Genomic DNA, 115343 nt, shown 5'->3' on the forward strand with positions numbered 1-115343 from the left:
ATGCCGGCAAGGCCGATGAGAAGATGCATGAAGCGCTTTCGCGTGGAGGACAAACCCGGCGACTATATGGGCCATGACGCAGGGAGGCCAGAGCGTTTGACGGCTACAAAGCCGCTACATTGGGCAATCGGCCGGAGATATGCCGCGATTAGGGACGATCCCGAGGGTCTTTTTGCAACGAGACAAAGAGGGACAAGGGTAGATGCCTGGACATGATGAGGCGCACGACCATGGGTTGCTGCACGACCTGCAACAGATGCGCGCACTGGCGCGGGAGAATATCGGGCGGCGGCGCACCTTGCGGCTGCTGTTTTCGGCGAGCGGCGCGGCGCTGATCGGCGCATGCGGCGGCGGATCGGGATCGTCGGGCGATTCCACCGCGACGCCGACGCCCACGCCAACGCCGACCCCTACCCCCACGCCGACACCGACCGGCACCTGCATCGCCGACCCGGAGGAAACCAACGGCCCCTATCCGGCCGACGGGTCGAACAGCAGCAACGGCAGCGTGGTCAATGTGCTGGACGACAGCGGCATCGTGCGCACCGACATCCGGTCGAGCTTCGGATCGTCGAGCGGCACCGCAGCCGGCATCACGATGGAGTTGACCATCACAGTCGTCAACGTCAACAGCAGTTGCGCCGCGCTGGAAGGCTATGCCGTCTACATCTGGCATTGCACCCGCGACGGGCTCTATTCGCTCTATACCGTGCCGGGCGAAAATTATCTGCGCGGCGTGGGCGTGACCGACGCCAATGGCCAGGTCACCTTCACCAGCATCTTCCCCGGCTGCTATTCGGGGCGCTACCCGCATATCCATTTCGAGGTCTATCCGAGCCTGGCGCGCGCCACCAGCTACGCCAATCGCGTGCTGACGTCGCAATTCGCCATGCCGGCCGACGCCTGCAACACGGTTTATGCCACCAGCGGCTATACCAGCAGCAAGAGCAATTTCGCCAGCATATCGACCAGCAGCGACAATGTGTTCGGCGACAATACGTCTGCGCAGGTGACGGCGATGACACCGGCGATGACCGGCGACGTCACCAACGGCTATACCGGCACGGTGACGGTCGGGCTGGCGATTTGACCGGAGCAGCGTGCAGATGACTTTGCAGGAGGCGCATTCCGCCGATATGCTGGCGCCCATGGACGGTTCGCGCATTTTGGTGGTCGACGACGATGCGGACATCCGCACGCTGCTGTCGGATTTTCTGGAGCAACATGGCTTTGTCGTGACCGCGGTGGCCGACGGCGCGGCGATGGATCAGGCGCTGGCCGCGCAGGATTTCGACATCGCCGTACTCGATGTGATGATGCCGGGCGAAGACGGCTTGTCGATCCTGCGGCGGCTGTCGGCGCGCGGCGGCCTGCCTGTCATCATGCTGTCGGCGATCGGCAGCGACATCGACCGGATCGTCGGGCTGGAAATGGGGGCGGAGGATTATCTGCCCAAGCCGTGCAACCCGCGCGAGCTGCTCGCCCGCGTCCGCACCGTGCTGCGCCGCCACCGGCGGCAGGCGGCGGACATGCCCGAAGCGGGTGGGAAGAAACTGCGCTTCGCCGGCTGGCAGGTAGACATGGGGGGACGGTTGCTGACCGATCCCGACAATGTCGTCGTCACCCTGACCGACGGCGAGTTCCGGCTGCTGCGCGCCTTCATCGAACATCCCCGCCGGGTGCTGAGCCGCGACCAGCTGCTCGACTATTCGGCCGGCAATGACAGCGAAAGCTACGACCGCGCGATCGACGTGCAGGTCAGCCGGCTGCGGCGCAAGCTGGAGCGCGGCGCGCGGGCGGGCGGCCAGAAGGAGAATGGGGACGAACTGGTCCGCACCATCCGCAACGAAGGCTATATGTTCACCGCCGAGGTCCGCCCGGCGTGACCTCGCGCCTCGACCGCCTGAACCCGTCCATCCTGACCCGGATCGTCGCGCTGGTCGCGGCGACCTTGCTGCTGGCGCTGGGGGCGATGATGCTGGTGGCGTTCCGCGGGCCACCACCGCACAGCCGGCCCATGATGCCGGGCGAAGCCGCCGCGCTGCTACAGGGCGCAGCCGCCCCGGCCGGTAGCTGGACGGTGACGCGCTATCAGTCCGATCCCGTCCCACTGGTCGAACCGGGACAGATGGAGGACCGGCGCGGCGCCGCGCAGGTCGCCGCGCTGCTGGGCGCGCGCGCGGACGATGTTCGCCTCATGCGCGAATCGCCGCCGATGCGGATGGCCGATCCTGACCGGGAAGCCTGGCCCAGGCCCAATTTCGGTCCTGACGGGATGATGTTGCACGGCAGCTTCCTTCTGGCGCGCCGCACCACGGACGGCTGGCAGGTGGTACAGGCGCGGCAGGGCGCGAACGGGCGCTGGTACGCCATCACCCTGTCGCTGATGGCGGGCATCTTCATCCTGCTGCTGCTGCCGGCCTATTGGGTGGCGCGGCGCATCACCCAACCGATCCGGCAACTGGCGGACGGCGCGGCGACCGAACGGCCCGAACGCGCCGACCCGCTGCCGCTGACCGGCCCGCCTGAAGTCCGCGCGGTAGGCGCCGCCTATAATCACATGCGCGCGCGGATCGCCGACTATCTGGGCGAACGCACGGCGATGCTGGTTGCGATCGCCCACGATCTGCGCACACCCATGACCCGCCTGTCCTTCCGGCTGGAGGCGCTGCCCGACGGGCCGCGCGCCAAGGCGCAGGCCGACGTGCAGGAAATGCGGGCCATGGTCACCGACCTGCTCGATTTCATGCGCGGCCAGGGCGACGGCGCGGCGCAGGTGCGGATCGACCTGTCCGCCATCGTCGAGACGCTGGCCGACGATCTGGCCGATATGGGGCAGGATGTGGCGGTGACGCACAGCAGCCGCGCGGTGGTGCGAGGCGACGCGGTGGCGCTGCGGCGCTGCGTCGCCAATCTGATCGAAAATGCGGTACGCTATGGCGGGTCGGCGCGGATCGCGCTGGCGACGGCGAACGGACGTGCCACGGTGACGGTCGAGGATGACGGACCGGGCGTGCCGGAGGAAGCGATAGAAAGGCTGTGCGAGCCCTTCTATCGCGGCGAGGCGTCGCGCAACCGGGAGACGGGCGGCGTCGGCCTGGGACTGTCGATCGCGCGTTCCATTGCGGACAGCCATGGCGGACGGCTGGACTTCGGCAATCGCCGCGCCGACGCAGGCCAGGGCGGGTTGCGCGCCAGCCTGACCCTGCCGCTGGAACGCTAGCCTATTCCTCGCCCGAAAAGGCGAGCGAGAACCAGGAGGCCATCGCGTCCACCGCCAGCGGGGCCAGGCGCAATGCGCAGCGGCGCCGGCTGTTGGGCGAACTGCGATGCTCCATCACCAGCCCACGGCGTTCCAGCACGCCCGCCTGGCCGACGACGGTGTTGAGCGACAGCCGCAGCGTTTCGCTGAGCTGCTCCAGCGTCAGCGCCTTTCCCTCCAGCTCCGCCTGATAGAGGTGCAGCAATATGTCCCAGGCCGGATCGGAAAAAAGGTCATGGCCGAACAGCATCGACCGCATCCGCCGCGCGTCGAGATAGCGGGCGAGCGCAGGCAGATGGTCGCTCCCCTCGCCATCCAGGATCGCAGGCTCTTCCTTGCGGGCATGGAAATTGCACAGGCATCGTTGCAGCGCGACCACCAGGTCGACCGCTTCCTGGCTGGGCAGGTGGCGATCAGGCGGGATATGGACGGTCATGCAGCGCCTTCCGGTCGAGTTCGATGCCGATGATGGTGAAGAGCAGCAGGGGAATGACCCACACCGTGCTCAGCCCTTCGTAGATCCGTTCCGAAAAACCGTGCAGCAGCAAGGTCACGACATGGGTCAGCACCGTCATAAGCTGGCTGGCGGCCGCCCAGATCGGCCAGTAGCTGCTGCTGCGCAGCATCAGCCATATAAGACCGGCGAACAGCATCGTATCGACGATCGTCAGCCAGAATTGGGTGCCATGCCACGATCCGACCAGTTGGGCCGGCATCGTCAACAGCACGCTGGCCAGGAAAACAAGGGCGAACCATCGCCCGTCCTTGCCGCCGAACAGGGCGGCGAAGGCACAGGCGCACAGGGTCAAAAGCCAGAAAAAAGCCGCCAGCATCCGCATTTCCGATTGAGAGGGAGGGCAATGTCCATGCGGATGCCGACGGCTACCTGGTCAGGCGACCAGGGTCAGGTGGCGCGGCGCGTCGTCCTGCGCCGGGGCGTCCATGCCCAGCGGACAACCAACGGCCGTCACCTCCATCTGACTATGTTCCAGGCACCGCGTCAGCAGGGCGGTCGCGCGGATCATGTCGCTGCGGCCCTCGATGATCTTGCTGGCGCTTTCGTGGATGCGTTGAATGATGCGCTGGCTTTCGCTGGCGGTCAGGCCCGACCCCTGCGCCGCCGACAGGAAGGCGGTGGTGAGGTGCGCGGCATCGACCAGCGCCGTATCCAGCGCGGCAAAGGCCTGGCGGGTCTGGTCGGCGACGGCCTGGGTCTTGGCGGTATCGAGGTTGAGCACAAGTCTTCTCCTTCGCACGACGCCTGGCGGCGGTGCGTTGTCAGCATGGTCGTATCTGGATGGATCAGCCCAGCGCCTTGAAGGCTCCGGCAATGAGCAGCAGTAGCGTGATGACGCCGACACCAGTGAGAACCGCAGCGCGGATCATCGCCAATATGCGGCCATCTTTACTCAGTTCATTGGTCGATCCCCCGAGCGGCGGGCCGAAAGTGAGGATGCGGCGCAGAAGCGTGTCGCGCTCCCTTTGCCCATCCGGCCTGTCCGGCTGAGGCATGGATGACGCAGGATCGGGATCGGAGGCAAGGCGCTCCGGTTGATATATCAAGGGCTGATATGTGCCACTTTGGGGCTGCCGTTGCTCATCCGTAACAAATAGGCGGGCCGCCTCCTTGCGCGAGGGCACGCCGAACTTGCGCAGGCTGGTGCGCACGCGCTGATCGACCGTATGTTCCGACACATGCAGCTGGCGCGCGATTTCCTTGGAATTGAAGCCCTGCGCCACCAGGCGCAGGCACTGCTTTTCCCCCTCGCTCAAGGCTGGAAGGGTTTCGGCCACTCCATCAATCCTCCTGCGTAAATCACCCGTCCGGCCAAACGCACGACCAGCGCGGGAGACTCAGCCACCCACATTTTATCCGCTACTCAGGGTTGCGATTCGCTTTGCACCGCCCGTTAAAGTGACACGACAAGGTGTTGGGACGCAATGCGAATGGGCGGCGGACCATTCCGCCGCCCATCAAACGGTGCCGATCATGCCATTCGCGGCCTGTCGGGCCGGGTGCGATAGGCCGCTTAGCTGAAGATATCGCCCACATCCGCAGCCGTCTGCTTCGGGTCGGGGCCAAAGCGATTCTCGCCCCGCGTACCGTCCAGGCACATGAAGACCAGCACGATGATGCCGCCGACATAGGGAATGAAGTTCAGCAGCACGAACCAGCCGCTCTTGTCCTGATCGTGGAAGCGGCGGACCTGCACCGCGAGCGAGGGGATGATGAGCAGCAGGACCAGCAGGCCGAGCAGGATCATCAGCACAGATGCGCCGCCCGACGGTTCGCCATTGGGAAACCCGCCCAACAGGACGCCCACGATGCCAACCGCGAACGCCGCCAGCATATAACCGAGGAAGAACATCCAATATTCCTTGCGCCGCGAGCGGCCCGAGAAATCGGCGTACCGCCTGAGCGGCAAGAACATATATTCCATCTGCATATCCCCCCATTGTGAGAAGCGCCAGGATAGGCAGGCTTTTTGCGCCTGTCTCGCAAAAACCGGCTATGCAGAAAATATCGCTATGGATTCAGTCGCTTGGCTTGCCGGCCTGCCTGGCCTTATGGGCCGCGAGCAGCGCATCGATCTCGACGATGCGCAGGCGCTGGACCGTGTCCTTGGCCAGGCCCTTGAGCCGGCATTCCGCCCACAGCGCGCGACGCTCGGATGTCAGCGCCTTGAGATAGAGATCGGCCATATCGGCTCCTTTCAACAAGCAAAGGGCGGGAGCGCCTGAGACGCCCCCTGCCCTTTCACCAGCGTCGGCTGGTCTCCCTCCCCCAGCGAGCCTGGGGAGGCATTACATCAGGCCGCCCTTGTTCGAGCGACCTGAAACATCAGGCCGCCTTTGTCCGAGTGACCTGAAACATCAGGCCGCTTTGGAACGGCTCATGCGCTTGCGCTCGTTCGGGTCGAGGTAGCGCTTGCGCAGACGGATGGTCTTGGGCGTCACTTCGACCAGCTCATCATCGTCGATATAGGCGATCGCCTGCTCCAGCGTCAGCTTCCAGGGCGGGGTCAGGCGGACGGCGTCGTCCTTGCCCGATGCGCGGAAGTTGGTGAGCGCCTTGCTCTTCATCGGATTGACTTCCAGATCGTCCGGCTTGGCGTTCTGGCCGATGATCATGCCTTCATAGAGCGCTTCGCCCACGCCGACCATCAGGATGCCGCGTTCTTCGAGCGGACCCAGCGCATAGGCATTGGCCTCGCCCGCGCCATTGGAGATGAGGACGCCATTCTTGCGGCCTTCGATATTGCCCTTGTGCGGGCCGTACTTCTCGAACAGGCGGTTCATGATGCCGGTGCCGCGCGTGTCGGACAGGAATTCGCCATGATAGCCGATCAGGCCGCGCGACGGCGCGGAGAAGGTAATGCGGGTCTTGCCGCCGCCCGAAGGACGCATGTCGGTCATCTCGGCCTTGCGGATGTTCATCTTCTCGACGACCGTGCCGGAAAATTCATCGTCCACGTCGATCATGACGGTTTCATAGGGCTCGGTCTTGCCGCCATTCTCGTCCTCGCCGAACAGCACGCGCGGGCGGCTGATAGAGAGTTCGAAGCCTTCGCGGCGCATGGTTTCGATCAGCACGCCCAACTGGAGTTCGCCACGGCCGGCGACTTCGAAACTGTCCTTGTCGGCGCTTTCCGTAACCTTCACGGCGACGTTGGATTCGGCCTCGCGCGCCAGACGATCGCGGATCATGCGGCTCGTCACCTTGGTGCCTTCGCGGCCGGCCATGGGCGAATCGTTCACGGCAAAGCGCATCGAGAGCGTCGGCGGATCGATCGGCTGGGCCTGGATCGGCTCGGTCACGGAGGTGTCGGCGATGGTGTTGGCCACGGTCGCGACGGCGAGGCCGGCGAGCGAAATGATGTCACCGGCCTTGGCTTCTTCGACCGGCACGCGATCCAGACCATGGAAGGCCATGATCTTGGACGCGCGGCCGGTTTCGATGATCTTGCCGTCCATGTCGAGCGCGTGGATCGCCTGGTTCACCTTGACCGAACCGCTGGTCACGCGACCGGTCAGGATGCGACCCAGAAAATTGTCGCGGTCGAGCAACGTCACCAGGAAGGTGAAGGGCACGCCATCGACTTCCACGGCGGGCGCGGGAACGTGATCGACGATCTTCTGGAACAGCGGCTTCAGCGTGCCCGCGCGCAGCGTGGGATCTTCATTGGCATAGCCGTTGCGGCCCGACGCGTAGAGGACGGGGAAGTCGAGCTGCTCGTCGGTCGCGTCGAGCGACACGAACAGGTCGAACACTTCATCCAGCACTTCCTGGATACGCTCGTCGGGACGGTCGACCTTATTGACAACGACGATCGGGCGAAGACCCAGCGCCAGCGCCTTGCCGGTCACGAACTTGGTCTGCGGCATGGCGCCTTCCGACGAATCGACCAGCAGGACGACGCCGTCGACCATCGAGAGGATACGCTCGACTTCACCGCCGAAGTCGGCGTGGCCGGGGGTGTCGACGATGTTGATGCGGGTGCCTTCCCACTCGACCGAGGTTGGCTTGGCCAGGATGGTGATGCCGCGCTCTTTTTCGAGGTCGTTGCTGTCCATCGCGCGCTCTTCGACGCGCTGGTTGTCGCGGAAGGTGCCGGACTGGCGGAAAAGCTGATCGACGAGGGTGGTTTTGCCGTGATCGACGTGCGCGATGATCGCGATGTTACGCAGGGACATGTCTTGCCTTCGGGATATGGGTTCACCCAAGCCGACACAAGGCCGCGCAGAGGCTTCGGGCGCGCCCCTACAGGAAATGCCGCGATGCGGCAAGGGCGGGCGCGACATGGCGGGCTGGACCGCCCGATCCGCCGAACATGGCGTCTGCACAGGAAAGGCTCATGCCGGACATCGGCCGCCGCACCCGATCCAGACGGCGGCCAGGGTCGCGCCGCTGGCACGCATCCGCGGTCGCCGGCCACGGCCATGGCGGCGGTGATTGAAGGGCGGTGCATCTGACGCTGCTTTACGTCGGTGCAATATCTCCTTGCCCCGTGCGGCGACATTCCTATGGTGCCGCGCGTCGCCAACAATATACCATATCCTTGCCACGGAGCCTTTCCCTCATGCGGTCTGCCGCCACCTTCGCCTTCGCTTCGCTCATCGCTCTCGCCTCCCCCGCTCTGGCGCAGAAGGATGCGCCCGACTCCGTCAAACAACATGCCGACAAGGTCGCGGAGCAGGTCGCGGCCAACTGGGCCAGCGCCCCGGTCGAGGAAGTGACCCAGAGCAGCAAGGGCACGGCCCGCGTCGATGGGAAGGCCATCCCCTATACCCAGACCGCCGGCACGCTGACCATCCGCGACGAAAAGGGCAAGCCGGTCGCGAGCATGTTCTACACCGCCTATACGGCCGCCGGCAAGAACCGCCCCGTCACCTTCCTCTATAATGGCGGCCCCGGTTCGTCGTCGCTCTGGCTGCGCATGGGCAGCTTCGCGCCCGAACATGTGCGCACCGGCAATCCCGAAGCGGTCATGCCCGCCCCCTTCGACGTCGGCTCGAACAATGACAGCCTGATCGGCAGCACCGATATGGTGTTCCTCGATACGATCGGGTCGGGCTATTCGCGCATATTGGGCGATGCCAAGCCGTCCGACTTCTACAGCGTCGATGGCGATGTGGATGCCTTCGCCAAGGCGATCATCCGCTACACAACCAAGAATGGCCGCTGGGCGTCGCCCAAATATATTTTCGGCGAAAGCTATGGCACGACCCGATCGGGTGCGCTCGCCTATCAACTGGAGGATCGCGGGCTGACGCTGAACGGCGTGGTGCTGCTGTCGTCGATCATGAATTATGGCATCCGCCAATCGGGCTTCGATGCGATCCATGTCGGCTATCTGCCGAGCTATGCCGCGACCGCCTGGTATCATAATCGCGTCCCCGGCGGCCGTCCCGAAAGCCTGGAAGCGTTCGTCGAGGAAGCGCGCGTCTTCGCCAATGGCGCCTATGCCACGGCGCTGCTCAAGGGGTCCGACATTAGCGCGCAGGAAACCGATCAGATCGCCCAGCAGCTCAGCCGCTTCACCGGCCTGTCGGTCGATTATCTGAAGCGCGCCAATCTGCGCGTCAGCCTCAGCCGCTTCCGCAAGGAATTGCTGCGCGACGGGCATGAGACGATCGGCCGCTTCGACAGCCGCTACAAGGGGATCGACGCCGACGCGGCGGGCGAGGAACCGGAATTTGATCCGTCCAGCACCGGCATCACCGGCCTCTATGTCGGCAGCTTCCTGGATCAGGTGACGAACAAGATCGGCTACAAGACCGACCTCAGCTATCGGCTGAGCGCGCGGGAAGGTGGCGACTTCAAATGGGACTGGAGCCATCAGGCCCCGGAAGGCGGCAAGCAGAATGTCGCGGACGTGACCGCCGACCTCAGCGCCGCGATGCGCACCAACCCGCATCTGCGCGTGCTGTCGCTCAATGGCTGGTACGACATGGCCACGCCCTTCTTCTCGACCGAGCGCGATTTGAAGCACATGATGCTGGAGCCGGCGCTGCGCCAGAATCTCCAGTTCAAATATTATCCGGCGGGCCACATGGTCTATCTGAATCCGGAGGCGCTGCACCAGATGCGGCTCGACATGGAGCGCTATTACGCCGAGGGCGCGCGCTGAACGATGAAAGGGGCGGTGACGACACCGCCCCGTTTCAATAGCGCAGTTTCGGATACCAGTTCGCCGGCCGGCCATCGGGCGTCAGGTCGAGGATCGACCAGAGCGCGGCAATATCGGGCGCGTCGCGGGGGTCTTGCCCCGGATCGCCCATCTCGCCTGTCATCTCGCTCATCCAGAAGAGGCGGATGCCCTCGCCATCCTTCCGAAACACGACCAGCGCAGGATATTCGCCGTCCGGCGTCAGCAGGCCCAGATCATTGGCATAATCGTCGCCGACCGTCTGGACGAAGTCGGTATCGCGCCAGCCCCGCTCCTGCGCGAAGGCGAATTGCCGCTCGACCGGGCTGCGCCCGAAAATCTTGTAGGCGACGCGCTGCTTGATGTCGGCGGCATTGCCGTCGACCGACCCGATCCAGTTGGTGCACATCGGGCAGGGCCGTTCCCGTTCCGGGCCGTACATCCAGAAATAGGCGACCAATGCGTCCTTGTCGCCGAACAGGTCGGACAGGCCGACCTCGAAACCCTGCTCGTCCCTGAAGCGATAGTCTTTTTCGATCAGCGGGCCGGGCGGCAGCGAGCGCCGCTGTTCCACTAGCCGGGTCATGTGGCGGCGAAATTCTATCTCCTCCGCCAGCAAGGCCGTGCGGGCATCACGATAGGCGGCGCTCTCGCCGGGGAAGCGTGGCTTGCGATGGGTAACGAGGTCGGCAACGGGTTTCAGGCTGGCCATGACGGGTTCCTCTCCAGTCAAGATTGCCAAGCAATGCCGCAACATCCTATATCGTTCCCCTCAAGGCTTGCCCTGCGGTGTATTATCACCATATGACACGGGAAAGCCGCTTATGGCGACTGGAGACGATATGGCCACCACTGCGCCCACGACGACCGCGACTGCCGACGCCCTCAACCTGACGCCGCCCGATCCGGTGCCGGTGGTCGCGCCCGAAAAGGCGTCCGGCCTCGTACCCATCGAGGATGAGAAAAAGTCCAAGCTGGACGAGAAGGTCGACGCCTTCGTTGCGGACCTCGTTGCGCAGGACGCCAATTCGCCCGAATTCGGCGCGCGGGTCGACCAGTTGACCAATATGGGGCGCAAGGAGATTGCCGAGGCCGCGGGCCACTCCAACCGCTTCCTCGATCGCCCGGTGCGGGCGATGGACAGCGATACGAAGGTCGGCGCGGATCTGGCCGAACTGCGCCGCACGGTGGAAGACCTTGATCCGGGCAAGCGCGGCAATCTGCTCGTGCCCAAGAAGCTGTTCGGCATCATCCCGTTCGGCAACAAGATGCGCGACTATTTCGACGGCTATAAGAGCGCGCAGGGTCATATCAATTCGATCCTGGGGTCGCTGGCCAGCGGCAAGGATGTTCTCATCAAGGACAATGCCGCGATCGATGTCGAACGCCAGAATATGTGGCAGACCATGGGCCGGTTGGAACAGATGATCCATATCAGCAAGACCATGGACGCCCGCCTCGAATCCAAGGCGCTCGAACTGGATTCGACCGACCCGACCAAGGCCAAGGCGATCCGCGAAAGCGCGCTGTTCTACATCCGCCAGCGTACGCAGGATCTGCTGACGCAGATGGCGGTGACGGTGCAGGGCTATCTGGCGCTGGATCTGGTCAAGAAGAACAATGTCGAACTGGTCAAGGGCGTCGATCGCGCCAGCACGACCACGGTCGCGGCACTGCGCACGGCGGTCACGGTCGCGCAGGCGCTGGCCGGGCAGCGGCTGGTGCTGGAGCAGATCAGCGCGCTCAACACCACCACCGCCAACATGATCGATCGCACCGGCGAATTGCTCAAAAGCCAGACGGCGCAGATTCACGAGCAGGCCGCCAGCAGCACGATTCCGATCGAGACGCTCCAGCGCGCCTTCCAGAATATCTACGACACGATGGACAATATCGACGCCTTCAAGCTGAAGGCGCTGGAGAATATGAAGACGACGGTGAATACATTGTCGGGCGAAGTGGAAAAGTCCAAGGGCTATATCGCGCGGGCCGAGGGGCAGGCGCAGGCCGCCAAGGAAGTCCGCGCCGACAATCCGCTGCTGAGCGCGATCGAGGGGTGAACGCAATGCTTCCCCTATGTCCGTTCGGGCTGAGCTTGTCGAAGCCCTCTGCCGAGCGGAGCGAGGCGCCTTCGCTACGCTCAGGCGAGCCCTTCGACTTCGCTCAGGGCGAACGTATTTCGGAGGAAGCCCAGTGAGCCGATCCGACCGCGTGCTGGCCGATGCCGAAGCGGTGCTACGCCGCCATAGCGCGCGCGGGCAGAGCCTGTCCGCGCGCGCGCGGCAGCGGCGCAATGCCGGGCTGATCCGCAAGGTCAAATATGCCTTCTGGGCGGTGCTGGCGATCCTGCTGGCCAGCGCGGTGGCGGGCTTCGTCCTGCCGCTGGGCACCACCGGCGTCATGATCGCGCTGGGCGTGATGATCGCCGCGCTGCTGCTGATCGCGCTGGCGCCGACGGAAAGTCGGGTGAAGACGGAGGCGCTTGCCGCAACCCAACTTACCGCCCTGCCGCTCAAGACCGAAATCTGGCTGGAAAACCAGCGCAAGGCGCTGCCCGCCCCGGCAATCACCCTGGTCGACAGCATCGGCGTCAAGCTGGAAATCCTCGCCCCGCAACTGGAGCGGCTGGGCGAACAGGAACCGGCGGCGCAGGAAATCCGCAAACTACTGGCCGATCATCTGCCCGAACTGGTCACGGGCTATCAGTCGATCCCGCAGCCGCTGCGCCGCGAGGAGCGCAATGGCCGCGTGCCCGAGAAGCAACTGATCGACGGCCTGTCCGTGATCGACGCGGAAATCGGCCGGATGAGCGAGACGCTGGCCAGCGGCGACCTCGACAAACTGGCGACCCAGAACCGTTTTCTCGAACTGAAATATCAGGAAGCCAAGGAACTCGGCCAGTAGCGCCGTCTTGTTCCTGACATGATCCATCTCACCCTTATCATCGTCGATTTCCTGACGGGCCTGCTTGCGGCCGGCGCATGGGCGCTGGCGTCCGCCGGCGGCGCGATCGCGGCGGTGGTGGGCGGCGGTGTGCTGGGCGTGTCGCTGTTCCGGCGCTGGCGGCGGAAATAGCAGCCTATTCCTACGCTATTTCAACGCCGCGCGGCTTTTCTCGCTCTCGAAACCCTCTACGCCGACCGATAGATAGAGCGCCTCCCCGATGATGGAGGCGCAGGAATCATGGTCGATTGGCATCCCCGCCCCGCCGCGCAGATCGGCCTGCGGTTGCTGGGCCTCGCGCTGATCGCCAGCCTTGCGTTGCAGGGCGCGGCACTGCGCGCGCTTATCCGGCAATCCGATCTTGTCACGCCGGTGCAATTGCTGCTGGCCGCCACCTGCTTCGCCAGCGCAAGCCTGGGCGCGGCATTGCTGCTGCTGGGGCCGGACCTGTGGAAGCCGGTCGCGATCTCGCCGCGATGGCATGGTCACGCGGCCGATGCGCGAAAATAGAAGCGATGGGGAAAAATCGCCCCGGACGGCCGAAGATGCGTGCAGTTCATCAGAGGGCCGTCCGGGATCGCAACATCGTCCGACTTTGGAGAGGTCATGACAACGTTGTCCCGACGCTCTAGTGGATTCGCGCAAGCGACGCAACCAGCTTTGATCGGTAAAAATGGAAAGGGCGCGGCCATGCTGCGACGACCGCGCCGCGGCAGGCGTCATTGCTCGGAGATCAGCCCGCGTACAGGTTGGTCGGCAGGCCGCGCACGCCGCTCTCCACCTCGAAGAAACCGCCATCATATTCGGTCGGATCATCGAGGCCCACCGTCGCCGAACTGACGAACATGCGATCGAGATTCGGCCCTGCGAAGGTGATGTTGGTCACCTGCCGCGCCGGCATTTCAATGATGCGGTCCAGCCTGCCTTCGGGCGTGAATCGGCTGATCCGGCTGCCACCCCAATGGGCGACCCAGATATGACCGTCCGCATCCACGGTCATGCCGTCGGGATAGCCATCCTCCTCGCCAAACCGGATGAACGGCTCCCGCCCGGTCGCGCCATCCTCGGTCCGGCGGAAGCGGTACATCTGCTTTTTCGCAGTATCGCTGTGATAGAGCCACTGGCCGCAAGGCGAGAAACAGGGACCGTTGGGCACGCGATAGTCGCTGTCCACCACGGTCCAGCTACGATCGGGCGCGAGGCGATAGAGCGCGCCGCGGTCATGCTCTTCGGCCATGTCCATCGTGCCGCACCAGATGGCGCCCTGTCCATCCGCCTTGCCATCGTTCATCCGGTTGCCGGGGAAATGCGGCTCCGGATCGCCGAAGGGGGTGATGGTCAGGGGATCGAGGCTGATGTCGGCAAAACCGCTCTGAAAGCCGCCGATGAAGCCGCCCGCCCCGCGCTCCGCCACCCAGCCCAGCGGCTCGGGCATGGCGAAGCGTTCGACCGCCCCGCTCTCCAGTGACAGCCGGTTGAGCGCGGGGGCAAGGATATCGACCCAGTAGACCGCGTTGCCGCGCGCCGACCAGAGCGTCCCCTCCCCCAGCGTGTCCGCGACGCCGCGGTCGATCAGCCGCCATTCCGGCATCAGCGGGCCACCGACAGGCGATAGACCATTTCATGATGGTAGGGCTTGCCGGGATCGACGCGGGCCGAAATGAAGTTCGGCTTGTTGGGCGCGTCAGGGAATTTCTGCGGCTCCAGCGCGATGCCGTCGCCCATGCGATAGACATGGCTGCCCTTGCCGATGAAGGTGCCGTCGAGGAAATTGCCGGTATAGAATTGCACGCCCGGTTCGGTCGTCAGCACTTCCAGCACGCGGCCCGACACCGGATCTTCCAGCCGCGCGGCCAGTTCCGGCGTCCTGGTCGCGCCCTTGTCCAGCGCCCAATTATGGTCATAGCCACGGCCGGCGATGACCTGCGCATCGCGGCCATCGCGCAGCCCGTCCGCCACGCGGCGAGCGCTGCGGAAATCGAACACGCCGCCCTCGACCGGCTTCAGCTCGCCGGTGGGGATGAGGTTCGCGTCGACCGGCGTATAGGCCTTGGCCGGGATCGTCAGCATATGGCCCATCGCGCCGTCAGGCGAGCCTTCGCCCTGCAAATTGAAAATGGCGTGGTTGGTCATGTTGACGATGGTCGGCTTGTCGGTCTTCGCGTCGAAAACGATGCCGAGGTTGCCGCTTTCGTCCAGCGTATAAGTGACGGTCACGTCCAGCTTGCCGGGATAGCCCGAATCGCCGTCCGGGCTGGTCAGCCCCAGCACCAGGCTCGCCTTGGGGCCGCTCTTCAGGGACATGACCTTCCACACCTGCTTGTCGAAGCCCTTGCCGCCGCCGTGCAGCGTGTTGACCTTGTCATTGAGCGGCAACTGATAGGGTTTGCCGTCGAGGCTGAATTGGCCGCCCGCGATCCGATTGGCATAGCGGCCCACCGTCACCCCGAAATAATTGGGGAAGTCGACATAGGATTTGAGGTCATCGTAGCCGAGCAGCACGTCGGCGACTTTGCCGTCCTTGCCGGGGCCGGACAGCGACTGGAGCGTCGCGCCATAGGTCAGGACAGTGGCAGAGACGCCCGCGCCATTCTTCAGCGTGATCGCTTCGACCGCCGCGCCGTTGGCGGTGCCGGCCGGCGCGCGGCTGGCGTCGGCGGCGAGTGCCGTGCCGCTTGCGAGCGTGAGCGCCAGCGCATACAGACCGACAGCGGGTGACAACGCTGTTTTCAAATCGACGACCTTTCGCATGGACTTCCTCCCAGTAGCTGCGCCCATTGACGGGCGGTTGAGGGAGATATACTCCGACAAAATAAGCGGGCGCAACCCTTGATCGGGCGGCCCGCTGCTGGAACTGCAGTGGAGAAGGATGAATGGCAGGACCGATCTCATCAGGCGCGGGCGTAACCGCGACGCACAATCCCGGCACGCGCTACGGCCCGGCGCTGGCGTTGCTGGCCAGCCTCTTCTTCATGTGGGGCTTCATTACCGTCATCAACAACACGCTGCTGCCGCATCTGCGCAGCGTGTTCGAGCTGAGCTACACCCAGACGACCTTGATCGAATCGGTCTGGTTCATCGCTTATTTCGTGGCGTCGATCCCATCGGCCAAGCTGATCGAACGGGTCGGTTACCAGAAGTCGCTGGTCATCGGCCTGCTCATCATGGCGGCCGGCGCGCTGGGCATGACCGTCGCGGCGTCGATCCCCTCCTATGGCGTGACTTTGGTCATGCTGTTCGTGATCGCCAGCGGGATCACCCTGCTGCAGGTCGCGGCCAACCCCTATGTCGCGATCGTCGGCAAGCCCGAAACCGCCTCGTCGCGGCTCAATCTGGTGCAGGCGATGAACTCGGCCGGCACGATGCTGGCGCCGCTGTTCGGCGCCTATCTGATCCTGGGCCGGTCCAAGGGCGGCACGGCGCAGGGCGATGTCGTCCTGACCCAGGCCGAACGGCTGGCCGACGCCCAGTCCGTGATCCTGCCCTATGTGATCGTCGCGGCCGTGCTGGCGGTGCTGGCCATCGTCATCGCCCGCTTTCCCTTGCCCGCCATGGGCAATGCGACACAGCGCCACAACAAGGAAGAGCGCAAGAAGCATTCACTCTGGAACCACCGCAACCTGGTGTTCGGCATCCCGGCGATCTTCATCTATCTGATCGCCGAAATCGGCGTCGCCAACCTGTTCGTCAACTTCGTCAGCCAGCCCGACATCGCCAACCTGACCCATGAGCAGGCGGGCCGTTATCTCACCTTCCTGTGGGGCGGCATGATGGTGGGCCGGTTCGCGGGTTCCGCGATCATGCAGAAGTTCGACGCGGGCCATGTCCTCGCCGCCTTCTCGGTCGGCGCCTTCGTCGTGATGCTGGTCACCGTCTTCACCACCGGCCCGGTCGCCATGTGGTCGCTGATCCTGGTCGGCCTGTTCCATTCGATCATGTTCCCGACCATCTTCACGCTCGGCATCAAGGGACTCGGCCCGCTGACCGAAGAAGGTTCGGGCCTGCTCATCATGGCGATCGCCGGCGGCGCGCTGGTGGTGGTGCAGGGTTGGCTGGCGGATCATTACGGCCTGCAGACCAGCTTTCTGCTCACCGCGATCTGCGAGCTCTACATCCTCTTCTATGCGCTGTGGGGATCGAAGACGACCAATGCGCTGCCGGACCAACAGGTCGCGGCGGAATAAGGCCAAGGGCAAGCCCTTCGGACGGCAAAAAAGGCCGGAGCGGCATATCCGCTCCGGCCTTTTTATTTAGGCAAACCTCTTTTTTTCAGCGCTCCATCGCGCTCGCCGTATCCTCCAGCGCCAGATCGACCAGCACCCCCATCGCCTCCGCCGCGGCCGCGGGATCGCCCGCGGCGATCGCGTCATAGACGCGGACATGGTCGGGAATCGGGTTACGCGGCAAAGCGCGGGCGCGCTGCTTATATTGCGTCGTCCAATTCACCGCCGCGCCGATGCTGGCGGTCAGCACCAGCAGCGCGTCGTTGCGCGTTGCGTGCAGGATCGCATTGTGGAAATCGCGGTCAGCCGCCCGCCCCGCCTCGGTCGCCAGCGTGTGGCGGCGCATCGCGGCAAGCGCGTCCTTCATGATCCGCAGATCCTCCTTGTCACGGCGCTGCGCCGCCAGCCGCGCGGCGGCCGGCTCGACGATGGCGCGCAGTTCGAACAGGTCGCGCACGAACTGGATGTCCGGCTCGCCGGCAAAGGCCCAGGCCAGCACTTCGGGGTCGAGCAGGTTCCAGCGGTTGCGCGGCAGGACACGGGTGCCCGCCTTGGGCCGGCTTTCGACCAGCCCCTTGGCGGTCAGCACCTGAATCGCTTCGCGATAGGCGCTGCGCGACACTTCCAGTTCCTCGGCGAAGGCAACTTCGCCCGACAGCACGTCGCCCGGCTGATATTGGCCGGACAAGATCGCCATGCCCAGCTTGTGCGCGATCGCGCCGTGCAGCCGCCGTCCCGGACCCCGAACCGCCTTGGCTCCGCCGCCATTTTCCGTCTCATCACTGTGCAAAGACGGATTTTCCTTCACCATTTCCGCTCCTCTCGCCTTTCCCCAATCAGGCACATCCGTCCCTATAATACAAGCATTGCCATTACCATCATCCTGTAATATGTCGGAGTAATTATTAGATTCACCGCCGCCGCCTCGTTCGACAGGACGATGTTCAGGCGCGCGGCAAGAGGCTTGTGATTTGGATTGAGCGCCGTTTCCAGGCGCGCGGGAGGAGAGTTTTCATGACATTGCGCCTGTTGCAGCATCGTTCGGACAATGGCGAGCGGACGGTCATCGCCGCGCAGGGCGACGCTGCTTATGTCGTGCCGGGCTTTGCCACGATCCGCGCGCTGGCGCTCCATGCGATCGCGCAGAAGATCAGCCTCGCCGCCGCGGTCGAGGCTGCCGGCCGGGGTGCCGCCGTCGATATCGCCGCCGAATTCGAAGCGAACCGCCTGCTCGCCCCCATCGATCATGACGATGGTGCGCATGTGCAACTGACCGGCACCGGCCTCACCCATCTCGGTTCCGCCGAAGGCCGCGACAAGATGCACCGCGAAGCCGCCGCCGCCGAAAAGCAGACCGATTCGATGCGCATGTTCCTGGAAGGCCTGGAAGGCGGCAAGCCCGCCCCCGGCGTCGCGGGCCAGCAGCCCGAATGGTTCTACAAGGGCGACGGGTCGCAGCTCGTTGGTCCTACCGATCCGCTGGTCATGCCCGCCTTCGCCCAGGATGGCGGCGAGGAGCCGGAAATCGCCGGCGTCTACATCATCGGCGAAGACGGCACCCCCTATCGCCTCGGCCTCGCGCTCGCCAACGAGTTCAGCGACCATGTGACCGAGCGTCATAACTATCTGTGGCTCGCCCACTCCAAGCTGCGCCAGGCCGCGCTCGGCCCGGAACTGCTGGTCGGCACCCCGCCGGACCATATCGAAGGGTCGAGCCGCATCCTGCGCGATGGCGAAGTGATCTGGGAAAAGCCGTTCCTGTCGGGCGAAGGCAATATGTCGCACAGTTTCGCCAATCTGGAACATCATCATTTCAAATATGACCTGTTCCGCCGCGCGGGCGATGTGCATGTCCATTTCTTCGGCACGGCGACCCTGTCGTTCAGCGACGGCATCGTACCGCAGGAAGGCGATGTGTTCGAAATCCTCGCTGCCCCCTTCACCCTGCCGGTGCGCAACCCGCTGAAGCGCGCCGCGCCCGTTCAGGTCGCCGTCCAGCAGCTCTGAACCCATCGACATGGACCCGATCCGTATCGCGATCGTGGGCATAGGCAAGATCGCGCGCGATCAGCATGTGCCCGCGATCCGGGGCAACAGCGCCTTCAGCCTGGCCGCCACCGTCAGCCCGCACGACGCGGGCCTCGATGGCGTGCCGCATCATGCCAGCCTGGACGATCTGCTGGCGCAGGGGCCGGCGGTGGACGCGATCGCGCTCTGTACGCCGCCCCAGGTCCGCTACGATCTGGCGACGCAGGCGCTGACGAAGGGCGTCCACCTCTTCCTGGAAAAGCCGCCCGGCGCGACTCTGGCAGAGGTGGAGGCGCTCAAGGTCCAGGCCGACAAGGTCGGCGTCAGCCTGTTCGCCGCCTGGCACAGCCGCTTCGCCGCCGGGGTCGCCCCGGCACGCGCCTGGCTGGCCGAGCGCAAGATCGAGAAGGTATCGATCGTCTGGCGCGAGGATGTCCGCGTCTGGCATCCGGGCCAGGCCTGGATCTGGCAGCCCGGCGGCCTCGGCGTCTTCGATCCCGGCATCAACGCGCTATCGATCGTCACCCATATCTTGCCGCGTCCCTTCTTCCTGAAGGACGCGACGCTGGTGCTGCCGGAAAATCGCGCCGCGCCGATCGCCGCGGACCTCAGCTTTCGCGATACCGCGGGCGCGGCGATCCATATGGATCTCGACTGGCGTCAGACCGGCCCGCAAAGCTGGGACATCGTCGTAGACACCGACGCGGGTGCGCTCAAACTCGCCCATGGCGGTGCGGTACTGACCCTGCCCAGCGGCACCGAACATGGCGAGGATGTCGAATATGCCGGCCTCTACGCCCGTTTCGCCACGCTGATCCGGGGCGGCCGGTCGGATGTCGACACCAGCCCGCTGCGGCTGGTCGCCGACGCCTTCCTGCGCGGCACCCGCCAGACCACGCAAGCATTTCACGACTGATATCAACAGGAGAGGACGGACATGACAAAGACCCTGCGCCGCACCGCCAGCGCGCTGCTGTTCTGCGCCAGCGCCTTGGTTTGGCAGCCCGCCAGCGCCGACACCGGCGGCAAGCCCACGACCGCTACGATCGACGCCGCCAAGCCCGGCCCGGTCTATGACAGGCGCATCTTCACCCAGTTCGCCGAACATCTGGGCAACGGCATCTATGGCGGCCTGTGGGTCGGCAACGACAAGTCGATCCCCAACACCAACGGTTTCCGCAACGACGTGATTGCGGCGCTTAAGAATCTATCGGTTCCCGTCGTGCGCTGGCCCGGCGGCTGCTTCGCCGACGAATATCATTGGCGTGAAGGCATTGGCGGCAAAGCCAAGCGCCCGGTCAAGATCAACACCCATTGGGGCGGCGTGACCGAACCCAACACCGTGGGCACCCATGAATTTTTCGAACTGATCCGTCAGATCGGCGCGGAAGCCTATGTCGCGGGCAATGTCGGCAACGGCACGCCGCAGGAAATGGCCGAATGGGTCGAATATATGACCTCGCCCGCCGGCACGCTGGCCGACGAACGCGCCAGGAACGGCCATAAGGAACCCTGGGCCGTGCCCTATTTCGGCGTAGGCAACGAACTGTGGGGCTGCGGCGGCAACATGCGCGCCGAATATGCCGCCGACGTCACGCGTCGCTACGCCACCTTCATCAAGGCGCCGAGCGGCACCAAGATATTGAAGATCGCGGCGGGCGCCAATGTCGACGATTACAACTGGACCGAAGTGATGATGCGGGAAGCCGGCGCGCAGCTCGATGGCGTTTCGCTCCATTATTACACCCTGCCCCAGGGCGGCTGGCCGCCCAAGGCCGATCCGGTCAATTTCGACGAGACCCTCTGGGCCGACACCCTGTCCAAGGCCGTGCACATGGATGAACTGATCACCAAGCACACCGCCATCATGGACAAGTACGACCCCGCCAAGCGCATCTTCCTGGCGGTGGACGAATGGGGCACCTGGTATGCGCAGGACCCCGGCACCCATCCCGGCTTCCTGCGCCAGCAGAACACGATGCGCGACGCGCTAGTGGCGTCGATCCATCTGGATATCTTCGCGCGTCATGCCGATCGGGTGAAGATGAGCGCGATCGCGCAGATGGTGAACGTCCTCCAGGCGATGATCCTGACCGACGGCAAGAAGATGGTGCTGACCCCCACCTATCATGTCTTCGAAATGTACAAGCCGTGGCAGGACGCGACGGTGCTGCCGATCGGCATCGACACGCCCTGGTATAATAAAGACCAGTTCGTGATGCCGGCCGTCAGCGGCTCTGCGGTGCGTGGCAAGGATGGCAAGGTCCATGTCGGCCTGTCCAACCTCGATCCCAATCAGGCCAACACGGTCACGGTCAAGCTCGGCGGCCTGAATGCCGCCGGCGTCACCGGCCGTATCCTGACCGCCGGCGCAATGAACGCCCACAACACGTTCGATGCGCCCGAAACCGTCAAGCCCGTCGCCTTCACCGGCGCGCAGGTCAGCGGCGGCACGCTGACGGTGACGCTGCCGGCCAAATCAGTGGTGGTGCTGGAACTGCAATAACCTGTTTGGAGCGGGCGGCGGGTGGAATCATCGCCCGCTCCAATCCCCTGAATGCGATGATGAATGGAGAGGCCCGCATGAAGCGGCAGACGCTTGTGACATTGCTGGGCCTCGCCCTCCTGACCGGCCACATCTGCGCGCAAGCGGCGGCGCAGCCCGCCGCGCCCACGCTGGGCAGCCGCCTGACCGGCGACCTCGTGCCCACCCATGATCCGGTCATCGCCCGCGAAGGCGATATCTATCATGTGTTCAGCACCGGCCATGGCAAACGGCTGATCGAGACGCGCACCTCGCCGGACCTGATCCACTGGACCGCGGGCGATCCGATCTTCACCGCGCTGCCTGCCTGGGCGAAGGAAGCGATCCCCGGCAGCGACGGCATGTGGGCGCCCGACATTTCCTACGTCAACGGCCGCTATCGGCTCTATTATTCCGTCTCGACCTTCGGATCGAACCGCTCCGCCATCGGCCTCGCCACCAGCCCGACGCTGGACCCGAAGGCGAAAAATTACGGTTGGCGCGACGAGGGGCTGGTCGTCCTGTCCACCAAGGACGACGACTATAACGCCATCGATCCCAATTTCATCATCGACCGGGAGGGCCGCCACTGGCTGTCGCTCGGCAGCTTCTGGACCGGTATCAAGCTGTTCGCACTGGACCAGAAGACCGGCAAGCCCAGGGATGCGAAGGCCAAGCCGTTCAGCATCGCCCGCCGCCCTGCGCCAGCCGGCGGCCCTGCTCCGGTCGAAGCCCCCTTCATCGTCGACCATGGCGGCTATTACTGGCTGATGGTCAGCTACGACTATTGCTGCAAGGGCGCCAACAGCACCTATTATACCGTCATGGGCCGATCCAAGGATATCACCGGCCCCTATCTGGGCAAGGATGGCAGTCCTCTGATGGAAGGCGGCGGCACCATCTTCCTGCGTGCCGATCTGCAGGAACAGCAGCGATTCCGCGGTCCCGGCCATGCGGGCTGGCTCCACGACAAGGACGGCCAAGACTATGTCGTCTACCACGCCTATGACAAACAGGCGAACGGTGCCCCCACCCTGCGCATCGCCCCCGTCACTTGGGGCGCCGATGGCTGGCCGCAAGCCCACTATTAATCCATTAGTCCGACTAACACCTTCGGAGAGACACTGATGTCCCTAGCCCTATCCCGCCGCGGTTTCATCGGCACCGCCGCCGCCCTCTCCGCCGCGTCCGGCGTCGCCCGCGCCGCATCGACCCCGGCGACCGCGCCCGGCCCGATCAACCCGCTCGTCAAGCAGCGCGCCGACGCCCAGGTCTTCCGCCATGATGACGGCTATTATTATCTGACCGGTTCCGTGCCCGAATATGACCGGCTGGTGCTGCGCCGTTCCAGGACGATCGCGGGCCTGACCAGCGCGACCGAAGCCGTGCTGTGGCGCCATGAAGCCAGCGGCCCGCGCTCAGGCTTCATCTGGGCGCCCGAACTGCACCAGATCGACGGCCGGTGGATCATGTATTTCGCCGCCGGCCCCAGCGGTGGTGGCGACGATGTGTTCCGCATCCGCACCTATGCCGTCATCTGCGACGGCGCCGATCCGATGACCGGCAAGTGGAGCCTGCTGGGCGAACTGGAAACGCCCTGGGACAGCTTCAACCTCGATTCGACCAGCTTCGTCCACAAGGGCGTGCGCTATTTCGCCTGGGCGCAGCGCGAGCCGGGGATCGAAACGAACAGCAACCTTTATATCGCCAAGCTGGAATCCCCGCTGAAGCTGGGCAGTCAGGTCACCCGCCTGACCGTGCCGACGCTCGACTGGGAAATTCGCGGCTACAAGGTGGCCGAGGCCCCGGCCGTCCTGCACCGCAACGGCCGCCTGTTCATGACCTATTCGGCCAGCGCCACCGACGCCCGCTATTGCCTGGGCCTGCTGACGGCGGACGAGAATGCCGACCTGCTCGACGCCAGGAGCTGGACCAAATCGCCCCAGCCGGTCTTCGTCACCAACACGGCCACCAGCGTCTACGGCCCCGGCCATAACAGCTTCACCGTGGACGAGCAGGGCCGCGACGTCCTCGTCTATCATGGCCGCGACTATGCGGCGATCCAGGGCGACCCGCTGTTCAACCCGGACCGCCACACCCGCGTCCAGCGCCTCCATTACGCTGCCGACGGCACGCCCGATTTCGGCGTGCCGGTGGGCAATGGCCCGCTGCCCGAACGCTTCATTTCGTCCACCGACCCCACGCGCCTGATGGCGCATGACGGCGCGAAGCTTGTTGCGGGCAACCCCTCGCTGGCGCAGACCCAGTTCCGCCAGCTACCCGGCCGCGCTGGCGCCCGCAGCATCATGCTGTCCCCCATATTGATGCCGGACCATTATCTGTTCGCCGGCGAGGATGGATCGCTGACCCTGCAGCAGGACAGCAAGAGCGCCGATTTCGCCCTGCGCAGCCAGTTCGTCCGCTTCGACGAGAAGTCGCTGCACGCCGCGCGGTTCGTGTCGATCGCCGCACCGGGCAAGGCCATCGGCCTGTCCGCAGACCAGTTGGCGCTGGTGGCCAGTCGCGACCCCAGCGCCTGGTGGCACATCGACTGACCACATAAGTCTGACAATTCAATATCCCAAGGGCGTCCCGCGACACGCAGGGCGCCCTTTTTCCATGCGTGACCTTACGGAAATGCGCCGGAAAACCCAGCCATGCAGGCGTGCGGCAATAATATCACATCGCTGAAATTTCGCTGTAATGAACCGCAAAATTCCGCTTGCGATTCATTTGTCGGAGCAATAATTAGTCCGAGTAATTCACGCATGGCCCAAGCGCCAGCTCAAGGGGAGGATTGTCCAATGGCTTTCAAGCCGATCGCACTCGGTTCCGCGTCCATGTTCGCGCTGATGCTGGCGGGGGCCGCCCACGCCCAGACCGCCGTCGATGCCGCACCGCAGGACGAAGCCGCCGACATCGTCGTTACCGGCGTCCGCGCCTCGATCGTCGGCGCGCTCAACGTCCGCAAGCAATCGACCCAGATCGTCGATTCGATCGTGTCGGAAGACGTGGGCAAGCTGCCCGACAATAATGTCATCGAAGCGCTTCAGCGCGTCACCGGCATTCAGGTCACCAACCGCACCGGCGGCGAAGCCTCCGGCATCTCGATCCGCGGCCTGCCCGATGCACTCACCACGCTCAACGGCCGCAACATCTTTACTGCGGCTGGCCAGGGCTTTGCGCTACAGGATATTTCCGCGAACCTCGTCAATCGCGTCGACGTCTACAAGACGCGCTCGGCCGACCAGATCGAAACCGGGCTTGCCGGGCAGGTCGACGTCCAGACCCGCCGCCCGTTCGACTTCGACGGCTTCGCCATTTCCGGCCTCGCCCGCGGCATCTACAATGAACAGGCCGATACCTATAACCCCAACGTCGCGCTGCTGGTCAGCGACCGCTGGGAAACCGGCATCGGCGATATCGGCATCCTGGTGAACGGCAGCTACACCCGCACCAAATATCGCGACCAGACCGTCACGGCCGGCGCGCTCGTGCCCTTCGCCACCGAAACGCCCGCCGCCGGTTCCGGCCTGTCGCCGCTGGAGCGCATCTTCCCCGGCCCGGATAATGTGAACTGGCAGCCCGGCCTGGATCGCGGCCTGCCCACGGCAGCCGGTTCGACGCTGAACATCAACGGCGTCGATACGCCCTATTATCTGTCGCGCGATGCGGTGTTCAGCTCCGACCTCTATGGCAAGCGTGAGCGCCCGTCCTTCAACGTCGCGCTGCAATGGGCGCCCAACAGCAGCTCGGTCTACACGGCCGAAGTCTTCTACGCCGGCTTCCGCGGCGAAACCTTCAACAGCCTGCAGTTCAGCTTCGTCGACTGGTGGGGCAACCCCGGCACCGTCGAAACCTATGACGGCACCAACATCATCAAGTCGCGCACCGGCGTGGCGGACGTCTTCGGTTTCAACAGCGGCGACTTCAGCAAGTCGAAGACCGACAGCTATGTGTATGCCCTGAACGGCAAATGGGATCTGGGCGATCGCGGCAAGATCGTCGGCGACATCGCCTATCAGACCAGCACGGCGAAAAGCTCCTTCATCGCCATGCGCACCACGCGCGTCGCCGATTCGATCGACGTTGATTTCAACGCGGGTGGCGGCATCCCGTCCTACCATTTCAGCGACGACAGCCTGCTGAACGACACCAGCAAATGGAATGTCGCCGAACTGTACGACAACGCCAATCGCGACAAGGGCAGCGCCATCACCGGCACGCTCGACGGCTACTACACCTGGAACGAAGGCTTCATCCGTCAGGTCAAGGCCGGCATCCGCATCGACCAGCGCAAGGCGTCGAACGCCGTGCGCACACAGGACAAGGGCGGGCCGCTGATCGCAACCACGCTGGCCGGCCTGGGCGAAGACGCCAGTTTCACCAACAAGGACTTCTATCAGGGCCGCGCCGACGTGCCGTCAAGCTGGACGCTGGCCAATGGCTATTGGCTGCACGACAATGCCGACATGGTGCGGGGCCTCTACGGCCTGGCGACGTCGGACCAGCTATCGCTGCAGAAGACGTTCGACATCGACGAAAGCACGATCGCCATGTACCTGCAGGTCGATGGCGAGATTTCGATCTTCGGCCGCCCGCTCAAGCTGCAGGCCGGCGCCCGCTACGTCACGGTGGATACCGACTATAATTTCTTCGACCGCTACAACGACGGCGCCCGGACCAGCGTGTCGTCGGGGTCGGATCGCTGGCTGCCCAGCTTCACCGCCCGCTACGAGATTTTCGACAATCTGCGCCTGCGCTTCAACTATGGCGAAACGCTGCGTCGTCCCAATTTCGGCGACATCAACCCGAACTACAACCTGACCGGCGACCTCACCAATGTCGGCTATGGCAGCGGCAGCGCCGGCACAGCCAACCTGGCGCCCACCCATTCGAAGAATTTCGACGTGGCGCTGGAATGGTATTTCGACCGCAACAGCGCGATCACCGCGACCGCCTTCCGCCGCGAGATCAACGGCCTGGTCGTCCCGCTGACGGTGCAGGAATATATCCCGAACAATGGCATCGAAGCCGGCGCGACCGATTATTTCGCGATCACCCGTCCGGTCAACGCCTCGAACGGCGTGCTCAAGGGTCTGGAACTGGGCCTGACCTATTTCCCCGGCTACCTGCCCGGCCCGCTCAACGGCCTCGGCTTCGTCGGCAGCGTGACCATCCTCGATTCCAAGCAGAATATCCCGCTGTCCAACTCGGCCGGCGAGATTGTGGGGCAGGCGACCTCGTCCTTCTTCGGCGTGTCTGACCTCAGCTACAACGCCACGCTGGCCTATGATAACGGCCCGATCGGCGCGCGCCTGTCCTATATCTGGCGCAAGGAGTTCCTGGCGAACAACGAAGCCCGCCTGTTCGCCAACCCGATCGGCGTGTGGCGCAACCCGGAAAAGAGCCTGGATCTCCAGCTCACCTGGAACCTCAACGATCGTCTGGGCGTGACCTTCGACGCGGTGAACCTCACCAAGTCGAAGCAGCAAACCTATTATAAGTTCGAAGATGTCGGCGGCCCGGACCAGTTCAACCTGGGCACCACCCTGATCGCGCGCACCTTCGCGCTGGGCGTCCGTTACACCTTCAAGTGAGTGCCCATGGGGCGCGGCGTCTCCTCGCCGCGCCCCATAGATGGCGGCCGTATCGGGATACTCTCCAGTCCCGCTACGGCCGCCATATTCGTTTGTGACAGGAGGGATGACCCATGCGCGTGACGACCATGCTTCTGCTGGCGGGAGCCGCTCTGGCGAGCATGAGCGCCGCGCCTCCCCCGCCGCCCGCCGCGATGGACATAGCCGCCATCGCCGCCCAACGCTTCGGCAACGACGCGCCCTGGTATCGGGACCGCATCCCCTTCTTCGAATCCGCCGATCCGGCCATCGACGCCGTCTATTATTATCGCTGGGCGCTCTATCGCGCGCATCAGCGCGACCTGGGCGCAGAAGGCTATATCACCACCGAATTTGCCGACGATGTCGACTGGCAACGCCATCCCTATGCCAGCCTGAACGACGCCAGCGGCTTCCATATCGGCGAAGGGCGCTGGCTCAACGACCGGCGCTTCGCCGACGACTATATCAATTTCATGTATCGTAGCGGCGGCAACGATCGACACTTCACCGATCATATGGCGGACAGCGTCTGGGGCCGCTTCCTCGTCGACGGCGACCGCGCGGATGCGATCGAACATCTGCCCGTCATGAACCACATCTATCGCCTCTGGGACGACAAATACGACTTCGACAAGGGCCTCTATTTCGTCGAACCCCTGCTCGACGCCACCGAATATACCGTCTCCTCGATCGACGCATCGGGCGGCAAGGACGGCTTTAGGGGCGGCGACGCCTTCCGCCCTTCGGTCAACAGCTATATGTTCGCCAACGCCCGCGCCTTGTCGAACATGGCGGCGATGGCGGGCGACGCAGCCATGGCCGCCGACTATGCCGCCCGCGCCGACGCCCTGCGAAAGCGCGTCCTGGCCGACCTGTGGAGCGAAAAACTCGCCCATTTCATCGACCGCCACCAGTCGCGCAAGAACGATTTCGTCAGCTATTGGGAGCCGATCCGCAACCGCGAACTGGTCGGCTATCTCCCCTGGATGTTCGACCTTGTCCCCGACGACGCGAAATATGCCGCGGCCTGGGCGCATCTGCTCGACCCCGCTTCCCTCGCCGGCCGGGCCGGGATGCGCACGGTCGAGGCAAACTACGAATATTATATGCGGCAATATCGCTATCTGGGCGATGCGCCGGAATGCCAGTGGAACGGCCCGGTCTGGCCCTATCAGACCACGCAGGTGCTGCACGGCATGGCCAACCTGCTGGACCATGCCAGGGCGGCCGGCCCCGTCACCCGCAGCGCCTATATGCGCCTGTTGCGCCAATATGCCGCGCTTCACTATCAGGGCAGCAAACTGGACATCGAGGAGGATTATCACCCCGAAACCGGCAAGCCGATCGTCGGCCTCGACCGCAGCCACCATTATTTCCATTCGGGCTTCAACGACCTGATCCTGACCGGGCTGGTCGGCATCCGTCCCCGCGCCGACGACGTGCTGGAGGTGAACCCGCTGCTGCCCGATGCGGCCGACGCCCAGGCCCTTGCGTGGTTCCGGGTGCAGGACGTTCCCTATCATGGCCACAGGATCGCCGTGACATGGGACGCGGACGGCAGCCACTACAGGCGCGGCAAGGGCCTGTCGATCGAAGTGGACGGCAGGGAAGTCGCCCGCCGCGACACGCTGGGTCGGGTCGAAGTCCCGGTCGCGCGCGCCCCGACGCCTGCGATCACCCGCCCTGTCAACCGCGCGGTGCAACTGGTGCGCGGGCAATTCCCGATCGGCTCGGCCTCCAGCGCCATCGACCCTGAGAACATCCACGACGCGATCGACGGCCGGACATGGTTCTTCCCCGAACTGCCGAACGGCTGGTCGTCCGCCCCCTCTCCCGCTTCGTCCCCGGCCGATCAATGGTACGCCGTCGACCTGGGCAAGCCGGTCGCTCTCGCCCGCGCCGAACTGGCCTTCTTCGCCGATGGCAAGGGCTATGCCGTCCCGCAGGCCTACCGGCTTCAGGCCTGGGTCGATGGCGATTGGCGCGACATCGCGACGCCCCGGGGCAGCCCGATCGCCAACGGCGTCACCGACATACGCTGGCCGCGAGTGCGGACCAGCAAGGTCCGCCTGCGCTTCACGCAACCAAGGGGCAAGGCGACCCGTCTGGCCGAATTCAAACTGTTTGAAGAGTGAAAGACGAAGGACAGGCCGGAACCCTCCATTGCCGGCCCATCTTTTCTGGCCACCGCAGGAAAGGGATGATACAGCCCGAAATAAGTTAAATGACGCAGTTACGCCCCCCCTCCCGTCCCGGCATCTATGCTCGCGGCACCGAAACGGTCGACGCCATTCTCAAGGCGGCGATGGACGTGCTGATCGACGAGGGGGCGGATGCCTTCACCATCCGCCGCATCGCCGCGCGCTGCGACATGAAGGTGGGCAATGTCAGCTATCATTTTCCGCGCAAGGAAATGCTGATCCAGGTGCTCCTGGACGAACTGGTCGACAGCTATGGCAAGCTGCTCGACGAAGTCGTGCGCAAGCCCGGCCTGACCGCGGAAGAGCGGCTGAAACTGGTCATCATCCTGTGCCTCGACGATATCGGGTCGAAGCGGACTACCCACCTCTTCACCGAATTATGGGCGCTGGCCAATCACAACCCCTTCGTCGCCGACCGGGTCAAGGCCTTCTACGATCGGGTCCATGGCGTGATCGGCGACCATGTCGCGGCGATCAATCCTGCACTGTCGCCCGATGACGTCCGCACCGTCGCCCTGTTCATCAGCGCCACGATGGAAGGCGCCACGCCGTTCCTGGGCCATGGCAAGCCCTGGGCCGACAAGATGCCCGCCTTCACCGCGCTCGCCGTCCAGTCGCTGCTGACATTGGCCCGGACCGCGACCTCGGCGGATATCGCCGCCCTGGCTCCTGCCAGAGAGCCGGAACTGGCCTGACTTTTTCGCACCGCAACATTTATTTGTTGCTACGGCGTTTCGCCCCCTTGACCAAATCTGGACAGCTGTCAAACCTTGTTCCCGACGCAGCAGGGATCAGGGGGATCAGCCAGCATGTCGAAGACCAGTTTCAGGATATTCGCCGCCGCCCTCTGCGGATCGCTGCTCGCCAGCGCCGCCATGGCGCAGGCGGCGCCGGCCGACACCATGGCGTCGGTGGAGCCGGAAGAATCCGACACCATGACCATCGATCCGCCCAAGCCGACATGGTTTTTCGTGGACGGCGGGTGGGATATGCCGGGCACCAGCATCTTCGACGGCGAAAGCGGCAAGATGAAGGGCATGGTCGAAACCCGGCGACTGGCCGACATGGCGATCGATCCGGCCGGCAAATATTATTATGTCTCCGAAACCATCTGGTCGAAAAACGACCGTGGCACGCGGCAGGACATGGTCACCGTCTATGACAGCAAGACGCTCAACCTTGTCACCGAAATCCCGATGCCCGGCCGACTGCTGATCGGGTCGCGCAAGAATAATTTCATCATCAGCGACGATGGCAAGACCGGCTATGTCTATGATTTCAGTCCCACATCGGGCGTGAACATCGTCGATCTGGTCAAGCGCAAGCTGATCACCGCGATCGAACTGCCCGGCTGCGCCAGCCTGATGCCCAATCCGGGCGTCGGCTTCTCCGCGCTCTGCTCCGACGGATCGCTCGCCACCGTCGCGATCAGGGGGACGAAGGCCGACATCACCCATACGGCGCCCTTCTTCTCCGCCAGCGACGATCCGATCTTCGACAATTTCGCCTATGACCGGACCAGGAAGCAGACCACCTTCCTGACCTATACCGGCCAGATCTACACTGCGAAGATCAGTGCGACGCCGACCGTGTCCGCGCCTTTCTCTATCCAGGCGGCGGCCGGCATCCGCGTCGGCGACGCCAAGCCGCTCGACGTCAACTGGTATCCCGGCGGCCGCCAGCCGATGGCGCTCCACCGCGCGACCGGCATGATGTTCGTGCTGATGCACAAGGGCGAATATTGGTCGCACAAGGCATCGGGCGACGAAGTATGGCAGGTCGATATCGCCGCGCAGAAGGTGGTGAAGCGCTTCGTACTCAAGGAGCCGATGAACAATATCGAAGTGTCCCAGACCGACAAGCCCCTGCTCTACATGAACGGTGAAAAGGGCGAGGTGCAGGTGCTGGATGTCGCCACCGGCGAGGAAAAGCATAAGATCGAAAAGGCCGGCGGCGGTATCATCACCGTATTGGAGCCATCCTGACCATGGCGGCGCTGGGGGGACAGACGCTGGCCCTAGAAACACTGGCCCTGTTCGGCCTCGCTGCCTCGATCGCCATCGGCCTGCTGTTCCTGGCCGGCGGCGTGGATCAGTGGCGGCACCGTGCGCTGCTGCCCGGCGTGATCGCCAATTATCGCCTGCTGCCCCGGCGACTGATCATGCCCGTCGCACGCCTCTTGCCGGTGGTGGAGGTCGCGACCGGCGCGGCGCTGCTGATCGGCCTGCGCCCGTGGCCGGCATTACTCGGCATCGCCCTGCTGCTGCTGTTCGCTGGCGCGATGGCGATCAACATCGCGCGCGGGCGCGGCCATATCGATTGCGGCTGCGGCCATGGCGCGCTGCGCCACCCGATCGGCTGGCCGCTGGTGGCGCGTAACGGCGCGCTCGCTGCGCTGCTGGCGCTGCGCCTGCCTGTACCGCCCGTCTTCGGCGCGATCGACATCGCTACCGCGCTGGCATCCGGTGTCGCCATCACGCTTCTCTGCCTGCTCTTCCAGTCGCTGGCCGCGCTCGCCGCGTCGCCCGCCCATCGGAGATAACCATGCTGACTTCGCTGATCGTCTCCCAGATCCTGTCCTGGATCATCATCGTCGGCCTCGTCGTCGCGCTGCTGGCGCTGGCGCGGCAGGTGGGCGTGCTGCACATCCGCGTTGCCCCGGCCGGTGCGCTCGCCACCAGCGGCGGCCCGGCAGTGGGCGGCGCGATCGGCGCGATCCCCGCCACCACGCTCGACGGCCAGCCGGTCAGCGTCGGCGGCCACGCCCATGGCGTGAAGCTGCGCCTCCTGCTCTTCGTGTCGGCGCAATGTCCGCTGTGCAAGGCGGTGATCCCGATGGCGACCAGCTTCGCCCGCGCCGAACGCGTGGCGCTGACCTTCGTGGGCGACGACGATGTCGCAACCCAGCGCGCGATGATCGCGCAGCATGGGCTGGAGGGCCATGCCTTCCTCAATGGACCGGAAGTGGGCCAGGCCTTGTCGGTCGCCAAGCTGCCCTTCGCGGTGCTGCTGGACGAGGAAGGCGCGATCCTGTCCAAGGGGCTGGTGAACAGCCGCGAACATCTCGAAAGCCTGGTGGTCGCGCATGAAATGGGCATCGCCACGGTGCAGGATTATATCAGCGGGCTGAAGGCGCAGGCGGCCTGACGGCAGAAATGGGGGCACATTCCATGAAAAAATTCGACGCCGACAGCATGGGCGAAAAGCTGCTGCGCACATTCGCCGGGGCCAGTTCGCGCCGCTCGATGCTCTCGCGCCTGGGCGCCGCGCTGGTCGCCGCCCCGGCCTTCCCGCTGCTGCCGGTGAGCCGGGCCGAGGCGGCCAAGCCCGACCGGTCGCCCGACGGCAAGACCTTCTTCGCCCGCAGCGCGCAGACGAAGGACGACAGCAAATGCGACTATTGGCGCTATTGCGCGATCGACGGCGCGCTCTGCACCTGCTGCGGCGGCGGCATCCACAGCTGCCCGCCGGGCGCAGAGCCGTCGCCCGTCTCCTGGGTCGGCACCTGCATCAACCCGGACGACGGCAAGGCCTATCTCATCGCCTATCGCGACTGTTGCGGCAAGCCCGCCTGCGGCCAGTGCGGCTGCGACAATACCGATCGCGAAACCCAGCTCTACATGCCCCAGCTCAACAATGACGTGATCTGGTGCTTCGGCACCAGCAGCATGGACTATCATTGCTCCACCGCGGTGCTGGTGGGGGCCGCGAGCTAAAACATAATGCCCTTGTCAGACCGTCCCATGTTCCCGCGCAGGCGGGCGCCCAGTCCAGACGGTGGCACGGGGCGCTTGCCTGCGCGGGCGCACGGAACGGCGCGGCCGATGATCCTGTGCGTCCTGCTCCTGCTCGGCGCTACCGCGGGCCTGCGTGCGGCACTGCCGCCCATGGGCCTGCTGCCCGCGGCGATCACGGACCCGGCGACGGCCCGCGCCGACTATGTCGAACAATGCGCGGGCTGCCACGGCGTCGCAGGCAGCGCCGCGCCCGCACGCCTGCCCGAACTGCGCGGGCGGGTCGGCTGGTTCCTCTGCACGCCGGCGGCCCGCGCCTATCTGATCCGCCTGCCCAATGTCGCACATAGCCGGATCAAGGATAATCAGCAGCTCGCCGACATGATGAATTTCGTCGTCTTCGGGCTGGGCGGGGCCAGCGCGCCGCGCGGCACCGCGCCCTTCACCGCCGAGGAGGTCGCGCGCGAACGGCTGCACCCCCTGTCCACCACCGCGCTCAGGGCCGAACGCGCCCGCCATGTCGACGCAGCGATCCGCCAGTGCAGCGCGCCCGCCTCGCTGCGCCTGCTCTATCCGGGGCAGCAGGGTTAGGCTCTACTGGCCGGCCAGGCTCGCATCGGCGCTGCTTGCCGCGGCATTGAGGAAAGGCTGCACCCGCAACCGGGGAAACACCTCTTCCAGCGGCTTGCTGTCGGGCAGGATATAGACATAACCGCCCTTCTTGCGAAACCGCGGGCTGACATTCTGGTTGTAGAAGATCTTGGGCACGTTGATGCAGCCGAAGGTGATGCGATTATCGTCGATCCCCGGCGACAGCATCCGTTCCTTGCGCTTGTCCTTCGGATTGCCGGGCGGGATCGTGTGCAGCGCCACCGACGTCGCATAATCGACCCACAACACCCGCTGCTTGCCCGCAGCGACGCCGAATTTCGCCAGAAAACGCCCCGCCGGCGTGGTCTTTTCCGCCGGTCCGATCTCGGACAGGTTTTTGCTGCCGATGCCCGGCGTCGCATCGTCCCCCGGCGCGATGCCGATCAGCACCGGCGCATGGGCCAGCATCTTGCCCCTGGCGTCGAACAGATAGGCGGCGGCGGCCGGCTTATCGATGATGATATAGGGCAGCGCATGATTGTCCTTCGCCGTGGCGACCCAATCGGCGACGCGCGTGGCGCCATCCGACAACAGGACCGCTTCCTCTATCGCAGGCGCCGCTGCGGCCGCCTTGCCCGTCTCCGCCGCCCGCGCCGGTCCGGTGGCGGTCAGACCCAAGCCGGCGCCCAAGAAGGCGATCGCCGGCAGCATAGGAAACTTCATCTAATATTCTCGCAAAGAGGGGTCGGCAAAAAGGGCCGACGCCAAGGGAAGCGCCGGCCCGATAGCGATCAGGACGACACCGCCGTCCTGTATCATTGGCGCGGATCAGTTGCGCGCGCGCTTGCGCTGGGCTTCCTGCATCCGCTGCTCGACGCCATCGACGCGTCCGTTCAGCTGGTCGAGCCGCTGGCTGTTCTGCTGCGACTGACCCGATGCGGCGCGGGCTTCCGCCAAGGCCTGCTGCGCCGTGCCGTCGGTCGTCTGCAATTTCGCGTCGAGCGCGTCGACGCGCTGGTTCACGGTGGCGACCTGTTCGCGTACAAACCCTTTGGTGGCGCAGCCCGTCAGGCCCATCGAGCCCACCAAAACCGCGGTCAGGGCCCCTATTTTCGTCAAAGAGGGCGACATATTATTCTCCTGATAGTCAAAATGACTGCGTCGTTGGACGCTGGAGAAGGGCGTTCGGGCAATGCGATTCTGTCCGGTCGTGCATCCGCCCGGTTGAGTTGAAGGACTGGCGGAAAGCACGCTATTCCGCCAAAAAGGCGGATGAATTACGGATTAACCCGGCCCGGATTGCCGGTTTCCACTGGCCCGATGTCATAAACGCTCCGTCGATGACGTCCCGGCGGCCGCCACGCGCGAATCGCCGCCGAATCTGCTGATTCGACGGCGGTCCCCATTTCCTGGAAATATCGCCGCGATCAGAATTTCTGGCCGAAGCGGATGCCGAAAAACTGCGGCTTGATCGTGAAGGTACGCGACGATCCCGAACAGAAGTCGATCGAGCAGAAGGTGTTCCGGGTCAGTTGCCCCCGCTTGTCGAAGGCGTTCTGCAGAAACAGGGTCACGCTCCAATTATCCTTCCTGATCCCGCCGGAAAAATCGAAGCTGACGAAGCCCTTGGTGTTGCCCAGCAGCGCATTGCTGTCGACGTTCAGGTCCTGCGTCGCGCCGGTCTGGTAGAGCGCCGCGCCCTGAATATAGGCACTGTAATCGCCCATATAGGTGTCGTAGCGGATCGATGTATTGCCCTTGAACTTGGGCTGGCGCGGCAGGCGTGTGCCGTCGGCGGCGGCGACGGACGGGATCGGCGGATTTGCGCCAACATCGACACCCGGCGCGCAACTGCTAAGTTGCCCGATCGCGTCCCCGGCTGCATTCAACGCAAAGTTGCAGAAGTCCCCCTTCAACTTGCCGTCATTATACGCGCCGGAGGTGGAGAAGGTGAACTTGCCCAGTTTCAGGTCGGCATCATATTCGATGCCCTTGACCACCGCCTTGCCCGCATTGCCGGTCATCCCCGCACCCTGCGCGCCCGCGACCACGACACTATACTGGATATTGTTCCATTTCTCGTAATAGACAGCGGCGTTGAAGCGGAACATATTGTTCCATGTGGTCTTCACGCCCAGCTCGAAATTGGTCAGCTTTTCCGATTCGAACGGGGCGACGTCCACGATCTTGCCCAGGCTGCGGATGCGCAGCGGCCGGTTGTACCCACCGGGTCGGAAACCGGTCGAATAATTGAAATAGACCATCTTGTCGGGCTGAAACTGCCAGTCGACCGCGATCTTGTGGGTCTCGCCATCCTCCTTGTAACGGCCGGTGCCGTCGGCTGCATTGGTGTTTGTGTTGATACAGGTCAGGCGCTCGTCGTCGGGCAGGGGCGTCGTACAGCCCACGCCGGCCGCCGATCCGGCGACGCCGGCAAAGCCCTTCACCTTATAGTCGGTCCAGAAATAACGGATGCCGCCGGTCAGTTTCAGCGTGGGCGTGATGTTATAATGGCCTTCGGCGAAGATCGCCTTGTCATGATAGAGCTGGTTCTGCTCGACGAAGTAGAAGGCGTCGCCCTTCACCGCCTGCGTCCCGAGCAACATCGTGCCGAGCGGATTGCCGTTCGGATTGATGACGTCGGTCGTGTCGAAATAGGGATTGCCGTCCTCGTCATAGGCGATGCCGTACATCGCGGGCACACCGATCAATCCGCCCGCGACATCGCCGCCGCCGGTCGCGGTATAGCCGGTGATCGTATCCAGCCCGCGAATGGCGTAACTGGTGTTCAGCTCATTCTTCTGCCGCTGGTAGAAACCGCCGATCGTGACGTCGAACGGCCAGTCCTTGGGCGTGGAAATGCGCAGTTCCTGCGTGAACTTGTTGCGATGCGTATCGGCATGATAATATTGGGTCGGGTTGATCATCGCGCATTGCTGCGCCGCGCCCGTTCCGGTGCAATTGTCGAAAAACTGCAGATAGCTTTCATAGCCCGCGCCGAAGCCGTCATAGGTGACGGTATAATAGGTATAGTCATTCAGCGTGCGGGTACGGCGCTTGAAATAACCGGTCGCGGACACGACGTCCCAGTCCCCGATATGGCCATGGATCGACAGCGCCGCCTGATACCAGCGGTCGTCATTCCTGGTCTGGTCATAATCATGGACTTCCAGGTCGCCGACGCGCGGGTCATAGCCGAAATAGCCGTTCGACACCTGTTTCTGCGCGGTGATTTCCGGCGTGATGTCCCATCCATCGACCGGCTGCCACAGCAACTGGAAGCGGCCGCCAAATTCCTTGATCGTGTTATAATCATCCTTGGCGATCGCGGCGTTGCTCAGCGCGTAGGTGGTGTTGGGATTGTTGTCGCCCAGATTATAGACGGCCGGGCGGCCATCGTTGAACGTGCCGTTGTTGAACGTATTGTCGATATAGCCGCCGTCGCGGCGATAATAGCCCATGGCCCGGACCGCCATCGTATCGCTCAGCGGCACGTTGACATAGGATTCGAGCTGGCCGCCGAAATCGCCCTTGCCATATTTATTGGCTTCGACGTCGTAACCGAATTCGAACTTGTCCAGATTGGGCTTGTTGGTGATCAGGCGGATGGTGCCCGACAGCGATCCCGCGCCGTAGAGCGTACCCTGCGGCCCGGACAGCGCTTCGACGCGCTCCAGATCGTAGGCATGGATATCGGGGACTTCGGTACCGGTGATCGGAATGTCGTTGAGATAATAGCCGACCGAGGCGTAAGCGCCGCCCGCCGGCACGATGCCGCGGAAGAAGGCGGTGTTGCGGCCCGGCCCGATCCCTTCGAACGACACCGACGGCAGCAGCGTGGCGAAGTCGCTCAAGCCTTTGACCTGCCGCTCCGCCAGCGTCTCGGCGCCCAGCGCCTGCATGGAGATGGGCACCTTCTGGATCGACTGCGCGCTGCGCGTCGCGGTAACGACGATTTCGGTAAGGCCGCCACCGGCATCGTCGGCAGCGGCAATGGCGGCCGGATCGGGTGCGACCTGCTCCGCCGCTTCGGCGGCAAAGGCGACGGCTGGCCCGGCCAGGCCGGCCAATATGGTGGTCACTCCCAAAATCTTCATCAACTGCGACCGACGACGCGACGGGACTTTCATCTTGTTCTGACTCCCCCTTGGATAAACCGCGCCCTTCGCCTCACTCTCCCTGTCCCGCGGCTTGCCCGCATGTTTATGACGCACTGCACCCTGCCCTTGCGGGCATATTCTTCCGCCGGCCCTCGCAAAGGCACAGGCCTCCGCGGCCAGAAACCGGATGGTTTCCAGAGCCGTCGCGCGACCGCGCAACATCCATGATTCTATGACTACCCCTTGGACTTTCGCCATTCCATGACGATCGTCCAGCTTTGATAATGCGGCAACGAAAGCAGGAGTCAACAGCTTAGTTGCGCCGCCTCCCATAGATTGTTGCGCCGCCGCAAAATCGCGTTCATGCTGCAGCACCGAAAGGAAATAGGACAGACGATGCACCCTGTTTCGACCGCTGCCGGCACGATCGATCGCCCGCCCCCTTCGTCCTGGGCGTCGGCGCAGGCCGCGGCCGCGGCGGGCGATCACGCCCGCGCCATCGCCCTGCTGGAAAGCCTGCTGCGGCAACAGCCCGCTCTGGCCCCCGGCTGGTTCCTGCTCTCGACGCAGTTGCGCCAGATCGGGCGGGAACAGGACGCCTGGCGCGCCGACCTGTCGGGCGTCCACGCCTCGTCCCGCGACCGCATCCTGCTCGAAGCGGCCATGGCGATGAACGCGGGTGATCTCGACACCGCCGCCGCGCGCATCGCCGGACGCGACGATCCGCCCGCGGTGCGCATGGCCGGCGAAATCCAGTGGCGGCGCGGCGACATGAGCGCGGCGCTGGCACTGGTCGAACGCGCCGTCGCGCTTGCCCCCGGCTTCGACCTGGCGCGCGACTTCCTCATCCGCCTGCTGCTCCAGAACAACCGGCTGGCCGACGCGCTGGACCATGCCGACATCCTCGCCGCCTCGCCGATGAAGCATCCCGGCTACGACCTGATCCGCGCCTCCGTGCTGGTGCGGCTGGGCGATCAGGACGGCGCCCGCGCGATCTACGAACGGCTGCTCGCCCTCAAGCCCGACCAGCCACAGGTCTGGCAGAATCTGGGCCATGCGCTCAAGACGCTGGGGCGGCAGGAGGACGCCGTCCACGCCTATCGCCAGGCGGTGGCGCACCAGCCGACCATGGGCGAAGCCTGGTGGAGCCTCGCCAACCTCAAGACGGTGCAACTGGACGCGCCCGACATCGCGACGATGGAACGCGCGCTCGCCACCCTCGCCCCCGATCGGGCGACCCGGCAGGAGGACATCTTCCACCTCCATTTCTCGCTGGGCAAGGCGCTGGAGGATGCGGGCGAGGACGAAGCCGCCTTTGGCCATTACGACCGGGGCAACCGCCTCCGCCGCACGATGATCCGCCACGACGCCGCCGAATTTTCCGCCGAAGTCGCCGCGGCGCGCGATGCCTTCACCAGCGCCTTTTTCGCCGCCCAAGGCACTGGCGGATGCACGGCGTCGGACCCGATCTTCATCGTCGGCCTGCCGCGCGCGGGATCGACGCTGGTCGAACAGATTCTCTCCAGCCACAGCATGGTCGAAGGCACGATGGAGTTGCCGGAGATGATGATGATCGCCAGCCGCCTCCAATCGCGCGTGGACGAGGGCGAATTTCCCGATTTCGCCGCGATGATCGCCTCCCTCACTCCCGCCGACCGGCTTCGGCTGGGCGAGGAATATATCGACCGCACCCGCATCCACCGCCACACCGACCGGCCGCACTTCATCGACAAGATGCCCAACAACTGGCAGCATGTCGGCCTGATTCGGCTGATCCTGCCCAACGCCCACATCATCGACGCCCGCCGCCATCCCATGGCCTGCGGCTACTCGGCCTGGAAACAGCATTTCGCCCGCGGCCAGGCATTCAGCTACGACCTGACCGACATCGGCCTCTATTATCGCGACTATGTCGCCCTTATGACCGCCTTCGACGCCGCCGCGCCTGGCCGGGTCCATCCTGTCCTCTACGAACAGATGGTCGCCGACACGCCGGGCGAGGTCGCGCGCCTGCTCGCCCATCTCGACCTGCCGTTCGAACAGGCCTGTCTCGCCTTCTGGACCAACAAGCGCGCGGTGCGGACCGCCAGCAGCGAACAGGTGCGCCAGCCCATCTTCACCGACGGGGTCGACCATTGGCATCGCTTCGCCCGCTGGCTGGAACCGCTGGAACGGGCATTGGGGGCCGCCTTGCGCAACTGGGATCGCTGACGCCACCCGCCGCCCTATAGCCTCGCATCGGCACATTTTCCCCTTGCCCCGACGGCAATCCCATGCACAAAGCTTGCCAACCGCCCTATGCGTTCCGAAATTCAAGGGATGCTTGGTCAAAGGGCTGCAAGGACAAGACGCATGGACGACGTGATGACCCCGGAACGGACGGCGCAACGCCCGCAAATCCCGCAGGAAGTGAGCGACGGCCTGTCGGTCATCTCGATCGCCAAAAGCTATGACAAGCGCGTCGTCCTCTCCGACGTGTCGCTGACCGTGGGCAAGGGCGAAGTCGTCGGCCTGCTCGGCCCCAACGGCGCGGGCAAGACGACCTGCTTCTATTCGGTCATGGGCCTCGTCCGTCCCGATCATGGCCGCATCGTGCTGGACGGGCAGGACATCACCAACCTGCCCATGTATCGCCGCGCGATATTGGGCCTGGGCTATCTGCCGCAGGAAACGTCGATCTTCCGCGGCATGACGGTCGCGCAGAATATCAGCGCCGTGCTGGAACTGGCCGAGCCGGACAAGTCCGCCCGCGACGCCCGGCTGGAACAGTTGCTCGACGAATTCGGCCTCGCCCGGCTGCGCGATTCGGCGGCGATGGCGCTGTCGGGCGGCGAACGCCGTCGCTGCGAAATCGCCCGCGCGCTGGCCGCCAACCCGTCGATCGTACTGCTGGACGAGCCTTTCGCGGGCATCGATCCGCTGTCGATCGCCGACATTCGCGATCTGGTGAAGGATTTGAAGACGCGCGGCATCGGCGTCCTCATCACCGACCATAATGTGCGCGAGACGCTGGAAATCGTCGACCGCGCCTGCATCATCTATGACGGCCAGGTCCTGTTCGCGGGCAACCCCACCGAACTGGTCGCCAATGCCGACGTCCGCCGCCTCTATCTGGGCGAGAATTTCCAGCTTTGATATGATGCGGGGGCGCGCTCTTCTCATGCCGCACCGGCTCGCACCCCCACCCGGTTGCCCGACGTCAGTAGCCTGTGGGCGGCCGGGTGGGGGTGTGGGCCGGTGCGGCACCAGAACGCGCTCTTTCGCGCGTTCTGGCGAAGGAGCGCGATAATGGCGCTCGGGCCACGCCTGGACATTCGCCAGAGCCAGTCGCTCGTCATGACGCCCCAGCTCCAGCAGGCGATCAAGCTGCTGGCGCTGTCCAATCTGGAGATCGAGGCGTTCGTCGCAGGCGAGCTGGAAAAAAACCCGCTGCTCGAATCGGGCGGCGGCGAAGACGCGGCCACCGCCCCCGACGGCATCGACCGTAGCGTGGACGCCCCCACGCTTTCCGCCGAAACGGGCGCCACCGACGATCTGATCGCACAGGGGCTGGGCGGCGCCGACAGCCCGCTCGACGTCGATCATGGCGCAGACAGCTTCATCGACGACGGACCGGGAGACCGCATGGCCGACGCGCATGGCGCCAGCGGCGGCGGCATGGACGCGCTGTCGGGCGGCTATAGCGAAGATGCACCCGACTTCGACAGTTTCGCCGCGCCCGACATCGGCCTGCAGGAACATCTGATGGGGCAGGCCCGCGCCGCCTTGTCAGGCATGGACCTGTTCATCGCCACCCAGTTGATCGGCCAGATCAGCGAGGCCGGCTATCTGGAGGCCAACCTCCTGCAAACCGCCCACGGGCTGGGCGTTCCGCTCTTCGACGTCGAACGCGTGCTGGGCGTCATCCACAGATTCGATCCCACCGGCGTCGGCGCCCGCTCCCTGTCCGAATGCCTCGCGCTACAGGCGAAGGAAGCCGACCGCTACGATCCCTGCATGGCCCGCCTGCTCGCCAATCTCGACTTGCTCGCCAAGGGCGCGCTGCCCCAGTTGCGCCGCATCTGCGGCGTGGACGAAGAGGATATGGCCGACATGATCGCGGAGTTGCGCGGTTACGATCCCAAGCCCGGCCTGCGCTTCGCCGATGATCGCGCCGCCCCGGTCACGCCCGACCTGTTCGTGCGCCCGGCCAAGGACGGCTGGGCCATCGAGATCAACAGCGCCACCCTGCCCCGCCTGCTCGTCAACCGCAGCTATTATGTCGAACTGGCCACCGGCCCGCAGGACAAGAGCGCCAAGGCCTGGCTGGCCGACTGCCTCGCCAGCGCCAACTGGCTGGTCAAGGCGCTGGACCAGCGGCAGAAGACGATCATCAAGGTGGCGAGCGAGATCGTGCGCAGCCAGGAGGCATTTTTCCAGCAGGGCGTCGCGCACCTCAAGCCCCTGACGCTGCGCGCGGTGGCCGACACGATCGGCATGCACGAAAGCACCGTCAGCCGCGTGACCTCCAACAAATATCTGTCCTGCCCGCGCGGCCTCTACGAACTGAAATATTTCTTCACCAGCGGCGTGTCGTCATCGGGCGGCGATGGCGGTTCCGTCTCCGCCGAAGCGGTCAAGAGCCACATCAAGGCGTTGATCGGCGCCGAAGACCCGCAGGCGATCCTGTCCGACGACACGCTGGTCGACCTGCTCCGCGCCAAGGGCATGGACATAGCCCGCCGCACCGTGGCCAAATATCGCGAGGCGCTGGGGATCGGCTCGTCGGTGCAGAGGCGGCGACAGAAGGCGCTGAAGGGGAAGGCGGCATAGGGCGCGTTTGCGCGGAGCCGTTGGCTGCGAGTTAATCGACGACGGTTGGCGGCCGATTTGGGTGGTTTGCGGAATGGCAGTTTCTGAGCGAAAATGCAGATTTGCTGACGTTCAATACCCGAGCTACGATGACGTGATGCGCGAACCAGACATACGAACTGACGGATGGTGTCTTGAGAATGGAGAGGCCTACCATAGAGCAGCGCCAGAAACCTTTTGCATACCCGAGCGATTAAGCCGCGAAGCCCTTCAACCCGGCGACTTGGTAAAGCTCATATTTCGGATCAGCATCGACGATCCAGATGAGCCGGAAGCGGTAGAGCGAATGTGGGTTCTCGTTAGAGAGCGGATAAAAGGCGGAGGATATCTCGGCATCCTCGATAACGATCCTTATGCAGTCGCTGAGAACGACGAGTTTTGGAGTGGGATCGAATTACCGTTTTGGCCGCATCACATAATCGACATCCAGCAGCGTGACGAAAACACTCTTTCGCTTGCTTGCGAAGAGCCGAAGAGGCGTTGGCTCTAAGGGCTGTGGGGATTTAGGATTCCCCTTTTGCTGGAGTTGTGATTCACACTCTGGATGGATCGCTTTGTACTGACGGACGCCCAATGGGCGCAGATGGAACCGCACTGTCTGGGCAAGATCACCGACCCCGGACGCAGCGGCAGAAACAACCGGCTGTTCGTGGAGGCAGTGCTGTGGATTGTCCGCACTGGAAGTCCATGGCGCGACCTACCGGCGATGTTCGGCAATTGGAGCACGGCATTCCGCCGATTTCGCGATTGGCGGGAAGCCGATGTTTTCAAGCGGATTTTCGATGCTCTGTCGGATGAACCCGACATGGAATACGCCATGATCGATGCCACCATCGTCAAGGTTCACCGGCACGGCCAGGGCGCAAAAGGGGGACTCAGAGCCAGGCCATTGGTCGTTCCAAAGGAGGCATGACGACCAAGATCCTGGCTTTGACCGATGCGCTGGGCAACCTTGTCCGCTTCCGCTTGATGCCCGGCCACCGCTTCGACACGGTTGGCGTTGCTCCACTCATCGACGGCATCAAGTTCGGCGCACTGCTCGCTGACAAGGCTTTCGACAGCAACGATATCGTCGCCGATCTCAACGAGCGGGGTGCAAAAATCGTCATCTCGCAGCACCCGCGACGCGCCAGACCCATCCCGCTCGACGCCGAAATGTACAAGTGGCGCCACCTCATCGAAAACTTCTTCTGCAAACTCAAGGAATTCAAGCGTATCGCCATGCGCGCCTGCAAAACCGATCGCAGCTTCGAGGCCATGATCCACCTCGCTGCAGCCGTCATCAATTCCCGGTGAATCCCCACAAGCCTTAGAACGTCTCACCAATATTGCCTCACGGACTGGCAGCTATCGCGTATAGGATCACATTGAATTAAAGCCCGGCTTTGGTCGTTCCGCGACGCGTCCCTTACCTCGACATCCTCCTTCAACCAACACTTCCAATGTAGGATTTTCTCTGATCTACCCATGGGATGCGACAACGCCCTTCCTTCTACCCCATCCCATACCCCGTGACCCGGATGGCGCGTCACAGGCGCGTGGGTGTGACCCAGGTGGCGCGTCCGCGATACCTATGCGGGGCTCAACCGAGGCCTGACCGCGACGCGCGCCCTGCCTCACCCACGCCATTCCGTCGCATTCTCGAATCCTCGATCCCCAAAAAACGCCAGCGACGGTGTGAACTTCGATGCGTGACCCGACCGCGACGGTCCTTGCCCCTCACCCCTTGACCCCGCAGACCCGACCGGCAAAAGCGGCGGCCAAACCCACCCGATAAGGATCGCACCCGCTCCCATGTCCGCCTCAACCGCCATCGCCTATCTGAACGGCCGCTTCCTGCCCCTCGAAGACGTCCGCATTTCCCCGCTCGACCGCGGCTTCCTGTTCGCCGACGGCATTTACGAAGTCGCAGCCGTGATCGACGGCAGGCTGGTCGACAGCGCCAGCCACCTCGCCCGGCTCGAACGCTCCACCGCCGCGATCGGCATCGCCCTGCCACTCAGCCTGGCCGACATCGAAGCCGCGCAGAAGGAACTGGTCGCCCGCAGCGGCCTGACCGAAGGCCTCGTCTATCTCCAGATCACCCGCGGCGCCGACGCCAGCCGCGACTTCATCGCCTCGCCCGACATCCAGCCGACCCTGTTCATGTTCATGCAGGACAAGGTGCTGGTCGATCTGCCCGGCGTGCAGACCGGCATCGCCGTCGCGACCATGCCCGACCTGCGCTGGGCGCGGCGCGACATCAAGAGCGTCGGGCTGCTGGCGCAGGCCATGGCCAAGCAGGCCGCCAACGAGGCCGGCGCGCAGGAAGCCTGGATGGTCGAGGACGGCTTCGTCACCGAAGGCGCCTCATCCACCGCCTTCATCGTCACCGACGAAGGCATCGTCACCCGCCCCTACAGCCAGTCGGTGCTGGCCGGCTGCACCGGCGCGGCGCTGACGGCGCTGGCGGAGGAAAGCGGCATCGCCGTCATCCGCCGCGCCTTCACCGTCGATGAAGCGCTGGCCGCCAAGGAGGCGTTCATCACCAGCGCCTCGACCCTGTGCCTGCCGGTGGTCCGGATCGACGGGCAGGCAGTGGGCGACGGCACGCCCGGCCCGGTCGCGATGCGACTGCGCGCGCTCTACCTCGATTTCGCCCGCGCGACGGCGGTGTGACAATTGACTCCATTATGGAGGTGGCTTCATCCTTTGTTGGGAGGATAGGAAACTTCCTGCATTCTCCCGCCAAAACGGCGACAAGCTGGACGAAAGATCGCGCCAGATGGGCGCGGCGCGCAGCCCTGCGACGCCTTTGCTCCAGACCCTATCCATAACGGGCATTGTGTGGGGCTGAAACGATCCGTTCTTGCTTTATTCTCCGTAACGAAGGTAGAACAGGATTCGGATCATGATGGAAGATTTCTCCTACGCCCACCCCCTGACCGGCCAGGCCACCCCGCTGGCGCCGCGCGACGAGCGCGCCAGCCTTTTGGTGATCGCGGACCGGATGGACGCCCGACCTGGCGCCGGTGGCCGCGGCGGCGGGCTTCCGCCTGCTGGGCGTGACCGCGCTGGCCGACGCCCCGGTCCGGCTCGACCTTCAGGCCCAGTGCGACACGGTCCTGTTCTTCTGCCCGGCCATGACGCCGCTGCTGGAACGGCTGCTGGTGCAGCTCGAAACTCAGGCGATCCAGAATGGCATGGCGGTGATCCTGGTCGCCGGGTGGGAAACGGTGGAACTCGCCTTCGCCTGCCTGCGCGGCCCGCATACGCAATTGCTCTGCGATCCCGACCGCACCGAACTGGCCGCGGCGCTGGTCGCCGCGGGCGAACATCGGCCGGTCGTCGGTCATGTCCATGAAGTCGATCGGGAAGGCGCCCGGCTCCAGCAGTTGAGCGAGGAGGTAGGCCGCCTCGCCCGCACGCTAGACGCGCTCACGGAGCGGACGCGGATGGCGACGCCCAGCTTCGACCTGGGCCCGCGCATTTCCGATCGGCCGAGCGACTATATCGGGATGCCTGCGCTGGCCCCGATCGGCACGACTGTCGGGTCGCTGGCCCAGACGGCGGAGAAAGCCGCGCCCGCGATCACCGCCGCCCAGGTCCGCGACCTGTTGCGCGCCAGGCGCATCCGCGCAGACTTCCTGCCCGGCGATCTGTTCGCCGATCCGGCCTGGGACATGATGCTGGACCTGCTTGCCGCCCGGCTGGACCATGAGCGGGTATCGGTGTCGAGCCTCTGCATCGCCGCTGCCGTGCCACCGACCACCGCGCTGCGCTGGATTCGGACGCTCACCGACAAGGGACTGGTGGAGCGGCATGCCGACCCGCATGATGGCCGCCGCGTCTTCATCGCTCTGGCGCAGGAGGCTGCCGATGCGCTCACCCGCTGGTTCGGCGCCAGCCGCCGCCTGCTCGGCGCCTGATCATGTCCTTCCACCCTTGACCGCCGCGCTTTTTGCCGTAGATAGGCGCTCTCCCGATAGGGGGCGATTAGCTCAGTTGGTAGAGCGTCTCGTTTACACCGAGAATGTCGGCGGTTCGAGCCCGTCATCGCCCACCAGTTTTACCGATGAAGACACGGTCCCAAGCACCGCTTACGGCGAAACAGGCGGGCGCGGGCGCGCGCCGCCATCAATCCGCATCCGTAACGTTCATCGTGCAGCAAGCATGGATATCGCATTGTTACTGCATGCCATTCGCAGCTTTCTTCGGCGGCACGTTCATGCCTCTCATGCTGATGCTGTCGCCGCTGGCGGTGATAGCGGTCAGCGATTGCACACGCTGGCATTCCGTCGCCAAAGCGGCCAAGGCGGACGGCCCCAGGCCGTGCACCCGCCATCGCCTGCCATTGATGTAACGGCGGATATTGCGGCGCAGCGCGGCCGCTGCTAATCCCGCGTCCCATGATCCAACCGCCCGAAATCCTCCGAGTCTCCAAATCCCGCGTGTCCTGCGACGGTAGCGGAGATATCCCTGCCGCGCTTGGCCACCCCCGCGTCTTCCTGGAGATCGACGAACATGGCTATGTCGATTGCGGCTATTGCGACCGGCGCTTCGTGCTGATCGGCGGCGCGGCCGACAATGGCGAGATCGTGACCAAGCCGGATATCGCATCGGGCGCCAGCCTCTAAAATTTCCATTGGGCTTGGGGACCGCCGCCCCTATATCGGGCGGCATGACCGATCTCGCTCCCCTGTTCACCCCCGGCTTCACTGACGCCCGCGGCCTGCTCTATCGTGCGGGTCTGCTCGATCCCGATGGCGCCCGGCGCCTGACCGCCGAGGCGTTGAAAGCCTGCGACGACGGCGAACTCTACCTGCAATATCGGGCAAGCGAGAGCTTCGGCTTCGACGACGGACGACTCAAGACCGCCGATTATTCGACCGACGCGGGCTTCGGCCTGCGCGGCGTATCGGGCGAAATGACCGGCTTCGCCCACGCCAATGACATCAGCGAAGCGGCGATCCGCAAGGCGGCGCAGACGCTGACCCTGCTCGATCCGGCCAGCAGCCCGCCCGCGCCGCCGCCCCAGCGCACCAATCGCCACCTCTATACCGACGCCAACCCGCTGGAGATCGTCCCCTTCGCCGAAAAGGTGAAGCTGTGCGCCGAGATCGATGCCGCCGCCCGCGCCCGCGACCCGCGTGTGGCGCAGGTGTCGGTCAGCCTGGCCGGCAGCTGGTCGGTGGTCGAGATCATCCGTGCCGACGGCTTCACCGCGACCGACATCCGTCCGCTCGTCCGCCTCAACGTCTCCATCATCCTGGAAGAAAATGGCCGCCGCGAAACCGGCGTGTTCGGGATTGGCGGGCGCTATCTGTATGACGAAGTGATGGACCGCGCCGTCTGGAACCGCGCCATCGACGAAGCGCTGGCCCAGGCGCAGGTCAATATGCGATCGATCGCGGCGCCTGCGGGCGAAATGACCGTGTTGCTCGGCCCCGGCTGGCCAGGCGTGCTGGTGCATGAGGCGATCGGCCATGGCCTGGAAGGCGACTTCAACCGCAAGGGCACCAGTGCCTTTTCCGGCCGGGTGGGCCAGCGGGTCGCTGCGCCCGGCGTCACGGTGGTCGATGACGGCAGCATTCTCAATCGCCGCGGCTCGCTCTCGATCGATGACGAAGGCACGCCGACGCAGGAAAATATCCTCATCGAAGACGGCATCCTCAAGGGCTATATGCAGGACCGGCTCAACGCCCGGCTGATGGGCGTCGCGCCCACCGGCAACGGCCGTCGCGAAAGCTACGCCCATGCCCCCATGCCGCGCATGACCAACACCTTCATCAAGGGCGGGCAGGACGATCCGGCCGAATTGCTCAGCCGCATGAAGTCCGGCATCTTCGCCAAGAGCTTCGGCGGCGGGCAGGTGGACATCGTATCGGGCAAATTCGTCTTCTCCTGCACCGAAGCCTATAAGGTGGAGAATGGCAAGCTGACCGATCCGATCAAGGGCGCGACCCTGATCGGCGACGGCCCGACCGCGCTGACCAAGGTGGCCGGCATCGGCAACGACTGGGCCTTGGACGAAGGCATCGGCATGTGCGGCAAGGGCGGGCAAAGCGTGCCCGCGGGCGTGGGCCAGCCGACCTTGCTGATGGAAGGCCTGACGGTCGGCGGCACGGCGACGTAACAAGCCAGGGTCTCCGTACGGCAGCGCGGCGACCGGAGCCTTTTCATATATGAGTGGCGGGAACCGAAGCGGCCGTCCGTCATTGGACTTGGATGAACATGCTGACCGACAGCCATGATGCAGTGACCGCAGATTGGGCCGCGGCGCTGCTGGATTTCTGGTTCAATCAGGTAGGCGAAGCCGGCTGGTGGAGCCACGACCCGTCGCTCGACCGGCAATGCGCCCGGCAATATCGTCAAACATGGCAAGACAGGCGGGCCCTGCCGCCCGAAACCTTTCTCGACCGGGCCGATGATGCGTTGGCGGCGGTCCTGCTGTTCGACCAGATGCCACGCAATATGTTCCGCGGAACGGCGCAGGCCTTCGCCACCGATGCGCTGGCCCGGGATGTGGCGCGCGGCGCCATCGCGCACGGCTATGATATCCAGATCGGCGGGGCAGGCCGGCTGTTCTTCTACATGCCCTTCCAGCATAGCGAGGCGATCGAGGATCAGGATTTGTCGCTAACCCTGTTCGAAGGCACAGGCGACGAACGGTCGCTCGATTTTGCGCGTCAGCACCATGCAACCATTGCCCGGTTTGGCCGTTTCCCGCATCGCAACGCCGCTCTGGGCCGCGAAACGCTGCCGGAAGAGGCAGACGCGGCGGCCAAGGGTGCTGGCTGGTAAAAAATCTGCCCATTTTTTAGGCAGAGAATGGCTGCTGCTCATTTTTTCGGCGCTGCACCATAGGCGGCCGCGATCCAAGCCCGCATTAACGCGTCATTAGCGTTTTGGCACGCCTCTTGCTGAGTATGCCCTCGCACACCAGTAACAGGGGGCGACATGAAACTTGTCATGGCTATCATCAAGCCGTTCAAGCTTGACGATGTCCGCGAGGCACTCTCCTCGCTCGGCATCGCAGGAATGACGGTCAGCGAAGTGAAGGGCTTCGGCCGCCAGAAGGGGCAGACCGAAATCTACCGCGGCGCCGAATATTCGACGAATATGGTCCCGAAGATCAAGATCGAGGTGGTCTGCGACGACGACCTTGCGCCGCGCGTGGTCGAAGCGACCCAGGCGGCCGCCAATTCGGGCGCCATCGGCGATGGCAAGATCTTCGTCCTCGATGTCGGTCAGGCCGTGCGCATCCGCACCGGCGAAACCGGCGAAACCGCGCTGTAAGAAGGGGGAAATAATGACCTTTTCCAAGAAACTTTGCGGGATAGCGGGGGCAACCGGCCTGTCGCTGTTCGCCGCGCTGCCTGCCTGGGCGCAGGACGCGGCGGCGCCCGCCGCCACGGTCGACAAGGGCGACGTCGCCTGGATGATGACCTCCACCGTTCTGGTCCTGGCCATGATCCTGCCCGGCCTCGCCCTCTTCTACGGCGGCCTGGTGCGCAGCAAGAACATGCTGTCGGTAATGACGCAAATCGGCGCGGCCGCGTGCCTCGCGATGCTGATCTGGGTGATCTACGGCTATTCGATGGCCTTCGGCCCCGACTACACCAGCGGCCTTTCCAACTTCATCTCGACCTTCGACAAGGCGTTCCTGAAGGGCGTCACGCCCGCTTCCCAGGCCGCGACCTTCACCGCAGGCGTCGAAATCCCCGAATATGTCTTCATCTGCTTCCAGATGACCTTCGCCGCGATCACCGTGGCGCTGGTGCTGGGTTCGGTGGTCGAACGCATCAAATTCTCGGCCGTGATGGTGTTCGCGGCCGTCTGGCTGACGATCGTCTATTTCCCGATCGCACACATGGTCTGGGCGGCTTCGGGCTACTTCTTCAAGGCCGGCGCCCTCGACTTTGCGGGCGGCACCGTGGTCCATATCAATGCGGGCGTCTCCGCGCTGGTGGCCTGCATCATCCTGGGCAAGCGCATCGGCTTCCCCAAGGAGCCGATGGCCCCGCACTCGCTGGTCCTGACCGGCGTCGGCACCGGCCTGCTGTGGGTCGGCTGGTTCGGCTTCAACGCCGGTTCGGCGCTGGAAGCCAATGGCTCGGCGGCTCTGGCCATGATCAACACCTTCGTCGCCACCGCTTCCGCCGGCCTGTTCTGGATGCTTGCCGAAAAGCTGAACGGTCATAAGGGTTCGGCTCTGGGCTTCTGCTCGGGCATCATCGCCGGCCTCGTCGCCGTCACCCCGGCCGCCGGCAACTCCGGCCCGTTCGGTGCGATCATCCTGGGCGCGGTCGCCTCAATCGTCTGCTTCTATGCCGTCACCGTCCTCAAGCCCAAGCTTGGCTATGATGACTCGCTGGATGCCTTTGGCATTCACGGCATCGGCGGCATGATCGGCGCCATCGGCACCGCCATCGTCTACTCGCCCGCCTTCGGTGGCCCCGGCGCGGAAGACTATGCAATCGGCGCCAAGCTGCTGGTTCAGGTCGAAGCGGTCGTCGTGACCATCATCTGGGCGAGCATCGGCACCGCCATCGCCATCTTCATCGCCAAGGCCGTCACTGGCCTGCGGGTCAGCCAGGAAGTCGAACTGGAAGGCCTGGACCTCGGCGAGCATGGCGAACGCGCCTACAATTATTGAGATTGGCAGGGCGGCCCGCCTGTCGGGCAAGGGCCGCCCGCCTCACCTTGTTCCTCCTGCGAACATGCCTTGGGCCGGTGTGAAAGCACCGGCCCTTTTTTTTGGACGCGCCGGTGCGAAAGCATCGGCCCTTTTTTCGTCAGGCCGGGCGGGTCCAGAGACTCGCAGGGCGCGGCACAGCGGCCGGCCAGCGACTTGCACGGCCGGCTACCTGCACCGCCGCGCGCGCCACCCAGCCCAGCTTCTCACGCTTGGGGGTGACAACGCGGTGGTCCCACGCCTGTTCGCCACGGCGCGCGACTGCGCGGGCGATGTCGCCGTAAATGCCGGCGGCCGCCAGCACCGCCCAGGCGGCGCGGGGCGGCAATGCACCGGTGCCGTGGCGGGCGCTGTCCTCATAGGCGGCGGCCATGTCGGCCAGTCGGCGGGACAGGATCGCCAGCCGGGGCCTGACCCAGGGCTTCATATGCTCGCCCGGCGGGATGTCCATTTCGGCAAGCCATAATTGCGGCAGGTAGCAGCGATCCGCCGCTTCATCCTCGCTGATGTCGCGGGCGATATTGGCCAGTTGAAAGGCAAGGCCCAGATCGCAGGCACGGTCGAGCGTCGCGCGGTCTTTTGGGTCCACGCCCATCAGCACCGCCATCATGCAACCGACCGCGCCCGCGACATGATAGCAATAGCGCAGCATGTCGGCTTCGCTGCGCGGCCGCCAGTCGCGCGCGTCGAGCGCGAATCCCTCGATCAGGTCGTGGGCGTAGCGTTCGGGGATGGCGCATTCGCGCATGACCACGCCGAAGCCGTCGAACGCCGGGTCGCCGGTCGGTTCGCCGCGTAGCGCCTTGTCCGTCAGCACGCGCATCATCGACAGACGGGCCTGCGCATCCGAAACGCTGGTCATCGCGCCGCCATGATCCTGGCCATCGGCGATATCGTCGCACTTGCGGCACCAGGCGTAGAGCAACCAGGCCCGCTCACGGGTTTTCCGGTCGAACAGCTTCGATGCCATGGCGAAGGATTTGGAGCCGCGCGCGATGCTGTCGCGGGCGTGGGCGACGAGGGCGGGGCGGTCGGGGATTGAAGAGGACATGCGGCGAGACATGCCCTGCCTTGCAAGGAAAGTCACCCAACGACCGTTCGTTTCGAGCCTAGTCGAGAAGCACAGGGAACGCGCCAACCGCTTCTCGACTTCGCTCGACGCGAACGGATGCGTTTTTATACCGTCAGAGCCTGTCTGCCTTCATCGCGAAGATCGTCTCGTGAGGCTGATAGGCGGCCATGGCGTCGACCAGCGCCTCGATGCCGTCGGCATGGATCATGATTCCCGCATGTTGGGCGCGGATGAAGCCGGCCTCCACCATCTGCCGGTTGAAGCCGATCAACTGATCGTAGAAGCCCGCGACATTGAGCAGGCCGACCGGCTTGCTGTGATAGCCCAGTTGCGCCCAGCTGATCGCTTCCCACAATTCGTCCATCGTGCCGACGCCGCCCGGCAGGGTGACGAAGCCGTCCGACAGGTCCGTGAAGAGCTGCTTGCGCTGGTGCATGGTCTGGACGACATGCAATTCCGTGCAGCCGCGATGCGCGACCTCCGCGCCGACCAGGGCTTCGGGGATCACGCCGATCACCTCGCCGCCCGCTTCCAGCGCCGCATCCGCCACCGCGCCCATCAGGCCGAGCCGCCCGCCGCCATAGACGACGCCGATGCCGCGCTCCGCCAGCGTCCGCCCGACATGGCGCGCCGCGTCGATATAGGTGAGGTCGGCGGGGGTCGCCGATCCGCAATATACAGCCAGTCTTTTCATTATGTCCGTCCGCGGGGTCATGCCCCTCTATCGTAAATCGTCCAGCATCAGCGCCGCGGTCGCCTTGGCGCTGCCCACCACGCCGGGAATGCCCGCGCCGGGATGGGTGCCGGCCCCTACCAGATAGAGGTTGGGAATGACATCGTCGCGATTATGTGCGCGGAACCAGGCGCTCTGGGTCAGCAGCGGCTCCAGGCTGAAAGCGCTGCCCATGTGGGCGTTGAGGTCGCGGCCGAAATCGCTGGGCGCATAATGGAAGCGCGTGACGATGCGCGAGCGGATGTCGGGGATCAGGCGATGCTGGATTTCATCCAATATGCGTTCGGCATAGGCATGGCCGAACTGGTCCCAGTCGATCGGCAGCTTGCCCATATGCGGCACCGGGGCCAGCGCATAGAAGGTCGAATGGCCGTCCGGCGCCATCGACGGGTCTGTGACCGTCGGATGGTGCAGGTAGAGCGAGAAATCCTGAGGCAGCACGCCATGATCGTAAATGTCGGTGAGCAGCCCTTCATAGCGCGGCCCGAACAGGATCATATGATGCGGGATGCCGGGCCAGCTACCCTTGATACCGAAATGCAGGACGAACAGGCTGGGCGACCAGCGTTTCTGGCCGAGCTTGTCAGCCTGTTTGATCCCACGCGGATGATGGCCGAGCAGATCGCGATAGCTGTGCATCAGGTCAGCATTGGTTGCAATCGCGTCCGCCTCCCCGCGCCAGCCCGAGGCGGTGTGGACCGCCGTCGCCTTGTCGCCATAGGTTTCGATCCGGGTGACCGCATCGCCCAGCCGCAGCGTGCCGCCCAGCCGTTCGAAATGGGTCGCCATGCCATGGACCAGCCTGTTCGTGCCGCCCTTCGCGAACCAGACGCCACCATCCTTTTCCAGCTTGTGGATGAGGGCGTAGATGGCGCTGGTCTTCATCGGATTGCCGCCGACCAGCAAGGTGTGGAAGGAGAACGCCTCGCGCAGCTTCTCATTCTTCACATGGCTGGCGACGACCGAGTAGACCGAGCGCCACGCCTGATATTTGGCGAGGCTGGGCGCCGCCTTGATCATCGAGGCGAAGTCGAGGAAGGCGACCGAACCGAGCTTGCGATAGCCCTCCTCATACACGCCCGCAGCATAGTCGCAGAAGCGTTCGTAGCCCGCGACGTCACCCGGATCGAGCTTGGCGATTTCGGCGCGGAGCGCGGCTTCGTCATTGCTGTAATCGAAATTGGTGCCGTCGCGCCAGTTGAGACGGTAGAAGGGCGACACCGGCATCAGGGTGACGTCCTGCGCCATGTCATGACCCGACAGCCGCCACAGTTCGGCCAGGCAATCAGGGTCGGTGATGACGGTCGGTCCGGCGTCGAAGGTGAAGCCGTCCTTTTCCCACATATAGGCGCGCCCGCCGGGGCGATCGCGGCCTTCGACCAGGGTGGTGTCGATGCCGGCCGATTGCAGGCGGATGGCCAGCGTCAGGCCGCCAAAGCCTGCGCCGATGACGATCGCGGTCCTGTTGGTCATCAGGCGGGCGGGTTCCATAATGTTCGCATGGCGTCCCTTATGGGTACAGGGGGCCGTCCGCACAAGATGCGGATACGGTCCGCGATGGTCGAGCGACCGGCATAGAAGCGCTGGATCAGGTCCGGGCGCAGCCGATAGAAGCGGGCGAAGATGCGCCAGCGCTGATCGGGCATGGCGGCGCCGAACAGCATCCTGCCGAGCAGCCGGTAATAGCCGCCGCGCCGCCAGTGCGCCTTGGCATAAGCGCGGGTCGCGGCAGGCAGGCCGTCGAGCGGCTGATTTGCCAGCCAGAGCGCGAAGCGCACGGCATCGGGCAATGAATAGCCGGTCATCGGCTGGAACAGGCCGGCGCGCACCCCGGCGCGGGCGACCGGGTCGTCCTTTGGCCAGTAGCGCTCGAAATCGCCGCCATGCACGACCGGCAGGACGCCCTGTTCGCGATGGACCACCTCGCCATGCCACCCCTTTGCCTGCGCATAGGCAGCGATGCGGGCGTCTAGCGCGGGTACGTCGAGGTCCGGCGTATCGCTATAATAGGTGTCCTCGATGAAGAGAGTGCGATCGTCCCAGGGAAGTAGATAGACGAAGCGATAACCGTCGATCTGGTCGACTGTCGCATCCATGATGACCGGGCGGTTTATGCCATGGGGATCGTCGCAGCGGATGGCATGGCCGACGAATTTCTGCCAGCCGCAGCGCAGGGCCGACAAATCCCCCGCCCCGCGCGCGTCGATCACCGCCTGTGCCCGGATTGTCCGACCGTCGATCAGGTGGATGGCGCGGGGATCGACCGCATCCGCCGTCGCGCCGGTCAGCAGGCGATCGCCCAATTGGCGTTCGAGAGCGACAGCCAGTTGGACAGTAGTCACGCTGTTATAAGGCGTCGCCAGATCGCGCCTGTGGCCGGGGAAATACACGGCATGGCCCTGCGGCCAGCGATGGGCGACAAGCGGATCGATGAGCCAGCGATCGGCGGACGCGACATCGCCGTCGAAGAAGGACCAGAGATGATTGCCGCCAGGGCGCTCCCCCTGTTCGACCAGCAGCAGCCGTACCTCCGGCCGCAACGCGGCGAAGGCGAGCGCGATCAGCCCGCCGGCGAGGCCGCCGCCGATGATCGCCAGGTCGCAGTCCAGATCGCTCGTCATGGCGCCCCTGATAGGGGAGCGGCGCATCCCGATCCACTCTTGCTTTTCCGCAATTATAGTATAGGGGGGTATCCTATGCACATCATAGCGGATCGGGATAAATTGCTGGCGCGGGTGCGCCGGATCGCGGGACAGGTCGCCGCCGTGGAGCGGCAATTGTCCGGCGACGCCGGCTGTTCGGAAACATTGCAGCTGGTGGCGTCGGTGCGCGGCGCGGTGGGCAGCCTGATGGAGGAACTGATCGAGCAGCATATGCGCGAACATGTCGCCCGTCCGGGCCTGTCCGACGAAGCGCGCCAGGCGGCGACCGAGGAAATGCTGGCGCTGATCCGCCGTTACGGGAAATGACGATGCACGACGACGACAGGCAGGATCATCACGGGCATGGCCATCACGACCATGGGCATAATGATGCCGATCATGGCCACGACCATGGCCCTGCCGGCATGGCCGACGATGGCGAGGAAAGCCATTATTTCGACCATATCTACCTGTCCGCCGGCCACGACCAGAATGCGAAACGAACGCTGTGGGTTGTCTGGCTGACCGCCGCGACGATGGTGGTGGAAATCGCTTTCGGCTGGATAACCGGGTCGATGGCGCTGCTGGCGGACGGATTCCACATGGCGACCCATGCCGGGGCGCTGGCGGTGGCGGCAGCCGCCTATGGCTATGCCAAGCGCCATGCGCGCAACCCGCGCTACACATTCGGCACCGGCAAGGTCGGTGACCTGTCGGGCTTCGCCTCCGCGCTGCTGCTGGGCGTGACCGCGCTGTTCATCGCGGTCGAATCGGGGTTGCGCCTGTTCCAGCCGATCGACGTCGCTTTTGGCGAGGCGACGCTGGTGGCGGTCGTCGGCCTGATCATCAACATCATCAGCGCGCTGCTGCTGGGCCACGATCATAGCCACGACCATGGGCATGACGATGATGGCCATGACCATGGACATGGCCATGCCGACAATAATCTGCGCGCGGCCTATGTGCATGTGCTGACCGACGCGCTGACGTCGGTGCTGGCCATCGGCGCTCTGCTGGCTGGGCGCTATCTGGGATGGTGGTGGATGGACCCGGCCGTCGGCCTGCTGGGCGCGGTGGTGATCGCACGCTGGGCCTGGGGCCTGATGAAGGACACCGCCGCGATCCTGCTCGATACGGCGGAGCCCGCGCTGATGGCGCGGGTGCGCGCGCAGGCGGAAGCCGAAGGCGCCACCATCCGCGACCTGCATGTCTGGCGCATCGGTCCCCATGCCCATGCCGCGATCATCAGCCTGGCCCCCGGCGCCGACGCGCCCAAGGTAAGGGCGCGGGTGCGCGCGCTCCCGCGCATGGAGCATGTCACGGTGGAGTGCGGGTAAAGGACTAGAGCACGCTGCGTTACATCCGACGCACGTCGCGCGCTCTAAGTTTTTGGTGTCGCATCGTTTCAAGCAGAAAAGCGGTTCCCACTTTTCCGCACGATGCTCTAAGGTCGCTCGTCCCAGCGTACCAGCGTGACCCCACCATCCTGATCGACGGCCAGTTCGCCAAAAGCCCCGGTCCGCAACTTCAGCGCGCCGAGCGGCAGGCCCGCCGCGATCAAAGCAAAGCGCGCCGCGCCATTGCTCGTGACGAGCAGGTCCACGCCCGTGCCGCCCTCCGCGAAGAAGGCGCGCCAGGCGGCGATGCGGGCGTCGGCATCCACGATCCAGCCATCGGGTGCGATGCCGCGCTCGTCCCAGTCGGCCAGCGCCTGCGCACCGATCCGGGCCAGCACCGCCGCCTCCGGCCGCCCTTCGTCGGGACCATGGTCGATCTCCCCCAGCCAGTCGCGCGCACCATCGGGGCATGGCCAGTCGCGGCGGCGATATGATCGGCCGTTTCGCGGGCGCGCAGCAGCGGACTGGACAGGAGGCGGTCGATCGGCAGCGCCTGGCGCGCGAACCAGTCGCCCAACCGGCCAGCCTGCGCATGACCGCTGTCCACCAGCGGGATATCGGTGCGGGCGCCCACGCGACAGGCGTCGGCGCTGCTGGCGAAGGTATTGCCGTGGCGGAGGATGAAGATGCGGCGCATGAGGACGGACGGACGATCAGAGCGGCGGGGTCGGGTCGCCATAGACGGCGATCAGCGCTTCGACGCGACTGATGTCCGCCTCCGTATCGATGCCGCTGCTGTCGAAGCGCGGCGGATCGACCGCGACGGTCATGACCGATATGCCCAGTTCGAGCAGGCGCAACTGCTCCAGCCCCTCCAGATTTTCCAGCACCGTCGGCGGGCAGGCCTCGAACCGCTCCAATGCGTCGAGCGCATAGCCGTAGAGGCCGACATGCCGCCAGACCGGAGAGCGGGGATCGGTTTCGCGCAGCTTGTCCTCATTGCGGATCGCCGGGATGATCGTCTTGGAAAACCACAGCGCGCGTCCATCGGGCGCGCGGGCGCAGGTAGTGCCGCTGAAGGGAGATCGCGTCTTATGCTCGCGCAGCGCATCGAGCGCGGGCCAATCCAGCGCGATGACCGGTGTGGCGACCGGCGCGCCGTCCTGCAACGCGGCGATCACCGCGCCGAGCGCTCCTTCGGGCTGGAAGGGCGAATCGCCCTGGAGATTGACGACGAAGCGCGGTGGCGAGGGCTGGGCCTGCGCCGCGGCGAGCGCGCGGCCCGAACCTGTGGCGATGGCGCTATCGGTCATCACCGCATCGCAGCCGACAGCGCGGGCATGGTTGGCGATCGCCTCGTCATCGGTTGCAACGGTCAGGGCGATGCCCTCGCGCGCACCAATCGCCGCGCGCGCCATCGCGATCGTGCGATGGAGCAGCGTCCGCCCGGCAATCAGCCTGAGCGGCTTGCGCGGCAGGCGGGAAGACCCCGCCCGCGCGGGAATGACGACGAGAAGGCTCAGGCAACCCCGGCGTGGAGCAGGTCGTGCATATGGACCGCGCCGATCAGACGGCCATTTTCGCAGACGAACAGCAACATGATATTGCGCTCATGCATCAGGTGCATCGCTTCCGACGCGAGTTCATCGGGGCCGACCGCAAACGGGGTCAGCGTCATGGACCGGCCCACGGCCTCGGTCAGATTCTGCTTGCCGGTTACGGTGCGGCGCAGGTCGCCATCGGTGAAGGCGCCAATCAGCCGGCCGTTACGGTCGACGATCGCCGTCCCGCCAAGGCGCGCGCGCGTCATTTCGATGGTCGCGTCGAGCAGCGAGGCGTCTTCCCGCACCATCGGGACGTCGTCGCCGGTGGCCATCAGTTCGCGCACCTTGACCAGTTGCGCGCCGAGTCGGCCATTGGGATGGAATTTATGGAAATCGTCGGCGGAAAAGCCACGCATCTCCATCAGCGAAATCGCCAGCGCATCGCCCAGCGCCATCTGCACCGTGGTCGACGTCGTGGGGGCGAGCGAATTGGGGCAGGCTTCCTCCACTTCGGGCATCAGCACGCACATGTCGGCCGCCATGGCGACGGTGCTTTGCTCCTGCGCAGTGATGGCCACCAGCGGAATGGCGAAGCGCTTGCAATAATGGATGATCGGACCGAGTTCGGTCGATTCGCCCGAATGGGACAGCATCAGCACGACGTCATCCGGGGTGATCATGCCCAGATCGCCATGCCCTGCATCCGCCGGGTGCAGGAAAATGGCCGGGGTGCCGGTAGAGGTGAGCGTCGCCGTCATCTTGCGCGCGACGATGCCGCTCTTGCCGATGCCGGTGACGATCACACGGCCGCGCACTTTCATGATCACGCCGATCACGCGCAGGAAGGTAGCGGCAAATTCCCGTTCCGAGAATTTGGCCTCCAGCGCATTCAGCCCTGAGGCTGCAATCGAAAGACTGCGGCATGCAGTCTCGACGATACGGCCGCCTGAGCCGAACGGTACAATCTTCGAAGCTGGTGTCGACACGCGTTTGCCCTTTTATCCGTTTCTCACGACCAGATCACCCGGCCGGATCAACGGCGACGAACCATCGTATTCGATGTGTCGTCTTTCCCTCGTTCCGCGACCCCTAGCTGATTTCGCAACCAGCATGGGAGCATGGCTTACGCTGTTTCAGGCACTTATGGCAATGTATTTTGCAAGTGCGAAAGAAAAATTGCCGCAGGTAAGCGGGCAATATCAGGACCATGTTAAGGTGAACTGATTATTTATAGCGACGAGCCGTGGAACCTTTTCCTATTTCCTATCCGCATTGCATCATGTCGTCATCGTTCCGCATGATAGGTGCGATACCATTGGACGAATCGCGGCACGCCCGACTCGATTCCCGTTGTCGGCGCGAAACCAATATCCTGCGAGATCGCGCTGATATCTGCATAAGTGGCGTGAACATCGCCCGGCTGCATTGGCTGGAAGTCGATCGCGGCCTTTTTGCCCAGGGCGTCTTCCAGCACGGCGATCAGATGCATCAATTCTTCGGGGCGGTTGTTGCCGATATTATAGAGCCGGTGGGGCGCCCGACTGCCGCCGGCCTTGATTGCGCCATCGTCGGCGGGGGGATGATCGAGGCAACCGACAATGCCGGCGACGATATCATCGATATAGGTGAAGTCGCGCTGCATCCGGCCGTGGTTGAACACCGGGATCGGCTCCCCCGCCAATATCTTCGCCGTGAAGATCCACATCGCCATGTCGGGACGGCCCCAGGGGCCATAGACGGTGAAGAAGCGTAACCCCGTCATCGGAATACGGAAGAGATGGGCATAGGTTTCGCTCATCAGTTCGTCGGCGCGCTTGGTCGCGGCATAGAGCGAGACGGGATGGTCGGCGCGATCTTCCACCCGGAAAGGCAGCATGTCGTTGCCGCCATAGACCGACGAAGAAGATGCATAGACGAGGTGCCGCACCCGCCGCTCCCGCGCCAGTTCCAGCATGTTGACATGGCCGGCCAGATTGGAGCGGACATAGGCGTGGGGATTGATCAGCGAATAGCGCACCCCGGCCTGCGCGCCCAGATGCACGATCGCCTCGATCACCTGATCGGCCAGGGCGGCATGCAGCGCGTCGAGATCAGCGAAATCCAGTTCGTGGAAGGTGAAGAGCCGACCATGGGCCGCCTGCAACTGCGCGATCCGGTCGCGTTTCAGCGATACCGGATAATAATCGTTCATATTGTCGATACCGACCACGGCATGACCCTGCGCCAGCAGCCGGTCGGCGACATGCATGCCGATAAATCCGGCAGCTCCGGTAACGAGGATGGTCATGCACTTCCCTCTCGGCTGGGCGCAGATGCGCGGCCCCTCCCCCCGTCTCAGACAATCCACCACGGCTTGTAAAGCCCTCATCGGCTCCAAGCCGCGCGGGACGCTCAGGCTTTCGCCGATCTTTACCGCGCTCTAATCTTTATCGTCTATGCGAAAGCCATGGACATGGCATCCCATCCCACGCCCCCGGCCGCGCCCTTCGGTCTGACCGGGCACGGACAGCGCGACCGCTGGCTGGCGCTGGCGCTGGACGCAGCGGAGGCCAACGCTTTCTATGCGCCCGACATGCTGGGCGCCGCGATCGACCATCTGGCAGGCGACGGCGACGTCCACCTGATCGAGGCGCGCGATGGCGACATGGCGATCGGCCTGTTGCCGGTCGTCCGCAAGCCCCGCCATGGTCGGCTGCCGATCGGCTGCGTGGCGAACTGGATGCACGATCATTGTTTCTTCGGCGCGCCGATTATTCGCCAGGGGCATGAGGTCGCGGCCTGGCGCAACTTCCTGGCGCAACTGGACGCGGCCCCCTGGGCGCGCGGCTTCCTGCACCTCCAAGGACTGGACGCCGCCGGGGCCAACGCCGCGGCGCTGGAGGCATTATGCGTGGAGCAGCGGCGCGGCCGGCTGGAAATCCACCGCTACGACCGCGCGATGCTGCGATCGGACCTCACGGCCGACGCCTATTGGGAAACGCAGGTCCGGTCGAAGAAGCGCAAGGAATTGCGGCGCCTGCAAAAACGGCTGGCGGAGATGGGCGCGGTCGAGACGCGCCTGTTGAGCGAACCGGATGAGCTGGCGCGCTGGTGCGGCGATTTCCTGGCGCTGGAGGCGTCGGGCTGGAAGGGGCAGGAAGGCACTGCGCTGGAATGCAAGCCTGCCGACGCCGCCTTCTTCCACGCCGCCTGCACCGCCGCGTTCGACGCCGGGCGCCTGCACATGCTGCGCATCGACCTGGACGACCGGGCGATCGCGATGCTGGTCAATTTCCGCCATGGCGAGGGCGCCTTTTCGTTCAAGATCGCCTTCGACGAGACGCTGGGCCGCTTTTCGCCGGGCGTGCTGATCGAGATCGCCAACCTGAACGCGGTGCAGGCCGATCCGGCGATCGGCTGGATGGACAGTTGCGCCGCCCCCGATCATCCGATGATCGACAGCCTGTGGGCGGAGCGACGGACCATCGTGCAATATCGTATCGCCCTGCATGGCGCCGGCGTGGCCCGGATGCAGCGCAGCGCCGCCTTCGCGCTCGCCAACGGGGTGGAGGCGATCGCCAGAAAAATGAAAGGACAGGCATGACCGCCCGTAGCCCGATCGCGCCAGCCGCCGACGCCATTTTCCCGGACGACGCCCGCGCCGCCTTTGCCGCCGCCTATCCCGACCAGTCGACGAAGCTGCATCATGGGCTGATCGGCCATGGCCTGCTGACGCTCGACGCGCTGGCGACCCTGGCCGAGCGGATGCCCGCCGCCTCGGTCGAATATAATCTGGGCAAGTTGCCGCTGGGCGTGCGCCCGGAGGATACCCCGTCCAATGGCCTGACCCTGGGCGAGACGATCCGGACGATCGACACCAATGGTAGCTGGGCCGTGCTCAAGAATGTCGAGCGCGACCCGGCCTATGCCGCGCTGCTGGACGCGGCGCTGGCGGAACTGGCGCCGATCGTCGCGGACAGGACCGGGCCGATGCTGCATCGCGAGGCGTTCATCTTCCTCTCTTCGCCGGGCAGCGTCACTCCTTTCCATATGGACCCGGAGCATAATATCCTGCTCCAGATCATGGGCATCAAGACGATGACCGTCTTCCCCGCGCGCGACCAGCATCTGGTTCCGGCGCAGAAAAGCGAGGATTTTCACGGCGGCGGCCACCGCAACCTGGTGTGGCAGGACGGGTTCAAGGCGCATGGCACCGCCGTGCGGCTGGAGCCGGGCGACGCGATCCATGTGCCGGTAAAGGCGCCGCATTTCGTCGAGAACGGCCCGACCGTATCGGTCAGCCTGTCGGTGACATGGCGGTCGGAACGCAGCGTGGCGGAAGGCGAACTGCACAGTTTCAACGCCCTGCTGCGCAAACGCGGCCTGCCGGTCGGCACGGTCAGCGCGCGCCCGGAGGCACAGGGGATACGCCGCCTGATCTATCGCATCATGCGGAAGCTGGGCGCCTGAGCAAGCGGCGCAGCAGCGCTTCGGCTTCGAGGCGCGGGCTGAACCGTTCCAGCACCCACCATTCGAGAGACTCCTCGCAGGTGGCGAGGCTCTGCTTGTAGCGATCCTTCCCCGCCAGGAGCGAATAGCGGGACAGGCCGCGCGCAGCATAATGACCGACCGCCGCCGCATGGCAGAGCAGGCCGGGCTTGTCCTTGGCGGTGCGCGCCGCGGCGAAGGCGGACTGATAGTTCATCGCCACGCCGCGATGGACGAAATTGACCAGCAGCCCGACCACGCCGCCGGCATCGGCGAAGCGCAGCAGTTCCACCGCGCCCGATGGCAGTCCGCGCGCGCAGATCGTGCCGACGAAGCTGCGGAAGCCGGCATCGTCCCAGGCGTTGTCGGCATGGCGGCCGCCGTTGAGCGCGGCCATCTCCTCCAGCCAGGGGATGACGTCATCAAGCCCGCCGATAGCAACGTCGGGGAGTGGGCCGCCATGATCCTTCATCGCGCGGCGGATCTGGCTGCGCGTATTGGCGCTGAGCAACGACAGATAATCGCCGTCGGCGACGCGCACCGCGTCGAGATCGACCTGATAGACGGGAGAGACATCGACCCGGAGGCGGCGGCGCGCGGGCAGACCAAGCAACGACGAATCGGGCGCGATCCCGCTCAGCGTCAGCGCCCGCCAGTCGCGGCGGCGCGCCAATGCGGCGAGCGCGGCGACGGTCGCCTCCGCTTCCCTTCCGGCTTCGACCAGCAGGCCATTATATTCGACATAGGGCCGATCGGCCTGGGGATCGCCCGACTGGTTGAGGCTGAGCGTCGCCACGCCCCCCAACAGGCGCGGCCGCATCGCATGGCCGACCAGCGCCAGCGCCACATCCTGCCCCGCTGCGTCGGTGACCGCCAGCAGATCAGGCCGGACGCCATAGCTGTCGAGCCATGCCCCTACCCAGGTCCAGCCGAGGAAGAAGCTGCCGTCCGACCGCGCCTCCAGCGCCTGCCAACGTTCAGCCAAGGTCGCCCGGTCGGGCTGCGAGAAGATCGCGGACAATGTCATCGCGCCCCTTGTGGCAGAGCGCCGGGGCGGGTCAAGCGGATCGGTCAGACGGACATGCGTCTAGCCGGATCGACAGTGCCGTCGGGCCGTACACCGGCACGGGCGAGGTCGCGACCCATGCGACCGGTGAGAAAGCGATACCACATGACGAAATCCGCGCGCAGCGACCAGAGCGGGTAGCGGAAGGTCGCAGGGCGATTGCGTTCGATCAGGCCGTGGCCGGCCCAGGCGAAGCCATAGCCTGCCAGGGGCAAGGCCACGGCCATCCACCACCGCCCGGCAAAGGGCGCCGCCGCGACGAGCGCCGCCACCAGGCTGGTGCCGGCATAATGGAGCGCGCGGGTGCCCGGACGCGCATGTTCCTGCAGATAATAAGGCCAAAAGTCGCGGAAGCGCTTCATGCGTGTCACGGCCATATGCCTGGCATCCTCTCTTTGACCGCGAGCGTAACGAAACAGCCGGTGGCTGTTAAGTCTTATGCGCCAGACCGTGCGCCCTGTCGGGAGCATAGAGGAAATAATCGTAAGCGGCCCGCGCCGCCTCCGCGATGATCCGGTCGCGCGCGACATGGCCCTTGCCGTCCTTCATCACGAAAACCGCGATTGCGAAGCGGCGGCCATCGGGCAGCCGCACCACGCCGACATCGTTGCCGATGCCGTTGAGCGAGCCCGTCTTGTGCGCGACCGCGGTACCGGGCGGCAACATGCCGACGATGCGCTTCTTGCCCGTTTCGCAATTCGCCATGATCGTGAACAGCCGCTGCGTGCTGGCCGCCGACAGCGCGCGACCCGATTCATAGGCGGCGATCAGGTCGAGCATCGCCGTGGGCGTGGACGTATCCTGCAATTCAGCGGCGAAGGCCATGTTGGGCAGGTCGCGCAGGTCGCGCGTGACCAGTTGCGGGTCAGCGCGGCGGGCTGCGTCCGCATTCTGGCGGAAGCTGCCCGCCAGCGGATGGATGCCCATGGCGCGGTAGAGGAGATGGGCGGTGTCGCTGTCGACGCGCAGCCCGGTGACGCCGAGCTTGTTGACGAAGCCGGTGATCGCCTGCGGCCCGCCCGCCCGCGCGACCAGCACGTCGGTCGCATTATTGTCGCTCTTCTGGAGCATCAGTTCGAGCAGCCGGTCGATCGACAGGGTCGCGCCGGGGCGGGAGAACATCCAGGCGATGCCGCCCTCGCTCGCCAGCGCAGGATCGAGCGCAAGCTGTTCGTCGAGCCGCGCCTCCCCCGCATCGACCAGCGCGAAGATGCGCCCCGCCACCGCCACTTTATAGGCGCTGGCCATCGGGAACAGCGTGTCGCCGTTCATCGCCTGCGTCTCGCCGGTCTGGAGATCGCGCACCGCGATCCCGACCGAACCATCCGACAGGGCCGCAAAGCGCGCAAATTCACCCAACAGTTTCGCTTCGGCGGTCTGCTGGACCAGCGGCTTGGGCGGCGGGCCGAAGGCGTCCGCGCTGGGCAGTGGGGCGAGAAACAGGCCGAAAGCGGCGAGCAAGCTGACGGGACGAGCGAACGACATGTTTTGCCTGTCGCGGATCAGCGCGCGGGAGGCAAGAGGCTTTGCCCCCGAAACAGGCAGGTTGACAGGACTTTGCGCCCCGCGCCATCAGACGGCATGAGCGACACCATCAAGCTGCACGAAAGCTGGCGCGCGCCGCTGGCCGACCAATTCGCCGCCCCGCACATGCAGGGACTGAAACATTTCCTGCAGGCGGAGAAAGCGGCGGGGAAGCGCATCTTCCCGAAAGGCAGCGAATATTTCCGCGCGCTGGACCTGACCCCGCTGGATCAGGTGAAAGCCGTGATATTGGGGCAAGACCCCTATCATGGCGAAGGGCAGGCCCATGGCCTGTGCTTTTCGGTACAGCCGGGCGTGCGCACGCCACCGTCGCTGGTCAATATCTACAAGGAGATGGAGGCGGATCTGGGCATCCCACGGGCCAGCCATGGCTTTCTGGAGCATTGGGCCAGACAGGGCGTGCTGCTGCTCAACAGCGTGCTGACGGTGGAGATGGGGCGGGCCGCGTCGCATCAGGGCAAGGGCTGGGAACTGTTCACCGACGCGGTGGTGCGGATCGTCGCACAGAAGGAAGAGCCGGTCGTCTTCCTGTTGTGGGGCGCCTATGCGCAGCGCAAGGCGGGCTTCGTCGATCAGAGCCGCCATCTGGTCATCAAGTCCGCGCACCCCTCCCCCCTTTCCGCGCACAACGGTTTTCTGGGATCGCGGCCCTTTTCCAGGGCCAACGCCTTTCTGGAAGCCAAGGGCCGCGGTGCGATCGACTGGGCGCTGCCGCCATTGGGCGGCGGGCAGCAGGCGCTGTCTCTTTAGATGTTCCAATGTCTTAGCTGAACCGCGCATAACAGGCCGGTTCAGGAACGAAACAAGTGCCTCATGCGATACCCCAATCACAGTCAGAGATTTCAGGGTTTGAGGAGAATATAGATGATCTTTCGTAAAGCCATTTTGGCCACCGCCCTTGCCGCCGCGTCGCTGAGCGCCGTGGTCCCCGCGACATCCTATGCGCGCGACCATGATCGTCGCGGCTATCATCGCGACTATCGCGGCGATCATCATCGTGGCGACCGCTATGCCGATCGGCGCGGCTATCGCGACGACAACCGCTACCGCTGCCGCAAGTCGGGCGGCACCACCGGTCTGCTGCTGGGCGGCGTAGCCGGCGCGCTGCTGGGCCGGGCCGTTGACACGCGCGGCGACCGTGCGCCAGGTACGATCATCGGCGCGGGCGCCGGCGCGCTGGCTGGCCGCGCGATCGACCGCAACGGCAGCTGCTAAAACAAAAAAGGCGCGTGGGACAATCCGTCCCCGCGCCTTTTTGCTGTCTCAAAAAGGTCGAGGCCCGGTCCCGCTTGCGCAGGCCGAGCCTCTTTCCCTCTCCAAACTCTTCCAGCGATCAGCCGTCGTAATCGCCGCCAATATTCTGGTTGCGCGGCGGCGCGGCGGCGGTCAGGCGCAGAGCCTCCGCCGACTGGGCGATCGAACCGATCTCGTCCGGCGTATCGTCATCGTCGATCTGCACCTTCTGCAGCGACGCGACGACCGAATCATGCAGATCGGCAGGCAAGACGGTTTCCTCGGCGATCTCGCGCAGGGCGACGACCGGATTCTTGTCCCGGTCGCGGTCGAGCGTCAGCTCGGCGCCGCCGGAAATCTCCCGCGCGCGCTGGGCGGCGAGCAGGACGAGGTCAAAACGGTTGGTAACCTTGTCGACGCAATCTTCGACGGTAACGCGGGCCAAACAGGGCCTCCTGCAAATAACGGAAGGAAAGTCGTGAACGGGCCGCCTAGCAGCCGTCCCTGCGAGAGTCAATGAAAAGGCCATAAAGCCATGGCGATACACGAGCGAAATGGGCATGAAGGGGATATGGCGACCGTCGAGCCCGCCCCAGCCTGCGCGCAAGCGGACGATATCCGCCTGGACCTGCACGGCAATCATCTGCGCCTGATCGCGGAAGGCCCGGCCCTGCGCGACACGCTGATCGCCCTGATCGACGGGGCGCAACACTGCCTGAAGCTCTATTATTATATCTTCGCGGCCGACGGCAGCGGAACGCTGGTCCGCGACGCGCTGATCGCGGCGCGACGACGCGGGGTAGCGGTGACACTCATGATCGACGGGTTCGGATCGTCCGCCACGCCCGACGCTTTTTTCGCGCCGCTGATCGAGGCGGGCGGGTCATTCGCGCGGTTCGGCACCAGCCGTTCCACCCGCTACCTGATCCGCAACCATCAGAAGATGGCGATTGCCGACGACAAAAGACTGATGATCGGCGGCTTCAATGTCGAGGACGGCTATTTCGGGATTCCCGCCGAGGATTGCTGGCGCGACATCGGCTTGCTGATCGTCGGCGACCAGGTCGAGGCGATGACCCTCTGGTATGGCCAGCTATGGCGTTGGGGATCGACGAAGAAACATCGCTTCCGCACTTTGCGGCGCATGGTCCGACAATGGCATCCGTCGCTCCATCACCACCCAGACGACCCGTTCCGCTGGCTGATCGGCGGACCGACCCGGCGCCTGAGCCCCTGGGCGCAAGTGGTGAAGCATGACCTGGAGCAGGCGGCGCGGGTCGATATGATCGCCGCCTATTTTTCGCCAGGACGCGGGATGCTCAAACGCATCGCCCGCGCCGCGCAGCGCAAGGGCGCGCGCATCATTCTGCCGGCCAGATCGGACAATGGCGCGACAGTCGCGGCGGCGCGATTGCTCTACGGGCCGCTCTTGCGGCGAGGCGTGAATATATACGAATATCAGCCGTGCAAGCTGCACATGAAGCTGATCGTCATCGACGATGCGGTCTATGTGGGATCGGCCAATTTCGACATGCGCAGCCTGTTCATCAACCTGGAGGTGATGCTGCGGGTGGAAGATGCCGGCTTCGCCGAAGAAGTGCGCCAGTTCATCGGGCGCGAGGCGGCGCGGAGCCGGGCGATCAGCCTGGAGGCGCATCGGTCGGGTCGCAGCGGGCTGACCCTCCTGAAACAGTGGATCAGCTATCTGCTGGTCGGCGTGCTCGACTATACGGTGACGCGGCGGCTGAATTTCCGCGACCCCGATGCCGATTGACGGGGAGGACGGGCCGCCCCCCCCGTGAACAGTGCCGTTTAGCGACCATTGTCGGTCAGTACGCGAACCTCGCCGACCGGATAGCCCTTTTCGGCCATTTCCTTGGCATAGTCGCCGCGAGCGTCGGCCAGCTCGGCGCGATATTCCTCCCAGGCGTCGCGATTATCCTCCGCGTCGGACGAACCGCGCAGATCGTTGGTCAGTTCCTTGCGCGCTTCGGCCAGATCGGTCTGATAGTTGAACCAGTAATCATTCTGCACGCCAGCGATCGGCGCCTGATAGACCAGTTGGGTTTCGACCCGGGCCAGCTGCTCTTCATAGCTGACCGGGCCTTCCTGCGCCATGGCGGCGGCAGGAGCCATGCCCAGCAAGGCGGTGGCGGCGATAAGCTTTGCGTACATCATGGGTTCTTCTCCTCTTCTGATCTGAACCATGCATGGCACAACGCGCCGACCCCGGCCCTTTTCGCCTGAACGGATATGCAGAATGGACGAAGCGAGGCATTGAGGCGACGGGCCGACGCGCGAAAATCCCCGAAAATCAGGGCTTATCGGCCTGAAGTCAGTCGGTTAAAAGCCTAGCGGACCACCAGATAGAAAGCGGCAGGAACCGACCCGCCATTTTCGATGACGATGTCGTAGCGGTCGGTGAAAAGCGGCAGCCAGGCGCAGTCCGCCTGGGTGCCGCCGATCGGCTTGGCGCACAGGGTATTACCATCCGCGCCCTGCACCCGCATCGACAGATTGGCCGCGCCGTGAGCCGGGGCGACCGAAATCTGGGCGCGCTGTCCGGCGAAGAAAAGCTGCCGCACGGTCACGCTGTCCCCCGCGCCGAGCGATCCGCGCCGATAGGCCGGCCCCAGCGCCCGGCCGCGAAAACCGAGCGCCGACTGAGTGACGCCATGATCCTGCGCCTCCTGCGTCCATAGCGCCGCGAGATCATCCTGCCCTTCGGCCGGGGTCGCGCCGAGCGCCTTGAGGATTTGCGCCGTGTCGAGCAGCGCGGCATGATCGCCATGGCCCTGCGCGACCTCGCCTTCCATCAACGTCCGCAACACCGGATCGGCAGGCAGCATGTCGGCTGCCGGCGCGGCCGGTCCGGCGACAAGCAGCAATCCCGGCAAGAGCAGCCTAATCATCGCGGTCCTCCGGCTGGAGCACGAACCGCGCACCGGGCGCGGCGTCCTCCACATGCAGCGACAATTCGTGCCGCTCTGCGATCGCCCTGGCGAGCGAAAGGCCAAGGCCATGCCCCCCGCCCCGCGCGCCGTCAAGCCGGACATAGCGTTCGAACACCCGCTCGCGGTCGGCCGGCGGGATGCCGGGGCCATTATCCTGCACCACGATATGCGGACCGGGCGCCAGTTCCAGCACGATGGAGCCACCGGTCGGCACATATTTGAAGGCATTGTCGAGCAGGTTGGACATGAGCCGGGTCATCTGCATCGGGTCGGCGCGCACGCGCACCCCTGGCGCGATCCGCGCATGGAAGCCGATGCCCAGATCCTCCGCGCTGGCGCCGTAGAGATCGGCCAGGCTTTCGGCAACGTCGCTGAGATCGACTTCGGCCAGACCGCGCAGGTCGCCGCGCATCGCCTGCGTGCCGGCAATATCGAGCAGCGAATCGAGCAGGCGCACGACGCTTCGGATTTCCGCCCGCGACTGATCCAGCGTGCGCAACAGCGCCTCGTCCTGCGTCCCCTCCATCGCCTTGAGGATGCGGGTGTCGAGATGCATCAGCGGAGTGCGAATCTCATGCGCGGTCTGGTCCGACACGGTGCGTTGCGCCTCGACCAGCCGTTCGACCTGGTCGAGCATGGCGTTGGTGTTGGCGGCCAGTTCGGCCAGTTCATCATTGTCCCCCGGCCCGGGCACGCGGGCGGCGATCCGGCCCGCGCGAACCGCTGCGAAGGTGGCGTTCACCACCTCCACCCGCGCACGCAGGCGACGGGCGGCGAAATGGCCGGCGATCAGGCTGAGAAGCGCGATGCCCGCTCCGGCGACGGCAAAGGCGGTGGCAAGCCGGGTGAGCAGCGCCTGCCCGCGATAGCTGCTGCGCCCCACCAGCAGGCGCGCGCCGGTACCGAGCTGGGTCGCACGGGCGAACATGCGGTCGCCGTCGGGCAGGTTGACGTAGCGCGCCTCCGACACTTCGGATGCGATGACCGGCCAGCGGTCGAGATTGCCCGCCAGACGGCGACCGGCCGGATCGGTCAGCAGATACCAGCTACGTTCGCCATCCTCACGATACATGGCGAGGCGATCGGCGATCCGCGCCTTCAGTTCCGCCTCGTCGCTGCTGAGATAGATGTCGGCGAGTCCGGCCAGGTCGGTATCGACCTCCCGCGCCAGCATCGCCCGGCCATCATCCTCGACGATCTTCTGCACCACCAGGAACAGCGCCAGCGTGGAGAGCAGGCTAACCAGCAGCGCCGACAGGGTGACCCGCCCGAAGACCGAACGGAACAGCCCGGGTCTAGGCACTGCTGGCCCCTGCCCCCGCCGCAGCGATCAGGCGATAACCGGTACCCCACACGGTTTCCAGTACCGGGCCATCGATCCCGTCCTCCAGCTTGCGGCGCAGACGGCCGACATTCACGTCGACGACATTGGTCTGGGGATCGAAGCTCAATTTCCATACCTGCCGCAGCAGCATTTCGCGCGTCACCACTTCGCCGGCATGTTCCATCAGATAACGGAACAGTTCGAATTCCTTGGGCGAGAGCGGCAGATGCTTGCCCTGGCGAAAGGCCGTGCGCGCCTTCACATGGCATTCCAGGTCGCCAAACAGCAGCACCGGCTCATGGCTGCGCCGGCTGGCCCGACGCCACAGCGCGCGGACGCGCGCGACCAGTTCGTCGGGTTCGAACGGCTTGGCGAGATAATCGTCCACGCCGCTTTCCAGGCCCTCGACCCGATGTTCGCTGCGGCCGAGCGCCGACAGCATCAGCACCGGGGCGCCTACACCCGCCACCCGCAGCCGGGTGACGATGTCGATGCCCGACAGATGGGGCAACATGCGGTCGAGGATGATGACGTCGTGGCTGCCGCCACCGGCGCGGTTGAGGCCGGTGGCGCCGTCGATCGCCTGTTCCACCACCATGCCGGCGTCGCTGAGGATCGTGGCGATGTTGGCGCGCGCGGCCTCGTCATCTTCCACCAGCAATATCGAAATCGCGTCTGCCTGCGCCATCATGTCCCCCGGCTCGCAGATAACGCGAAAGGCCGCCAGTGACAAAGGCTGTTAGCCTGTCACTGGCGGCCTTTCGCGCAAAGCCCCGGCTTTGGCGTCTATATTTTGAGCCCGGCGCGCAGCATGAGGCAGCCGATTACGAGCAGATAGGCGCCGAAGATCTTCTTGAGCGGACCGGCGGGCAGGCTGTGGGCGGCGGCCACGCCGAGCGGCGCGGTCAGCATCGACATGGAGGCGATCGCCAGCGTGGCGGGGATGTTGATATAGCCCAGCGAACCCCAGGGCAGGCCGCCTTCCTTCAGGCCGATGATCGCGAAGCCGATGGTCGTCGGGATGGCGATCAGCGTGCCGATTCCCGATGCCGTGGCGATCGCCCGGTGGATGGTGCGGCCGCACAGCGTCATCACCATGATGGCGATGGTGCCGCCGCCGATGCCCAGCAGCGAGGAAAAGGTGCCCAGCCCGCCGGCAATGCCCATGCGCAATATGCCCGACGGCATCGTGTCGCTGACGACCTTGCCGCTCACCCGGGGCAGCAGGAAGTTCAGCGACATCAGGATCACGCCGCCGCCGAAGATCATCTTCAGCGTGCGGCCATCGACATGGCTGGCTAGCATCACGCCCGCGCCGCAGCCCAGGACGATCCAGGGCGCCCAGGTCTTGAGCACCTCGAACTCCACCGCGCCGCGCTTGGCGTGCGACAGGAGCGAACGAATCGAGGTGACGATGATGGTCGCCGCCGACGTGCCGATCGCGACATGGGCGATGGCGTCATGCGTGCCGCCGAGCAGCGGCAGCACGACCAGCAGGGCCGGCACCACGACGAAGCCGCCGCCAATGCCGAAAATGCCCGCGGCAAAGCCCGCGAGCAAGCCGGCGGCCAGCATCGCGATGAGCGGAATGAGCCAGGTCATGACATCGCCCTGCATTACAGCGCCCCTTCCTGCCCAGTGCGGCCAGTGCGCATGATGTTGCGTGCGCCTCTGCGGATCAAGGCGGCGAATATGGGGAAATCGACCATGACGTTAAACCATGCCTCTCTTCGGCGGAATCAAGCTGCATGGGGGCATGTGGTCATGTCCCCCTGTCCCGCTAGACGAACGAGGTGCGCGAACCCGCAAGCCACTGTCCCAAAGTCTGACGCATGGGAGAAACAAAATCGCGACGGCGACCTAGGCGTAAAAGGCAACGCCGGCCGGCCGACGGTCGATGGCGCAGGTTAGGCGATGGCGTCTTCCGCCGGCGTGTAGGGCAGGCCCAGATCCTGCGCGACAGCCTGATACGTGACCTTCCCGTCCCAGATATTGAGGCCGGCGCGCAGATGCGGATCGCGCCGCAACGCGTCCTTCCACCCCAGTTCGGCGATGCGCAGCGCATGCGGCAACGTCACATTATTGAGCGCATAGGTGCTGGTGCGCGCGACCGCGCCGGGCATGTTCGCGACGCAATAATGGACGATGCCATCGACGATATAGGTCGGGTCCGCATGGGTGGTCGCGTGGCTGGTTTCGAAGCAGCCGCCCTGGTCGATCGCGACGTCCACCAGCACCGCGCCCTTCTTCATGGTCTTCAGCATGGCGGCGCTCACCAGCTTGGGCGCGGCGGCGCCGGGGATCAGCACCGCCCCGATCACGAGGTCCGCCTCCGCCACGCATTCGGCCAGGTTGGCGCGGTTGGAAAACCGGGTCTTGGCCCGCGCCTCGAAATACATGCCGAGCTTTTCCAGCACTTCGGGGCTGCGATCGAGGATGGTGACATCGGCGCCAAGGCCCGCCGCCATCTGCGCCGCGTTGAAACCCACCACGCCGCCACCGATCACCACCACTTTGGCCGGCAGCACGCCCGGCACGCCGCCCAGCAGCACGCCACGCCCGCCATGCGCCTTTTCCAGCGCGGTCGCACCGGCCTGGATCGCCATGCGACCGGCGACCTGGCTCATGGGCTTGAGCAACGGCAGGCCGCCATGGACGTCGGTCACGGTTTCATAGGCGATGCAGGTTGCACCCGACGCGATCAGGTCGCGGGTCTGTTCCGGGTCCGGCGCCAGGTGGAGATAGGTGTAGAGGATCTGGCCCGGCCGCAGCAGGACGCGCTCCTGCGGCTGCGGCTCCTTGACCTTCACAATCATCTCCGCCTGGACGAAAATCTCCGCCGCGGTGGCGATGATCGTCGCCCCGGCCCGCTCATATTGCGCGTCGGTCGCCCCAATGCCCTCGCCCGCACCACTCTCCACCAGCACGACATGGCCGTGCGCGGTCAGTTCATGCACGCTTTCGGGGGTCAGGCCGACGCGATATTCGTGATTCTTGATTTCCTTGACGGTGCCGACGATCATCTGAGCCTCTCCAGAAATGGGCGCGGGTTGCGATCGCGCCGCTCTGGCGTCATGATAACGCAAGCGGGATGAGAATGTTCTCCGTTTTTAAGGCGCGGCCCTGACCGGCACCGGCGCATTGCACAGATCGACGCCGCCGGCCGGGCGATCGTAGAAATCATCCTTCCGGTTGGCGCGCAGGCGCAGATAATCGGCGAAGCTGGGCGACAGCGTGTCCATCACCTCGAAATGCGGCCTGTCGGCGACCGGCAGTTCGCTGGCGAGACGGACCGTCAGGATCGGCACCTGATGTTCGGTGGGGGTGTAAAAGCCCAGTTCGCCCGATCCGCGCGGCAGGCTTGACAGGTTGGCCATACCCTCGATCACACGCCCGACGACTGCGATGTTGCGGTCGAGCTGACGCGGCGCCTGGCCGATCACGGCATAGAGTTCGGCGCCCGTCCCGGCGTCCGGCGATATATTGCGCCCGACGCCGACATAGCCGTAGCAATGGGGCAGCCACGCCGACGTCCCGTCCATCGCCACCGGCCAGCCGCCGACAAAGCCGGTCGAGGGGGCATAGGGATCGGCATGGGGCAAGGGCGTGACCGCAAGCCGCCGCGTCGCCAGCGGCAGGGCATAATCGTCCGGGCTGGTGGCGGACAGGCCGGGCGGCATCGGCTTCTTCTCCGTCGCGTCGCCCCATTGCGCGACATAATTGTCCTGCACCCGGTTGATGCTGGTGCCGTCCCACCAATGCGCCTTCGCCAGCGCCGCGATATTGGCGACATGGCGCGGCGAAAAGCCGGGTGCGAGCTGGATGACCACGCGCTTGCCGCCCTCTATGGTCATCACCAGCAGTTCGTCCGCTGGTATCGGCCGCCATGCGCCCGCCGGCGCCTGCGCCACCACGGCGGCGGGCGTGGCGGGCGGATCGGTGGCGAGAGCCGGGACGGCAAGACAGGCGGGAAGGACGATGGCGGACAGCGCAAGCGCGAGAAGACGGTTCATGCACCGATCAAACAGCGGCGTCGGGATAAAGTAAAGCATCCCCTGCCTATACCCCTTGCCTAGCCGCACATCGCACGATAGGGAGCCGCACTTCCAGTGCAATGCGGAGCGGTGGCCGAGTGGTCGAAGGCGCTCGCCTGGAAAGTGAGTATACGCCAAAAGCGTATCCAGGGTTCGAATCCCTGCCGCTCCGCCAAAATACATTATTCTTGCTGTATAATTCTCATTCTGCGGCGAAGTCGATCGTGGAGGCATGGGTTTTCCCGGCGCGCGGCATTGAGCGGCCTGGCGTCGCTGCGGGGAGCGCAGTCACCGGGTTCGCCAATGGCCGGCGACCGGTTCGGTGCGGCCAAGGCCCCAATGTGGCGATATGCGGTCCCGCAGGATCGAAGCCTGTCGCAATGTTATTTTCGCGCGATCGAGGCGCAGGCGGACATGACGCTGGCGAACGAGCCGGAATGCTTCGATCAGAGCCTGGCGCGGCCTCGACCCCGAGCGCCGGCTGGCGCGTCCGCGACCGTCATTCCATCACCATGACAAACCGACAGTGTCGCGGCGTTCCATGGCAATGCCGCCGACAATGTCAGTCGTCGCCGATATCCTGAGCCTCCCCTACGCCAGCAACGATCATCCCCAGAACGCGGGTCGCCAACTCCATCTCCTGTTCGCTCAACTTGGCAAATACCGTCGATCGGATGTCCGACAGGATCGGCTGAACCTGTTCGACAACCTCCATGCCGGCCGGCGTGATCTCGATATGGCGCGATCGCTTGTCGTGCGGATTCTCCGTCCGCCGGATCAAACCGTCGGCTTCCAGCGAATTCAGCGTCCGGATCAGCGGCGGCCATTGAATGGCAAGACGGGCCGACAGCAGCGACGTGGTGACCGGCGGCGGCGCGACGCTGAGGACGAAAAGGGTCTGCCATCTGGACCTGGACTGACCGGTCGCGGCCAGCATCCGATTCTCGACATGCGTCCCCCAGCGGCGGGCCGACAGCGAGAGTATTCGGGTCAGCCGGAATTCGACATCGTCCCGCGATCCTTCCGGAAAATAGGCGCGATATTGCGGCGTGCTGCTGTCGAACGGGTCGACTGGATTGGAGTCGTCGGAGGCCATGTCATTCCCATCGCAAGGCAGGCGCACTGAATTTTAGCCCGCCAGTCATTCTTAGCGGCGCTCTTGAATAACTGCAAAATGCCCGTTTTCCGCCGGTCTTCTAGATAGCAGGAGGGCGTTGACAATATATGTATCACGGTACATAAATTGCGCAGAGGCCGCAGCAGAAGGCCAGGAGAGGGAAATGACGATGCGATTGAGCACCCAGCACATGCGCGCAAATGCGAGCGTCCTGGCCATTGTCGGGGTAGCGATGGCGGCCCTGCCGATCGGCGCAGCCGCACAGGAAGCCGTGACGGCCGAACCGTCCGCCACGCAGCAATCCGCCCAAGCCGCTGACGCGACCCCCGCCAACCTGCCCGTGACGGACATCGTCGTGACGGGTACGCGGCTGGGTTCCAACTTCAACGCACCGACACCCGTCACCTCGATCGGCGCAGAACGGCTGGATGCGCTGGGTATCACCAATGTCGGCGAAGCGCTGAACCAGCTACCCAGTTTCCGCGCATCGAGCGGTCCGGCGGCCCAGGCCAATCTGGGCGGCAATATCGGTGCGCGGCTGCTCGATCTGCGGGGACTTGATCCGCAGCGCACGCTCGTCCTGGTCGATGGCAAGCGTTTCGTGCCCAGCACTGTGCAGGGGTCGGTCGATACCAACCTCATCCCGTCCTCCCTGCTGCGCACGGTCGATGTCGTGACCGGGGGCGCTTCGGCCGCCTATGGTTCGGATGCGGTCGCGGGCGTCGTGAACTTCGTCCTCGACCGGAAGAAGGAAGGGCTGGACGGCGAATTTGCCGCCGGCATGTCGCAGCGCGGCGATGACGGCAATCTGTTCGCCAGCCTTTCGGGCGGCATGAGCCTGGGCGATCGCGTCCATGTGATCGGCGCGGTCGAATATGAAAAGCTGGAAGGCCTGGGCACCTGCACGAGCCGCAGCTGGTGCGATAGTCAGACCCTGATCCTGGGCAACACGCCCGGCGCCGGTGGCCTGCCCGCCAACCTCATCATCGGCGGAGTCAATACATCGACCATGACGCCGGGCGGCTTGATCAACCGGTCCTATAATGCGGCGGGTCAGGCGATCGGCACGACGGCGACCGACCCCCTGCGCGGCACCAAGTTCCTGGCCGACGGCACGCCGGGCCAATTCCAATATGGCACGCTGGTCGGCCCGCTCTTCATGCTCGGCGGCGAGGGACAGGGGCGTAACGGCTTCATCTCCGCGCTGCGGCTCAAAGTACCGCTGGAACGGGTTTCCACCTATGGCGCCCTGACGGCGGAACTGACCGACGATGTGACGCTGACCGCCGACGTCTCCTACGGGCGCGTCAAGGGCACGGTCGACGGCGCCATCTTCCGCGACTTCAATGGTACGCTGCTGGGTCGCATCAAGCGCGACAATCCCTTCATTCCCGCCGCCGTGGCGTCGGCGATGGACGCCAATGGCGTCGCCTCCTTCATCCTGGGCAAGGCGGCGTTCGACCTTGGTCCCGGTCGCGCGACATCGACCACGGAAACCTATCGCGGCGTGCTGGGCGTCGAGGGGAAACTGAGCGACAAATGGACGGTGAACGGCTTCTACCAATATGGTCGCACCAATTTCACCCAGCGCGCGACGAACCTGGTCAATCAGGCCAATCTGCTCAAGGCGGTGGACGCGGTGCAGTCCGGCGGCCAGACCGTATGCCGCGTCAACGCCGATGGCATCGCCAGCAACGACGATCCTGCCTGCGTGCCCTTCAATCCGTTCGGCGAGGGGCGCTACAGCCAGGCGTCGGTCGGTTATATCACCGGCAACGGTCTGCAACATACGGTCAATGAACAGCATGTCGCGGGCGTGGACCTGCGTGGCGAACTGTTCGACCTGCCCGCCGGGCCGGTGACGGTCGCGGTCGGCGCGGAATATCGCCGCGATACGGTGGATGGCACCGCCGATCCGATTTCGGCCGCGAACGGTTTCTATTCGCTCAACGGGTCGGCCTTGTCGGGCGGCGTGACGGTGAAGGAGCTGTTCGGCGAAATCGCCGTTCCAGTGTTGCGGGATTCGGCGGTCGGCTATGCCCTCGACCTCAATGGCGCGGTCCGGCGCACCCATTATAGCACGACGGGGTCTGTCACGACCTGGAAGGCGGGCCTCGTCTATGAGCCGGTCGAAGGCGTGCGGCTACGCGGCACCCGGTCGCGCGATATTCGCGCGCCCAATATCTTCGAACTGTTCGGCCCGCAGACGCTCCGCTCGATCGGCCTGTCCGACCCGCTGAACGGCGGATTGCAGACCAATCCCTTCGTCATCACAGGCGCAAATCCCGACCTGTCCGTCGAAAAGGCGGACAGCTGGACCGGCGGCTTCGTGATCGCGCCGCGCCACGGCCTGCTCCAGCGCCTGCGTCTGTCGGTCGATTATTACAACATCAAGGTAGCCGACGCGATCGGCGCCCTCGGCGCGCAGACGCTGGTCAACCGCTGCGCCCAGGGGGCCACCAATTTCTGCAGCCAGATCACGCGCGACGCCAATAACCAGATTCTTCAGGTGCGCGACGTCATCCTCAATTCCAATGCGCTCAAGACCAGCGGCTATGACATCGAATTCCAATATCGTCAGCCGCTCGGATCGTGGGGCGAATTGAACGCGCAACTGATCGCGAATATCACCAAGGAACTGACGACCGTCGACGCGCTGGGCGCGGTGGATCGCGCCGGCCAGACCGGCGTCCGCACCGGGACGATACCGGGCGTGCCCGATTATGTGCTGGACGGCGTGCTGACCTGGACGGTCGGCAAATTCCAGTTGACCGGCCATGGCCGCTACATTCCGTCGGGGATTTACTGGACAAATTTCGTCGGGCCGGATCAGGATGGCTATGCCGTGACCGCGCCGAACAGCGTCGACAACAATAATGTGCCGAGCCGCTTCTACCTCGACATGACGGCGCGGGTGAATGTCGATGCCGGCAACGGCCGGACCTTCCAGCTGTTCGCCACGGTGAACAACCTGCTCGACCGCGATCCGCCCGCCATGCCCGGGCCATCGGGCGGTACCAACCAGATCCTGTTCGATCCGGTCGGTCGTGCGTTCAAGATCGGCGCCCGCTTCCACTTCGGTTCATAAGGCCGGGATCGAGAGGAGCCGAGATGAGCATGACCGCAACCGATCCGTCACCCCCCGTCGTCATCGAGGTGACGGATGTGATCGAGCGCCAGGGGATCAATGCGTTCGTCATCCGTCTCGTCGCGATATCCTGGGCGGTCACCTTTCTCGACGGCTTCGACATGCTCGTCATCTCCTTCGTCGCGCCCTATCTGCGCGACGGGTTCGGGGCGGACGTGATTTCGCTGGGCGAACTCTTCGCCACGGGCGTGTTCGGTGCGATGCTGGGCGGGATCGCGTTCGGCTGGCTGGGCGATCTTTATGGGCGGCGCCCGGTCATCATCGCATCGGTCGCGGCGTTCGGGGCCACCAGCATCGCCATGGCGCTCGCGCCGAATATGCAGACGCTGTTGCTTCTCCGCTTCCTAAACGGCGTGGCTCTGGGCGGGCTGATGCCGCTCGCCTGGGCGCTCAACATCGAATTTGTGCCCAGCCGCTATCGGGCGACGGTCGTGACCGTCATCATGATGGGCTATACGCTGGGCGGCGTGGTCGCCGGACCGATGACGGTCTGGCTCGCCCCCCATTATGGCTGGCAATCGGTATTCATGGTGTCGGGCGTGGCGACACTGCTGCTCGTCCCGCTTCTCTTCGCCCTGCTGCCGGAATCCGCCCGCTACCTGGCGGTGAAGGCGCGATCGCCCGAAAAAATCGCCAGAGCGCTGAACGCGCTGGCGCCGGGGCTTGGCGCCAGGCCGCAGGATCATTTCGTGGTGACCGACGAAGCGACGGCCTCGACCGGGCAGACCTTCCGCATCGCGACCCTGTTCAAAGGCGACCTGCGCCCGATCACCACCCTGCTCTGGTTCGCCTATATCGGCAGTTCGATGGCAGTCTATTTCAAGTCGAATTGGGGACCGATCATCTTCGAAGATGTCGGCTTCACCCGGACCCAGGCGGCCATGATCATGTCGGTCAGCTCGATCGGCGGTTCGCTCGCGGGGCTGGCGCTCATGCGCTTCACCGACCGGCTGGGTCCGATCGCCATCGCCTTCTATCCGATGCTGGCGGCGCCGCTGCTTCTGGTCATGGGCCTGGCGCCCGTCTCGCTACAGGGGCTGGCCGCTTTCTCCCTGCTCAGCATGGCGATGATCAGCGGCACGCATTTCGGCATGCATTCCATCGCGGGGATTTTCTACCCCAGCGCGATCCGCGCCAATGGCGCGGGATGGGCGACGTCGGTCGCGAAGATCGGCTCAATCTTCGCGCCGCTGCTGGGCGGCTATCTGCTGGCGATGAACATGCCGCCGCGCCTGCTGTTCGTCCTGCTGGCGGCCACGCCGCTGCTCTCTGCCATTTCGCTCGTCCTGCTCGCCCGTGTCGGCAAGCGCCGGGCCGCCCGCAATCCCCTTCCCACCGAAAACATCGTCCTTCCGGCGCAAGCCGCGGCGACGAAGCCCTAACAGGAAATATCATCATGGCTTTAACTGCGACCCCCATCACCCCGCGCTTCGGCGCCGAGCTTTCGGGCATCGACGTCGGCAAGCCGCTGAGCGACGCCGATTTCACCGCCATTAAGGACGCGATGAACCAATGGGGCGTGTGCGTCATTCGCGGAACCGGCTTTGACAACGCCGCCCACATCGCCTTCAGTCGCCATTTCGGCCATCTGGAAACCGCGCCCGCGGTGAAGAACCGGCCCCGCCGCCACCCGAACACGCCCGAGATATTCGACGCCAGCAACCTGACTCCGACGGGCGAGATACTGGTCGATGAAAATATGGTGCTGCACAAAAAGGGCGACCGGCTCTGGCATACCGACTCCTCCTTCATGGACCTGCGCTCGGCCTATTCGCTGTTGCTCGCCTATGAAGTGCCCAAGGAAGGCGGCCTCACCTATTTCGCGGACATGCGCTCGGCCTATGAAGACCTGCCGGCCGATATCCGGGAGAAGGTCGATACCCTGCAGGCCGAACATTCGCTCTGGTATTCGCGCCTGCTCGCCGGTTTTCCGATCACGGAGGAGGAGATTGACGGCCGTCCCAAGGCGCGCCAGCCGATGGTCATGCATCAGGAAGCGACCGGACGCACCGCCATCTATATCGGCAGCCATGCGATGGATGTCATGGGCCTGCCGCGTGCGGAAGGCCGTGCACTTATCCAATATCTGATCGCATTCGCGACTCAGCCGCAATATGTTTTCGGCGTATCCTACGAACCGGGCGATATCGTCATCTGGGACAATCTGGCGACCATGCATCGGGGCGGCGATTTCGACATCTACAAGGAGCGGCGCGACATGCGCCGGACGACCGTGCGCGAAGGCGAGCCGCCCGAACATGCCGACGATCCGTTCACGGCCTATTTTTCCGCGTCGGCGCCAAAGAACTGATCCGTCACGATGCCCGACAAGCCCCGGATATTGGTGACGCGCAAATGGCCCGACCGGGTCCAGGCGCTGATCGCGGAACGATATGACGCGACATTCAACGATGACGACATTGCGCTGACGAGTGCGCAATTGGCGGCCGCGATGCGCGACTTTGATGCGCTCTGCCCCACCATCACCGACCGGCTGGATGCCAGCATATTGGGGGTTGCGGGGCGCCGGGTGCAGATCATCGCCAATTACGGCGCCGGCGTCGATCATATCGATCTTCCCGCGGTGCGGACGGCGGAACTTATCGCGACCAATACGCCTGGCGTGCTGACGGACGCGACTGCGGACATCGCCATCACCCTGATGCTGATGACGGCGCGCCGCGCAGGCGAAGGCGAACGGGAATTGCGGGCCGGGCAATGGACCGGCTGGCGGCCGACCCATCTGCTCGGCACCAGTTTGCGCGGCAAGACGCTGGGGCTGGTGGGCTTTGGCCGGATCGCGCAGGCGATGGCGGAGCGCGCGCGTTTCGGCTTTGGCATGAACATCGTCTATTTCTCGCGACGACCCGGCGCACAGGACGATGAGCGGCGCCTGGACGCCCGCTACGTCCCTGCGCTGACCGACATGGTCGCGCACAGCGACGTCGTATCGCTGCATATTCCGGGCGGCGCGGAAACCCGCAACATCATCGATGCGGGCATATTCGCGCGCATGGCGCCTCATGCCATATTGATCAACACCGCGCGGGGCGACGTCGTCGACGAAAGCGCGTTGATCGACGCGCTGGAAACCGGGCGGATCGGTGGCGCGGGTCTGGATGTCTTCGCCGGCGAACCCCATGTCTCGCAACGCCTGCGCGATGCGCCGAACACGGTTCTCCTCCCCCACCTGGGCAGCGCGACGCGGGAGACGCGGGAGGCGATGGGCCTGCGCGCCCTTGCCAACCTCGACGACTGGAGGGAGGGGCGGGTGCCCCGAGATAGTCTGTAGTGGGGACGGCCATCGACGATCTTATCGCGGCCGAGCGGTTGCCCCCATCCTATGCCGCGATTGTCGATCGCTGGTGGCGGCCCCTCGCAAGACAAATCGCGCAATGGCATGGGTCGGCCGGACGCACCCTGGTCATCGGTATGAACGGGGCGCAGGGCAGCGGGAAATCCACGGTCTGCCGCTTCCTTCAGGCGTCGTTGCTGCCCGAATATGGGCTGTCGGCTACGGTCGTCGCGCTTGATGATCTTTACCTGCCGTTGCAGGCGCGGGAGCAGATGGCGCAGGACATCCATCCCCTCTTTCGGACGCGCGGGGTGCCGGGGACGCACGATGTCGATGCCGGGATATCGCTGCTGGAGGATATGGCGGCCGGGCGGGAGGTCCTGATCCCCCGTTTCAGCAAGGCGCTGGACGATCGATTGCCGCGGACCGGCTGGACGCGTCATTCCGGCAAGGTCGATATCCTGCTGTTCGAAGGCTGGTGCGTGGGCGCGCGACCGGAGGATGCCACAAGCCTGATCCAGCCGCTCAACGCGCTGGAGGCGCAGGACGACCCCGACGGCATCTGGCGGGACCACGTCAACCATGCCCTTGAAACATCCTATGCCCAATGGTTTTCCCTTATCGATCATCTGGTGATGTTGCAGCCGCCCTCGTTCGACCATGTCCTGAACAACCGGCTGCTCCAGGAACATAAGCTTCGCGCGATCGCGCCGGATGCGCCGGGGATCATGGACGACGCTGCCGTGGCCCGCTTCGTCAGCCATTATGAGCGCCTGACCCGGCACATGTTCGCCGACCTTCCGGCGCGCCCAGATATGGTATTCCTGCTCGATGCGCAGCAGAATGTGATGTCCTGCCAACGCCTTGCCCACACATGCTTCCCCTGCGTGCAGCCGCAATGTTGCACCGGGATCGTCTGAAAAGGAGCGATGACTATGTCGCCTGAAGATATCGCCCCCATGGACGCCGTGCGGCCGGGCCTGGAATTCCTCTATGCCGCACATGCGAAACTGGCCGATCCGATACAGATCGGACAGACGCCCGATGGTATGCGGCGGATCATACCGATCCTCTCCGGCAGGGTCGAGGGGTCACGCATCCGCGGCCATATCCTTGGCGGCGGCAGCGACTGGCAGCTCCTGCGTCCGGACGGCGTCACGGTCGCGGACGCGACCTATGCGATCCAAACGGACGACGGCGCGATCATCCAGATCCGCAACAAGGGTCTGCGGCATGGGCCTGCCGATGTCATGGCGCGGCTGGCGAGCGGAGAGCCTGTCGATCCGACGAGCTATTATTTTCGCACCATTCCGGAATTCATCGCGCCCGACGGCCCTTATGAATGGCTCAACAGCAGCATCTTCCTCTGCTCGGGGGCACGCTATCTCGACTCGATCCAGCTATGGGTCTGGCGCGTCACCTGATCGGCGGAGGCAACATCTGTCGGCATGGCATTCCCGCCATGCGCGCCATGCGCCAGTGATAAGGGGGCAGGCCCGCATCTACGGACGCCGGATCGAGAACAGCGGACGCACGGAGCGTCCGAAAAGCGCAAGCCGGTCATGCAGCCGCTCTCGCCCCGGCCTGGATCGACGCAAGCGCATCGGTGCCGCCATCTGGATCGCCTAGAGCGGGCTGCGTTTGATCGGACGCAAGTCGCACGCTCTAGTTTTATGTTTTCGCATCGTTTTTAGCGGAAAACCGGTTCCCACTTTTCCGCACGATGCTCTAGCGCAAGCCCGCCGCGGCAAGGATGGCCAGCAAGTCCATCCGCTTCACCTTCAAGGATTCGCGCGGGCTGATATCGATCCATTCGTCCAGGGAATGGCCGCGCCCGCCCGTCGCCGCCCGCGAAATGGTGATGGCGGGGATGCCCAGATTCATCGGCACGTTCGCGTCGGTCGAACTGAAACTGAGCCGTGCCGCAACGCCTTCGGTCGCATAGGCCGCGGCGGTTTGCCGGACCAGCGCCGTGTCGGCACCGGTCATGCCCGCCGGGCGATCGCCGATCAGCATCTTGTCCACGCTGACGGCGCCGTCCCTGGTCGATCGCGCCTTGTTCTCGGACGCCACTGCGGCGTCGACCTGCGCCAGTACGGCCCGCTCCAGCTTGGCCAGCTCTGCCGCGCTTTCGGACCGCATGTCCAGTTGCAGCCACGCCTCGCTCGGGATCGCATTGACCGACGATCCGCCGCCGACGACGCTGGCGCTGTAGGTCGTCTTGGGCGATGCGGGAACGGCGATGCCGTAAATATTGACGATCGCCTGGCTCATGGCCGTCAGCGGATTGACCAGCCCGAAAGCGCCGAAGCTGTGGCCGCCCGGCCCCTTGAAGGTCAGCCGATAGCGTTTGGAGCCGACGCCACCATTGGTCAGCCCGTCGACCGACCCGTCGTCGATCGAAAAGAAAGCGGCGATGCGATCCTTATATTTCCCCTCGCGGAACAGATGCTTGATCCCGCGCAGGTCGCCCAGCCCTTCCTCGCCGACATCGCCCACGAACAAAATGTCCATCGGGGTCGCGATCTTGCCGGCTGCCAGCGCCTTGATCAGGCTGAGTTGCGTGGCGAGGCCGGCCACGTCGTCGCCCACGCCCGGCGCGTGCAGCATGTTGCCCTCACGCCGGACGGTGACGTCGGTGCCCTCCGGGAAGACGGTGTCCAGATGGGCAGACACGACGACCAGCTTGCCGCCCGGCTTGCCGGTGCCGCGCCGCAGGCCCAGCACATTGCCGACCTCGTCAATCTCCACATCGGCCAGACCGGCGGCCCTGAACCGTTCGGCATAGGCCTTGGCGCGGGCGCCCTCCTTGAACGGGGGCGCAGGAATCTGGGTGAGCGCGACGATCGTGTCGACCCACTGGTCATGTTCGCTTTCCAGCGCGGCGAGCGCGGCCTTCACCGCCGGACGCGCCTTGATCGTCGCCAATATCCGCGCGTCGGCGGGGGAATGCAGTGGGGCGCTGGACTGCGCCAAACCGCCCACGGACAGCGACAGGGCAGCGCCCGCCAGCATCGCCTTCATCGCCAACCGCTTCATTATATTCCCCTTAGTCGTTCCTGACGGCGCCGACCCGGCGCCGCCATCGTCCCGCCTGGATCAGAGACGAACCTTCGCCCCGATCGTCATATAGCGACCGATCGTGTCATAGTGAATCGCGCCGTAGGTGGTCAGCGGCGGATCGCGATCGAACAGGTTGTTGACGTTGGCGAACAGGGTGAACTTGTCGATATTCACCTGGCCGCCCAGGTCGACATAGACGCGCGCCGCGATGTCGTTGTTGGCGATGTCCAGCGCATGGTTGAACTTGCCGCCGCCGACATAACGGACGCGGGCGTCGATCGACACATCCTGGTTGGTGTAGTTGAGCGATCCGGTGGCGCGCCAGTGCGGCGTGCCGAAGCTGACATTGTCGCCCACGTCGCCGGCGCGATCGACCGTGGTCGTGCCGTCGTTGATCAGCACCTTGTCGACATAAGTCGCAAGGCCGCGGATGCGCATCGTGCCGTTCATGCCGCTGCTGACCTTGCTGAGCGGCAGGGTGTAGGTCGCCTCGACATCCACGCCGCTGGTCTTGTACTGGGCCAGGTTGATATAGGTGGTGTAGATGGTCGTGGGCGCACCCGCGCCGTCGCGGACGATCTGGCTGCACAGGTCGCTATTGCCGCTGGCGCAACCGCTGACCACGTCCTGCGCGCCCAGCGACGTGATCGCGTCCTTCAACTTGATGTCATAATAATCGACCGACAAGTTGAAGCCGGGCAGGAAGGTCGGGGTGAACACCGCTCCCAGCGTCAGCGTGCTACCGATTTCCGGCTTCAGGTTCGCGTTGCCGCCGCCATAGCGCGTGATCGAATAAGTGCTGCCATTTTCCGCGACCGTGGTGAAGCTGGTCGTGCTGGTGGTGAACAATTCGGCCAGGCTGCCCGAGCGGATGTCGCGCGAGCGCGATGCGCGGATCAGCAACGTGTCGAAGATGCGGTCGGTCAGGCCCAGCTTCCACGACCAGATGCCGCCGCTGGTGCTATAGTGGCTGTACCGGGCGGCGCCGTTGATATCCAGCTTGCTGAACGGCTGGTCGAGCAGCGGGACCGCCACTTCGCCGAAGGCTTCCTGCACGTTGAAGCCGCCGTCGAGCGGCGAGAAGTTGAAACGGCTGAAGCCCTTGGCGGCCGAAACGGCGTCGAGGCTGTTGGTGACCTGCTCCTCCCAGCGCGCTTCTGCGCCAAAGGCGACCGAAACCGGGCCGGCCCAGGTCGAGAAGGGATCGCCACGCAGGCTGGCGCCGGTGGTGTCTAGCTTGGTCGTGTAGACGACGCGGGCGACATCGCCGAACACATAGTCGATCGCGGGCTGGCTGGCGGTGCCGGTGCCCAGGATGTTGAGCGGCGAGCAGCCCGAATTGGCGTTGGTCAGGGTGACCCGACAGACGATATTGCCGTTCGCATCCGTCACCGCATCGAGCGCGTTGGTCAGCTTCGATCCGTTGATCTGGTTGTCATAGCTCTGCATGTTACGGTTTTCGCCATGGCTGTAATAAGCCGAATAGCGCCACTGGCCGTCCGCGAAGCTGCCGTCGACGCCGATCGCGCCTTCGATATTCTGGCGATAATAGCCGAAGGTGCGGTAGCCATAATCCTCGAACACGCGGCCGACCTTGACGGTGGTTTCTTTGGCGGCGGCCAACTGGCTCTGGATGGCCTGCGACAGATAGGGGTTGGTCGCCGACAGCGTGTAGGTGCCGCTTTCCGCATAGAAGGGATATTTGGCCCAGATGCGGCTATAGCTGCCGTCCGCCCAGAAAGTGGCGTCGCCCACCTCGAAGCTGGCGCGGGCATAGCTGTTGACGCGCTGATAGGGGTTGGTCAGCGAATATTCGTCATTGGTGGCGACGCCTTCGCCGCCAACCATGGTCGTGCCGCTGATCTGGCTGCCATATTGGAAGGCGCGCAGCGTGCCGTCCGTGTTGAAGGTCTGGCCCTTGAGCGAACCTGCGTTGATCAGGCCGCCCAGGCTGGTGTTTGACGCGTTGACGTCGCGCACCAAGATATAGTCGTGGTCGCCGCTGGTGGGCGAGAACAGGTTGGAACTGCCGACATTCTTGCGCGAATTGCGGTCGAGGATGCCGTCATCCTTCTGATATTCGCCGCCGATCATGAAGTGGCCGCGACCGTCGGCGAACTTGGTGCCGAAGGTGGCGTCCAAACTGTAGCGATAGCCGTCGCCGCGCGACGAGATGCCGTTCTGCGCACCCAGGGTCAGGCCTTCCAGATCGTCGTCCAGGATGATGTTCACGACGCCGCCGATGGCGCCCGAACCCCAGGCCGCGCTCGCGCCGCCGGTGACGACTTCGACCCGCTTCACCAGGCCCTGCGGCACGGTGTTAAGGTCGGACGATCCGGTGAACCGGCGGTTGTTGAGCAGGGTCAGCGTGCGCGTGACGCCCAGGCCGCGAAGGTCCATCGCCGACGAGGAAGAGTTGGTGTTGGCGACGGTGCTGGCCGGCGACTGGGTCGCGCGGAACTGTGGCAGATCGTTCAGAACCTGCGCGATGCTGGGGCGGGCGCCCTGGCGCAGTTCGGTTTCGCCGATGACGGTGGTCGGCGTGGGCGCTTCGAAGCCCTTGCGGTCGATGCGCGATCCGGTGACGACGATCGCCGGAGCCGCTTCTTCGGCAGCTTCATCGACGGCAGGCGCGCTGTTCTGCGCCATGGCCATAGGCGCGGAAGCGAGCGACAGGACCAGCGAGGCGCTGGCGGTGCCGGCCATCAGCAGTCGGCGAAATCCGTGTTCAACGATAGGCATGTGATAGTCCCCTTATGCTCTTGCTTTGGTGGTGGCCGCGACCCGAGCGGCTCTTTTGTGATGTTTGTGAAATCAGTCGGCGACGCGGCGGAAGGCGACGTCGTAGGCGCGGCCTTCCCCGAAGCGCAGCGTGGTGACGGCGCCGGTTGCGTCGCGTTCGAACTTGACGGTGATGCGCGAGGATTGCGGCATCGCCTCGCCGGTGAAGACGTCGGCATAGGCGGGCGCGAGCGGCTGGTTGAACCAGCGCGGACCGCTATAGATCAGCATATCGCCATTCTGCCGGAAGCTGAGGCAGGCGAAGGTGTCGACGCCGCAGAAACGACCGACATAGGGCTTGGGATCGAAGGCGGTGACGGCGTCCATCTTGCGATAGGGGATGTTCTCGCCCTCCCGATTTTCCCGCACCAGTCCGGTCTTGCTGAAGGCAAAGACATCCTCGCGCTGCGCCCAGCGGCCGGGGCCGACCGGGGTCAGCAGCTTGCCATCGGCGCGCAACCGCCCCTGCTCGTCGGCATCGAAGCGGACGGGAAATCCGGTCATGCCGTCGGCATAGACGCCCGAAGGCACGGCGCCCTTGGGCGTATAGGGCTTGGCTTTGTAGGGCGGCAGGAAGATGTCGGCGACATCGCGGCCCAGCGTCGGCGTGTCGGCATCGCCCGTATTGCACAGCAGCGACACGGCCAGCTTCTGCCTGGGATAGCGGGCCATCCAGGCGCGATAGCCGCCGGTCGAACCGCTATGGCTGACTTCCTGCACGCCATGATGGTCCAGGTTCACCAGCGCCAGCGCATAGGCGATCGGCGTGCCGTCGTTCAGCTTGGTCGGCGTCTGCATCTGCGCGGTGAAACCGGCGCCGAAACGATCGGCGTCGAGCGCCGCCTGCCACTTCACCAGGTCGCCCACCGTCGTCAGCAGGCCGCCATTGCCGTAGGCGTCCTCGATCACCTGGTCGTTGCGATAGGCGCCATCCTCAAATTCATAGGCGCCGGTCCGCCCGACGACGACATCGGCATGGTCGTCGCGCCAGCGCGTATGGGTCATGCCCAGCGGCCTGAAGATGCGATCCTGGGTGAAATCCGCCAGCGACTGGCCGCTGACCCGCGCGACGATGATCGCGAGCAGATTATAATTGCTGTTGCTGTAGAGATAATGGCTGCCCGGCGCGAAATTCAGTTCCTTCTGCCGCGCGACGATCGCCAGCATGTCCTGATTGTCGGCGGTGCGGCTGTTGCGCGGCCAGCCTTCGATCGCGGCGACCGATCCCCAGTCGCGCAGACCGCTGACATGGTGCAGCAGGTGGCGGATCGTCACCGGCGCGCCGTAATCGGGCGTTTCGGGTACGAACTTGCGGATATCGTCGTCCAGCGACAGCTTGCCTTCGCGCGCCAGCATCAGCGTCGCGGCGGCTGTGAACTGCTTGGAGTCGGAGCCGGCCTCGAAAATGCTGTCGACGCCGTTCGGCACGCCCAGCTCCAGGCTGGCCATGCCATAGGCGCGGATCGCGATCGGCTGACCGTCGCGCGAAACGGCGACCGCACAGCCGGGCGCAGCGGGCTTGGCCCAGCGTGCGAACAGCGCATCTATCCGCGCAAGGCTGGCCGGGTCAGCCTGAGCGGGCAAAGGCGCGGGCAGGGGTGCTGGCGCCGCGGCGGCGGCCGTGCCGGCAAAGCAGAAGGACAGGAACGCCCCCGCAAGCGAAGGCAGCTTGATCGTCATGTCGGATTCCCCATGCGCCCGCCTTGCGTGGGCGGGGGCTCATCTTGTCGTTCCGCAACCGATGGCGCGGGTCGCATCAGCCTCTAGCCGGAGTCGCTGTCATGAACCTGACACATGCGGGAAAGGCGCCGATCACACGCAATCAATGGCAAGCGATCGACTCCCGCCCTTCCCTTTTGCGTCGGGATGCGCCATGCGTCGCGCAATCCTGTTGCCTTTGAGCCGATTGCCTTCGAGAGGGTGCCGCGTGCCGGAGTAAGCTATGCGGTTGTTGCTGGTGGAAGATGACGAACGGTTGGCGCGCGGCATGGTCGCGTCGCTGGAAGCGGCAGGTTTCGCCGTCGATATATTGACCAATGGCGAAGATGCGTTGCGCCTTGTCGGTCAGGAACCCTATTGCGCGATCGTCCTCGACCTGGGCCTGCCCGACATGGACGGGCTGGACGTGCTGAGCCGTTTGCGTGCGCGCGGCGCGACGACGCCGGTGCTGATCCTGACCGCGCGCGACATGGTCGACGACCGGATCAACGGGCTGGACCGGGGCGCCGACGACTATATGGCCAAGCCGTTCGACCCACGCGAACTGGAATCGCGCATCCGCGCGCTGGTCCGGCGCAGCCAGGGCACGCCCGATCCGGTGCTGCGCATCGGCGCGCTGGCCTTCGACCGGTCGAGCCGGACCGTCTATCTGGACGACCATGTGCTGGACCTGCGTCGCCGCGAACTGGCGGTGCTGGAAACGCTGATGGGTCGCCCCGGCAAGGTGGTGGCCAAGGAAAGGCTGTCGGCCGAAATCTTCAACTTCGACGACGCCGTCACGCCCAATGCGCTGGAAGTCTATGTCGGCCGCCTGCGCCGGAAGCTGCAACCCTCAGGTCCGGCCATTCGCACGATTCGCGGCCTTGGCTATATGATCGAAGCCGCCTGACGGCCCGATTCCCGATGCGCCAGTCTCCCCATTCGCTGCGCCTGCGCCTGACCGGGGCGGTGCTCATGCCGCTGGCAGCGCTGGTGCTGCTCTTCTGCATCATCACCGCGCTGGTCACCCATGATACGGAGGCGACCACGGTCGATCGCGTGCTGATCGGGTCGGTGCGGACCTTGAGCCTGGCCTATAACAGCCCGGCCGCCGATCGGGAGCGGCTGGTGCCGCTGGTGATCCATCTGCTGCGGCGACGGGCGCGCCCGGTGGTGCTCTACAGCGTCTATCGGGGAAAGACGCTCGTGGCCGGCGACCCTGCGCTGCGGCCGCCGGTCGATTATCGCGAAACATGGGACGGCGTCATCGATCGACACCGGCCCGCGACATTCGTCAACGCCTATCGCGAAACGCCGATGGTGCGCGGCTATCTGGACCCGGCCGACGCGCAGCAGGTCACGCAGGCCGCCTATCTGCGCAGCGGCGCGCTCCACGGCAAGCCCGCCAGGATCGCGACCGAAATCCGGCGCGTGGATGGCGCCAAGGCCTTGGTCGTCATCCAGGTCGCCGACTATATGGACGATCGCGCCGCTTATGAACGCACCTTCCTGCAACAGGTGGTGCTGGCGGGGCTGGCGGCGTTGGCGATTACCGGCCTGCTCTTCTGGTGGGCGATCGAATGGGGCCTGCGGCCGATGTCGGACCTGACGCGGCAGGTGGATCGGGCGCGACGCGACGCGTCGCCCACCTTTCGCCTGGAAACGCCCGAAACCGGACCGATCGAAATGCAACCCTTCGTCGCCGCCTTCAATGGCCTGATGGCACGGCTGGAGCGCGCGACGGAATCCTTGCGCCAATTCACCTCCAACGCATCGCACCAGATGCGCACGCCGCTGGCAGTCGCCCGCGTGCAGCTCGACGTGCTCGACCGCTACGGCCCCACTTCCCCGCAAGGAAAGGCGGCGCTGCAGGACATTCCGCACGCCATCGATTCGCTGGAACAACTGCTGCGCCAGTTGATCGCGCTTGCCCGCAGCGAAGATCAGGCCGGCACGCAATTGCAGCCCTTCGATCTGTCGGAGGTCGCCGCAACGGTGACGGGTGAACGCGCGGCGCAGGCGCCCGCCGATATCGACATCGGCTATGAAAAGGACGACCCCGGCAGGCTCATGGCCATGGGCCAGTCCACGCTCGCGGCCGAACTGATCGGCAACCTGCTCGACAACGCCATCCGCTACAACCGGCCAGGCGGCACGGTGTCCGTCCATGTCGGCCGCCGCGATGACGCCGTGACCGTCGCGATCGACGATGACGGCCCCGGCATCTCGGCGGCCGATCGCGACAAGGTCTGGGATCGCTTCTACCGCGTCCCGCGCCATAATGCGCCGGCCGGCACGGGCCTGGGCCTGCCGATCGCGCGCGCCATTGCGGAACGGATGGGCGCCACCATCACGCTGGAGGACGGCCGAACGGGCCGGGGCTTGTGCGCCATCGTCAGCTTCCAATCCGTACCCGACTGACGCCCGGACGACGCCCGCCGCCGCCCGTGTGACAGGTTCATGTCAGCAGCAGCCGCTATCCCCGCGCCAAAGCCGATCCCGGCCCAAGGGGAATATCCGATGCTGTCCACGATCTTTCGCCGCAAGGCGCTGCGCACCCTGACGCTGGCCAGCGCCGCGATGATGATGACCGCGGCCTTCCCCCTCCATGCCGAGGAAGAGGAAAGCGGCGGCACGCTGCAACCCACCACCGTTCCCAGCACGCCGATCGCCGGCGACTTCAGCTTCGCCGCGATCGGCGACCTCATCTACCTCCGCCCGATGCTGGCGACGTTGGAAAGGCAGGCGCCCGACATGCTGCGCATCCTGCGCGGCGCGGACGTGACCTTCGGCAATTTCGAGACGACCGCGCTCGACCTCAAGACCTTCAGGGGGTCGCCGCAGGCCGAGTCCGGCGGCACCTGGATGCTGGCAGACCCGGCCGTGCCCGGCGACGTCGCCAAGATGGGCGTCGACATTGTCGGCCACGCCAACAACCACGCCACCGACTGGGGCGTGGAGGGGATGCTCGACACGCTCGACCTGCTGGACCAGGCCCATCTCGTCCATGCCGGGACCGGCCGCTCGATGACCGCCGCCCGCGCGCCATCCTATTATGACGGACCGCACGGCCGCGTCGGCCTCATTTCGGCGACGACCAGCTTCACCCCCATGACCCCCGCCGCCGATCCGCTGGGCCAGGTGCCCGGCCGCCCCGGCGCCAACACCATCCGCAGCACGGAAATCGGCCTGGTGTCGGACGTGGACCTTGCGACCATCGCGCGGCTGGCGAGAACGAAGCCGGGCGCGGCGGTCAAGATGAAGGGGCGGGAGTTTCGCGCCACCGCCCATCCCGCCACCCCCATGACCATCGAATATGATCTCAACGCAAAGGATGTGAAGGCCAATCTGCTCGCCGTGCGCCAGGCCAGGCAGAATGGCAATTTCACCGTCTTCTCGCTCCACAATCATGAGCCGGGCAACGCCTTCCAGACCCCGGCGAATTTCGCGCAGGGCCTGGCGCATCAGGTGATCGACGCGGGCGCCGACGTCTATGTCGGCCATGGCCCGCACCAGTTGCGCGGGATCGAAATCTACAAGGGCAAGCCGATCTTCTATTCGCTCGGCAATTTTGCGATGATGAACAACAGCCTCGATGACGTACCGGCCGACATGTACGACCAGTTCGGCGTCGAACCCGGCAGCGTCACCACGCCCGAACTGCTTGCAGCCCGCAACGCCAAGGAATTTTCCGATCCCAAGCTCTATGAAACGGTGATCGCGGTCAGCCAGTATCGCGATGGCCGGTTGAGCCGGATCAACCTCTATCCGGTGGATCTGGGCGTGAGCGCGACCGGCGCCGGTCGCGGCGTACCCCACATGGCGGACAGCGCGACCGGCGCGCGCATCCTCGAAAGGCTGCAACGGCTGTCGCAGCCTTTCGGCACCCAGATCACGATCGAGCGCGGCGTGGGCGTGATCGCGATAGCCGCTCCGCAATGATGCCATAAGGCGCGAATGTATCGCGCCGGCCCGGCTGCGCTGGTCGCGTGGCCGCCGCCTGCCCGTCACGCCCCGCCCCGGAGCCATGCCGATCGGGCCTCTACGGCGATTTGACGATGACGGATCGGGGAAAGTCCGTTATTGCGCACGCCATGGTTCGTCGGGGTTTCCTTCTTTTGTGGATGATCGTCGCATCGCTCATGGCGGCGTCGGTGGTCCATGCCAATGAAACCATCTCCGCCTCCGCCATCGAATGCTCCGGTTACGTCCATGACGACGGCGATTCCAATCCGTCGCCGGGCGACGCCGACAAGGCGGTCCCGCATCATCATGGCGGATGCCATAGTGCCGCGTCGCTGCTGCCCCGGACGATCGCGCCCATTTTCTTCGATATCCAGGCGGCGCCCAAGACTGCCGCCACCTCCAGGGCCTTTGGCCGCTGGGCACCCGGCCCCGATCTGCGTCCCCCCATCGCCTGATTGACGATCAAATCGCTGTGCCCGCCTCCGGCGGATGTACGGCTTGATGCGTATCAATCGGGATTTCCTATATGCACAGGATCATCGCGGCCGTTCTGGCCGCCACCTCTTGCGTCGCCGTTGCGCAGGCGCAGGATAATATTGCGACGGGGCAGCCCGTCGGCCCAGCCCTCACCCTCGACCAGGCCGTCGCCATCGCCGGCGGCAGCGCCCCGGCCGCCGACGCGGCGCAGGCCGGCATGGACGCCGCGCAAGCGGCACGCACCGTCGCCGGCCTGCGCCCGAACCCGGAACTGCAGTCGCAGGTCGAAAATGTGGTCGGGTCGGGTCCCTATGGCGGCGTCCGTCAGGCCGAAACGACCGTGGGCCTTAACATTCCTATCGAACTGGGCGGCAAGCGGTCCGCCAGGATGGCGGTCGCGGACGCCCAGTCTCATCGCGCAGTCCTCGTGGCGGCTATCACGCAAGCCGACATCCGGCTTCAGGTCACGGCTCTCTATATCGATGCCATCGCCGCGGAGCGCCGGATGGCGACGGCGCGCGACCAGCTTCGGATCGCCCATGACGCCCTGAACGCCGCCCGCATCCGCGTACAGGCAGGCCGCGCCTCCCCGCTCGAGGAACAGAGGGCCGACGTCGCCAAGCTCAACGCCGAGGCCGAGGTGCAAAAGACGCAGCGCCTGGCCAATGCCATCCGCGCCAATCTGGAGCGCCGCATCGGGCAGCCGGTTGCGGGCGCGCTGGACGGGGCGGCGCTCGATCATCTGCCACCCGCATCCTTCGGGCCGACGATGGCGACCAGCGCCGGCACCCTGGCGCTGGCGGCGGCCGATGCCGATCTTGCCATGGCCGATGCCGGCGTGCGGCTCGCCCGGTCGCAGCGCATACCCGATGTCACGATCGGCCCGGCGGTCCGGCGCCTCTCCGCCACCAACGACACCGCTGCCGTCCTGTCCCTCTCCATCCCGATACCGCTGTTCGACGCGGGTCAGGCGGCCGTCGCGCAGGCCAGCGCGCAGCGCATCCAGGCGGAAGCGCAACGGCGCATGACCGCGCTCGATGTCGAACAGGCGATCACGGATGCGCTGGCCGAAGCCGACAATGCAGCGACCGCCGCGCGCAATGCCAACGGTTCGGCCCTCGCCGCCGCACAGGAGGCAGCCCGCATCGCGCGTATCGGCTATCGCGAGGGGAAATTCGGCCAGATCGACCTTCTCGACGCCGAACGGACCCTTGCGCAGACCCGTCTCGCCGCGATCGACGCGCTCGCATCCTACCAGAACGCCAGGGCCCGGTTGGAGCGATTGATCGCTCCCGCGCCCGTAAAGGGAAACTGATCCATGACCATCACACACGCAAAAGCATTTCTTCTTCCCATCACCCTTGCCGTCCTGCTCGCAGGCTGCGGCGGCAGCGCCGGAAACGAAGCAGGCAATGCCGCTTCGCCCATGGAACATGAGGCCGGCGGCGAAACCACCCACACCGAAGAAGAAGGCAGGATTATCCTGTCGGACGATCAGATCACGTCTGCCGGCATCCAGCTGGGACGGCCTGTGACCGGCGGTTCGGCTACGCTGGAACTGCCGGCCACCGTCGAAGGCGACCCGCAAGGCACGCAGGTCGTCGCCGCGGCAATCGGCGGGCGGGTCGTATCGCTGACCCGCAATCTGGGGCAGTCGGTCGTTCGCGGCCAAACCATCGCCATCATCGAAAGCCGCGAAGCCGCCGTGCTCAAGGGCGACATGGAGGCGACCCGCGCCAGGCTGGCGCTGGCCAATTCCAACCTGGCCCGCGAACAGCGCCTGTTCGCCCAGCGCGTGTCGCCCGAACAGGATCTGATCGCCGCCCGCACCGCCGCGATCGAGGCGGGCATCGCCTATCGGCAAGCCCAGAGCCAGGTGTCCGCGGCGGGCGGCGGCGGTGGCGGCCTCAACCGGCTCGGCATCGCCGCGCCCGTCTCGGGTCAGGTGATCTCGCGCAGCGTCGTTCTGGGCCAGACGGTAGCGGCCGACACGGAACTCTATCGGATCGCCAATCTGTCCAGCGTCTCGATTGCACTTCATCTCCAGCCTGCTGATGCGGGCCGGGTCAAGCCCGGCAACCGGGTGATCGTCAAGGCTGCGGACCGTGAAGCGGCCGCCCGGATCAGCTTCGTTTCGCCCGTGCTGGACGCGCAGACCCGCATGGTGCCGGTCATCGCGATGCTGGACAATCGCGCGGGCCGATGGCGTGTCGGAGAGCCGGTGACGGCATCGGTCGACCTCGCCGACAGCGGCGGGGACGGCGCGATCCGCATACCCACCACCGCCGTCCAGACCGTCGAGAACAAGTCGGTCGTGTTCGTGCGGACCGACAGCGGTTTCCAGGCTGTCCCGGTCACACTCGGCGACAATAGCGGCAGCAGCGTGATCGTGCGCGCCGGCCTCAAGGGGACCGAACGGATCGCCACCACCAACAGCTTCACGCTCAAGGCCGAACTCGGCAAGGGCGAAGCCACCCATGAGGATCATTGAGCCATGATCGCTCCCATCGTCAACTGGGCGGTCCACAAGCGCTGGCTCGTCCTGCTGCTGACCGCCATCGCCGCCGTCATCGGCGGCGTCGCCCTGTACCGCCTCCCCATCGACGCCGTGCCGGACATCACCAACAACCAGGTCCAGATCAACGTGCGCGCGCCGGCGCTGTCGCCCGAACTGGTCGAAAAACAGGTCGCCTTTCCGATCGAGACCGCGCTGGCAGGCATTCCCGGCCTGGAAAATACCCGATCGTTCAGCCGCAACGGCTTCGCGCAGATCACCGCCATCTTCGACGAATCCACCGACATCTATTTCGCCCGCCAGCAAGTCGATGAACGCATGAGCGGGATCGCGGACAATCTGCCCGAAGGCGTGAACCCGGAAATGGGGCCGATCGCCACGGGTCTGGGCGAAGTCTATATGTGGACCGTCCGGCTCGAACATCGCAAGGACGACACGCATTTACCCGGCGAGCCTGGCATGCAGCCGGACGGCAGCTACATCACACCCGAGGGCGAGCGGCTGACGAACGATGTCGACAAGGCGACCTATCTGCGCACGACACAGGACTGGATCGTCAGCCCGCTGCTGAAAAACGGCAAGGGGCTGGCCGGCATCGATTCCATCGGCGGCTATGTGAAGCAGTTTCAGGTCGTTCCCGACGTCCAGCGGCTGGCCGCGCTCGGCCTCAGCCTGACCGATCTCGGCACCGCGCTGGAAAGCAACAACAGCAGCGTGGGCGGCGGCTTCGTCGATCGCAATGGCGAAGGACTGGCGGTCCGCTCCGATGCCCTGATCCGCAACGCCACCGAACTCTCGCGCATCGTCGTCGCCACACGGGCGGGCGTGCCCGTCACGCTGGGCCAGGTGGCGACGGTCAAGACCGGTCAGGCCATCCGCATGGGTTCGGCATCCGAAAATGGCACCGAAGTCGTCGTCGGCACCGCCATCATGCGGATCGGCGAGAACAGCCGCGACGTCGCCATCGCCGTTGCGGACAGGCTGAAGGCGATCAATGCCTCGCTGCCGCCGGACGTCATCGTGCAGCCGGTGCTTGATCGGACTGCGCTGGTCAATTCGACCATCAAAACGGTCGCGAGGAATCTCGGCGAAGGCGCGCTGCTCGTCATCATCGTCCTCTTCGCCCTGCTCGGCAACTTCCGCGCCGCCCTGATCGCAGCGGCGGTGATCCCCGTTACCATGTTGCTGACGGGCTTCGGCATGTTCCGCTTCGGCGTGTCGGCCAACCTGATGAGCCTGGGCGCACTGGATTTCGGCCTGATCGTGGACGGCGCGGTCATCATCGTGGAAAATGCGCTGCGGCGCATGGCCGACAGGCAGCATCGCGAAGGCCGCCTTCTTTCGGTCGATGAACGCCTTGCCACCGTGGCGGCGGCCGCGCGCGAGATGATCCGTCCCTCGGTCTATGGCCAGGCGATCATCATCCTCGTCTATGTCCCGCTGCTCACCCTCACCGGGGTCGAAGGCAAGACGTTCGTGCCGATGGCGCTGACCGTCATCATCGCGCTCGCCTTCGCGTTCGTCCTGTCCCTGACCGCCGTGCCCGCGGCGATCGCCATCTGGCTGTCCAATCGCATCGACGAGAAGGAAGGCCGCATCATGGGCTGGCTGCGCCGGCGCTATGCGCCGGGGCTGGACAAGGCCATGGGTCGGCCGACGCTCACCATTGGGGTGGGTGTCGGTGGCTTCCTGCTGGCAATCGCCGCCTTCCTGTCGCTGGGCCAGCTGTTCCTGCCGCAACTCGACGAAGGCGACCTGCTGATCCAGGCGCTGCGCATTCCCGCGACCTCGGTGCAGCAGAGCCAGGCGATGCAGGCGCCCATAGAAAAGATGATGGCGAAGCAGCCGGAGGTGAAGTTCGTCTTCTCCAAGACCGGCACCGCGGAACTGGCGTCCGACCCGATGCCGCCCAACGCCACCGACATGTTCGTGATCCTCAAGCCGCGCAGCGAATGGCCGGATCAGGGCCTCACCAAGGCCCAGCTAGTCGACCGGCTGGAAAAGGCGCTCGGCCGGTTCCCCGGCAATGCCTATGAAATCACCCAGCCGATCCAGATGCGGTTCAACGAGCTGATCGCCGGCGTTCGCGGCGATGTCGCGATCAAGGTGTTCGGCGACGATTTCAACACCATGAACGCCACGGCCGAGAAGATCGCCGGGGTCCTGCGCCGGACGCAGGGCGCCGCGGACGTCAAGGTCGAGCAGACCACGGGCCTGCCGATGCTCGACATCCGGGTCAATCGCGACGCGATGGCGCGTCTGGGCGTAACGGCGCAGGATGTACACGCCATGGTGTCAGCCACCCTGGGCGGCCGGGAAGCGGGGATGATCTTCGAGGGCGATCGCCGCTTCCCGATCGTGATCCGCCTGTCGGAAGCGCAACGCGCCGACTTCCATGGCTTGCGGCAGCTACAGTTGCCGACGCCCGATGGGCAGTTCGTCCCCCTGGCCAGCGTCGCGGACATCCGGATCGTGGACGGTCCCAACCAGATCAGCCGCGAAAATGGCAAGCGCCGCGTCGTGGTGCAGGCCAATGTGCGTGGCCGCGACATCGCCGGCGTGGTCGGAGACGCCCAGGCCGCCATCGCGGAGCAGGTTCGCCTGCCCGCGGGCGCCTATCTGGAATGGGGTGGCCAGTTCGAAAATCTGGCGTCCGCGCGCGAACGCCTGCAACTGGTTATCCCCGCCTGCTTCATCCTCATCCTCCTTCTCCTCTACGGCGCCCTTGGGTCGGCAAGGGACGCGGCGATCGTTTTCACCGGCGTGCCGCTGGCCCTGGTGGGCGGCGTGCTGGCGCTGTTCCTGCGCGGCATGGATTTCTCGATCTCGGCGGCGGTGGGGTTCATCGCCCTGTCGGGCATCGCGGTCCTGAACGGCCTCGTGATGGTGTCGTCCATCCATGCGCTGATGCGACAGGGCATGGCGCGGGCGGAAGCGGCCCGCATCGGCGCCATCCAGCGGCTCCGGCCGGTGGTGATGACCGCCCTCGTCGCCAGCCTCGGGTTCGTGCCCATGGCCCTGGGCAGCGGCGCGGGGGCGGAAGTGCAAAAGCCCCTCGCCACCGTCGTCATCGGCGGCCTCATCTCGGCCACCTTGCTGACCCTGTTCGTTCTGCCGACGCTCTATGCCCGCTGGGGTCGGCGCGCCATGCCCCTGGACGCGCATCCACCGGTGGAGGTGGAACGCCCACAAGACTGAAGCGAAGGGGGGGGGAGGACGTCCATGGCGCCCTCCCCTTTCCCACCGGCCGGCGCCAGGGCCCGCCGGTCTTGCCCCCGTCAACATAATGTCATCGGGCCATGCGACGAAGGCATCATCGCTGACGCATCGGAAGGGCCGCACATGCACTTGGAAGACCAGTCCGGCTTCGCCATGGACCGTATCAAAGCGGAGATCGCCGACAGTTTCGACGAAGAGCTGGAGATGGAGATCGACGAGGATCGGCTGGAGACGATGCTCGCCGACATGGAGGAGCATCCCGAGCGCGAGCAGATGGAGCGCCGCGTCTATTTCCGCGAACTGTTCCGCCTGCAGCATGAACTGGTGCGGCTCCAGGATTGGGTCGTGCACAAGGGACTGAAGGTCGTCGTGCTGTTCGAGGGCCGCGATTCGGCCGGCAAGGGCGGCGCGATCAAGCGCATCACCCAGCGCCTGAACCCGCGGGTCTGCCGCGTCGCCGCGCTGCCAGCGCCCAACGAACGCGAACGCACCCAATGGTATTTCCAGCGCTATACCGCCCATCTGCCGGCTGCGGGGGAGATCGTGCTGTTCGATCGCAGCTGGTATAATCGCGCCGGCGTCGAGCGGGTGATGGGCTTTTGCTCGGAGACGGATGTGGAGGAATTTTTCCGGTCCGTGCCGGAATTCGAGCGGATGCTGGTGCGCTCGGGCATCCTCCTGATCAAATATTGGTTCTCCATCACCGACGACGAACAGCAGTTCCGCTTCGCCATGCGCATCCACGATCCGCTCAAACAGTGGAAATTGTCGCCCATGGACGTGGAATCGCGCCGCCGCTGGGAGGATTATACCCGCGCCAAGGAAGCGATGCTGGAACGCACCCATATCCCCGAAGCGCCCTGGTGGGTGGTGGAGGCGGTCGACAAGAAGCGCGCGCGCATCAACTGCATCGCGCATCTGCTGGACCAGATTCCCTATGAGGATGTGCCCAAGATGCCGGTGGTGCTGCCCGACCGGGTGCGGCATGCGGACTATAACCGCCACCCCGTGCCGCCGGAGATGATCGTTCCCGACCGCTTCTGAAGCCTGTCCAGCCTGCCCGGGCGTCACGCCGGCTAGCGCCGCATGAAGCCCATCCAGCGCAGCAGCCAATAGGTGACGCCAGCGGCGCTCGCTGCGATCAGCGTCGCGACCAGCGTGCCATGCGGGCCATCGGCCAGCGGCATCCCGCCGGTGTTCATGCCGAACAGGCCCGTGACCAGCGTGGCGGGCAGCATCAACGCGGTCACGATCGAGAGCATGTAGAGATTCTGGTTGGTACGCTGCGCCGCCTGGATGTCCACCTCGTCCCGCAACTGGCGCAACTGGGCCTGAACCCCCAATATGTCGGCATCGAGCGACTGGAGCCGCTGGGCCAGTTTTTCGACCGTGGCCAATAGCGGTTCGGGCAGTTCCTCATCCTCTTCCAGCCGCTGGAACACCCCGCGCATTCCGATCAGCAATCGATGAAGCTGCGCCAGGCGGCGACGGATTCGGATCAGGTCGCGCGGGGCGGGTGGATGGCGGCCGTCGAGCAGCCCATCCTCCGCCGTCTGCACATCCTGGCTGAGCGAGCGGGCGATCTCCGCGATATTGGCGGTGATAGCGCCCACCAGCAAGTCCAGCGCCTGCGCCGGCCCGTTGATCGTGACCCCGCCGCCCCGTTCCAGTCGGCGCCGGGCGATATCGGCCGATCGCAGCGGATGCAGCCGCGTCGTCAGCATCAGGCTAGGCGTCAGCGCGATGCGCAGCGCGCCGATCCGTTCGGTATCCGCCACGTCGAAGTCCCGTTCGAAATCATGCAGCACGCAGCCGACGCTGTCGCCCTCGACCACTGCCTGCTGGTGCGTTTCCGGAGACAGCAGCAGATCGCCGATCTGCGGCGAAAACGCTTCCGAGTGGGCGATCCATCGGCGGGTGCCATGGTCGGCCAGGTTGAGATGCAGCCAGCGAAACCTGCCGCCTTGATCCGAATCGCATCGGGCGACGGGGCTCACGCCGCCGTCGCCCGAAAAATCGAGGCCCCAGATAAGGCCCGGCCCCATGCCCTGGTCCGGCACGGGGACGCGGAAAATCGGTTCTTCGTCCGTCGCTATGGCGCGCCCCCTCAGAAAATCCGGGAGAAGAGCATGTAGAGCAGCCCGGCGAGGCCGATCGACACCGGCAGGGTCAGCACCCAGGCCATCAACAGGTTGCGGATGGTGTTCATCTGCAAGCCCGACCGGTTCGCCGCCATGGTGCCGGCGACGCCGGACGACAGCACATGGGTGGTCGAAACCGGCAGCCCCAGATGGTCCGCGCCGAAGATCGTTACCATCGCCACGAGTTCGGCGGACGCGCCCTGCGCATAGGTGAGATGCGACTTGCCGATCTTTTCGCCCACGGTAACGACGATCCGTTTCCACCCGACCATGGTGCCCAGACCCAGCGCGAAGGCGACCGCGACCTTCACCCAGGTCGGGATGAAGCGCGTGCCCGCATCCAGCGACCCCTTATAGGCGGTCAGCGCCGTCCCGCTGGCCTGCGGCAGCGCGGCTTCCTTGTCCTTGCCCAACCGCTTGATCGCTTCGGACGCCAGATACATGTCGTTGCGGATATTGCTGACGGCGGCGGCCGGCACCTTCGCCAGCGATCCATATTCTAGCACCTGACGGTCCACATCCTGGATCAGAACGGCCAGCGCGGGGACGGTCGCGTCCGACACGCGCTTGTCGGCGATATAGCGGGTGACGGCCTGGCGCGCCTGTGCAGGATCGGCGTCAGCGGCCGGCCTGACGCCCAGCGCCTGGACCGCGGCGATCGAATTGTGATGGAACTCGATCGCATAGCGTTCCGGCACCGCACGGTTCAGCGCATAAGCGGTGGGCACCGTGCCGATCAGGATCAGCATGATGAGGCCCATGCCCTTCTGCCCGTCATTGGAGCCATGGGCAAAGCTGACGCCGGTGCAGGTGAAGATCAACAGCGCGCGTATCCAGGGCGGGGGCGGGACGCCGTCCTTGGGCTCCTGATACAGTTCTTCCTTGCGCACGAGGATCTTCATCGCGATGAACAGCAGCGCCGCCATGCCGAACCCGATCAGCGGCGACAGCAGCAGCGCCTGGCCGATCTCGGTCGCCTTGCTCCAGTCGACGCCCGCCGTCCCGCTCTTGCCGTGCATCATCGCATTGGCGACGCCCACGCCGATGATCGATCCGATCAGCGTGTGCGAACTGGACGAAGGAATGCCCAGCCACCAGGTGGCCAGATTCCACAGGATCGCCGCGATCAGCAGCGCGAACACCATGGCAAAACCGGCGCTCGATCCCACCTGCAGGATCAGTTCCACCGGCAGCAGCGAGACGATCCCGAACGCCACCGCCCCGCTCGACAACAGCACCCCGAGGAAATTGAAGAAGCCCGACCATACCACCGCGACATTGGCCGGCATCGCATTGGTATAGATCACCGTCGCGACCGCATTGGCCGTGTCGTGGAAACCGTTCACGAACTCGAAGCCCAGCGCGATGAGCAGGGCGATGAACAGCAGGATGAACGGCAGATAGGTCGTGGCCTGAACCCCCGCCAGGCTGGCGTCGGCATAGATGCTGTAGGCGACGTAGAGCAGCGCGACGACAATCGCGGCCCCGATGCCCACGGTCCCGGCGAGGCCCAGCCCCTTGTCGAGGTTCGGGCGGACGCTGCGCCCTTCCATTGCGATCGTCGCGTTCATCCGAATCGTCTCCCGGTCGGGCGGAATGTCAATGGAACCCTTGCTAGATCGCGTCCATGACAGACTGATTGCAAAGCGAGCCTGGCGGACATCGGCAGCCGGACAGGCTGCGCGCAATGGCGCGGCCATCCCGCTCAGACCGGCAGGATGAACTTGATCGGCGCGGTAAATTTCCTGCGCTCGCCGGGCAATTCGGCGGGCGGGCGCGGATAGGGGGAGGCGCGGCGCAGCCTCGCTTCGGCCTCCTCGTCCAGCACGGCATGGCCCGATCCCCGGACGATCGCCCCTTCCAGCAACATGCCGGCGCGGTCGAGGACGAAGCGGACCTGCACCCGCCCTTCCTCCCGCCGCATCCGGGCGCGGCGAAGAGAAGAAAGTCGAGGAACGGCAGCGCCAGATTCGCCAGACCCATGTCCGCTTCGGCGTGCTGGACAAGGACAAGGACGGCATCGTGACCGCGACCGACGCCCGGCAACGCGCCGCGCGCCAGGCCGCGGACAAGGCGGACCACTGAACCGACTGGACCGACCGGGCTTGCAGGGCGTAAGCCTGGCCCTCAGCCGCGCCCGACGAAGGGCATGTTGGTCGCCATCAGCGTCATGAACTGCACCGTCGCTTCTGGCGGCAGGCCGTCCATATAGGCGATCGCCTCGCCCACCTGCGCCACGTCCATCACCGGTTCGGGCGCGCATTCGCCATTGGCCTGCGGCACGCCCGCGGACATGCGCTGGCCCATGGCGCTGCTGGCATTGCCGATGTCGATCTGGCTGCAACTGATGCCGAACGGCCGCCCGTCCAGCGCCGCCGATTTGGTAAGCCCGGTAATCGCATGTTTGCTGGCGGTATAGGCGATCGATCGGGGCCGCGGGCTATGGGCGGAAATCGACCCGTTGTTGATGATCCGGCCACCCTGCGGTTGTTGCGCCTTCATCGCACGGAAGGCCGCCTGCAGGCAGAGGAAGGCCCCGGTCAGGTTGGTGTCGATCACCCGCCGCCAGTCGCCCTCCGCCAGTTGGTCGATCGGCACGTCCACCACATTGACCCCGGCATTGTTGAACAGCAGGTCGACCCGGCCGAACGCATCCACCGTGGCCTCGAACAAAGCCGCCACGCTGGCCGCATCGGTGACGTCGGTCGGGACCAGCACATGCGCCTCCCCGTCCCCATCCATCAAGGCGCGCGTCTCCGCCAGACTGTCGGCCCGTCGCCCGGCCAGCGCCAGGCGATAGCCGCGCCGGTCGAGCGCGATCGCCACGGCGCGGCCGATGCCGCTGCCCGCGCCGGTAATGACCGCGACGCGCCCGGTCATGACAGGTTCAGCGCCGTGGGCGGCCGCCGTCCGGCCAGCAGCGCATCGACATTGGCGAGCACCAGATCGGCCATGGCGATCCGCGTCTCCACCGTCGCGCTGGCGATATGCGGGGCCAGATGCGTCCGGTCGCTGGCGATCAGGCCGGCCGGGGCCGACGGCTCTTCCGCGAACACATCGAGCGCTGCGCCTGCGATGCCGCCGCTGTCCAGCGCCGCGATCAGCGCCGCCTCGTCCACCACCGATCCGCGCGCGACATTGACCAGATAGCCCTCGGCTCCCAGCGCCGTCAGGATGCCGGCGTCGATCAGGTTGCGGGTCGCCTCGGTCGCGGCGCAGGCCAGCACCAAAATGTCGCTCTCGCGCGCCAGCGCCGCCAGATCGGGTTCGAAGCGATAGGGCGCGTCCTTGGCCGACCGGCCATGATAGGCCACCGTGCCAAAGCCGCTCAGGCGATCGGCGATCGCCCGGCCGATCCGGCCCAGCCCGACGATGCCGAAGCGTCGGCCGCTGACCTTACGTCCCAGCGGGAACGCCTCCTCCATCCAGCGGCCATCGCGCACGAAGCGATCGGCCGCGGGCAGGCGGCGTAGCAGGCCGATCGTCAGGCCCACCGCCAGGTCGGCGACATCATCGGTCAACACATCGGGCGTGGTGCTGACATCGACGCCGCGCCCATTGGCGAAGGCCACATCGACCTTGTCATAGCCCACGCCGTTGATGGCGATCAGCTTGAGCGACGGCAATGCCGCGATCAGATCGTTGGAACAGCCCAGATGCCCGCCGGTCACCACCAGCGCCACCTTGCCAGCATTCGCCTCCAGCCAGCCAGTCCGCGCCGCATCGTCCATCTCGAACCAGCGCAGCGACGGGCAGCGGGCGGCCAGTTCCGCTTCCAGATACTCGGACAGCGGGCAAAGCTGCAATGCGATCGTGTCGGCCATGATAGTCACTCCTCAAATCACCGACAGGATGCCGCCATCGACATAGATGGTCTGGCCGTTCACGAAATTGGAGGCGGAGGAGGCAAGGAAGACGGCCGCGCCGTGCAGTTCCTCCAGCTTGCCCCACCGCCCGGCGGGCGTGCGCTGGCACAGCCAGGCGTCGAACACCGGATCTTCCACCAATGCCTTGTTGAGCGGCGTGTCGAAATAGCCCGGCCCGATCGCATTGACCTGCAATCCATGCCGCGCCCAGTCCGCGCACATGCCCTTGGTCAGATTCTTCACCGCGCCCTTGCTGGCGGTATAGGGCGCGATGCCGGGACGGGCCAGTTCGCACTGGACGCTGCCGATATTGATGATCTTGCCGTGCCCGCGGGCGATCATGTGCGGCGCGACCGCCTTGCTGACATAATAGACGCTGTCCAGATTGGTCGCCATCAGGTCGCGCCAGTCATCATCATCGAATCTGTCGAGCGGCGCGCGGCGCTGGATGCCGGCATTGTTGACGAGGATATCGATCGCTCCGACATCCCGCTCCACCGCGGCGATGCCGGCCTTGACCGCGGGTTGATCGGTGACGTCGAACAGGCTGGTCGCGACATCCACGCCCTTGTCCCGCAGGATCACGGCTGCGGCATCCAGCGCATCCTGGCTGCGCCCGTTCAGGACGACACGCGCGCCCGCCTGGCCCAGCGCGTCGGCGATCGTGAAACCGATGCCGCGCGCCGCGCCGGTCACCAGTGCGGTGCGGCCATCAAGACTGAACAAAGACATAGTCACAAACCTCCATCACGCTTTTTGCCTATTACGTGACCGGTCACATTGCAATCTTGAAAATTGTCATATCGTCGCAAATATTGGATATTGCGATCATATGTGCCAAATGATATCGGTCCCATATAAGGAGAGCGTTATGCTGGCTGCAATATGTCATGGGAAGAAGGATCTGCGGGTGGAGGCCCGCCCGGAGCGCACCCTGGCGCCTGACGAGGTACGCGTCGGCGTCGCCTATGGCGGCATCTGCGGATCGGACATGCACTATTATCATCGTGGTGCCGTGGGCGACTTCGCGGTGCGCGAACCGATGGCGTTAGGGCATGAGATTTCAGGCGTCGTCGTCGAAACCGGATCGGCCGTGACCCATGTCGCGCCGGGCATGAAGGCCGCGCTCGACCCCAGCCGCCCCTGCCTCACCTGCGACTATTGCCGCGCCGGCCGCATGAACCTCTGCACCGACATGGTCTTCCTGGGCAGCGCAGGTCGCTTCCCCCATGTCCAGGGCGGCTTCGCGCAGACGCTGATCCTGCGCGGCGACCAAATCATTCCCGTCCCGGCCGACGCCGACCTGCTCGCCTTGTCCGTCGCCGAGCCCCTGTCGGTCGGTCTCCACGCCGTGAACCGCGCCGGGCCGCTGCTGGGCAAGCGCGTCATCGTCACCGGCTCCGGCCCGATCGGCCTGCTGACCGCCCGCTGCGCCCTATATGCCGGCGCAATCGAAGTGGTCTGCACCGATGTCGAGGATGCCGCACTTGCCGTCGCGCGCGACCATATGGGCGCGACCGGCACGATCAACGTCGCGCGCGACCCGGACGACTCGGCACCTATGCCAGCCCCGCCGGTCATTTCGACGTCGCCTTCGAAGCCTCCGGCGCGCCGTCGGCCTTGCTCTCGCTCTTCCCCATCGTCCGGCGCGGCGGCCGCATCGTCCAGGTCGGAATGCTGCCCCCCGGCACCGCGCCGATCCCGGTCAACCCGCTGCAATCGCGCGAGATCGAATTTGTCGGCGCCTTCCGCGCCAATGGCGAATTCCGCCTCGCCGTCGACCTGATCGTCAGCGGCGCGATCGACGTCAGCCCGATCCTGTCGGGCACCTTCCCGCTCGACCGCTCGGTCGATGCCTTCGAACAGGCCGGCGACCGCTCGCGCTTCGTCAAACTGCACATCGCCATCAACGAGGATATCCTGTGATCACACGCACCGCCATTTTCGAGGGCACGATCAAGCCGGGTTTCGAGGACCGTTTCCGTGAGGACGTCCGCACCCGCCTCGCCCCGCTCTGGGGCCAGTTCCCCCATGGCAGCAACGTCCGCCTCTTCTTCGTGGATCAGGTCGATGACGGCGCGCCGCCGATCGCGATGATGCAGCAGGTCGACTATCCCTCGCTCGCCGCGCTGGAGGAGGCGCTGGCCTCCCCCATCCGCACCCAGGCACGCGCCCTGACGCTGGAGCTGCTGGAGATGTTCGAGGGCCGCTTCTACCACGCCATCAGCGGCGGCAACGCAGTGGCCGCCACCGCCTGACGCTGATATGCGACACGGATAGCAGCCATCAGGAAAGCCCCGCTCATGAGCCGTCCCCCCGCGATACCGCCGCCCCTGCCGAACCGAAACCCGGCCGGCGCGCGTCGCAGCGACCGACCATCCGCGACGTGTCGCGTCTGGCGGGCGTATCGCGCATGACGGTGTCGCGGGTGCTGAGCGATCCCGAACTGGTGCTGCCCACCACGCGCGACAAGGTGCTCAAGGCGGTGGCGGACCTGGGCTATGTCCCCGACAAGACCGCCGGCAGCCTGTCGAGCCGCCGCACCGGCTTCATCGCGCTGATGCTGCCGACGCTGACCAACGCCAACTTCGCTGCGGTCGCCCACGGCCTGACCGAAGCGCTGCGGGAGGCCAATTATCACCTGCTGATCGCCTATACCGACTATGACATGGCGGAAGAGGAGCGGCAGCTCCTCAACCTGCTCGCCCGCCGCCCCGAAGCGATCGTGCTGACCGGCGCCATGCACCGGCGCAATGCGTCGCGCATGTTGATGGCCGCCGACGTGCCGGTGGTGGAAATTGCCGACCTGCCAAGCCAGCCGATCGAACATGCGATCGGCTTTTCCAACTATCAGGTCGGCCGCACCGCCGCGCGCTATCTGCTCGATCGCGGCTTCACCCGGATCGGCGCGATCGCCGCCTCGCCCGAAGGCGAAGTGACCGACCATCGCGGCGAAGAGCGTATGCGCGGTTTCGAGGAAGAACTGCGCCTGGCCCGCCGTTCGACCGACGGCGTGCTGCGCCACGGCACCGCCCCGGTCAGCTTCCACCACGGCGCCGCCGCCTTCCGCGCGCTGGTCGAACGGCAGCCGGACATAGAGGCGATCTTCGCCGTGTCGGACCTGTCCGCCGTCGGCGCGGTGATGGAGGCGCAGCGGATGAACCTGCGCATCCCCGACGATATTTCCATCATGGGTTTCGGCGATTTCGAGATCGGCCGGGAAATCAACCCGGCGCTCACCACCATCCATGTCGATTTCCACGCGCTGGGGCTGCGCACCGGCAAGATGCTGGTCGACCTGCTCGCCAGCGACGCCACCCCCGCCCCATCGACCCTCGATGTCGGCCTGCGCATCGTCGAGCGCGCTTCGGTAAAGGACAGATAATATGCAGCTTGCGGTCATCGGCGTGGGCGTGATGGGATCGGCGATCGCCGGTCGCCTGCTCGATAGCGGGGTCGGCCTCCGCCTCTACGACCGCGATCCCGTGCAGATGGCGCCCTTGGTCGCCCGCGGCGCCACCGCCGCCGCAAGCGCGCGCGATGCCGCCGCTCATGCCAGCCATGTCATCATCAGCCTCAACAGCGCCGCCATCGTGGAACGGGCCATCTTCGGCCCCGATGGCGTCGCGCAAGCGGCGGACGCGGGCAAATTGCTGATCGACATGTCCAGCATCGACGCAGACCGCACCGCCGCCCTGGCGCAACGCCTGCGCGACGAGACCGGCATGGGCTGGGTCGATGCCCCCCTGTCGGGCGGCGCACCCGCCGCCGCGCAGGGCAAGCTGACCCTCATGGTCGGCGGCGCGACGGAGGATGTCGATCGCGCCCGGCCGGTGCTGGACCTGCTGTCCGCCCACATAACCCGCTTCGGCGCGCCGGGCGCGGGCCAGACGGTCAAGCTCATCAACCAGATATTGTGCGCCAATTATTTCATGGCGGTGGCAGAAGCCGTCCGCTTTGCCGAGGCGCATGGCGTGGATGCCACCCTGATCCCCGCCGCGCTCGCCGGTGGCCGCGCCGACAGCCGTATCCTCCAGGAATATATGGCGAAAATGGCCCGGCGCGACTATTCGCCGACCGGCCGGATCGACAATATGCTCAAGGATCTGGAGACGGTGCAAGCTTCCGCGCTCGCCACCCGCACGCCGCTGCCCGTCACCTCGCTGATCGCCGATCTGCACCGCATGGCCGTCGCCGGCGGCCTCGGCCCGGCCGACAGCGTCGCCTATATGCGCCTGTTCGACATGGACGGCGAGCAGCCGGCATGACCCGCGCCGTCGTGGTGATGGGTGTGGCGGGCTGCGGCAAGTCCACTTTGGCGGAGGCGCTGGCGCAGCATCTGGGCTGGACCTTCGTGGAGGGCGACCTCTGCCACCCACCCGAAAATGTCGCCCGCATGACCGCCGGCATTCCGCTCGACGACGAAGCGCGCCAGCCCTTTCTGCGCAATGTCGCGACTGCCCTCACCGCCTCGCGGCAGGGCGCCGTCGCCTCCTGCTCCGCGCTCAAGCGCGACTATCGCGACCTGATCCGGCAGCAGGTGGGCGATGTGCTGTTCGCCCTGCCCCATCTGTCGCGCGCCGATCTGGAACGGCGCATGAGCCAGCGGCCCGCCCATTTCATGCCGACCTCCCTGCTCGACAGCCAGCTTGCCACGCTGGAGCCGCCCGGCCCGGACGAACGCGTGCTTGTCATCGACGGCAATCTGCCCGTCGCCGAGCAGGTCCGCCGGATCGCAGACGCGCTGCCCCCATCATAAAGAGGCTGCCGTCGCCAGCCCGCAAGACGAGAGGAAGACCATGGCCCTGATGCCCCAGCCGGACATCCCAGTTCCCGATACTGCTGATGTCCGCCCATGGCCGAACCCGCGCCGCGCCTGGACCGTCGCGCTTTTGCTGTCGCTCGCCTCGATCGCGTCGCAGTTCGACCGCGTCGTCCTCAACCTGACCGTCGAACCGGTAAAGGCGGAATTCGGCCTGGACGACACCAGCTTCGCGCTGTTGCAGGGCGTGGCGTTCGGCATCTTCTACACGTTGGGCGCAGTGCCGCTCGGCCGCCTGGCCGACCGCTATGAACGGCGCATCGTGCTGGGCATCAGCCTCTTCTTCTTCAGCCTCGCCTCCATGGCGTCGGGTTTGTCCCGCAACTTCTCGCAACTTTTCCTCTCGCGCGTCGCGGTCGGCTGCGGCGAAGCCAGCGTCACGCCCAGCGGCCTTTCGCTGCTCAGCGACCTGTTCCCGCCTGAAAAGCTCGGCCGCGCCGTCAGCATCTTTTTCCTGAGCGCCCCGTTCGGCATCGGCCTCGCCTTCATGGCCGGGGGCAAGCTGCTCCAGTCGCTCACCGAACGCTGGCACGGCACCGGCCTGCCCTTTGGCCTGGAACCCTGGCAGGCCGCCTTCCTGATCGTCGGCGCACCCGGCCTGCTGCTCGCACCACTGCTGCTCTTCATGAAGGAGCCGGAACGGCGTGGGCCCGGCGGCACGACGCCGCTCACGATAGCCGAAGTGCTGGGCGTCATCCGCGCCCGCCGCCGCGCACTCACCCTGATGTTCGCCGGCTTCTCGATGGTGACGGTGGTGAACTTCGCGTACAATGTCTGGACGCCGGCGCTGTTCGCCCGCGTCTATGGCTGGACCCCGGCGCAGGTCGGCATCGGCTTCGGCCTCATCATGATGATCTGCGGCACGGGCGGCACCTATTTCGCCGGTTGGCTCAGCGACCGGCTGACCCGCGCCGGTCATGTCGACGCCCATCTGCGCGTCGCAGCCTTTGGCTTCCTCGCCTGCGGCATCTTCGGCACGCTCGCCCCATTGATGCCCAACGCCTGGGCCGCGCTGGCGCTGATCGCGCCGGCGATGTTCCTCAGCTGCATGCCCGTCCCCTGCGCCGGCACCGCGCTGCAACTCATCCTCCCCAACCGCGCGCGGGGCCAAGTGACGGCGCTCTACATCATGGTGATCTCGCTGGTCGGGATCGGCATCGGCCCGGTGGTGATCGGCTTCATGACCGACCATCTCTTCACCGCCCCCACCGACATCCGCTATTCCCTCGCCATCGTCGTCGGCTGCGCCGCCCCGATCATGTGCGTGCTGCTGTTGCTGGCGCTGAAACCGTACCGGGCGCTAAGGCTGGCGGGGATCGAAGGATAAGGCGCTTACATCAGCGCCAGAACGCACCGTCACCCCGGACTTGTTTCAGGGTCCATTTTTCCGAATTGAGCGAAGCACTCGGCGGCACGATGGATGCTGAAGCAAGTTCAGCATGACGATTGGAGGTGAAAGATATCGGCTATTTATATAACTCCGATCTGACGCTAAGAATCTTGCATGACGATCATGCCAGCACTGCAAGAGTGGAATCTGCAATCACTGACTGCTGTGCAAGCCATGCTTGGCCTGCCATCACCCAACCTTCGACGAGTCACACTTGATCATAACGGTCAATTATGGCTGATATCGTTCGTGCTTGCCCACGAAGATGCCGAAGATCGAGAAGAAATCGAAGACTTCGGAACGGAATGGGATGCGCTACAAAGCAGCTTCGAGCAGCTTGAGATTCGCATTCTGATTACGTCAGAGCCTCTCCCGTGGCCCGCCCCTCCCGCTCGTGTAATATATCAGCGTCGAGAGGCAGTCTCCAAATAGCCATGATGAACGACCCCACCCGAAATCCTGTCCTACCTCCACCCAATCTGCTATCCTGAATCCCGCTCTTTCACACCGTCCGCGCCCCACACCCGCCACCACATAAAATGTCCAACATTTGTTCCAAAATGCCGCATTCAGCGGGAAATGTGCGAAGTTAAGCGCCGACCTTCCTACGACGCGCACAAAAAAAGCCCGGTCGCGTGCAGTCGACCGGGCTTCCAGGGGAGAGGGTTCAAGCCTTAAAGGCGGTCGTCGATCGAGGAGCGGACGAAGCCGTCTGGGAAGCTTTCGACCTGATTGCCCACAATCGTATATTCCTTGGCGCGGCCCGAAAAACGGCCTTCCAGCTCCATATAGCTTTGCGGATCGAACAAAGGCGTCGCGCTCATGCCCATGATGCCGGTCGCGTCCACCTTCTCGCAGGTATAGTCGCAGCCCTGCTGAGCGAAGTTCCTGATGCCATGTTCCAGCATCCCGTCCATCGCAGCTTTCAGCGTATAATGCATCGTCATCATGTTGAAGCCGAGCGGATAGATGTCATCCACCGTCACCGCGGGCTTGCCGTTGATGTTGCGCACGTCGGGGAACATCTTCCACCCCGGCACCCGCGCCGAAACATATTGGGCATGTTCCAGCGTACCGATCTTGACCACGGTGGTCATCTTGGCGCCCAGTTCATGCGCCAGCCGCATCCGCTCGCAGCCTTCGTCCATCTGCGTTTCCGGGTCGGCATTGGTCCGCGCGATCAGGAAGCAGTTGGTGCCCTCCAGCGCCGCGAGCGCCGCCCGCACCTTTTCCAGATAGCGTTCGCGCGGCAGCAGGCCGGTGGATTCCTCCATATCGTCGGCATCCTCCAGCTGGAGCGCGGTCGCCCCCGCCATCGCCATGCGCCGGGCGCTGCGATAGACGGCCAGCGGCCCGCCAAAGCCATCCTCGATATCGGCGGCCAGCGGAATAGGGGAGGTCTGACTGATGCGGCTGGTGATCCATTCCACATCGGTCAGATTGCTGAAGCCATAGTCGATCACGCCGTTCATCGCGATCGACACTTCGCCGCCCGACAGCATCATCGCTTCGAAGCCGACCATCTCCACCGCCCGCGCCGACGCACAGTCGTAGACGCAGGGGGCGACGATGCACTTGTCGCTGGTTTCGAGCAGTTGTTGCAGTGTCTTCTTTGCCATGTGCTTGCCAGTTTCCTTTGTTGAACCAATTACATGCGGACGCGCGCGCCGACCTTGAAGTAGCGGCCGATCGGATCGAAATAGACCTGGTTGGTGGCCCCCTGCGCGCTGGCGGCGAGCGGCGGGTCCTTGTCGAGCAGGTTGTTGACCACGCCGAACAGTTCGAACTGGTCGTTCACCTTCACCGTCGCGCCAAGGTCGAGGTAGAAGCGGCCGGCGACGCGGTTATTGTTCACGCTGTTGGGCAGGCCAGGCGCATAGCCGTCATCCTGCGGCCCCACCAGCGTCGTGTCGAACACCCCCTTGGGGATATATTTGCCGTGCAGGTTCAGCGCGACGCTGCCCAGATCCCACAGCACCGTGCCGTCCACGATCCAGTCGGGCACGCCCGTGGTGGTGCCGGGGCGATAGCCGGTCTGGCCGGTACGATCGATGCCGCCAATTTCCAGCTTCAGATAACGGGTGGCGAGCAGGCGGAAATCGAGGCTGCCGAGCTTGCCGACATCGGTGCGATAGCTGGCCTCGATATCGATGCCGCGATTGCGCACCTGGCTGACATTCTGCAGCACGTCGCTGACGCTGGTGAGCGTGCCCGACGCATCGCGCTGGACGAAGTTGCACAGTGCCGTCTGCCCGCCCGCGCAGCGATCGACCACCACCTGCGCGCCCAGCGTCGAAATCGCACCCTGCAGGTCGATGTCATAATAGTCGACCGAGAATCGGAAGTTGCGCAAAAAGCCCTTGGGCGCCAGCACCACGCCGGCTGTCCAGGTATCGGCCTTTTCCGGCGACAATTGCTGGTTGGCGCCCGAGAAGCTGTTGACCTGAATCTGCGCGCCATTGTTCAGCGGATCGACGATCGTCGTGCGA

Annotated in this window: 106 protein-coding genes, 2 tRNA genes and 4 pseudogenes (2 of these 112 running past the window's edge); 66 read left to right on the top strand and 46 right to left on the bottom strand. The window is 65.1% G+C overall.

What is annotated here, in order from left to right; genetic code table 11:
- A protein-coding gene (locus SBA_RS00570; RefSeq protein ID WP_261935537.1) for a NupC/NupG family nucleoside CNT transporter crosses the window boundary here: on the bottom strand, positions 1-29 show its beginning. It extends 1294 nt beyond the left edge of the window; only the first 29 of its 1323 coding nucleotides appear in the window; the start codon lies at positions 27-29; its stop codon lies off the left edge, out of view.
- Between the two features lie 173 nt (positions 30-202).
- Between SBA_RS00570 and SBA_RS00575 the strand changes: the two genes are divergently transcribed.
- Genes SBA_RS00575 through SBA_RS00585 form a run of 3 tightly spaced genes read left to right on the top strand, consistent with a single transcriptional unit; the run spans position 203 to position 3223 of the window.
- A complete protein-coding gene (locus SBA_RS00575) occupies positions 203-1090 on the top strand; it encodes a peptidase associated/transthyretin-like domain-containing protein (RefSeq protein WP_261935538.1) in 888 nt (295 codons plus the stop codon).
- Between the two features lie 16 nt (positions 1091-1106).
- Positions 1107-1886 carry a response regulator gene (locus SBA_RS00580; RefSeq protein WP_261935539.1) on the top strand — a complete coding sequence of 260 codons (780 nt, stop codon included), beginning with the start codon at positions 1107-1109 and terminating at the stop codon, positions 1884-1886.
- Positions 1883-3223 carry an ATP-binding protein gene (locus SBA_RS00585; protein WP_261935540.1) on the top strand — a complete coding sequence of 447 codons (1341 nt, stop codon included), beginning with the start codon at positions 1883-1885 and terminating at the stop codon, positions 3221-3223. Before SBA_RS00580 ends, SBA_RS00585 begins: the two co-directional genes overlap by 4 nt.
- A gap of 1 nt (position 3224) precedes the next feature.
- On the opposite strand, the gene SBA_RS00590 is transcribed toward SBA_RS00585, so the two are convergent.
- The 7 genes from SBA_RS00590 to typA all read right to left on the bottom strand — a co-directional run bounded on the left by SBA_RS00590 (position 3225) and on the right by typA (position 7957).
- Entirely contained in the window at positions 3225-3698 is a 474-nt protein-coding gene (locus SBA_RS00590) for a MarR family transcriptional regulator (RefSeq protein ID WP_261935541.1), read from the bottom strand.
- On the bottom strand, positions 3676-4095 hold the full coding sequence (locus tag SBA_RS00595) for a hypothetical protein (protein ID WP_224550193.1): 420 nt from the start codon (positions 4093-4095) through the stop codon (positions 3676-3678). The genes SBA_RS00590 and SBA_RS00595 overlap by 23 nt, the downstream gene beginning before the upstream one ends.
- A gap of 57 nt (positions 4096-4152) precedes the next feature.
- On the bottom strand, positions 4153-4500 hold the full coding sequence (locus SBA_RS00600; RefSeq protein WP_224550192.1) for a hypothetical protein: 348 nt from the start codon (positions 4498-4500) through the stop codon (positions 4153-4155).
- 64 nt (positions 4501-4564) lie between these two features.
- Positions 4565-5056 carry a response regulator transcription factor gene (locus SBA_RS00605; protein ID WP_224550191.1) on the bottom strand — a complete coding sequence of 164 codons (492 nt, stop codon included), beginning with the start codon at positions 5054-5056 and terminating at the stop codon, positions 4565-4567.
- Positions 5057-5292: 236 nt separating this feature from the next.
- Complete coding sequence (locus SBA_RS00610; RefSeq protein WP_224550190.1) at positions 5293-5703, bottom strand: DUF805 domain-containing protein; 411 nt, start codon at positions 5701-5703, stop codon at positions 5293-5295.
- A gap of 94 nt (positions 5704-5797) precedes the next feature.
- Positions 5798-5965, bottom strand: coding sequence for a hypothetical protein (locus SBA_RS00615; RefSeq protein ID WP_224550189.1), 168 nt, complete (start codon positions 5963-5965; stop codon positions 5798-5800).
- A 171-nt stretch (positions 5966-6136) separates the two neighbouring features.
- Entirely contained in the window at positions 6137-7957 is a 1821-nt protein-coding gene (gene typA, locus SBA_RS00620) for a translational GTPase TypA (protein WP_224550188.1), read from the bottom strand.
- Between the two features lie 386 nt (positions 7958-8343).
- Here typA and SBA_RS00625 point away from each other — a divergent pair, with 386 nt between their 5' ends.
- Positions 8344-9894 (top strand): S10 family peptidase, encoded by a 1551-nt coding sequence (locus SBA_RS00625; protein ID WP_261935542.1) that lies wholly within the window; start codon positions 8344-8346, stop codon positions 9892-9894.
- Positions 9895-9928: 34 nt separating this feature from the next.
- Here the strand turns inward: SBA_RS00625 and SBA_RS00630 are convergent, their stop codons facing one another.
- A complete protein-coding gene (locus SBA_RS00630; protein ID WP_261935543.1) occupies positions 9929-10624 on the bottom strand; it encodes a DUF899 family protein in 696 nt (231 codons plus the stop codon).
- 130 nt (positions 10625-10754) lie between these two features.
- Here SBA_RS00630 and SBA_RS00635 point away from each other — a divergent pair, with 130 nt between their 5' ends.
- From SBA_RS00635 to SBA_RS00650, 4 genes are all read left to right on the top strand, one after another.
- Positions 10755-11972 carry a toxic anion resistance protein gene (locus SBA_RS00635; RefSeq protein WP_261935544.1) on the top strand — a complete coding sequence of 406 codons (1218 nt, stop codon included), beginning with the start codon at positions 10755-10757 and terminating at the stop codon, positions 11970-11972.
- A 133-nt stretch (positions 11973-12105) separates the two neighbouring features.
- A complete protein-coding gene (locus SBA_RS00640) occupies positions 12106-12816 on the top strand; it encodes a hypothetical protein (RefSeq protein ID WP_261935545.1) in 711 nt (236 codons plus the stop codon).
- A gap of 18 nt (positions 12817-12834) precedes the next feature.
- Positions 12835-12987, top strand: coding sequence for a hypothetical protein (locus SBA_RS00645; protein ID WP_165363574.1), 153 nt, complete (start codon positions 12835-12837; stop codon positions 12985-12987).
- Positions 12988-13095: 108 nt separating this feature from the next.
- Entirely contained in the window at positions 13096-13365 is a 270-nt protein-coding gene (locus SBA_RS00650) for a hypothetical protein (protein ID WP_224550183.1), read from the top strand.
- A 223-nt stretch (positions 13366-13588) separates the two neighbouring features.
- On the opposite strand, the gene SBA_RS00655 is transcribed toward SBA_RS00650, so the two are convergent.
- A complete protein-coding gene (locus SBA_RS00655) occupies positions 13589-14446 on the bottom strand; it encodes an SMP-30/gluconolactonase/LRE family protein (RefSeq protein WP_261935546.1) in 858 nt (285 codons plus the stop codon).
- Positions 14446-15606 carry an aldose epimerase family protein gene (locus SBA_RS00660; RefSeq protein ID WP_261935547.1) on the bottom strand — a complete coding sequence of 387 codons (1161 nt, stop codon included), beginning with the start codon at positions 15604-15606 and terminating at the stop codon, positions 14446-14448. The genes SBA_RS00655 and SBA_RS00660 overlap by 1 nt, the downstream gene beginning before the upstream one ends.
- 122 nt (positions 15607-15728) lie before the next feature.
- Between SBA_RS00660 and SBA_RS00665 the strand changes: the two genes are divergently transcribed.
- Positions 15729-17039, top strand: a complete 1311-nt coding sequence (locus tag SBA_RS00665; RefSeq protein WP_224550180.1) for a sugar MFS transporter — start codon at positions 15729-15731, stop codon at positions 17037-17039.
- 85 nt (positions 17040-17124) lie between these two features.
- Here SBA_RS00665 and SBA_RS00670 read toward each other — a convergent pair whose 3' ends face one another.
- A complete protein-coding gene (locus tag SBA_RS00670) occupies positions 17125-17889 on the bottom strand; it encodes a FadR/GntR family transcriptional regulator (protein WP_066605882.1) in 765 nt (254 codons plus the stop codon).
- 203 nt (positions 17890-18092) lie between these two features.
- Between SBA_RS00670 and araD1 the strand changes: the two genes are divergently transcribed.
- From araD1 to SBA_RS00735, 13 genes are all read left to right on the top strand, one after another.
- A complete protein-coding gene (araD1, locus tag SBA_RS00675; RefSeq protein WP_261935548.1) occupies positions 18093-19085 on the top strand; it encodes an AraD1 family protein in 993 nt (330 codons plus the stop codon).
- 10 nt (positions 19086-19095) lie between these two features.
- Complete coding sequence (locus tag SBA_RS00680) at positions 19096-20022, top strand: Gfo/Idh/MocA family protein (protein WP_066605888.1); 927 nt, start codon at positions 19096-19098, stop codon at positions 20020-20022.
- 21 nt (positions 20023-20043) lie between these two features.
- Positions 20044-21612, top strand: coding sequence for an alpha-N-arabinofuranosidase (locus tag SBA_RS00685; protein ID WP_261935549.1), 1569 nt, complete (start codon positions 20044-20046; stop codon positions 21610-21612).
- A gap of 77 nt (positions 21613-21689) precedes the next feature.
- Positions 21690-22721 (top strand): arabinan endo-1,5-alpha-L-arabinosidase, encoded by a 1032-nt coding sequence (locus tag SBA_RS00690; protein ID WP_261935550.1) that lies wholly within the window; start codon positions 21690-21692, stop codon positions 22719-22721.
- 36 nt (positions 22722-22757) lie between these two features.
- Positions 22758-24185, top strand: a complete 1428-nt coding sequence (locus SBA_RS00695; protein WP_261935551.1) for a glycoside hydrolase family 43 protein — start codon at positions 22758-22760, stop codon at positions 24183-24185.
- A 249-nt stretch (positions 24186-24434) separates the two neighbouring features.
- Entirely contained in the window at positions 24435-27230 is a 2796-nt protein-coding gene (locus tag SBA_RS00700; protein ID WP_261935552.1) for a TonB-dependent receptor, read from the top strand.
- A 113-nt stretch (positions 27231-27343) separates the two neighbouring features.
- Positions 27344-29386 carry an MGH1-like glycoside hydrolase domain-containing protein gene (locus SBA_RS00705; RefSeq protein WP_261935553.1) on the top strand — a complete coding sequence of 681 codons (2043 nt, stop codon included), beginning with the start codon at positions 27344-27346 and terminating at the stop codon, positions 29384-29386.
- A gap of 89 nt (positions 29387-29475) precedes the next feature.
- A complete protein-coding gene (locus SBA_RS00710; protein WP_224550173.1) occupies positions 29476-30147 on the top strand; it encodes a TetR/AcrR family transcriptional regulator in 672 nt (223 codons plus the stop codon).
- Positions 30148-30261: 114 nt separating this feature from the next.
- On the top strand, positions 30262-31437 hold the full coding sequence (locus SBA_RS00715) for an amine dehydrogenase large subunit (protein ID WP_261935554.1): 1176 nt from the start codon (positions 30262-30264) through the stop codon (positions 31435-31437).
- 2 nt (positions 31438-31439) lie between these two features.
- On the top strand, positions 31440-31994 hold the full coding sequence (locus SBA_RS00720) for a MauE/DoxX family redox-associated membrane protein (protein WP_261935555.1): 555 nt from the start codon (positions 31440-31442) through the stop codon (positions 31992-31994).
- A 2-nt stretch (positions 31995-31996) separates the two neighbouring features.
- Entirely contained in the window at positions 31997-32599 is a 603-nt protein-coding gene (locus SBA_RS00725; protein ID WP_224550170.1) for a thioredoxin domain-containing protein, read from the top strand.
- 23 nt (positions 32600-32622) lie between these two features.
- Positions 32623-33168, top strand: a complete 546-nt coding sequence (locus SBA_RS00730; RefSeq protein WP_224550169.1) for a methylamine dehydrogenase light chain — start codon at positions 32623-32625, stop codon at positions 33166-33168.
- A 108-nt stretch (positions 33169-33276) separates the two neighbouring features.
- Positions 33277-33777 (top strand): cytochrome C, encoded by a 501-nt coding sequence (locus SBA_RS00735; RefSeq protein ID WP_224550168.1) that lies wholly within the window; start codon positions 33277-33279, stop codon positions 33775-33777.
- Positions 33778-33780: 3 nt separating this feature from the next.
- On the opposite strand, the gene SBA_RS00740 is transcribed toward SBA_RS00735, so the two are convergent.
- The 3 genes from SBA_RS00740 to SBA_RS00750 form a co-directional block, all read right to left on the bottom strand.
- The gene (locus SBA_RS00740; protein ID WP_224550167.1) at positions 33781-34500 is read right to left on the bottom strand and encodes a hypothetical protein; all 720 of its coding nucleotides are present in this window, start codon (positions 34498-34500) and stop codon (positions 33781-33783) included.
- Between the two features lie 105 nt (positions 34501-34605).
- Positions 34606-34908, bottom strand: a complete 303-nt coding sequence (locus SBA_RS00745) for a hypothetical protein (protein WP_224550166.1) — start codon at positions 34906-34908, stop codon at positions 34606-34608.
- A gap of 296 nt (positions 34909-35204) precedes the next feature.
- Positions 35205-37874 (bottom strand): TonB-dependent receptor, encoded by a 2670-nt coding sequence (locus tag SBA_RS00750; protein ID WP_261935556.1) that lies wholly within the window; start codon positions 37872-37874, stop codon positions 35205-35207.
- Between the two features lie 399 nt (positions 37875-38273).
- Between SBA_RS00750 and SBA_RS00755 the strand changes: the two genes are divergently transcribed.
- The 14 genes and pseudogenes from SBA_RS00755 (at position 38274) to SBA_RS00820 (ending at position 51366) form a co-directional block, all read left to right on the top strand.
- The gene (locus SBA_RS00755) at positions 38274-40088 is read left to right on the top strand and encodes a tetratricopeptide repeat-containing sulfotransferase family protein (protein WP_261935557.1); all 1815 of its coding nucleotides are present in this window, start codon (positions 38274-38276) and stop codon (positions 40086-40088) included.
- A gap of 141 nt (positions 40089-40229) precedes the next feature.
- On the top strand, positions 40230-41012 hold the full coding sequence (lptB, locus tag SBA_RS00760) for an LPS export ABC transporter ATP-binding protein (protein ID WP_224550164.1): 783 nt from the start codon (positions 40230-40232) through the stop codon (positions 41010-41012).
- A 153-nt stretch (positions 41013-41165) separates the two neighbouring features.
- Complete coding sequence (gene rpoN / locus SBA_RS00765) at positions 41166-42689, top strand: RNA polymerase factor sigma-54 (RefSeq protein ID WP_261935558.1); 1524 nt, start codon at positions 41166-41168, stop codon at positions 42687-42689.
- 136 nt (positions 42690-42825) lie between these two features.
- Positions 42826-43218, top strand: a complete 393-nt coding sequence (locus SBA_RS00770) for a hypothetical protein (protein ID WP_261935559.1) — start codon at positions 42826-42828, stop codon at positions 43216-43218.
- Positions 43219-43311: 93 nt separating this feature from the next.
- A pseudogene (locus SBA_RS00775) lies at positions 43312-44024 on the top strand (IS5 family transposase).
- 498 nt (positions 44025-44522) lie between these two features.
- A complete protein-coding gene (locus tag SBA_RS00780) occupies positions 44523-45386 on the top strand; it encodes a D-amino-acid transaminase (protein WP_261935560.1) in 864 nt (287 codons plus the stop codon).
- 232 nt (positions 45387-45618) lie between these two features.
- Positions 45619-46636 (top strand): annotated as a pseudogene (locus SBA_RS00785) (winged helix DNA-binding protein).
- A 61-nt stretch (positions 46637-46697) separates the two neighbouring features.
- Positions 46698-46773, top strand: a tRNA-Val gene (locus SBA_RS00790).
- 9 nt (positions 46774-46782) lie between these two features.
- Positions 46783-47070 (top strand): hypothetical protein, encoded by a 288-nt coding sequence (locus tag SBA_RS00795; protein WP_261935561.1) that lies wholly within the window; start codon positions 46783-46785, stop codon positions 47068-47070.
- A gap of 46 nt (positions 47071-47116) precedes the next feature.
- Positions 47117-47344, top strand: a complete 228-nt coding sequence (locus SBA_RS00800) for a zinc-finger domain-containing protein (protein ID WP_224548034.1) — start codon at positions 47117-47119, stop codon at positions 47342-47344.
- A 44-nt stretch (positions 47345-47388) separates the two neighbouring features.
- A complete protein-coding gene (tldD, locus tag SBA_RS00805) occupies positions 47389-48843 on the top strand; it encodes a metalloprotease TldD (RefSeq protein ID WP_261935562.1) in 1455 nt (484 codons plus the stop codon).
- 92 nt (positions 48844-48935) lie between these two features.
- Positions 48936-49511 (top strand): DUF924 family protein, encoded by a 576-nt coding sequence (locus SBA_RS00810; RefSeq protein WP_261935563.1) that lies wholly within the window; start codon positions 48936-48938, stop codon positions 49509-49511.
- 156 nt (positions 49512-49667) lie between these two features.
- A complete protein-coding gene (locus SBA_RS00815) occupies positions 49668-50006 on the top strand; it encodes a P-II family nitrogen regulator (protein ID WP_004209785.1) in 339 nt (112 codons plus the stop codon).
- Between the two features lie 13 nt (positions 50007-50019).
- Positions 50020-51366, top strand: a complete 1347-nt coding sequence (locus SBA_RS00820; protein ID WP_224548031.1) for an ammonium transporter — start codon at positions 50020-50022, stop codon at positions 51364-51366.
- Between the two features lie 139 nt (positions 51367-51505).
- Here the strand turns inward: SBA_RS00820 and SBA_RS00825 are convergent, their stop codons facing one another.
- From SBA_RS00825 to crtY, 4 genes are all read right to left on the bottom strand, one after another.
- The gene (locus SBA_RS00825) at positions 51506-52456 is read right to left on the bottom strand and encodes a phytoene/squalene synthase family protein (protein ID WP_261935564.1); all 951 of its coding nucleotides are present in this window, start codon (positions 52454-52456) and stop codon (positions 51506-51508) included.
- A 133-nt stretch (positions 52457-52589) separates the two neighbouring features.
- Entirely contained in the window at positions 52590-53171 is a 582-nt protein-coding gene (locus SBA_RS00830; RefSeq protein ID WP_224548029.1) for an LOG family protein, read from the bottom strand.
- Between the two features lie 27 nt (positions 53172-53198).
- The gene (locus SBA_RS00835) at positions 53199-54683 is read right to left on the bottom strand and encodes a phytoene desaturase (RefSeq protein WP_261935565.1); all 1485 of its coding nucleotides are present in this window, start codon (positions 54681-54683) and stop codon (positions 53199-53201) included.
- The gene (gene crtY, locus SBA_RS00840) at positions 54683-55831 is read right to left on the bottom strand and encodes a lycopene beta-cyclase CrtY (RefSeq protein ID WP_261935566.1); all 1149 of its coding nucleotides are present in this window, start codon (positions 55829-55831) and stop codon (positions 54683-54685) included. Before crtY ends, SBA_RS00835 begins: the two co-directional genes overlap by 1 nt.
- 75 nt (positions 55832-55906) lie before the next feature.
- On the opposite strand from crtY, the gene SBA_RS00845 reads away from it, so the two are divergent.
- Together SBA_RS00845 and dmeF are read left to right on the top strand one after the other, a co-directional pair.
- The gene (locus tag SBA_RS00845; protein ID WP_224548024.1) at positions 55907-56179 is read left to right on the top strand and encodes a metal/formaldehyde-sensitive transcriptional repressor; all 273 of its coding nucleotides are present in this window, start codon (positions 55907-55909) and stop codon (positions 56177-56179) included.
- Complete coding sequence (dmeF, locus tag SBA_RS00850; protein ID WP_261935567.1) at positions 56176-57189, top strand: CDF family Co(II)/Ni(II) efflux transporter DmeF; 1014 nt, start codon at positions 56176-56178, stop codon at positions 57187-57189. Before SBA_RS00845 ends, dmeF begins: the two co-directional genes overlap by 4 nt.
- Positions 57190-57296: 107 nt before the next feature.
- Here dmeF and SBA_RS00855 read toward each other — a convergent pair.
- From SBA_RS00855 to SBA_RS00870, 4 genes and pseudogenes are all read right to left on the bottom strand, one after another.
- Positions 57297-57886, bottom strand: a pseudogene (locus SBA_RS00855) (histidine phosphatase family protein).
- Between the two features lie 16 nt (positions 57887-57902).
- On the bottom strand, positions 57903-58712 hold the full coding sequence (locus SBA_RS00860) for a 3-deoxy-manno-octulosonate cytidylyltransferase (protein ID WP_261936648.1): 810 nt from the start codon (positions 58710-58712) through the stop codon (positions 57903-57905).
- Positions 58709-59719: a KpsF/GutQ family sugar-phosphate isomerase gene (locus tag SBA_RS00865; protein ID WP_224548020.1), complete on the bottom strand. Its 1011-nt coding sequence runs from the start codon at positions 59717-59719 to the stop codon at positions 58709-58711. The genes SBA_RS00860 and SBA_RS00865 overlap by 4 nt, the downstream gene beginning before the upstream one ends.
- A gap of 299 nt (positions 59720-60018) precedes the next feature.
- On the bottom strand, positions 60019-61020 hold the full coding sequence (locus SBA_RS00870; RefSeq protein ID WP_224548019.1) for an NAD-dependent epimerase/dehydratase family protein: 1002 nt from the start codon (positions 61018-61020) through the stop codon (positions 60019-60021).
- A gap of 159 nt (positions 61021-61179) precedes the next feature.
- Between SBA_RS00870 and SBA_RS00875 the strand changes: the two genes are divergently transcribed.
- Together SBA_RS00875 and SBA_RS00880 are read left to right on the top strand one after the other, a co-directional pair.
- Positions 61180-62316: a GNAT family N-acetyltransferase gene (locus SBA_RS00875; protein ID WP_261935568.1), complete on the top strand. Its 1137-nt coding sequence runs from the start codon at positions 61180-61182 to the stop codon at positions 62314-62316.
- Positions 62313-63182: a cupin-like domain-containing protein gene (locus tag SBA_RS00880; RefSeq protein ID WP_261935569.1), complete on the top strand. Its 870-nt coding sequence runs from the start codon at positions 62313-62315 to the stop codon at positions 63180-63182. Before SBA_RS00875 ends, SBA_RS00880 begins: the two co-directional genes overlap by 4 nt.
- On the opposite strand, the gene SBA_RS00885 is transcribed toward SBA_RS00880, so the two are convergent.
- The 3 genes from SBA_RS00885 to bla are packed head-to-tail and all read right to left on the bottom strand — an operon-like array spanning position 63160 to position 65751.
- Positions 63160-64227: a GNAT family N-acetyltransferase gene (locus tag SBA_RS00885; protein WP_261935570.1), complete on the bottom strand. Its 1068-nt coding sequence runs from the start codon at positions 64225-64227 to the stop codon at positions 63160-63162. The two genes, SBA_RS00880 and SBA_RS00885, sit on opposite strands and share 23 nt — an antisense overlap.
- A 44-nt stretch (positions 64228-64271) precedes the next feature.
- On the bottom strand, positions 64272-64643 hold the full coding sequence (locus SBA_RS00890) for a DUF962 domain-containing protein (protein WP_261935571.1): 372 nt from the start codon (positions 64641-64643) through the stop codon (positions 64272-64274).
- A 52-nt stretch (positions 64644-64695) separates the two neighbouring features.
- Entirely contained in the window at positions 64696-65751 is a 1056-nt protein-coding gene (gene bla, locus SBA_RS00895) for a class A beta-lactamase (protein WP_224548014.1), read from the bottom strand.
- Positions 65752-65847: 96 nt separating this feature from the next.
- Here bla and ung point away from each other — a divergent pair, with 96 nt between their 5' ends.
- Both ung and SBA_RS00905 read left to right on the top strand, forming a co-directional pair.
- Positions 65848-66561 carry a uracil-DNA glycosylase gene (gene ung, locus SBA_RS00900; RefSeq protein ID WP_261935572.1) on the top strand — a complete coding sequence of 238 codons (714 nt, stop codon included), beginning with the start codon at positions 65848-65850 and terminating at the stop codon, positions 66559-66561.
- Positions 66562-66675: 114 nt separating this feature from the next.
- Positions 66676-67026, top strand: coding sequence for a glycine zipper 2TM domain-containing protein (locus SBA_RS00905; RefSeq protein WP_224548012.1), 351 nt, complete (start codon positions 66676-66678; stop codon positions 67024-67026).
- A 118-nt stretch (positions 67027-67144) separates the two neighbouring features.
- Here SBA_RS00905 and rpoZ read toward each other — a convergent pair whose 3' ends face one another.
- On the bottom strand, positions 67145-67489 hold the full coding sequence (rpoZ, locus tag SBA_RS00910) for a DNA-directed RNA polymerase subunit omega (protein WP_007708529.1): 345 nt from the start codon (positions 67487-67489) through the stop codon (positions 67145-67147).
- Between the two features lie 126 nt (positions 67490-67615).
- Between rpoZ and SBA_RS00915 the strand changes: the two genes are divergently transcribed.
- On the top strand, positions 67616-68818 hold the full coding sequence (locus tag SBA_RS00915) for a phospholipase D-like domain-containing protein (RefSeq protein WP_390902359.1): 1203 nt from the start codon (positions 67616-67618) through the stop codon (positions 68816-68818).
- A 38-nt stretch (positions 68819-68856) separates the two neighbouring features.
- On the opposite strand, the gene SBA_RS00920 is transcribed toward SBA_RS00915, so the two are convergent.
- From SBA_RS00920 to SBA_RS00950, 7 genes are all read right to left on the bottom strand, one after another.
- A complete protein-coding gene (locus SBA_RS00920) occupies positions 68857-69222 on the bottom strand; it encodes a hypothetical protein (protein WP_261935574.1) in 366 nt (121 codons plus the stop codon).
- 173 nt (positions 69223-69395) lie between these two features.
- A complete protein-coding gene (locus SBA_RS00925; RefSeq protein WP_261935575.1) occupies positions 69396-69956 on the bottom strand; it encodes a hypothetical protein in 561 nt (186 codons plus the stop codon).
- The gene (locus tag SBA_RS00930) at positions 69949-71301 is read right to left on the bottom strand and encodes a sensor histidine kinase (RefSeq protein WP_224548006.1); all 1353 of its coding nucleotides are present in this window, start codon (positions 71299-71301) and stop codon (positions 69949-69951) included. The genes SBA_RS00925 and SBA_RS00930 overlap by 8 nt, the downstream gene beginning before the upstream one ends.
- The gene (locus tag SBA_RS00935) at positions 71294-72010 is read right to left on the bottom strand and encodes a response regulator transcription factor (protein ID WP_261936649.1); all 717 of its coding nucleotides are present in this window, start codon (positions 72008-72010) and stop codon (positions 71294-71296) included. The genes SBA_RS00930 and SBA_RS00935 overlap by 8 nt, the downstream gene beginning before the upstream one ends.
- Positions 72011-72108: 98 nt before the next feature.
- A complete protein-coding gene (locus SBA_RS00940; protein WP_224548005.1) occupies positions 72109-72939 on the bottom strand; it encodes a sulfite exporter TauE/SafE family protein in 831 nt (276 codons plus the stop codon).
- A gap of 290 nt (positions 72940-73229) precedes the next feature.
- Positions 73230-74345 carry an alanine dehydrogenase gene (gene ald / locus SBA_RS00945; protein ID WP_224548004.1) on the bottom strand — a complete coding sequence of 372 codons (1116 nt, stop codon included), beginning with the start codon at positions 74343-74345 and terminating at the stop codon, positions 73230-73232.
- Between the two features lie 87 nt (positions 74346-74432).
- A complete protein-coding gene (locus tag SBA_RS00950) occupies positions 74433-75335 on the bottom strand; it encodes a peptidylprolyl isomerase (RefSeq protein ID WP_261935576.1) in 903 nt (300 codons plus the stop codon).
- A 105-nt stretch (positions 75336-75440) separates the two neighbouring features.
- On the opposite strand from SBA_RS00950, the gene SBA_RS00955 reads away from it, so the two are divergent.
- A tRNA-Ser gene (locus SBA_RS00955) sits at positions 75441-75531 on the top strand.
- A 387-nt stretch (positions 75532-75918) separates the two neighbouring features.
- Here SBA_RS00955 and SBA_RS00960 read toward each other — a convergent pair.
- Entirely contained in the window at positions 75919-76452 is a 534-nt protein-coding gene (locus SBA_RS00960) for a MarR family winged helix-turn-helix transcriptional regulator (RefSeq protein WP_261935577.1), read from the bottom strand.
- A gap of 184 nt (positions 76453-76636) precedes the next feature.
- Here SBA_RS00960 and SBA_RS00965 point away from each other — a divergent pair, with 184 nt between their 5' ends.
- The 6 genes from SBA_RS00965 to SBA_RS00990 are packed head-to-tail and all read left to right on the top strand — an operon-like array spanning position 76637 to position 84340.
- Positions 76637-79561, top strand: a complete 2925-nt coding sequence (locus tag SBA_RS00965; RefSeq protein WP_261935578.1) for a TonB-dependent receptor domain-containing protein — start codon at positions 76637-76639, stop codon at positions 79559-79561.
- 23 nt (positions 79562-79584) lie between these two features.
- Positions 79585-81003: an MFS transporter gene (locus tag SBA_RS00970; RefSeq protein WP_261935579.1), complete on the top strand. Its 1419-nt coding sequence runs from the start codon at positions 79585-79587 to the stop codon at positions 81001-81003.
- 14 nt (positions 81004-81017) lie between these two features.
- Positions 81018-81932 (top strand): TauD/TfdA dioxygenase family protein, encoded by a 915-nt coding sequence (locus SBA_RS00975; RefSeq protein WP_261935580.1) that lies wholly within the window; start codon positions 81018-81020, stop codon positions 81930-81932.
- Between the two features lie 9 nt (positions 81933-81941).
- Positions 81942-82913, top strand: coding sequence for a 2-hydroxyacid dehydrogenase (locus SBA_RS00980; RefSeq protein ID WP_261935581.1), 972 nt, complete (start codon positions 81942-81944; stop codon positions 82911-82913).
- A complete protein-coding gene (locus SBA_RS00985; protein ID WP_261935582.1) occupies positions 82913-83836 on the top strand; it encodes a kinase in 924 nt (307 codons plus the stop codon). Before SBA_RS00980 ends, SBA_RS00985 begins: the two co-directional genes overlap by 1 nt.
- 15 nt (positions 83837-83851) lie before the next feature.
- A complete protein-coding gene (locus SBA_RS00990) occupies positions 83852-84340 on the top strand; it encodes a DUF3237 domain-containing protein (protein WP_261935583.1) in 489 nt (162 codons plus the stop codon).
- 304 nt (positions 84341-84644) lie between these two features.
- Here SBA_RS00990 and SBA_RS00995 read toward each other — a convergent pair whose 3' ends face one another.
- The 3 genes from SBA_RS00995 to SBA_RS01005 form a co-directional block, all read right to left on the bottom strand.
- The gene (locus tag SBA_RS00995; protein ID WP_261935584.1) at positions 84645-85955 is read right to left on the bottom strand and encodes a M20/M25/M40 family metallo-hydrolase; all 1311 of its coding nucleotides are present in this window, start codon (positions 85953-85955) and stop codon (positions 84645-84647) included.
- Positions 85956-86015: 60 nt separating this feature from the next.
- Positions 86016-88721 (bottom strand): TonB-dependent receptor domain-containing protein, encoded by a 2706-nt coding sequence (locus tag SBA_RS01000; RefSeq protein WP_261935585.1) that lies wholly within the window; start codon positions 88719-88721, stop codon positions 86016-86018.
- Between the two features lie 72 nt (positions 88722-88793).
- Positions 88794-90440: a serine hydrolase domain-containing protein gene (locus tag SBA_RS01005; RefSeq protein WP_261935586.1), complete on the bottom strand. Its 1647-nt coding sequence runs from the start codon at positions 90438-90440 to the stop codon at positions 88794-88796.
- 262 nt (positions 90441-90702) lie between these two features.
- Here SBA_RS01005 and SBA_RS01010 point away from each other — a divergent pair, with 262 nt between their 5' ends.
- From SBA_RS01010 to ppk2, 8 genes are all read left to right on the top strand, one after another.
- Entirely contained in the window at positions 90703-91368 is a 666-nt protein-coding gene (locus tag SBA_RS01010) for a response regulator (RefSeq protein ID WP_224547987.1), read from the top strand.
- Between the two features lie 14 nt (positions 91369-91382).
- Positions 91383-92879, top strand: a complete 1497-nt coding sequence (locus tag SBA_RS01015) for a sensor histidine kinase (protein ID WP_261935587.1) — start codon at positions 91383-91385, stop codon at positions 92877-92879.
- Between the two features lie 99 nt (positions 92880-92978).
- On the top strand, positions 92979-94400 hold the full coding sequence (locus tag SBA_RS01020) for a CapA family protein (protein ID WP_261935588.1): 1422 nt from the start codon (positions 92979-92981) through the stop codon (positions 94398-94400).
- A gap of 152 nt (positions 94401-94552) precedes the next feature.
- The gene (locus SBA_RS01025; RefSeq protein WP_224547984.1) at positions 94553-94879 is read left to right on the top strand and encodes a hypothetical protein; all 327 of its coding nucleotides are present in this window, start codon (positions 94553-94555) and stop codon (positions 94877-94879) included.
- 71 nt (positions 94880-94950) lie between these two features.
- Positions 94951-96216, top strand: a complete 1266-nt coding sequence (locus SBA_RS01030; protein ID WP_261935589.1) for a TolC family protein — start codon at positions 94951-94953, stop codon at positions 96214-96216.
- Positions 96217-96219: 3 nt separating this feature from the next.
- Positions 96220-97392 (top strand): efflux RND transporter periplasmic adaptor subunit, encoded by a 1173-nt coding sequence (locus SBA_RS01035; RefSeq protein ID WP_261935590.1) that lies wholly within the window; start codon positions 96220-96222, stop codon positions 97390-97392.
- A gap of 3 nt (positions 97393-97395) precedes the next feature.
- Entirely contained in the window at positions 97396-100614 is a 3219-nt protein-coding gene (locus SBA_RS01040; RefSeq protein ID WP_261935591.1) for an efflux RND transporter permease subunit, read from the top strand.
- Positions 100615-100758: 144 nt separating this feature from the next.
- Entirely contained in the window at positions 100759-101679 is a 921-nt protein-coding gene (gene ppk2, locus SBA_RS01045) for a polyphosphate kinase 2 (RefSeq protein WP_261935592.1), read from the top strand.
- Positions 101680-101711: 32 nt separating this feature from the next.
- Here ppk2 and SBA_RS01050 read toward each other — a convergent pair whose 3' ends face one another.
- From SBA_RS01050 to SBA_RS01075, 6 genes are all read right to left on the bottom strand, one after another.
- Complete coding sequence (locus tag SBA_RS01050) at positions 101712-102680, bottom strand: CorA family divalent cation transporter (protein ID WP_224547979.1); 969 nt, start codon at positions 102678-102680, stop codon at positions 101712-101714.
- A 62-nt stretch (positions 102681-102742) separates the two neighbouring features.
- Complete coding sequence (locus tag SBA_RS01055) at positions 102743-104347, bottom strand: inorganic phosphate transporter (RefSeq protein ID WP_261935593.1); 1605 nt, start codon at positions 104345-104347, stop codon at positions 102743-102745.
- 134 nt (positions 104348-104481) lie between these two features.
- Positions 104482-104679, bottom strand: a complete 198-nt coding sequence (locus SBA_RS01060) for an energy transducer TonB family protein (protein WP_261935594.1) — start codon at positions 104677-104679, stop codon at positions 104482-104484.
- 224 nt (positions 104680-104903) lie between these two features.
- Positions 104904-105656, bottom strand: a complete 753-nt coding sequence (locus SBA_RS01065; RefSeq protein ID WP_261935595.1) for an SDR family oxidoreductase — start codon at positions 105654-105656, stop codon at positions 104904-104906.
- On the bottom strand, positions 105653-106600 hold the full coding sequence (locus SBA_RS01070; RefSeq protein ID WP_261935596.1) for a 2-hydroxyacid dehydrogenase: 948 nt from the start codon (positions 106598-106600) through the stop codon (positions 105653-105655). Before SBA_RS01070 ends, SBA_RS01065 begins: the two co-directional genes overlap by 4 nt.
- A 12-nt stretch (positions 106601-106612) precedes the next feature.
- On the bottom strand, positions 106613-107374 hold the full coding sequence (locus tag SBA_RS01075) for an SDR family oxidoreductase (RefSeq protein WP_261935597.1): 762 nt from the start codon (positions 107372-107374) through the stop codon (positions 106613-106615).
- Positions 107375-107633: 259 nt separating this feature from the next.
- Here SBA_RS01075 and SBA_RS01080 point away from each other — a divergent pair.
- The 8 genes and pseudogenes from SBA_RS01080 to SBA_RS01115 form a co-directional block, all read left to right on the top strand.
- A pseudogene (locus SBA_RS01080) lies at positions 107634-107873 on the top strand (alcohol dehydrogenase catalytic domain-containing protein); the annotation flags it as partial.
- A gap of 389 nt (positions 107874-108262) precedes the next feature.
- Entirely contained in the window at positions 108263-108568 is a 306-nt protein-coding gene (locus SBA_RS01085; RefSeq protein WP_261935598.1) for an MDR/zinc-dependent alcohol dehydrogenase-like family protein, read from the top strand.
- Entirely contained in the window at positions 108565-108900 is a 336-nt protein-coding gene (locus SBA_RS01090) for an EthD domain-containing protein (protein WP_224547968.1), read from the top strand. Before SBA_RS01085 ends, SBA_RS01090 begins: the two co-directional genes overlap by 4 nt.
- A 128-nt stretch (positions 108901-109028) precedes the next feature.
- Positions 109029-110027: a LacI family DNA-binding transcriptional regulator gene (locus tag SBA_RS01095; protein ID WP_261935599.1), complete on the top strand. Its 999-nt coding sequence runs from the start codon at positions 109029-109031 to the stop codon at positions 110025-110027.
- 1 nt (position 110028) lies between these two features.
- Positions 110029-110910, top strand: a complete 882-nt coding sequence (locus tag SBA_RS01100; protein ID WP_261935600.1) for an NAD(P)-dependent oxidoreductase — start codon at positions 110029-110031, stop codon at positions 110908-110910.
- Positions 110907-111401 carry a gluconokinase gene (locus SBA_RS01105; RefSeq protein ID WP_261935601.1) on the top strand — a complete coding sequence of 165 codons (495 nt, stop codon included), beginning with the start codon at positions 110907-110909 and terminating at the stop codon, positions 111399-111401. The genes SBA_RS01100 and SBA_RS01105 overlap by 4 nt, the downstream gene beginning before the upstream one ends.
- Positions 111402-111441: 40 nt before the next feature.
- Positions 111442-112791: an MFS transporter gene (locus SBA_RS01110; protein ID WP_261935602.1), complete on the top strand. Its 1350-nt coding sequence runs from the start codon at positions 111442-111444 to the stop codon at positions 112789-112791.
- Positions 112792-112968: 177 nt separating this feature from the next.
- The gene (locus tag SBA_RS01115; RefSeq protein ID WP_224547963.1) at positions 112969-113286 is read left to right on the top strand and encodes a hypothetical protein; all 318 of its coding nucleotides are present in this window, start codon (positions 112969-112971) and stop codon (positions 113284-113286) included.
- A 242-nt stretch (positions 113287-113528) separates the two neighbouring features.
- On the opposite strand, the gene SBA_RS01120 is transcribed toward SBA_RS01115, so the two are convergent.
- Both SBA_RS01120 and SBA_RS01125 read right to left on the bottom strand, forming a co-directional pair.
- Complete coding sequence (locus tag SBA_RS01120; protein WP_261935603.1) at positions 113529-114473, bottom strand: isocitrate lyase/PEP mutase family protein; 945 nt, start codon at positions 114471-114473, stop codon at positions 113529-113531.
- A gap of 29 nt (positions 114474-114502) precedes the next feature.
- Positions 114503-115343, bottom strand: the 3' end of a protein-coding gene (locus SBA_RS01125; RefSeq protein WP_261935604.1) for a TonB-dependent receptor. Its footprint extends 1997 nt past the window's final position; the window shows 841 of its 2838 coding nt (coding positions 1998-2838); its start codon lies off the right edge, out of view — the gene reads right to left on this strand; its stop codon occupies positions 114503-114505.

This window comes from Sphingomonas bisphenolicum (assembly GCF_024349785.1).
Lineage (GTDB): Bacteria > Pseudomonadota > Alphaproteobacteria > Sphingomonadales > Sphingomonadaceae > Sphingobium > Sphingobium bisphenolicum.

Bases quoted from the DNA above. Each gene is read 5' to 3' on its own strand.
- SBA_RS00575 (WP_261935538.1), top strand. From the start codon at position 203: ATGCCTGGACATGATGAGGCGCACGACCATGGGTTGCTGCACGACCTG.
- SBA_RS00580 (WP_261935539.1), top strand. From the start codon at position 1,107: ATGACTTTGCAGGAGGCGCATTCCGCCGATATGCTGGCGCCCATGGAC.
- SBA_RS00590 (WP_261935541.1), bottom strand. From the start codon at position 3,698: ATGACCGTCCATATCCCGCCTGATCGCCACCTGCCCAGCCAGGAAGCG.
- SBA_RS00595 (WP_224550193.1), bottom strand. From the start codon at position 4,095: ATGCTGGCGGCTTTTTTCTGGCTTTTGACCCTGTGCGCCTGTGCCTTC.
- SBA_RS00610 (WP_224550190.1), bottom strand. From the start codon at position 5,703: ATGGAATATATGTTCTTGCCGCTCAGGCGGTACGCCGATTTCTCGGGC.
- SBA_RS00615 (WP_224550189.1), bottom strand. From the start codon at position 5,965: ATGGCCGATCTCTATCTCAAGGCGCTGACATCCGAGCGTCGCGCGCTG.
- typA (WP_224550188.1), bottom strand. From the start codon at position 7,957: ATGTCCCTGCGTAACATCGCGATCATCGCGCACGTCGATCACGGCAAA.
- SBA_RS00625 (WP_261935542.1), top strand. From the start codon at position 8,344: ATGCGGTCTGCCGCCACCTTCGCCTTCGCTTCGCTCATCGCTCTCGCC.
- SBA_RS00630 (WP_261935543.1), bottom strand. From the start codon at position 10,624: ATGGCCAGCCTGAAACCCGTTGCCGACCTCGTTACCCATCGCAAGCCA.
- SBA_RS00635 (WP_261935544.1), top strand. From the start codon at position 10,755: ATGGCCACCACTGCGCCCACGACGACCGCGACTGCCGACGCCCTCAAC.
- SBA_RS00645 (WP_165363574.1), top strand. From the start codon at position 12,835: ATGATCCATCTCACCCTTATCATCGTCGATTTCCTGACGGGCCTGCTT.
- SBA_RS00650 (WP_224550183.1), top strand. From the start codon at position 13,096: ATGGTCGATTGGCATCCCCGCCCCGCCGCGCAGATCGGCCTGCGGTTG.
- SBA_RS00655 (WP_261935546.1), bottom strand. From the start codon at position 14,446: ATGCCGGAATGGCGGCTGATCGACCGCGGCGTCGCGGACACGCTGGGG.
- SBA_RS00660 (WP_261935547.1), bottom strand. From the start codon at position 15,606: ATGCGAAAGGTCGTCGATTTGAAAACAGCGTTGTCACCCGCTGTCGGT.
- SBA_RS00665 (WP_224550180.1), top strand. From the start codon at position 15,729: ATGGCAGGACCGATCTCATCAGGCGCGGGCGTAACCGCGACGCACAAT.
- SBA_RS00670 (WP_066605882.1), bottom strand. From the start codon at position 17,889: ATGGTGAAGGAAAATCCGTCTTTGCACAGTGATGAGACGGAAAATGGC.
- araD1 (WP_261935548.1), top strand. From the start codon at position 18,093: ATGACATTGCGCCTGTTGCAGCATCGTTCGGACAATGGCGAGCGGACG.
- SBA_RS00680 (WP_066605888.1), top strand. From the start codon at position 19,096: ATGGACCCGATCCGTATCGCGATCGTGGGCATAGGCAAGATCGCGCGC.
- SBA_RS00685 (WP_261935549.1), top strand. From the start codon at position 20,044: ATGACAAAGACCCTGCGCCGCACCGCCAGCGCGCTGCTGTTCTGCGCC.
- SBA_RS00690 (WP_261935550.1), top strand. From the start codon at position 21,690: ATGAAGCGGCAGACGCTTGTGACATTGCTGGGCCTCGCCCTCCTGACC.
- SBA_RS00695 (WP_261935551.1), top strand. From the start codon at position 22,758: ATGTCCCTAGCCCTATCCCGCCGCGGTTTCATCGGCACCGCCGCCGCC.
- SBA_RS00700 (WP_261935552.1), top strand. From the start codon at position 24,435: ATGGCTTTCAAGCCGATCGCACTCGGTTCCGCGTCCATGTTCGCGCTG.
- SBA_RS00705 (WP_261935553.1), top strand. From the start codon at position 27,344: ATGCGCGTGACGACCATGCTTCTGCTGGCGGGAGCCGCTCTGGCGAGC.
- SBA_RS00710 (WP_224550173.1), top strand. From the start codon at position 29,476: ATGACGCAGTTACGCCCCCCCTCCCGTCCCGGCATCTATGCTCGCGGC.
- SBA_RS00715 (WP_261935554.1), top strand. From the start codon at position 30,262: ATGTCGAAGACCAGTTTCAGGATATTCGCCGCCGCCCTCTGCGGATCG.
- SBA_RS00720 (WP_261935555.1), top strand. From the start codon at position 31,440: ATGGCGGCGCTGGGGGGACAGACGCTGGCCCTAGAAACACTGGCCCTG.
- SBA_RS00725 (WP_224550170.1), top strand. From the start codon at position 31,997: ATGCTGACTTCGCTGATCGTCTCCCAGATCCTGTCCTGGATCATCATC.
- SBA_RS00730 (WP_224550169.1), top strand. From the start codon at position 32,623: ATGAAAAAATTCGACGCCGACAGCATGGGCGAAAAGCTGCTGCGCACA.
- SBA_RS00735 (WP_224550168.1), top strand. From the start codon at position 33,277: ATGATCCTGTGCGTCCTGCTCCTGCTCGGCGCTACCGCGGGCCTGCGT.
- SBA_RS00740 (WP_224550167.1), bottom strand. From the start codon at position 34,500: ATGAAGTTTCCTATGCTGCCGGCGATCGCCTTCTTGGGCGCCGGCTTG.
- SBA_RS00745 (WP_224550166.1), bottom strand. From the start codon at position 34,908: ATGTCGCCCTCTTTGACGAAAATAGGGGCCCTGACCGCGGTTTTGGTG.
- SBA_RS00750 (WP_261935556.1), bottom strand. From the start codon at position 37,874: ATGAAGATTTTGGGAGTGACCACCATATTGGCCGGCCTGGCCGGGCCA.
- SBA_RS00755 (WP_261935557.1), top strand. From the start codon at position 38,274: ATGCACCCTGTTTCGACCGCTGCCGGCACGATCGATCGCCCGCCCCCT.
- lptB (WP_224550164.1), top strand. From the start codon at position 40,230: ATGGACGACGTGATGACCCCGGAACGGACGGCGCAACGCCCGCAAATC.
- rpoN (WP_261935558.1), top strand. From the start codon at position 41,166: ATGGCGCTCGGGCCACGCCTGGACATTCGCCAGAGCCAGTCGCTCGTC.
- SBA_RS00770 (WP_261935559.1), top strand. From the start codon at position 42,826: ATGCGCGAACCAGACATACGAACTGACGGATGGTGTCTTGAGAATGGA.
- SBA_RS00780 (WP_261935560.1), top strand. From the start codon at position 44,523: ATGTCCGCCTCAACCGCCATCGCCTATCTGAACGGCCGCTTCCTGCCC.
- SBA_RS00795 (WP_261935561.1), top strand. From the start codon at position 46,783: ATGAAGACACGGTCCCAAGCACCGCTTACGGCGAAACAGGCGGGCGCG.
- SBA_RS00800 (WP_224548034.1), top strand. From the start codon at position 47,117: ATGATCCAACCGCCCGAAATCCTCCGAGTCTCCAAATCCCGCGTGTCC.
- tldD (WP_261935562.1), top strand. From the start codon at position 47,389: ATGACCGATCTCGCTCCCCTGTTCACCCCCGGCTTCACTGACGCCCGC.
- SBA_RS00810 (WP_261935563.1), top strand. From the start codon at position 48,936: ATGAACATGCTGACCGACAGCCATGATGCAGTGACCGCAGATTGGGCC.
- SBA_RS00815 (WP_004209785.1), top strand. From the start codon at position 49,668: ATGAAACTTGTCATGGCTATCATCAAGCCGTTCAAGCTTGACGATGTC.
- SBA_RS00820 (WP_224548031.1), top strand. From the start codon at position 50,020: ATGACCTTTTCCAAGAAACTTTGCGGGATAGCGGGGGCAACCGGCCTG.
- SBA_RS00825 (WP_261935564.1), bottom strand. From the start codon at position 52,456: ATGTCCTCTTCAATCCCCGACCGCCCCGCCCTCGTCGCCCACGCCCGC.
- SBA_RS00830 (WP_224548029.1), bottom strand. From the start codon at position 53,171: ATGAAAAGACTGGCTGTATATTGCGGATCGGCGACCCCCGCCGACCTC.
- SBA_RS00835 (WP_261935565.1), bottom strand. From the start codon at position 54,683: ATGACCAACAGGACCGCGATCGTCATCGGCGCAGGCTTTGGCGGCCTG.
- crtY (WP_261935566.1), bottom strand. From the start codon at position 55,831: ATGACGAGCGATCTGGACTGCGACCTGGCGATCATCGGCGGCGGCCTC.
- SBA_RS00845 (WP_224548024.1), top strand. From the start codon at position 55,907: ATGCACATCATAGCGGATCGGGATAAATTGCTGGCGCGGGTGCGCCGG.
- dmeF (WP_261935567.1), top strand. From the start codon at position 56,176: ATGACGATGCACGACGACGACAGGCAGGATCATCACGGGCATGGCCAT.
- SBA_RS00870 (WP_224548019.1), bottom strand. From the start codon at position 61,020: ATGACCATCCTCGTTACCGGAGCTGCCGGATTTATCGGCATGCATGTC.
- SBA_RS00875 (WP_261935568.1), top strand. From the start codon at position 61,180: ATGGACATGGCATCCCATCCCACGCCCCCGGCCGCGCCCTTCGGTCTG.
- SBA_RS00880 (WP_261935569.1), top strand. From the start codon at position 62,313: ATGACCGCCCGTAGCCCGATCGCGCCAGCCGCCGACGCCATTTTCCCG.
- SBA_RS00885 (WP_261935570.1), bottom strand. From the start codon at position 64,227: ATGACATTGTCCGCGATCTTCTCGCAGCCCGACCGGGCGACCTTGGCT.
- SBA_RS00890 (WP_261935571.1), bottom strand. From the start codon at position 64,643: ATGGCCGTGACACGCATGAAGCGCTTCCGCGACTTTTGGCCTTATTAT.
- bla (WP_224548014.1), bottom strand. From the start codon at position 65,751: ATGTCGTTCGCTCGTCCCGTCAGCTTGCTCGCCGCTTTCGGCCTGTTT.
- ung (WP_261935572.1), top strand. From the start codon at position 65,848: ATGAGCGACACCATCAAGCTGCACGAAAGCTGGCGCGCGCCGCTGGCC.
- SBA_RS00905 (WP_224548012.1), top strand. From the start codon at position 66,676: ATGATCTTTCGTAAAGCCATTTTGGCCACCGCCCTTGCCGCCGCGTCG.
- SBA_RS00915 (WP_390902359.1), top strand. From the start codon at position 67,616: ATGGCGACCGTCGAGCCCGCCCCAGCCTGCGCGCAAGCGGACGATATC.
- SBA_RS00920 (WP_261935574.1), bottom strand. From the start codon at position 69,222: ATGATGTACGCAAAGCTTATCGCCGCCACCGCCTTGCTGGGCATGGCT.
- SBA_RS00925 (WP_261935575.1), bottom strand. From the start codon at position 69,956: ATGATTAGGCTGCTCTTGCCGGGATTGCTGCTTGTCGCCGGACCGGCC.
- SBA_RS00935 (WP_261936649.1), bottom strand. From the start codon at position 72,010: ATGGCGCAGGCAGACGCGATTTCGATATTGCTGGTGGAAGATGACGAG.
- SBA_RS00940 (WP_224548005.1), bottom strand. From the start codon at position 72,939: ATGCAGGGCGATGTCATGACCTGGCTCATTCCGCTCATCGCGATGCTG.
- ald (WP_224548004.1), bottom strand. From the start codon at position 74,345: ATGATCGTCGGCACCGTCAAGGAAATCAAGAATCACGAATATCGCGTC.
- SBA_RS00950 (WP_261935576.1), bottom strand. From the start codon at position 75,335: ATGAACCGTCTTCTCGCGCTTGCGCTGTCCGCCATCGTCCTTCCCGCC.
- SBA_RS00960 (WP_261935577.1), bottom strand. From the start codon at position 76,452: ATGGCCTCCGACGACTCCAATCCAGTCGACCCGTTCGACAGCAGCACG.
- SBA_RS00965 (WP_261935578.1), top strand. From the start codon at position 76,637: ATGACGATGCGATTGAGCACCCAGCACATGCGCGCAAATGCGAGCGTC.
- SBA_RS00970 (WP_261935579.1), top strand. From the start codon at position 79,585: ATGAGCATGACCGCAACCGATCCGTCACCCCCCGTCGTCATCGAGGTG.
- SBA_RS00975 (WP_261935580.1), top strand. From the start codon at position 81,018: ATGGCTTTAACTGCGACCCCCATCACCCCGCGCTTCGGCGCCGAGCTT.
- SBA_RS00980 (WP_261935581.1), top strand. From the start codon at position 81,942: ATGCCCGACAAGCCCCGGATATTGGTGACGCGCAAATGGCCCGACCGG.
- SBA_RS00990 (WP_261935583.1), top strand. From the start codon at position 83,852: ATGTCGCCTGAAGATATCGCCCCCATGGACGCCGTGCGGCCGGGCCTG.
- SBA_RS00995 (WP_261935584.1), bottom strand. From the start codon at position 85,955: ATGAAGCGGTTGGCGATGAAGGCGATGCTGGCGGGCGCTGCCCTGTCG.
- SBA_RS01000 (WP_261935585.1), bottom strand. From the start codon at position 88,721: ATGCCTATCGTTGAACACGGATTTCGCCGACTGCTGATGGCCGGCACC.
- SBA_RS01005 (WP_261935586.1), bottom strand. From the start codon at position 90,440: ATGACGATCAAGCTGCCTTCGCTTGCGGGGGCGTTCCTGTCCTTCTGC.
- SBA_RS01010 (WP_224547987.1), top strand. From the start codon at position 90,703: ATGCGGTTGTTGCTGGTGGAAGATGACGAACGGTTGGCGCGCGGCATG.
- SBA_RS01015 (WP_261935587.1), top strand. From the start codon at position 91,383: ATGCGCCAGTCTCCCCATTCGCTGCGCCTGCGCCTGACCGGGGCGGTG.
- SBA_RS01020 (WP_261935588.1), top strand. From the start codon at position 92,979: ATGCTGTCCACGATCTTTCGCCGCAAGGCGCTGCGCACCCTGACGCTG.
- SBA_RS01025 (WP_224547984.1), top strand. From the start codon at position 94,553: ATGGTTCGTCGGGGTTTCCTTCTTTTGTGGATGATCGTCGCATCGCTC.
- SBA_RS01030 (WP_261935589.1), top strand. From the start codon at position 94,951: ATGCACAGGATCATCGCGGCCGTTCTGGCCGCCACCTCTTGCGTCGCC.
- SBA_RS01035 (WP_261935590.1), top strand. From the start codon at position 96,220: ATGACCATCACACACGCAAAAGCATTTCTTCTTCCCATCACCCTTGCC.
- SBA_RS01040 (WP_261935591.1), top strand. From the start codon at position 97,396: ATGATCGCTCCCATCGTCAACTGGGCGGTCCACAAGCGCTGGCTCGTC.
- ppk2 (WP_261935592.1), top strand. From the start codon at position 100,759: ATGCACTTGGAAGACCAGTCCGGCTTCGCCATGGACCGTATCAAAGCG.
- SBA_RS01050 (WP_224547979.1), bottom strand. From the start codon at position 102,680: ATGGGGCCGGGCCTTATCTGGGGCCTCGATTTTTCGGGCGACGGCGGC.
- SBA_RS01055 (WP_261935593.1), bottom strand. From the start codon at position 104,347: ATGAACGCGACGATCGCAATGGAAGGGCGCAGCGTCCGCCCGAACCTC.
- SBA_RS01065 (WP_261935595.1), bottom strand. From the start codon at position 105,656: ATGACCGGGCGCGTCGCGGTCATTACCGGCGCGGGCAGCGGCATCGGC.
- SBA_RS01070 (WP_261935596.1), bottom strand. From the start codon at position 106,600: ATGGCCGACACGATCGCATTGCAGCTTTGCCCGCTGTCCGAGTATCTG.
- SBA_RS01075 (WP_261935597.1), bottom strand. From the start codon at position 107,374: ATGTCTTTGTTCAGTCTTGATGGCCGCACCGCACTGGTGACCGGCGCG.
- SBA_RS01100 (WP_261935600.1), top strand. From the start codon at position 110,029: ATGCAGCTTGCGGTCATCGGCGTGGGCGTGATGGGATCGGCGATCGCC.
- SBA_RS01105 (WP_261935601.1), top strand. From the start codon at position 110,907: ATGACCCGCGCCGTCGTGGTGATGGGTGTGGCGGGCTGCGGCAAGTCC.
- SBA_RS01110 (WP_261935602.1), top strand. From the start codon at position 111,442: ATGGCCCTGATGCCCCAGCCGGACATCCCAGTTCCCGATACTGCTGAT.
- SBA_RS01115 (WP_224547963.1), top strand. From the start codon at position 112,969: ATGACGATCATGCCAGCACTGCAAGAGTGGAATCTGCAATCACTGACT.
- SBA_RS01120 (WP_261935603.1), bottom strand. From the start codon at position 114,473: ATGGCAAAGAAGACACTGCAACAACTGCTCGAAACCAGCGACAAGTGC.